This is a genomic window from Streptomyces sp. NPDC001634 (assembly GCF_040298185.1).
Lineage (GTDB): Bacteria > Actinomycetota > Actinomycetes > Streptomycetales > Streptomycetaceae > Streptomyces.
The window spans coordinates 1-113,538 of the sequence record NZ_JBEOZU010000019.1; the positions used below are offsets into that span (position 1 = coordinate 1).

101 protein-coding genes, 1 rRNA gene and 4 pseudogenes (1 of these 106 only partly in view) are annotated in these 113,538 nt (G+C 70.8%); 53 read left to right on the top strand and 53 right to left on the bottom strand.

Annotated elements, in window-relative coordinates; translation table 11 throughout:
- The 10 genes from rrf to ABT186_RS14720 all read left to right on the top strand — a co-directional run.
- Positions 1-91 (top strand): 5S ribosomal RNA (rrf, locus tag ABT186_RS14675); the annotation flags it as partial.
- A gap of 72 nt (positions 92-163) precedes the next feature.
- Entirely contained in the window at positions 164-808 is a 645-nt protein-coding gene (locus tag ABT186_RS14680) for an HAD family hydrolase (protein ID WP_351925269.1), read from the top strand.
- A 105-nt stretch (positions 809-913) separates the two neighbouring features.
- Complete coding sequence (locus tag ABT186_RS14685) at positions 914-1,627, top strand: VC0807 family protein (RefSeq protein ID WP_351925271.1); 714 nt, start codon at positions 914-916, stop codon at positions 1,625-1,627.
- 66 nt (positions 1,628-1,693) lie between these two features.
- Positions 1,694-2,905, top strand: a complete 1,212-nt coding sequence (locus tag ABT186_RS14690) for an MFS transporter (protein WP_351925273.1) — start codon at positions 1,694-1,696, stop codon at positions 2,903-2,905.
- A complete protein-coding gene (locus tag ABT186_RS14695; protein ID WP_351236439.1) occupies positions 2,856-4,028 on the top strand; it encodes an acetoin utilization protein AcuC in 1,173 nt (390 codons plus the stop codon). Before ABT186_RS14690 ends, ABT186_RS14695 begins: the two co-directional genes overlap by 50 nt.
- A gap of 679 nt (positions 4,029-4,707) precedes the next feature.
- Complete coding sequence (locus tag ABT186_RS14700) at positions 4,708-5,523, top strand: phosphatase (protein ID WP_351236441.1); 816 nt, start codon at positions 4,708-4,710, stop codon at positions 5,521-5,523.
- 129 nt (positions 5,524-5,652) lie between these two features.
- The gene (locus tag ABT186_RS14705) at positions 5,653-5,865 is read left to right on the top strand and encodes a helix-turn-helix domain-containing protein (RefSeq protein ID WP_004984898.1); all 213 of its coding nucleotides are present in this window, start codon (positions 5,653-5,655) and stop codon (positions 5,863-5,865) included.
- Between the two features lie 141 nt (positions 5,866-6,006).
- The gene (locus ABT186_RS14710; RefSeq protein ID WP_003948845.1) at positions 6,007-6,105 is read left to right on the top strand and encodes a 30S ribosomal protein bS22; all 99 of its coding nucleotides are present in this window, start codon (positions 6,007-6,009) and stop codon (positions 6,103-6,105) included.
- 351 nt (positions 6,106-6,456) lie between these two features.
- Positions 6,457-7,518, top strand: coding sequence for an NAD-dependent epimerase/dehydratase family protein (locus tag ABT186_RS14715; RefSeq protein WP_351236443.1), 1,062 nt, complete (start codon positions 6,457-6,459; stop codon positions 7,516-7,518).
- Positions 7,519-7,532: 14 nt separating this feature from the next.
- On the top strand, positions 7,533-8,579 hold the full coding sequence (locus tag ABT186_RS14720) for a lysophospholipid acyltransferase family protein (RefSeq protein ID WP_351925275.1): 1,047 nt from the start codon (positions 7,533-7,535) through the stop codon (positions 8,577-8,579).
- A gap of 210 nt (positions 8,580-8,789) precedes the next feature.
- Here the strand turns inward: ABT186_RS14720 and ABT186_RS14725 are convergent, their stop codons facing one another.
- From ABT186_RS14725 to ABT186_RS14735, 3 genes are all read right to left on the bottom strand, one after another.
- Positions 8,790-10,013: a DUF5667 domain-containing protein gene (locus ABT186_RS14725; RefSeq protein ID WP_351236447.1), complete on the bottom strand. Its 1,224-nt coding sequence runs from the start codon at positions 10,011-10,013 to the stop codon at positions 8,790-8,792.
- 408 nt (positions 10,014-10,421) lie between these two features.
- Positions 10,422-11,198: an ECF subfamily RNA polymerase sigma factor, BldN family gene (locus ABT186_RS14730; protein WP_351236448.1), complete on the bottom strand. Its 777-nt coding sequence runs from the start codon at positions 11,196-11,198 to the stop codon at positions 10,422-10,424.
- Positions 11,199-12,141: 943 nt separating this feature from the next.
- Positions 12,142-13,083, bottom strand: a complete 942-nt coding sequence (locus tag ABT186_RS14735; RefSeq protein WP_351237016.1) for an HAD family hydrolase — start codon at positions 13,081-13,083, stop codon at positions 12,142-12,144.
- A gap of 173 nt (positions 13,084-13,256) precedes the next feature.
- Between ABT186_RS14735 and ABT186_RS14740 the strand changes: the two genes are divergently transcribed.
- The 5 genes from ABT186_RS14740 (at position 13,257) to ABT186_RS14760 (ending at position 19,182) form a co-directional block, all read left to right on the top strand.
- A complete protein-coding gene (locus ABT186_RS14740) occupies positions 13,257-13,541 on the top strand; it encodes a glutaredoxin family protein (protein WP_351925277.1) in 285 nt (94 codons plus the stop codon).
- A gap of 319 nt (positions 13,542-13,860) precedes the next feature.
- On the top strand, positions 13,861-14,637 hold the full coding sequence (locus ABT186_RS14745) for a redox-sensing transcriptional repressor Rex (protein WP_351237020.1): 777 nt from the start codon (positions 13,861-13,863) through the stop codon (positions 14,635-14,637).
- Positions 14,634-16,478: a glutamyl-tRNA reductase gene (locus tag ABT186_RS14750; RefSeq protein ID WP_351925279.1), complete on the top strand. Its 1,845-nt coding sequence runs from the start codon at positions 14,634-14,636 to the stop codon at positions 16,476-16,478. Before ABT186_RS14745 ends, ABT186_RS14750 begins: the two co-directional genes overlap by 4 nt.
- Positions 16,475-17,482 (top strand): hydroxymethylbilane synthase, encoded by a 1,008-nt coding sequence (gene hemC, locus ABT186_RS14755; RefSeq protein WP_351237022.1) that lies wholly within the window; start codon positions 16,475-16,477, stop codon positions 17,480-17,482. The genes ABT186_RS14750 and hemC overlap by 4 nt, the downstream gene beginning before the upstream one ends.
- The gene (locus tag ABT186_RS14760) at positions 17,479-19,182 is read left to right on the top strand and encodes a bifunctional uroporphyrinogen-III C-methyltransferase/uroporphyrinogen-III synthase (protein ID WP_351237023.1); all 1,704 of its coding nucleotides are present in this window, start codon (positions 17,479-17,481) and stop codon (positions 19,180-19,182) included. The genes hemC and ABT186_RS14760 overlap by 4 nt, the downstream gene beginning before the upstream one ends.
- A gap of 60 nt (positions 19,183-19,242) precedes the next feature.
- Here the strand turns inward: ABT186_RS14760 and ABT186_RS14765 are convergent, their stop codons facing one another.
- The 3 genes from ABT186_RS14765 to ABT186_RS14775 all read right to left on the bottom strand — a co-directional run bounded on the left by ABT186_RS14765 (position 19,243) and on the right by ABT186_RS14775 (position 21,966).
- Entirely contained in the window at positions 19,243-19,632 is a 390-nt protein-coding gene (locus tag ABT186_RS14765; protein WP_351925373.1) for a group I truncated hemoglobin, read from the bottom strand.
- A gap of 181 nt (positions 19,633-19,813) precedes the next feature.
- Positions 19,814-20,422: an acyl-CoA-like ligand-binding transcription factor gene (locus tag ABT186_RS14770; RefSeq protein WP_351925281.1), complete on the bottom strand. Its 609-nt coding sequence runs from the start codon at positions 20,420-20,422 to the stop codon at positions 19,814-19,816.
- Positions 20,419-21,966 (bottom strand): MFS transporter, encoded by a 1,548-nt coding sequence (locus ABT186_RS14775; RefSeq protein ID WP_351925283.1) that lies wholly within the window; start codon positions 21,964-21,966, stop codon positions 20,419-20,421. Before ABT186_RS14775 ends, ABT186_RS14770 begins: the two co-directional genes overlap by 4 nt.
- A 190-nt stretch (positions 21,967-22,156) precedes the next feature.
- Here ABT186_RS14775 and hemB point away from each other — a divergent pair, with 190 nt between their 5' ends.
- A complete protein-coding gene (hemB, locus tag ABT186_RS14780) occupies positions 22,157-23,149 on the top strand; it encodes a porphobilinogen synthase (protein WP_351237162.1) in 993 nt (330 codons plus the stop codon).
- A 90-nt stretch (positions 23,150-23,239) separates the two neighbouring features.
- On the opposite strand, the gene ABT186_RS14785 is transcribed toward hemB, so the two are convergent.
- Complete coding sequence (locus ABT186_RS14785) at positions 23,240-23,809, bottom strand: DUF4232 domain-containing protein (RefSeq protein WP_351237164.1); 570 nt, start codon at positions 23,807-23,809, stop codon at positions 23,240-23,242.
- Between the two features lie 284 nt (positions 23,810-24,093).
- Between ABT186_RS14785 and ABT186_RS14790 the strand changes: the two are divergent.
- A pseudogene (locus ABT186_RS14790) lies at positions 24,094-24,252 on the top strand (SAM-dependent methyltransferase); the annotation flags it as partial.
- A 13-nt stretch (positions 24,253-24,265) separates the two neighbouring features.
- Here the strand turns inward: ABT186_RS14790 and ABT186_RS14795 are convergent.
- Positions 24,266-25,198, bottom strand: a complete 933-nt coding sequence (locus ABT186_RS14795) for a phosphotransferase family protein (protein WP_351237166.1) — start codon at positions 25,196-25,198, stop codon at positions 24,266-24,268.
- A 162-nt stretch (positions 25,199-25,360) separates the two neighbouring features.
- Between ABT186_RS14795 and ABT186_RS14800 the strand changes: the two genes are divergently transcribed.
- A complete protein-coding gene (locus ABT186_RS14800) occupies positions 25,361-26,566 on the top strand; it encodes an aminotransferase-like domain-containing protein (RefSeq protein ID WP_351925285.1) in 1,206 nt (401 codons plus the stop codon).
- A 22-nt stretch (positions 26,567-26,588) separates the two neighbouring features.
- On the opposite strand, the gene ABT186_RS14805 is transcribed toward ABT186_RS14800, so the two are convergent.
- Positions 26,589-27,413: a DUF4253 domain-containing protein gene (locus ABT186_RS14805; protein ID WP_351237170.1), complete on the bottom strand. Its 825-nt coding sequence runs from the start codon at positions 27,411-27,413 to the stop codon at positions 26,589-26,591.
- 113 nt (positions 27,414-27,526) lie between these two features.
- On the opposite strand from ABT186_RS14805, the gene ABT186_RS14810 reads away from it, so the two are divergent.
- Both ABT186_RS14810 and ABT186_RS14815 read left to right on the top strand, forming a co-directional pair.
- A complete protein-coding gene (locus ABT186_RS14810) occupies positions 27,527-27,874 on the top strand; it encodes a GntR family transcriptional regulator (protein ID WP_351925287.1) in 348 nt (115 codons plus the stop codon).
- Complete coding sequence (locus ABT186_RS14815) at positions 27,871-28,881, top strand: DUF1648 domain-containing protein (RefSeq protein ID WP_351237174.1); 1,011 nt, start codon at positions 27,871-27,873, stop codon at positions 28,879-28,881. The genes ABT186_RS14810 and ABT186_RS14815 overlap by 4 nt, the downstream gene beginning before the upstream one ends.
- On the opposite strand, the gene ABT186_RS14820 is transcribed toward ABT186_RS14815, so the two are convergent.
- The gene (locus ABT186_RS14820; protein WP_351925289.1) at positions 28,859-29,056 is read right to left on the bottom strand and encodes a DUF397 domain-containing protein; all 198 of its coding nucleotides are present in this window, start codon (positions 29,054-29,056) and stop codon (positions 28,859-28,861) included. The genes ABT186_RS14815 and ABT186_RS14820 overlap by 23 nt on opposite strands.
- A 70-nt stretch (positions 29,057-29,126) precedes the next feature.
- Between ABT186_RS14820 and ABT186_RS14825 the strand changes: the two are divergent.
- Positions 29,127-29,342: pseudogene (locus ABT186_RS14825) on the top strand (ATP-binding protein); the annotation flags it as partial.
- On the opposite strand, the gene ABT186_RS14830 reads toward ABT186_RS14825, so the two are convergent.
- Positions 29,278-29,679 carry a hypothetical protein gene (locus ABT186_RS14830; protein ID WP_351925291.1) on the bottom strand — a complete coding sequence of 134 codons (402 nt, stop codon included), beginning with the start codon at positions 29,677-29,679 and terminating at the stop codon, positions 29,278-29,280. The pseudogene ABT186_RS14825 and the gene ABT186_RS14830 overlap by 65 nt on opposite strands.
- A 314-nt stretch (positions 29,680-29,993) precedes the next feature.
- Here ABT186_RS14830 and ABT186_RS14835 point away from each other — a divergent pair, with 314 nt between their 5' ends.
- Positions 29,994-31,070, top strand: coding sequence for an ArsR/SmtB family transcription factor (locus ABT186_RS14835; protein ID WP_351925293.1), 1,077 nt, complete (start codon positions 29,994-29,996; stop codon positions 31,068-31,070).
- On the opposite strand, the gene argS is transcribed toward ABT186_RS14835, so the two are convergent.
- Together argS and ABT186_RS14845 are read right to left on the bottom strand one after the other, a co-directional pair.
- Complete coding sequence (gene argS / locus ABT186_RS14840; protein WP_351228716.1) at positions 31,048-32,808, bottom strand: arginine--tRNA ligase; 1,761 nt, start codon at positions 32,806-32,808, stop codon at positions 31,048-31,050. The two genes, ABT186_RS14835 and argS, sit on opposite strands and share 23 nt — an antisense overlap.
- Positions 32,809-32,948: 140 nt before the next feature.
- Positions 32,949-33,650 (bottom strand): annotated as a pseudogene (locus tag ABT186_RS14845) (sensor histidine kinase); the annotation flags it as partial.
- A gap of 134 nt (positions 33,651-33,784) precedes the next feature.
- On the opposite strand from ABT186_RS14845, the gene lysS reads away from it, so the two are divergent.
- Positions 33,785-35,527 carry a lysine--tRNA ligase gene (lysS, locus tag ABT186_RS14850; protein WP_351228718.1) on the top strand — a complete coding sequence of 581 codons (1,743 nt, stop codon included), beginning with the start codon at positions 33,785-33,787 and terminating at the stop codon, positions 35,525-35,527.
- Between the two features lie 53 nt (positions 35,528-35,580).
- Here lysS and ABT186_RS14855 read toward each other — a convergent pair whose 3' ends face one another.
- The 3 genes from ABT186_RS14855 to ABT186_RS14865 all read right to left on the bottom strand — a co-directional run bounded on the left by ABT186_RS14855 (position 35,581) and on the right by ABT186_RS14865 (position 38,933).
- Positions 35,581-36,891 (bottom strand): DUF2637 domain-containing protein, encoded by a 1,311-nt coding sequence (locus ABT186_RS14855; protein WP_502973203.1) that lies wholly within the window; start codon positions 36,889-36,891, stop codon positions 35,581-35,583.
- Positions 36,892-37,041: 150 nt separating this feature from the next.
- Positions 37,042-37,977: a DUF3558 family protein gene (locus tag ABT186_RS14860; protein ID WP_351925295.1), complete on the bottom strand. Its 936-nt coding sequence runs from the start codon at positions 37,975-37,977 to the stop codon at positions 37,042-37,044.
- Positions 37,978-38,102: 125 nt separating this feature from the next.
- Positions 38,103-38,933, bottom strand: coding sequence for a DUF3558 domain-containing protein (locus tag ABT186_RS14865; RefSeq protein WP_351228722.1), 831 nt, complete (start codon positions 38,931-38,933; stop codon positions 38,103-38,105).
- A 207-nt stretch (positions 38,934-39,140) separates the two neighbouring features.
- Here ABT186_RS14865 and ABT186_RS14870 point away from each other — a divergent pair, with 207 nt between their 5' ends.
- A complete protein-coding gene (locus tag ABT186_RS14870) occupies positions 39,141-40,334 on the top strand; it encodes an RtcB family protein (RefSeq protein WP_351228767.1) in 1,194 nt (397 codons plus the stop codon).
- A 307-nt stretch (positions 40,335-40,641) separates the two neighbouring features.
- On the opposite strand, the gene ABT186_RS14875 is transcribed toward ABT186_RS14870, so the two are convergent.
- From ABT186_RS14875 to ABT186_RS14890, 4 genes are all read right to left on the bottom strand, one after another.
- On the bottom strand, positions 40,642-40,974 hold the full coding sequence (locus ABT186_RS14875; RefSeq protein WP_351925375.1) for a tyrosine-protein phosphatase: 333 nt from the start codon (positions 40,972-40,974) through the stop codon (positions 40,642-40,644).
- An 86-nt stretch (positions 40,975-41,060) separates the two neighbouring features.
- Positions 41,061-41,237: a hypothetical protein gene (locus tag ABT186_RS14880; protein ID WP_351228724.1), complete on the bottom strand. Its 177-nt coding sequence runs from the start codon at positions 41,235-41,237 to the stop codon at positions 41,061-41,063.
- Positions 41,237-42,010 carry an SDR family NAD(P)-dependent oxidoreductase gene (locus tag ABT186_RS14885; protein ID WP_351228726.1) on the bottom strand — a complete coding sequence of 258 codons (774 nt, stop codon included), beginning with the start codon at positions 42,008-42,010 and terminating at the stop codon, positions 41,237-41,239. The genes ABT186_RS14880 and ABT186_RS14885 overlap by 1 nt, the downstream gene beginning before the upstream one ends.
- Before the next feature lie 94 nt (positions 42,011-42,104).
- On the bottom strand, positions 42,105-42,440 hold the full coding sequence (locus tag ABT186_RS14890) for a YnfA family protein (RefSeq protein ID WP_351228728.1): 336 nt from the start codon (positions 42,438-42,440) through the stop codon (positions 42,105-42,107).
- 179 nt (positions 42,441-42,619) lie between these two features.
- Here ABT186_RS14890 and ABT186_RS14895 point away from each other — a divergent pair, with 179 nt between their 5' ends.
- A complete protein-coding gene (locus ABT186_RS14895; RefSeq protein WP_351228730.1) occupies positions 42,620-43,087 on the top strand; it encodes a hypothetical protein in 468 nt (155 codons plus the stop codon).
- A 95-nt stretch (positions 43,088-43,182) separates the two neighbouring features.
- Here the strand turns inward: ABT186_RS14895 and ABT186_RS14900 are convergent, their stop codons facing one another.
- Complete coding sequence (locus ABT186_RS14900; RefSeq protein ID WP_351228732.1) at positions 43,183-44,004, bottom strand: DUF6597 domain-containing transcriptional factor; 822 nt, start codon at positions 44,002-44,004, stop codon at positions 43,183-43,185.
- A 159-nt stretch (positions 44,005-44,163) separates the two neighbouring features.
- On the opposite strand from ABT186_RS14900, the gene ABT186_RS14905 reads away from it, so the two are divergent.
- From ABT186_RS14905 to ABT186_RS14925, 5 genes are all read left to right on the top strand, one after another.
- A complete protein-coding gene (locus ABT186_RS14905) occupies positions 44,164-45,279 on the top strand; it encodes an LLM class flavin-dependent oxidoreductase (protein ID WP_351925297.1) in 1,116 nt (371 codons plus the stop codon).
- Complete coding sequence (locus tag ABT186_RS14910) at positions 45,276-45,953, top strand: FMN reductase (RefSeq protein WP_351228736.1); 678 nt, start codon at positions 45,276-45,278, stop codon at positions 45,951-45,953. Before ABT186_RS14905 ends, ABT186_RS14910 begins: the two co-directional genes overlap by 4 nt.
- 401 nt (positions 45,954-46,354) lie before the next feature.
- Entirely contained in the window at positions 46,355-47,065 is a 711-nt protein-coding gene (locus ABT186_RS14915) for a response regulator transcription factor (RefSeq protein WP_351228738.1), read from the top strand.
- A gap of 50 nt (positions 47,066-47,115) precedes the next feature.
- A complete protein-coding gene (locus ABT186_RS14920) occupies positions 47,116-48,633 on the top strand; it encodes a HAMP domain-containing sensor histidine kinase (RefSeq protein WP_351925377.1) in 1,518 nt (505 codons plus the stop codon).
- The gene (locus ABT186_RS14925) at positions 48,620-49,339 is read left to right on the top strand and encodes a GNAT family N-acetyltransferase (RefSeq protein WP_351925299.1); all 720 of its coding nucleotides are present in this window, start codon (positions 48,620-48,622) and stop codon (positions 49,337-49,339) included. The genes ABT186_RS14920 and ABT186_RS14925 overlap by 14 nt, the downstream gene beginning before the upstream one ends.
- A 6-nt stretch (positions 49,340-49,345) precedes the next feature.
- Here the strand turns inward: ABT186_RS14925 and ABT186_RS14930 are convergent, their stop codons facing one another.
- Together ABT186_RS14930 and ABT186_RS14935 are read right to left on the bottom strand one after the other, a co-directional pair.
- Positions 49,346-51,298 (bottom strand): APC family permease, encoded by a 1,953-nt coding sequence (locus ABT186_RS14930; protein WP_351925300.1) that lies wholly within the window; start codon positions 51,296-51,298, stop codon positions 49,346-49,348.
- Positions 51,299-51,445: 147 nt separating this feature from the next.
- Positions 51,446-53,470: an APC family permease gene (locus ABT186_RS14935; RefSeq protein WP_351228743.1), complete on the bottom strand. Its 2,025-nt coding sequence runs from the start codon at positions 53,468-53,470 to the stop codon at positions 51,446-51,448.
- 146 nt (positions 53,471-53,616) lie between these two features.
- Between ABT186_RS14935 and ABT186_RS14940 the strand changes: the two genes are divergently transcribed.
- Positions 53,617-54,912: an ArgE/DapE family deacylase gene (locus ABT186_RS14940; protein ID WP_351925302.1), complete on the top strand. Its 1,296-nt coding sequence runs from the start codon at positions 53,617-53,619 to the stop codon at positions 54,910-54,912.
- 196 nt (positions 54,913-55,108) lie between these two features.
- Positions 55,109-55,570 carry a hypothetical protein gene (locus tag ABT186_RS14945; RefSeq protein WP_351228747.1) on the top strand — a complete coding sequence of 154 codons (462 nt, stop codon included), beginning with the start codon at positions 55,109-55,111 and terminating at the stop codon, positions 55,568-55,570.
- Positions 55,571-55,619: 49 nt separating this feature from the next.
- Here ABT186_RS14945 and ABT186_RS14950 read toward each other — a convergent pair whose 3' ends face one another.
- Positions 55,620-56,798 (bottom strand): glycosyltransferase family 4 protein, encoded by a 1,179-nt coding sequence (locus tag ABT186_RS14950; RefSeq protein ID WP_351925304.1) that lies wholly within the window; start codon positions 56,796-56,798, stop codon positions 55,620-55,622.
- Positions 56,799-56,874: 76 nt separating this feature from the next.
- Positions 56,875-59,061 (bottom strand): glycogen debranching N-terminal domain-containing protein, encoded by a 2,187-nt coding sequence (locus ABT186_RS14955; RefSeq protein ID WP_351925306.1) that lies wholly within the window; start codon positions 59,059-59,061, stop codon positions 56,875-56,877.
- A gap of 216 nt (positions 59,062-59,277) precedes the next feature.
- Between ABT186_RS14955 and fxsT the strand changes: the two genes are divergently transcribed.
- Positions 59,278-62,256, top strand: a complete 2,979-nt coding sequence (gene fxsT / locus ABT186_RS14960) for an FxSxx-COOH system tetratricopeptide repeat protein (RefSeq protein WP_351925308.1) — start codon at positions 59,278-59,280, stop codon at positions 62,254-62,256.
- A gap of 100 nt (positions 62,257-62,356) precedes the next feature.
- Here the strand turns inward: fxsT and ABT186_RS14965 are convergent, their stop codons facing one another.
- The 4 genes from ABT186_RS14965 to ABT186_RS14980 all read right to left on the bottom strand — a co-directional run bounded on the left by ABT186_RS14965 (position 62,357) and on the right by ABT186_RS14980 (position 66,813).
- Positions 62,357-63,199, bottom strand: a complete 843-nt coding sequence (locus tag ABT186_RS14965; RefSeq protein ID WP_351228755.1) for a carbohydrate ABC transporter permease — start codon at positions 63,197-63,199, stop codon at positions 62,357-62,359.
- 3 nt (positions 63,200-63,202) lie between these two features.
- Positions 63,203-64,192 (bottom strand): carbohydrate ABC transporter permease, encoded by a 990-nt coding sequence (locus ABT186_RS14970; protein ID WP_351228757.1) that lies wholly within the window; start codon positions 64,190-64,192, stop codon positions 63,203-63,205.
- Positions 64,193-64,253: 61 nt separating this feature from the next.
- A complete protein-coding gene (locus ABT186_RS14975; protein ID WP_351925310.1) occupies positions 64,254-65,600 on the bottom strand; it encodes an ABC transporter substrate-binding protein in 1,347 nt (448 codons plus the stop codon).
- Between the two features lie 193 nt (positions 65,601-65,793).
- Positions 65,794-66,813, bottom strand: coding sequence for a LacI family DNA-binding transcriptional regulator (locus ABT186_RS14980; protein ID WP_351925312.1), 1,020 nt, complete (start codon positions 66,811-66,813; stop codon positions 65,794-65,796).
- A 181-nt stretch (positions 66,814-66,994) separates the two neighbouring features.
- Here ABT186_RS14980 and ABT186_RS14985 point away from each other — a divergent pair, with 181 nt between their 5' ends.
- Positions 66,995-68,344, top strand: a complete 1,350-nt coding sequence (locus ABT186_RS14985) for a glycoside hydrolase family protein (RefSeq protein WP_351925314.1) — start codon at positions 66,995-66,997, stop codon at positions 68,342-68,344.
- Positions 68,345-68,407: 63 nt separating this feature from the next.
- Here the strand turns inward: ABT186_RS14985 and ABT186_RS14990 are convergent, their stop codons facing one another.
- From ABT186_RS14990 to ABT186_RS15010, 5 genes are all read right to left on the bottom strand, one after another.
- Complete coding sequence (locus ABT186_RS14990; RefSeq protein ID WP_351925379.1) at positions 68,408-68,839, bottom strand: PPOX class F420-dependent oxidoreductase; 432 nt, start codon at positions 68,837-68,839, stop codon at positions 68,408-68,410.
- An 82-nt stretch (positions 68,840-68,921) separates the two neighbouring features.
- A complete protein-coding gene (locus tag ABT186_RS14995) occupies positions 68,922-70,217 on the bottom strand; it encodes an ATP-grasp domain-containing protein (RefSeq protein ID WP_351925317.1) in 1,296 nt (431 codons plus the stop codon).
- A gap of 3 nt (positions 70,218-70,220) precedes the next feature.
- Positions 70,221-71,477 carry an ATP-grasp domain-containing protein gene (locus tag ABT186_RS15000; protein WP_351925319.1) on the bottom strand — a complete coding sequence of 419 codons (1,257 nt, stop codon included), beginning with the start codon at positions 71,475-71,477 and terminating at the stop codon, positions 70,221-70,223.
- A 66-nt stretch (positions 71,478-71,543) separates the two neighbouring features.
- On the bottom strand, positions 71,544-72,767 hold the full coding sequence (locus ABT186_RS15005; RefSeq protein ID WP_351925321.1) for an MFS transporter: 1,224 nt from the start codon (positions 72,765-72,767) through the stop codon (positions 71,544-71,546).
- Between the two features lie 7 nt (positions 72,768-72,774).
- Positions 72,775-73,899 (bottom strand): ATP-grasp domain-containing protein, encoded by a 1,125-nt coding sequence (locus tag ABT186_RS15010; RefSeq protein WP_351925323.1) that lies wholly within the window; start codon positions 73,897-73,899, stop codon positions 72,775-72,777.
- 299 nt (positions 73,900-74,198) lie between these two features.
- On the opposite strand from ABT186_RS15010, the gene ABT186_RS15015 reads away from it, so the two are divergent.
- Both ABT186_RS15015 and ABT186_RS15020 read left to right on the top strand, forming a co-directional pair.
- Positions 74,199-75,305 (top strand): helix-turn-helix transcriptional regulator, encoded by a 1,107-nt coding sequence (locus tag ABT186_RS15015; RefSeq protein WP_351222760.1) that lies wholly within the window; start codon positions 74,199-74,201, stop codon positions 75,303-75,305.
- A gap of 128 nt (positions 75,306-75,433) precedes the next feature.
- Positions 75,434-76,462 (top strand): LuxR family transcriptional regulator, encoded by a 1,029-nt coding sequence (locus ABT186_RS15020; RefSeq protein WP_351222762.1) that lies wholly within the window; start codon positions 75,434-75,436, stop codon positions 76,460-76,462.
- A 110-nt stretch (positions 76,463-76,572) separates the two neighbouring features.
- On the opposite strand, the gene ABT186_RS15025 is transcribed toward ABT186_RS15020, so the two are convergent.
- From ABT186_RS15025 to ABT186_RS15080, 12 genes are all read right to left on the bottom strand, one after another.
- The gene (locus tag ABT186_RS15025) at positions 76,573-78,015 is read right to left on the bottom strand and encodes a uracil-xanthine permease family protein (RefSeq protein ID WP_351925325.1); all 1,443 of its coding nucleotides are present in this window, start codon (positions 78,013-78,015) and stop codon (positions 76,573-76,575) included.
- A gap of 105 nt (positions 78,016-78,120) precedes the next feature.
- Positions 78,121-79,356, bottom strand: a complete 1,236-nt coding sequence (locus ABT186_RS15030; RefSeq protein ID WP_351222766.1) for an ATP-grasp domain-containing protein — start codon at positions 79,354-79,356, stop codon at positions 78,121-78,123.
- Positions 79,357-79,412: 56 nt separating this feature from the next.
- Positions 79,413-80,462, bottom strand: a complete 1,050-nt coding sequence (locus ABT186_RS15035) for an isopenicillin N synthase family dioxygenase (protein ID WP_351925327.1) — start codon at positions 80,460-80,462, stop codon at positions 79,413-79,415.
- Between the two features lie 122 nt (positions 80,463-80,584).
- Entirely contained in the window at positions 80,585-81,145 is a 561-nt protein-coding gene (locus tag ABT186_RS15040; protein ID WP_351222770.1) for an LOG family protein, read from the bottom strand.
- A 19-nt stretch (positions 81,146-81,164) separates the two neighbouring features.
- On the bottom strand, positions 81,165-81,929 hold the full coding sequence (gene thyX, locus ABT186_RS15045; protein WP_351222772.1) for an FAD-dependent thymidylate synthase: 765 nt from the start codon (positions 81,927-81,929) through the stop codon (positions 81,165-81,167).
- A gap of 56 nt (positions 81,930-81,985) precedes the next feature.
- On the bottom strand, positions 81,986-82,174 hold the full coding sequence (locus ABT186_RS15050; RefSeq protein ID WP_351222774.1) for a hypothetical protein: 189 nt from the start codon (positions 82,172-82,174) through the stop codon (positions 81,986-81,988).
- Between the two features lie 242 nt (positions 82,175-82,416).
- Positions 82,417-82,722, bottom strand: coding sequence for a hypothetical protein (locus ABT186_RS15055; protein ID WP_351222776.1), 306 nt, complete (start codon positions 82,720-82,722; stop codon positions 82,417-82,419).
- A gap of 27 nt (positions 82,723-82,749) precedes the next feature.
- On the bottom strand, positions 82,750-84,027 hold the full coding sequence (locus ABT186_RS15060) for a biotin carboxylase (protein ID WP_351222778.1): 1,278 nt from the start codon (positions 84,025-84,027) through the stop codon (positions 82,750-82,752).
- A gap of 51 nt (positions 84,028-84,078) precedes the next feature.
- Positions 84,079-85,029: a TauD/TfdA family dioxygenase gene (locus tag ABT186_RS15065; protein ID WP_351925329.1), complete on the bottom strand. Its 951-nt coding sequence runs from the start codon at positions 85,027-85,029 to the stop codon at positions 84,079-84,081.
- 219 nt (positions 85,030-85,248) lie between these two features.
- Complete coding sequence (locus ABT186_RS15070) at positions 85,249-87,087, bottom strand: carbamoyltransferase family protein (protein WP_351222782.1); 1,839 nt, start codon at positions 87,085-87,087, stop codon at positions 85,249-85,251.
- A complete protein-coding gene (locus tag ABT186_RS15075; protein WP_351925331.1) occupies positions 87,080-89,140 on the bottom strand; it encodes an iron-containing redox enzyme family protein in 2,061 nt (686 codons plus the stop codon). Before ABT186_RS15075 ends, ABT186_RS15070 begins: the two co-directional genes overlap by 8 nt.
- Before the next feature lie 174 nt (positions 89,141-89,314).
- Positions 89,315-90,061, bottom strand: a complete 747-nt coding sequence (locus tag ABT186_RS15080) for an SDR family oxidoreductase (protein ID WP_351222786.1) — start codon at positions 90,059-90,061, stop codon at positions 89,315-89,317.
- A 234-nt stretch (positions 90,062-90,295) separates the two neighbouring features.
- Here ABT186_RS15080 and ABT186_RS15085 point away from each other — a divergent pair, with 234 nt between their 5' ends.
- The 7 genes from ABT186_RS15085 (at position 90,296) to ABT186_RS15115 (ending at position 99,155) form a co-directional block, all read left to right on the top strand.
- Positions 90,296-91,309 (top strand): SGNH/GDSL hydrolase family protein, encoded by a 1,014-nt coding sequence (locus tag ABT186_RS15085; RefSeq protein ID WP_351925333.1) that lies wholly within the window; start codon positions 90,296-90,298, stop codon positions 91,307-91,309.
- Between the two features lie 577 nt (positions 91,310-91,886).
- Positions 91,887-93,173, top strand: coding sequence for an ATP-grasp domain-containing protein (locus tag ABT186_RS15090; protein ID WP_351222790.1), 1,287 nt, complete (start codon positions 91,887-91,889; stop codon positions 93,171-93,173).
- Positions 93,170-94,444: an ATP-grasp domain-containing protein gene (locus ABT186_RS15095; protein ID WP_351222792.1), complete on the top strand. Its 1,275-nt coding sequence runs from the start codon at positions 93,170-93,172 to the stop codon at positions 94,442-94,444. The genes ABT186_RS15090 and ABT186_RS15095 overlap by 4 nt, the downstream gene beginning before the upstream one ends.
- Positions 94,441-95,757, top strand: coding sequence for an MFS transporter (locus ABT186_RS15100; protein ID WP_351925335.1), 1,317 nt, complete (start codon positions 94,441-94,443; stop codon positions 95,755-95,757). Before ABT186_RS15095 ends, ABT186_RS15100 begins: the two co-directional genes overlap by 4 nt.
- The gene (gene panD, locus ABT186_RS15105) at positions 95,741-96,169 is read left to right on the top strand and encodes an aspartate 1-decarboxylase (protein ID WP_351925337.1); all 429 of its coding nucleotides are present in this window, start codon (positions 95,741-95,743) and stop codon (positions 96,167-96,169) included. The genes ABT186_RS15100 and panD overlap by 17 nt, the downstream gene beginning before the upstream one ends.
- Positions 96,170-96,264: 95 nt before the next feature.
- Positions 96,265-98,058, top strand: coding sequence for a hypothetical protein (locus ABT186_RS15110; RefSeq protein ID WP_351925339.1), 1,794 nt, complete (start codon positions 96,265-96,267; stop codon positions 98,056-98,058).
- A 2-nt stretch (positions 98,059-98,060) separates the two neighbouring features.
- A complete protein-coding gene (locus ABT186_RS15115) occupies positions 98,061-99,155 on the top strand; it encodes a serine/threonine-protein kinase (protein ID WP_351222882.1) in 1,095 nt (364 codons plus the stop codon).
- Positions 99,156-99,393: 238 nt separating this feature from the next.
- Here ABT186_RS15115 and ABT186_RS15120 read toward each other — a convergent pair whose 3' ends face one another.
- Positions 99,394-100,335 carry a M56 family metallopeptidase gene (locus ABT186_RS15120; RefSeq protein ID WP_351222800.1) on the bottom strand — a complete coding sequence of 314 codons (942 nt, stop codon included), beginning with the start codon at positions 100,333-100,335 and terminating at the stop codon, positions 99,394-99,396.
- A gap of 14 nt (positions 100,336-100,349) precedes the next feature.
- A complete protein-coding gene (locus ABT186_RS15125; protein WP_351222802.1) occupies positions 100,350-100,739 on the bottom strand; it encodes a BlaI/MecI/CopY family transcriptional regulator in 390 nt (129 codons plus the stop codon).
- 97 nt (positions 100,740-100,836) lie between these two features.
- Here ABT186_RS15125 and ABT186_RS15130 point away from each other — a divergent pair, with 97 nt between their 5' ends.
- The 3 genes from ABT186_RS15130 to ABT186_RS15140 are packed head-to-tail and all read left to right on the top strand — an operon-like array spanning position 100,837 to position 103,482.
- Complete coding sequence (locus tag ABT186_RS15130; protein ID WP_351222804.1) at positions 100,837-101,673, top strand: undecaprenyl-diphosphate phosphatase; 837 nt, start codon at positions 100,837-100,839, stop codon at positions 101,671-101,673.
- A 58-nt stretch (positions 101,674-101,731) separates the two neighbouring features.
- On the top strand, positions 101,732-102,289 hold the full coding sequence (locus ABT186_RS15135; RefSeq protein ID WP_351222884.1) for a Chromate resistance protein ChrB: 558 nt from the start codon (positions 101,732-101,734) through the stop codon (positions 102,287-102,289).
- 32 nt (positions 102,290-102,321) lie between these two features.
- Positions 102,322-103,482 (top strand): MFS transporter, encoded by a 1,161-nt coding sequence (locus ABT186_RS15140; RefSeq protein ID WP_351925381.1) that lies wholly within the window; start codon positions 102,322-102,324, stop codon positions 103,480-103,482.
- Between the two features lie 161 nt (positions 103,483-103,643).
- Here the strand turns inward: ABT186_RS15140 and ABT186_RS15145 are convergent, their stop codons facing one another.
- From ABT186_RS15145 to ABT186_RS15155, 3 genes are read right to left on the bottom strand one after another with little or no spacing between them, the layout of a single operon-like run.
- A complete protein-coding gene (locus ABT186_RS15145) occupies positions 103,644-104,357 on the bottom strand; it encodes a DedA family protein (RefSeq protein WP_351222806.1) in 714 nt (237 codons plus the stop codon).
- 44 nt (positions 104,358-104,401) lie between these two features.
- Positions 104,402-105,775 carry a sensor histidine kinase gene (locus ABT186_RS15150; RefSeq protein WP_351222808.1) on the bottom strand — a complete coding sequence of 458 codons (1,374 nt, stop codon included), beginning with the start codon at positions 105,773-105,775 and terminating at the stop codon, positions 104,402-104,404.
- Positions 105,772-106,443, bottom strand: a complete 672-nt coding sequence (locus tag ABT186_RS15155; protein ID WP_351925341.1) for a response regulator transcription factor — start codon at positions 106,441-106,443, stop codon at positions 105,772-105,774. The genes ABT186_RS15150 and ABT186_RS15155 overlap by 4 nt, the downstream gene beginning before the upstream one ends.
- 152 nt (positions 106,444-106,595) lie before the next feature.
- Here ABT186_RS15155 and ABT186_RS15160 point away from each other — a divergent pair, with 152 nt between their 5' ends.
- From ABT186_RS15160 to ABT186_RS47965, 4 genes and pseudogenes are all read left to right on the top strand, one after another.
- On the top strand, positions 106,596-107,249 hold the full coding sequence (locus tag ABT186_RS15160) for a DUF4956 domain-containing protein (RefSeq protein ID WP_351222812.1): 654 nt from the start codon (positions 106,596-106,598) through the stop codon (positions 107,247-107,249).
- The gene (locus ABT186_RS15165; protein WP_351925343.1) at positions 107,246-108,064 is read left to right on the top strand and encodes a VTC domain-containing protein; all 819 of its coding nucleotides are present in this window, start codon (positions 107,246-107,248) and stop codon (positions 108,062-108,064) included. The genes ABT186_RS15160 and ABT186_RS15165 overlap by 4 nt, the downstream gene beginning before the upstream one ends.
- Positions 108,061-108,912: a phosphatase PAP2 family protein gene (locus ABT186_RS15170; RefSeq protein WP_351222816.1), complete on the top strand. Its 852-nt coding sequence runs from the start codon at positions 108,061-108,063 to the stop codon at positions 108,910-108,912. The genes ABT186_RS15165 and ABT186_RS15170 overlap by 4 nt, the downstream gene beginning before the upstream one ends.
- A gap of 57 nt (positions 108,913-108,969) precedes the next feature.
- Positions 108,970-109,080, top strand: a pseudogene (locus tag ABT186_RS47965) (zinc-binding dehydrogenase); the annotation flags it as partial.
- 219 nt (positions 109,081-109,299) lie between these two features.
- On the opposite strand, the gene ABT186_RS15180 reads toward ABT186_RS47965, so the two are convergent.
- Complete coding sequence (locus tag ABT186_RS15180) at positions 109,300-110,094, bottom strand: helix-turn-helix domain-containing protein (protein WP_351222818.1); 795 nt, start codon at positions 110,092-110,094, stop codon at positions 109,300-109,302.
- A gap of 238 nt (positions 110,095-110,332) precedes the next feature.
- Between ABT186_RS15180 and ABT186_RS15185 the strand changes: the two genes are divergently transcribed.
- Together ABT186_RS15185 and ABT186_RS15190 are read left to right on the top strand one after the other, a co-directional pair.
- Complete coding sequence (locus ABT186_RS15185; RefSeq protein WP_351222820.1) at positions 110,333-110,998, top strand: DUF4097 family beta strand repeat-containing protein; 666 nt, start codon at positions 110,333-110,335, stop codon at positions 110,996-110,998.
- Positions 110,999-111,168: 170 nt separating this feature from the next.
- Positions 111,169-111,987 carry an alpha/beta fold hydrolase gene (locus ABT186_RS15190; RefSeq protein WP_351925345.1) on the top strand — a complete coding sequence of 273 codons (819 nt, stop codon included), beginning with the start codon at positions 111,169-111,171 and terminating at the stop codon, positions 111,985-111,987.
- Positions 111,988-112,004: 17 nt separating this feature from the next.
- On the opposite strand, the gene ABT186_RS15195 is transcribed toward ABT186_RS15190, so the two are convergent.
- Positions 112,005-112,955, bottom strand: a complete 951-nt coding sequence (locus ABT186_RS15195; protein WP_351222824.1) for a LysR family transcriptional regulator — start codon at positions 112,953-112,955, stop codon at positions 112,005-112,007.
- A 105-nt stretch (positions 112,956-113,060) separates the two neighbouring features.
- On the opposite strand from ABT186_RS15195, the gene ABT186_RS15200 reads away from it, so the two are divergent.
- Positions 113,061-113,538: the 5' end (the start) of a cysteine desulfurase-like protein gene (locus ABT186_RS15200; RefSeq protein WP_351925347.1), read on the top strand. 722 nt of this gene lie beyond the right edge of the window; only the first 478 of its 1,200 coding nucleotides appear in the window; the start codon lies at positions 113,061-113,063; the stop codon falls past the right edge of the window.

The window sequence follows — 113,538 nt, forward strand, 5'->3', positions numbered from 1 at the left end:
GCCCGGTTACATTCCGAACCCGGAAGCTAAGCCTCACAGCGCCGATGGTACTGCAGGGGGGACCCTGTGGGAGAGTAGGACACCGCCGAACAATTCTTGAAGAAAACCCCGCACCTCACGGTGCGGGGTTTTCTGCGTTCGGGCTGCCCTTAGGCTCGTACTCATGCGCTATGACCTCGTCATCTTCGACAACGACGGCGTACTCGTCGACAGCGAGCCCATCTCCAACCGGCTCCTGGCCGCCCATCTCACCGAGCTCGGGCACCCGACGACGTATGAGGACTCCATCCGTGACTACATGGGGTCCGCGATGCACCGTGTCCACGAACTCATCCACGAGCGCACGGGACAGCGGCTGCCGGCCGACTTCGACGATGTCTTCCACGCGCGCGTCTTCGCCGCCTTCGAGCGGGAGTTGAAGCCCATGGCCAGCGTCGTGGACGTACTGGAGAAGCTGTCCGCCGACGGGGTCCCGTACTGCGTGGCGTCGTCCGGGAGCCATGACCGGATCCGGGTGGGGCACCGTACGACCGGGCTTGACCGGTGGTTCGACGACGGGCGGATCTTCAGCTCACAGGATGTGGGGCGGGGGAAGCCCGCACCGGACCTGTTCCTGTACGCCGCCGATCGGATGGGGGTGCCGCCGGAGAGGTGTGTCGTCGTCGAGGACAGTCCGCTGGGTGTGCAGGCCGCCGTCGCGGCCGGGATGGACGTGTACGGGTTCACCGCCATGACGCCGGCCGCCAGGCTCGCAGGAGCTGCCGAACTCTTCGCCACCATGGAGGAGTTGGCTGACCTGCTCGTATGACCTCGGCTGTGACACGCATCGGCGGACCGGCACTGACATTTGTCATGCAGAGCTCCGGACGATCGTTTCTACTGGCGGAGCCACCCTGGCGGCGAAGCTGAGGGCATGACGACGAACACGGTTTCCCAGGGCCAGAGCAAGAGCCAGAGCAAGAAGAACACCTTCGCGCCGCTCATCATGGACGTGGCGGTGCCGGTCGGGTCGTACTACCTCTTCAAGGACGCCTTCGGGATGAGCACCTTCGCGGCGCTCGCCTGGAGCAGCGTGGTACCGGCCGCCCGCACCGTTGTGGGCGTGGTCCGGGAGCGCAAGGTCAATGCTCTCGCCGCGCTCATCCTCTTCGTGAACGTGGTCTCGCTCCTGCTCAGCTTCGTCGCCGGCGACCCGCGGCTGATGCTCGCCAAGGACAGCGGGGTCAGCAGCGCCATCGGGATCGGGATCCTGGTCTCCGTGGCCATCGGGAAGCCGATGATGACGGCGGGCATGAAGCCCTGGCTGGTGAAGGGCGACACCGGCAGGGAGGTCGCCTGGGCCCGGCTGCAGAGTGGTTCTCCGGCCTTCCGGCGGGCCGAGCGGGCCTTCTCGGTCGTGTGGGGCGTGGTGTTGCTCGCCGAGTGTGTGATCCGGATCGTGGGCGCCTACACGCTGCCGGTGGACACGATGGTCTGGCTGGGCTCGGTCATCACGATCGTCGCGATGGCGCTGGGGCTCGTCCTCAGCGGCGCTGTCGCCGCCGGTCCGATGGCGCAGATGCTCCTCGCCGAGGTGAAGACCGAGAGCGACGCATCGCCCACCCTGGCCGTCGCGACCGCCAGGTAAAGCTGAACAAAAATCATCTTCGGCTGGATCTACCCACGGGTAGACAGGGGCCCTACGCTCGCCGCCATGACAGATGTGCTGCGGCGCGGTAGGGCCTCTCTGGCGTTCAGCTTCTGCGCCCAGGGCGCCACCTTCGCCCTGCTCGTGACCCGGATCCCGGCCATCCAGGACCGGTACGGGGTCTCCGACGCCCTGCTCCCCGTCTTTCTCGCCGCCGTGCCGATCCTCGCCGGCGTCGGCAGCGTGACGACCGAGCAGCTGGTCAAACGGATCCGGCCCAGTCGGCTGCTCCGCTGGTCGCAACCCGTGGTGCTGCTCGCCCTCCTCGGCGTGGGGGCCGGGGACCGCATGGCCGAGCTGGGGATCGCGCTGGCCGCCTTCGGGCTGACCGTGGGGGCGCTGGACGCCTCGATGAACATGCTCGGGGTGAGCCTCCAGCGGACGTACGGGCGCAGCATCATGCTCGGTTTCCACGCCGCGTACAGCCTGGGCGGGATCGTCGGTGCCTCGCTCGCCTGGGTGGGGGCGCACTGGCATCTGGCGCTGTGGGTGTCGTACCTGCCGGTCGTCGTGGTGCTGCTTCCGGCCACTTTCATAGGCAGCCGGTGGTACGTCGACGGGAGCGGGCCCGCTGTGGACGCGGAAGGCGCCGAGGCCGGGCCGGTCGTTTTCAAGCTTCTGCTGCCGCTGTGTCTGGTGATGACCTTCGCGTACATCGGAGACTCGACCGTCTCCAACTGGAGCGCCAAGTATCTGCAGGACACGCTCAGGAGTTCGGAGCAGCTGGCGACGGTTCCGTACAACGTCTACATGGTCACCACGCTGCTCGGGCGGTCCCTCGGGGACTTCGGGGTACGCAGGTTCGGGGCCGTGGCCGTCGTACGGCTCGGAGCGCTGGTGGCGGCGCTCGGGTTCGCCGTGGTGGCCGGGGCGCCGGGGGCCTGGGTCGGGATGCTCGGGTTCACTCTGCTGGGCCTGGGGCTGTGCGTTCTTGTGCCGCAGACCTTCGCGGCCGCCGGACGGCTGTTCCCGGGGGCTTCGGACACGGCCATCGCACGCCTCAACATCTTCAATTACGTGGGCTTTCTGATCGGCTCGCCGCTCGTGGGCGCGCTCGGGGACGCCTGGAGCTACCGGGGCGCCATGCTCGTACCGATGGCGTTGGTCCTGGTGACGCTGGTGTATGCCCGTTCGTTCAAGCCTGGACCGGACCGATACGGTGACGGGCATGAGCGGCCGCGCACAGCTGATGTGGGACCAGGCAGTAACGGGCTATGACTTCGGTCCGGACCATCCGATGGATCCGGTCCGGCTCGCGCTGACCAGGAAACTCGTCGACGCATTCGGGCTCGACAAGGACATCGAGGTGGTCGCGGCGAAGCCCGCGGGCGACTCGACGCTGCGGCTCGTCCACCGCGAGGACTATGTGGAGGCCGTGAAGGCCGCGTCCGCGGACCCGGGGTCGGCCGACGGGTCGTACGGGCTCGGGACCATGGACGATCCCGCCTTCGCCGGGATGCACGAGGTGTCCGCCCTGATCGCGGGGCAGTCGGTGGGGGCGGCGGAGGCCGTGTGGCGCGGGGACGTCCTGCATGCGGTGAACTTCGCGGGCGGGCTGCATCACGCCATGCCGGGCAGTGCGTCCGGGTTCTGCATCTACAACGATGCCTCGCTGGCCATCGCCCGGCTGCTGGAGCTGGGCGCCGAGCGGATCGCGTACGTGGACGTGGATGTGCACCACGGGGACGGGGTGCAGGCGGCGTTCTGGGAGGACCCGCGGGTCCTGACGATCTCACTGCACGAGCATCCGCGGACCCTCTTCCCGCAGACCGGGTGGCCGGAGGAGACGGGTGCACCGAGCGCGGAGGGCAGCGCGGTGAACGTGGCGCTGCCGGCCGGGACCGGGGACGCGGGGTGGCTGCGGGCCTTCCACGCCGTCGTACCGGAGCTGATCGCCGACTTCCGGCCGCAGGTGCTGGTCACCCAGCACGGTGCCGACACCCACTTCGAGGACCCGCTCGCGCATCTCGCCGTGTCGCTGGACGCGCAGCGGGCCGTGCAGGTCGCCTGCCACGAGCTGGCGCACGAGTACGCCGACGGGCGCTGGGTCGCGCTGGGCGGCGGCGGGTACGCGGTCGTGGAGGTCGTGCCGCGCTCGTGGACGCATCTGGTCGCCATCGCGGCGGGGCGGCCCATCGAGCCGCCGGCCATGATCCCCGAGAGCTGGCGGCAGGAAGTCTTCGCCCGTACCCGGCAGTTGGCGCCCGCGCGGATGACGGACGGCCGGTGGCCGGTGGCCTACGCGGACTGGGAGTCGGGCTACGACCCCGCCGACCGGCTGGACCAGGCGGTGCTGGCGGCGCGCAAGGCGGCGTTTCCGTTGCGGGGGTTGTTGGCGTAGTGCCGACGGGGACGTGCCGGGTGGTCGGGTTGCCGGATTGGGTTCGCCCCCGCCGCCCCTTCCCGTCCCGTCCCGTCCCAAGGGGCTCTGCCCCTTCGACCCCACCAGGGGCTCCGCCCCTGCACCCCGCCGGGACTGCGTCCCCTGGACCCCGCCCCGCCGGGGTCTGCGTCCCCTGGGCCCCTGCCTGGGGTCTGCGTCCCCTGGGCCCCTGCCTGGGGTCTGCGTCCCCTGGGCCCCTGCCTGGGGGCTGCGTCCCCTGGGCCCCTGCCTGGGGGCTGCGTCCCCTGCACCTCGCCGGGGACTGCGTCCCCTGGACCCCTGCCTGAGGGCTGCGTCCCCTGCACCCCTGCCTGGGGGCTGTGCCCCCAGACCCCCGTTTCGGCCTGAACGGCCTTGTCCTCAAGCGCCGGACGGGCTGGGTGTGGCTGGGCTGTGCCGAGTGATGCGGGCCGGTTGGTGGGTCGGCCCGAGCGGCCTTGTCCGCGTGCTCCGGACAGGCTCGGTGTGGCTGAGCTGTGCCGAAAGGTGCCGGTGGCGGCGGGGAGCGGCCTGAACGGCCTCGTCCTCCAAGGCCGCACGGGCTGGGTGGGGCTGAGGATCGCACCATTACGCCGACTGTGCGGTGTTTCCCGCATTCTGGGCGTGCGGTGGGGGCGGATGGGCCAGCATCGCGGACGTGTTGAGCACCGGAGCGCTGCGTGCGCATCTGCTGGCCGCCCGGCTGGCCGGGCCCGTGGCCACGTCGCGTGAGGAGAGCCTGCGCAGCTATCGGCTCTTCGCCGCCCGCGACCCCCGTGCGCTGATCGGGCTCGATCCCGAATGGACGTGGGGTCATCGGGATTTACTCGCCTTGATGGCGGACAAGTGTGGAGTTTCGGCCGATCCTGAGCACACCGCAGGTCGTGACATGATCGATCCCGAGCGCACCCTGGAGGCCCTCGACGCCTTCGCCGAACGGATCGGAAAGGCTGCGCAGGACAGGGCCCCGGTCCTGTTCGGCACTGGGCACCCGCACCGCCTGCTCGGCTTCTACGCCGCGATCGCGGACGCCCTGTCGGCGGCGGGATGTGCCGTCCTCACCCCGGCGTATGGTCGCTGTGTCGACATAACGACCCGGTTCGGTCTACGCACGTACAACCTTGATTACGTACGAGGAGTCGCCTTCGTGCGGAAACCGGGGACCGGAACAGCCGGTGGTGAGCCCGGCGCACACACGCACTCGCCGCTCCCGGTTCGTACCGTGCTGGCCGCCGCGTCGGAGACCGGCGGGCCGCTGCCGGAACTGGTCATCGGGGACCACGGTTGGGTCTGCGGGGCAGGTCAGCTGGGGTTCGAGGCGATGGGGCTCGCCGATACGGACGATCCCGCGCTCTTCGTCGGGGAGGCAGAGGGGCGCGTGTCCGTGGTCGTTCCACTTGATGACGCTGTGCGGTCTGCTTACTACCGACCGCTTACTCGCTATGTACTCAATCGAGCGTGTCTGTCACAGTAGGCCGCGGATGCCATCCCCTCTTCCCCACTCGCATCACCCGCCCCTACATTGGGGAGTGAGCACGCAGCGACGAAGAGTCACCGGAAGGGGAAGCCGGTGGCCGTCGAGTGCGGAAGGTTCAGGTGTGTCATGGCTGCAGCTGGCGAGAGGCCTCTGAACGAGGTTCAGTTCCTGACCGTGGCGGAAGTCGCCTCGGTGATGCGAGTGTCGAAGATGACCGTGTACCGGCTGGTGCACAGCGGTCATCTGCCGGCGATCCGGGTGGGGAGGTCCTTCCGGGTGCCGGAGCAAGCGGTTCACGAGTACCTCCGCGAGAGCTATGTGGGGGTCGAGACGGCCTGACGGCGGCCCGGTGGGCCCTGTGCGGCCTCCCGGGTCACCTCGATTACGACCTCAGCGCTCGGGCGGGTAGGCTAGCCCCTCGTAGGTCGTGTGGGCCCATGGCGCCCAGCACCGAGTGATGAGAAGTGAGCGAGGGTAGTCGTGGGCTCTGTTATCAAGAAGCGGCGCAAGCGGATGGCCAAGAAGAAGCACCGCAAGCTGCTCAAGCGCACTCGCGTTCAGCGTCGCAACAAGAAGTAAGGCGCGGCCCCGCCAGGGGCAGCAGGCCTTGCCGTTTTGCACGAGTGTGCGTCGTGGCCCCCCACCACCGGTGGGGGGCCATTGTCATTTTCGGGCGGTGCGGCCCCCGGCAAGGGCACGCAGGCCTCGGCGGGTTGCGGTCGCATCGTCCGGCTGCCATCCGCTGTGCGTACGCCTGTGGTGCAAATGGCTTGGTCTGGTCGTACGTACGGGGGTGTCGTCACTTCGTGCATCGGGTGGTCATCACAGCGCAACATCGAACCGCTAAGTTGGCCGTATACGGGGAACGCGGCAGGCTGACGGGCAGAACTACGTCCATGACTGGACGCAACGGGAAGAGAGGCGCTGATCTTGGGCAAGGTCGTGCTCGTGACCGGGGTGGCCCGCCGGCTCGGCGGCCGGTTCGTACGACGGATCCAGCGTGACCCGGAGGTCGATCGCGTCGTAGCGGTCGACGCGGTCCCGCCCGAGCACCATCTGGGCGGCGCCGACTTCATCCGCGCCGACATCCGCCAGCCCACCATCGCCCGTGTGCTCGCCGAGCACTCCGTCGACACGGTCGTCCACATGGACGTCACGGGCACCCCGCTGGGCAGCGGCAGCCGGGCCACGGTCAAGGAGACCAACGTCATCGGCACCATGCAGCTGCTCGGCGCATGCCAGAAGTCCCCGACCGTCAAACGGCTCGTCGTGAAGTCCAGTACGAACGTGTACGGGTCCGCGCCCCGCGACCCGGCCGTCTTCACCGAGACCACCCCGCCCAAATCCCTGCCCAGCGGCGGCTTCGCCAAGGACACCGTCGAGGTCGAGGGGTATGTTCGGGGCTTCGCGCGGCGGCGGCCCGATGTCGCCGTCTGCGTGCTGCGCTTCGCCAACATCCTGGGCCCGGGCGCGGATTCGCCCCTTGCCTCGTACTTCTCGCTGCCGGTGCTGCCCACCGTCTTCGGCTACGACCCGCGGCTGCAGTTCGTGCACGAGGACGACGTGATCGAGGTGCTGCGGATCGCCTCCCACGAACCACAGCGCGGCACGCTCAACAGCGGCACGTTCAACGTCGCGGGCGATGGGGTGCTGCTGCTGTCGCAGTGCGCGCGGCGGCTCGGGCGGCCCACCGTGCCGCTGCTGCTGCCCGCCGTCACCTGGGTCGGCTCGGCGGTGCGGACGCTGGGCATGACGGACTTCTCGCCCGAGCAGATCCGGCTGCTGACGCACGGGCGGGTCGTGGAGACGATCCAGATGCGCGAGACACTCGGATACGAGCCGAAGTACACGACCGCGGAGACGTTCGCGGACTTTGTGCGCAGCCGTGGGCCCGGGCTGCTGCCGCCGGAGGCCCTCGCGGGGGCCGTCGACCGGATCGCCGCACTGCCCGCACTGGGCGGTGGCCACCCCCCGACGCAGAGCGCCAACTGAGGAGCGCATCAACGATGGCGGACGCCAAGGTCATTCCGTTCGACGACGACCGGTCCCGCGGGGCTGCCGTGCAGCGGCCGTCGCGGCGCCGGAGCGCGGGGAACCGGCGCAAGGGCGAGCCCGCGGTGGTCGGCGAGGTCCAGCCCCTGCCCAACAGGGCGATCCCGCAGGATGATGTTCCTGTGACGCGTGAGGAAAAGCCGCCGGTCAGGCCGCAGGAGGGGGGCCTGGAGCGGCGTATCGCCGGGGGGCTGGCCTTTCTGCGCCGCCGGCTGACGGGTGACTACGAGGTCGACGACTTCGGCTACGACGAGGAGCTCACCGACCAGGTCCTGATGTCGCTGCTGCGGCCGGTGTACGAGAAGTACTTCCGGGTCGAGGTGAAGGGCATCGAGAACATCCCGTCGAAGGGCGGGGCACTGATCGTCGCCAACCACTCCGGGACGCTGCCGTTGGACGGCCTGATGATGCAGGTCGCCGTGCACGACAACCATCCGGCGGGCCGCCATCTGCGGCTCCTGGCGGCCGATTTGGTCTTTGTGCTCCCGGTGGTCAACGAACTGGCCCGCAAGGCCGGCCACACGCTGGCGTGCGCGGAGGACGCCGAGCGGCTGCTGCGGCGCGGCGAGGTGGTCGGCGTGATGCCGGAGGGCTTCAAGGGCATCGGCAAGCCGTTCAGCGAGCGCTACAAGCTGCAGCGCTTCGGCCGCGGCGGCTTCGTCTCGACGGCTCTGCGCGCCGGGACACCGATCATTCCGTGCTCGATCGTCGGGGCCGAGGAGATCTACCCGATGATCGGCAACGCGAAGACCCTCGCCCGGTTGCTGGGCTTCCCGTACTTCCCGATCACCCCCACGTTCCCGTGGCTGGGCCCCCTCGGGGCGATCCCGCTCCCCACGAAGTGGACGATCCAGTTCGGCGAGCCGATCCCGACGGACGGTTATCCGCCGGAGGCGGCCGAGGACCCGATGCTGATGTTCAACCTGACGGACCAGGTCAGGGAGCAGATCCAGCACACGCTGTACAAGTTGCTGGTGCAGCGCAGGTCGGTTTTCTTCTGAGGTACAGGTTCTCTTCTGGGCGTCGGCCTCTTCTGGGGCCTTCGGTCGTCTTCTGGCGCCTTCGGTCGTCCTCTGGGGCGTCGGCCTCTTCTGGGGCGTTTGATCGTCTTCTGAGGTGTCGGTCGTCTTCTGAGGTGTCGGTCGTCTTCTGAGGCGTACGACGATGGGGGCGCCCCCTGTGCCAGGGGCGCCCCCATCCTCCTACCGGCCTTACTTGTTCTCCTCGCTTGTGATGCCCAGTCCCGGCAGGAGGCCGGGGAGCAGCGGGGGCAGCGTCACATTCGGTTCGGTCGAGGGGCTCTTGCTTGACGACGGGGAACTGCTGGCGCTGTTCTTCGGCGGGTCCAGCAGGCCACCGGTGGTGCCGCCGAGCAGGCCCTCGCCGCCGCTCTGGGACGTGGACGGCTGGGGCTTGTCGCTGCCGCTGTGGCTGCCCGCGGTGGAGCCGCTGGTGGCGGTCGGTGCGGGGCCGTTCGTACCGGTGGTGGCGGTGGAGCCCGAACCGGAGCCCTGCTGCCGGCCGGTGCCGCCCGGGGACGGGGGCTGCGGCAGCAGCGACTGCAGCGGGGCGACCTCCTGGTCTATGGCGTCGAAGACCGACGAGACCTGCTGACTGACGTCGCCCAGCTGGACGGGCAGTCGCTCGCGCAGGATGCTCCAGGCCTCGCGGTGGGACTGGGAGAAGGTGGAAAGGGCCTGGATGGGGCTGAGTGAGCCGTCCCGCTCGTACGCCTCGTGGAGCAGGCGGTGGCCTTCGGCCGCGTCGTGCTGCACGCCGGACAGGGTGCGGCGGATCTCGCCGAGGGACTCGTGGTCGAGGTGGCCGCTGCGGCCGCGCTCCATCAGCCGGCGGGCCTCGTTCAGCCGGGTCGACGCCTGGTCGAGGTAGAGCCGCCCGCGGTCGTTGTCCCCCTCGGCCATGCCGAGTTTGACGTCCTCGATGCCGCGTTTGAGGCCGTAGAGCGAGTCACCGGGCAGCGCGTCGGAACTGGCCGCGGCCACTCCGCCGAAGGAGGCCGCGGCCACACCGACGCTGAGTCCGCCCGCGGCGAGGCCCTTGGTGAGCCGCGTACGAGGCCGCAACTTCCCCAGCGGGCTTGCTCGGTGAGCGCCTCGGGCCCGATGGGACCGTTGCTCGGGCACCGAAGGGTCCGCAGCCTCGCCTCCGACCGTGCCCTCCTGCAGCATGGCCTCCATCGCGGCCACCAGCCGCGCGCGCTGGACGACCTTCACCTCGGGGTCGAGCGCCGGTCTGGGCAGCTCGTCGAGGCGGGTCGCGAGGGCCAACAGGTGGGCCTGCTCGGTTCGTTCCGCAGCAGCCGGGGCTGGGCCCGATCCTTCGGGCTGCTCGGCCGCCGTGCCCCAGTCGGACTGCTCCTCCAGGGCCTGGGCGAAGGCGTTCGCCCGCCGGTGCGCCGATACGTTCGCGATCACTGGCGGCACCTCCTCTCGTCATGACGGTCGACTCCCCAGGGGGTCCTGAGGGTTGCACGCCCTGGCCGCATGCACACGATCGTGTGATCGGAGACGGCCGGGGAGTGACCACAGGGAGCCTGTATCCCGCACAACGAGCGGCTCGGCACTTGGGTTACGGACGACGGATGATCGGCCGAGAAGTCAACGAGTTTGTACGGAAGGTGAGTTGACCGTTGCGGAGCGTGTGCGACCGGGGTGGCGGGGAGGGGGTGGCCGGGCTCGGCCTGGGCGTGCCGCGCGGGTCGTAGGTGACGTACGTGCTGTACGCGCCGTACGGGCCGCAGGGTTGGCGACAGTGGGCCTTGGGGGCGGCTCGGTGTGGCTCGGGGGCGGGCCTTGCGGAGTTGCCTGTTGTTTGCCGGGGGCTCAGCGGGCGTCTTCGGGCAGGAGCCGGGCGAGGGTGCGGACGGCCCGGTACTGGAGGGTCTTGATCGCGCCCTCGTTCTTGCCCATCACGCGGGCGGTCTCGGCGACGGAGAGGCCCTGGAGGAAGCGGAGCGTCACGCACTCCTGCTGCTGGGGGTTGAGCCGCCGTACGGCGTCGAGCAGAGCGGCATTGGAGAGGGACTCCAGGACGGAGTCCTCGGGGGACCGCTCGACCTCGTTGGCGTCGAGCATCTCGCCCGTGGTCACCTCCAGCCGGAAGCGACTGGACTTGAAGTGGTCGGCGACGAGATTGCGGGCGATGGTGACGAGCCAGGCGCCGAAGTCGCGCCCCTGCCAGGTGAAGGTCCCGATCCGGCGCAGGGCCCGCAGAAAGGTCTCACTGGTGAGGTCCTCGGCGGTCGCCCTGCCGCCCACCCGGTAGTAGATGTAGCGGTACACGGTGTCGCTGTACTGGTCGTACAGGCGTCCGAAGGCGTCGGCCTCGCCGGCCTGGGCGCGCTCCACGAGGTCCATCATGCGGGCGCTGTCACTGTCCGCAGCCGGGCGGCGTGCGGTGGTGGCGGCCGAGCCGGAGCGGCCCCGTCTGCCGCCGACCGCGGCGCTGCCGTCGGCCAGTGCGTAGCACGGGCCGACGGGGGCGGCGGTGGCGAAGGCGGGGACGGCGTACGCGGTGGGGACGAAGCCGCGCAACAGGTCGTGGACCGTTGCGCGGAGCGTAGCCAGGCCCGAGGCGTCAACCCCGACGTGTGGGTACACGGGACTCCCAGAGGCAGAGCTTCCATCACGTGCAGTACGGGACCGTTCACCCGTCGTAGCGACGGAGGGGTACCGAATTGCGTCTGAGGAGAATAACGCTTAGTACAGGCAGCACTACACCCAGTTGCTCAAATCATCGATTACGTCGCTTCTGTAACCGATTGACGCCCGCTCAAGTGCCGTACGGTGACCGTTTGTTGATCGATTGAGTCCGCCTTCCGTCTGAGTGGGGGGCGTGTTGTGGCCGTGTGGTTTTTTCCGCCCCCGCTGCCCCTGCCCGTCCCATCCCCGGGGGCGCTGCCCCCGGGCCCCCACCGGGGACTCCGTCCCCTGGACCCCTGCCCGGGGGCTGCGCCCCCAGACCCCCGCTTTCGGCCTGAACGGCCTTGTTCTCGTGCGCCGGGCGGGCTGGGGGTGGCGGGGTTGCGCTGGGTAGTGCGGGTGGGTGGGGATAGGCCCGAACGGCCCCGTCCTTGACGCCGGACGGTTGAAAATCAGCCCGTACGGGTTCGTGCGGCGCGGGGTCGGCTTGGCCTACGAAGGCAAATCGGCCCCTCCGGCGTTTGAGGAACGGGGGCCGTGGCGTAGCCCTGTCGGGGCGTGGGGCGCAGCTCCGGGCGGGTGGCAGGGAACGCCCTCCCCGCCGGGGGTTGGGGTGGTGGGGTGCTTGGAGGGGGCGAGGAGACACAATCCCCCGTGGACGTCCGGGGCGCAGCCCCAGGCGGGTGCAGGGGATGCCGTCCCCGCCGGGGGTTCAAACGCCCTCCCCGCCGGGGGTTCAGGGGGTCAAGCCCTCTGGCGCGGTTGAAGGGGCGAAGCCCCCGGGGATGGGGCGGGCGGGGGCGGGAGCAGGCGTGCGTTCAGTCACGCGCGAGCGCAGCCGGTAGACGTACCCCGACCACCCACCGGCAAGAGGTGTCCTCGCCCGCCAGACCTCAGCGCCTCAGCGGCGTCGGCGATGCAGTGCGATCGCCGCCGCCGTGCCGCCCGCCACAGCGCCCACGCCGGCCGCCGCCGGCAGGCCGACCTTCGCCGCCTTGCGGGCCGTGCGGTAGTCGCGCAGGCGCCAGTCGTAGGCGCGGGCGTGCTTGCGGAGCTTGGTGTCGGGGTTGATCGCGTAGGGGTGGCCCACCAGCGACAGCATCGGGATGTCGTTGTGCGAGTCGCTGTACGCCGCGCAACGCGAGAGGTCCAGCCCCTCCGCCGCGGCCAGCGCACGCACCGCCTCCGCCTTCGCGGGACCGTGCAGGGGTTCACCGACCAGTTTGCCGGTGTAAACCCCGTCCACCGACTCGGCCACCGTACCCAGCGCGCCCGTCAGCCCGAGCCGCCGTGCGATCACCGTCGCGATCTCCACCGGCGCGGCCGTGACCAGCCACACCTTCTGCCCGGCGTCCAGATGTGCCTGCGCCAGCGCCCGCGTACCCGGCCAGATCCGCTCGGCCATGTACTCGTCGTAGATCTCCTCGCCGATCGACATCAGCTCGGAGACGCGGTGACCCTTCACGATCGAGAGCGCGGAGTCACGGGCGTCCTGCATGTGCTCGGGGTCCTCGACCCCGGCCAGCCTGAACCACGCCTGCTGCCACGCGAACTTCGCCAGGTCGCGTGTCTCGAAGAACTTCCGCTTGTACAGGCCCCGGCCGAAGTGGAACAGCGCGGCGCCCTGCATCACGGTGTTGTCCAGATCGAAGAACGCCGCAGCCTTCTCGTCGCCGAGGACCGGGAACTCCGGTTCCCGGTCGGCGACATCCTGAGGGGCGACGTCCTGTGAAGCGGCGTCCTGTGAGGACTTGCGCGCTGCCTCCGCCGAGGCCTCGCCTGCCAACACGCTCCGCGCCGTGGCGGAGCGCCTACGGGGAGTGAGCCATCCGAGAGCGGCCATGGCGTGAGCATAGCCAGTCTGTTCGGTGGTTCCGGAGTCGAGAGGTTTGAAGCCTGTGAACTCTCCGCAACCGTGTCGTTAAAGAAGTCATTCCATCGGTGTGGCGCGGGGACGGACACCCGGGTCGTCGGATCACGGGCGCCGGGCTCCGCCTCCCGCCTTCCGGGGCGAGAATGGCCGACATGAGTCCCATCTTTCGGCGGAACGGCAAACCGGCTCCGGGTGACCGGCTCGTCACTCTCATCCGCAAGCCCGGCTGTCATCTGTGTGATGACGCACAGATCGTCATCGAGAAGGTGTGCGGCGAGCTCGGCGTCCCCTGGGAGCAGAAGGACATCACCCAGGACGAGGAGCTCAACCGTCAGTACTGGGAGCAGATCCCGGTCGTGCTGGTCGACGGCGCCCAGCACACTTTCTGGCGTGTCGACGAGGGGCGCCTGCGCAAGGCCCTCGCCTAGGAATCTCCGGAGGACGCCCTCCCACTACTGACTGAGTAGTCCAAGTGGGCCCGGACAGCGCTTAGGATCGACGGCGATTGGTCTCGGGGGCGAGGATCGTTGAGGAGAGTGTGCGGTTTTGCCCCCAAGACAGAAGGAGCGGTGGTGCCCGTGCGCCGGTTCCGTATCGGTGCGCCGGGGGCGCGTGACCCCGGTCACGTTGGCCGGGCAAATCGGACACCATCTTTGTGCACGCGTTCACAAAGACATAGCCTGCATTCGACGGGGCGGTCTGGGGACGTATGACCGCCTGCAGCCCCGCTCTACCCGCAGGAGCACCGTGGCAACTGGCCGAACTCACCGACCGGCGACCCGCAGCCGAGGGATTCCCGAGGCCACCGTCGCCCGGCTTCCGCTGTACCTCCGAGCCCTGACCGCACTGTCGGAGCGCTCGGTACCCACGGTCTCCTCCGAGGAGCTCGCCGCCGCCGCGGGGGTCAACTCCGCCAAGCTGCGCAAGGACTTCTCCTACCTCGGCTCCTACGGGACCCGGGGCGTGGGCTATGACGTCGAGTATCTCGTGTACCAGATCTCCCGTGAGCTGGGCCTGACGCAGGACTGGCCGGTTGTGATCGTCGGTATCGGTAATCTCGGCGCGGCGCTGGCCAATTACGGTGGATTCGCCTCGCGTGGTTTCCGGGTCGCGGCGCTCATCGACGCCGACCCGGCGATGGCGGGGAAGCCGGTCGCGGGCATTCCGGTCCAGCACACCGATGATCTGGAAAAGATCATCAAGGACAACGGCGTTTCGATCGGTGTCATCGCCACCCCCGCCGGCGCCGCCCAGCAGGTCTGTGACCGGCTCGTGGCCGCGGGTGTGACCTCCATCCTGAACTTCGCGCCGACCGTGCTGTCCGTCCCGGAGGGCGTCGACGTGCGCAAGGTCGACCTCTCCATCGAGCTGCAGATCCTCGCCTTCCACGAGCAGCGCAAGGCCGGTGAGGAAGCCGTGGAAACCGTGGAAGCCATGACCGACGGCCTGCCGGCCTCCGCCGCGGCCAAGGAGTCCGCCGACCAGGGGCCCGACGGGGACGTCCCCGCCGTGATGCCGGCATGAGTCTCCTCGTCGTCGGGCTGAGCCACCGCAGCGCTCCGGTCAGCGTGCTGGAGCGGGCCGCGCTGGCCGCGGACGCCCAGGCCAAGCTGCTCCAGGACACGGTCGCCGCCGAACCGGCCACCGAGGCCGCGGTGCTCGCCACCTGCAACCGCATCGAGCTGTACGCGGACGTGGACAAGTTCCACGCCGGTGTCGCCGAGCTGTCCACCCTGCTCGCCCAGCACAGCGGGGTCGGCCTCGACGAGCTGACCCCCTACCTCTACGTGCACTACGAGGACCGGGCCGTCCACCACATGTTCTCGGTGGCCTGCGGGCTCGACTCCATGGTCGTCGGCGAGGGGCAGATCCTCGGCCAGATCAAGGACTCCCTGGCCACGGCGCAGGACCGGCACACCGCCGGACGGCTGCTGAACGACCTGTTCCAGCAGGCGCTGCGGGTCGGCAAGCGCGCCCACTCCGAGACGGGCATCGACCGCGCCGGTCAGTCTCTCGTCACCTTCGGCCTGGAGCAGCTGTCGTCCGGTACGCCGGTCGAGACCTGGGCCGAGGGCAAGCGCGCCCTCGTGATCGGCGCCGGCTCCATGTCGTCGCTGGCCGCAGCGACCCTCGCGCGCGCCGGGGTCGCCGAGGTCGTGATCGCCAACCGCACCCTGGACCGTGCCGAGCGCCTGGCGCAGATCCTGACGGAGGCGGACGACACGGACGTACTGGCGCGTGCGGTGCCGATGGAGTCGGTGCCGGACGAGCTGACACGTGCCGACGTCGCGGTGTCCTGTACGGGCGCGACCGGCCTGGTCCTCACGGCCCAGGCGGTCGCCGCAGCGCTGGAGGGGCGCATGGCGGGCCCGGTCACCCCCGTGCCCCCGATCACCCCGGGTTCCGGCCGTACGGCAGACGCTCGTACGACAGATGTCCGTACGGCAGAAGCCCGTACGACCGCACGTGCGACCGACGCGGAAGTCGTCGATCCGGCCGACGTATCCGACGTATCCGACGCATCCGGAGAACTCCCGCCCACCAGCCTCGGCACCGAGGACGGCTGCCCGCTCGACCTCTCGGCGGTGCAGAGCACGGCCGGTTTCTCGGTGATGGGCGAGGCCGCCGTCGCCGGAATGGGAGCCGCCGAGCTGGAGCGGCACGCGGCGTGGGTGGACAAGGGCGCCGAGGAGCGCAGCGGTCGTACGGCCGGTGCCGTCCTCGACCCGGCGGCAGAGGCCGAGGTCATCACCGCGCTCGCCGCGACCGTGGCCACCGTCGGCCGGGTCCCCGAGCGCCGCCGTCCCGAGCCCGTCGTGGAGGCCCCGCGCCCCGCACCCGTGCTCGCGCTCCTGGACCTGGCGATGCCCCGGGACATCGACGCGGCCGTGCACCGGCTGCTCGGGGTCCGGCTCGTCGACATCGAGTCGCTCGCCGAGGCGTCCGCGGACGCACCCATGGCCGCCGACGTCGACCAGGTGCGCGGGATCGTCTCCGACGAGGTCGCCGCGTTCGGCGCCGCCCAGCGCGCGGCGCACATCACGCCGACCGTCGTCGCCCTGCGCACGATGGCCGCCGACGTGGTGACCAACGAGATCGCGCGCCTGGAGGGCCGGCTGCCCGGCCTCGACGACAAGCACCGCGCCGAGATCACGCAGACCGTGCGGCGCGTCGTCGACAAGCTGCTGCACGCGCCGACCGTACGGGTCAAGCAGCTGGCGGCCGAGCCCGGCGGCGCCGGGTACGCGGACGCGCTGCGCACCCTGTTCGACCTCGACCCCGAGACGGTCGCCTCCGTCTCCCGGGCCGAGGGCAACGAGAACGACACGAACACCGAGAACGCCAAGAACCGAGGGCGAGCATGAGTGAGCCACGTCAACAACAGACGCTGAGGCTCGGGACCAGGCGCAGCAAACTGGCCATGGCCCAGTCCGGGCAGGTCGCCGACACCGTGAGGCGCCTGACGGGACGGCCCGTCGAGCTCGTGGAGATCACGACGTACGGCGACACCTCCCGCGAGCACCTCGCCCAGATCGGCGGCACCGGTGTGTTCGTGACGGCCCTGCGCGACGCACTGCTGCGGGGCGAGGTCGACTTCGCGGTGCACTCCCTCAAGGATCTGCCGACCGCGCAGCCCGAGGACCTGGCCCTGGCCGCCGTGCCGGAGCGCGAGGACCCGCGGGACGTGATCGTCGCGCGTGACGCCCTGAAGTTCAGCGACCTGCCCCGCGGGGCCCGCGTCGGCACCGGTTCGCCGCGCCGTATGGCGCAGCTGAACGCGTACGCGCGCAGCCACGGCCTGAGCATCGAGACGGTCCCGATCCGCGGCAATGTCGACACGCGGATCGGATACGTCCACAGCGGCGAGCTGGATGCGGTCGTCCTCGCCGCGGCCGGCCTCAACCGCATCGGGCGGATCGACGAGGTGACCGACTTCCTGCCGGTCGACATGGTTTTGCCCGCCCCCGGCCAGGGGGCACTCGCGATCGAGTGTGCCGCGGACAACGCGGACCTCGTCGCCGCGCTCGCCGAGCTCGACGACCCGTTCACCCGGGTCGCCGTGACCGCCGAGCGGTCCCTGCTCGCCGCCCTGGAGGCCGGTTGCAGTGCCCCTGTGGGCGCGCTGGCCGACCTTCCCCCACTCTCGGCTCCGCTCGAGCGGGGGGACCCCCATGCCGACGGGCAGATTGTCAAGGAAATGCGCCTGCGCGGCGTCGTCGGCACGACCGACGGCTCTACGCTGGTGCAGCTGTCCACCACCGGTCCCGTGCCCGAGACGCACGACCAGGCAATGGCGCTCGGTCGCGAACTCGCAGCCGAGATGCTCGCCAAGGGCGCGGCCGGTCTGATGGGGGAGCGAGCACATTGAGCCCCACCACCCTTCCCGCCGGCCTTGAACACGGGCACGTCACCTTCCTCGGTGCCGGACCCGGGGATCCGGGACTTCTCACACTGCGCGCCGTGGAGGCGCTGGCGAACGCGGACGTTCTCGTCGGCGAGCACGAGGTGCTCGACGTGGTGCGCACGCACGCCAGAGCGGGCGTCGCTGTCGTGAACACGGACGCGGACCCCTCCACGGGTGCGTATCCGGGCACGGGCACGCCTCAGCTGGCGGTCGTTGACGACAAGTCAACAGCCGCTGGTGTCCCTGTGTTGAGGGATGCCGCACATCTTGTCATGGAGGCCGCGCGGGGCGGCAGGCGGGTCGTCCGTGCGGTGTCCGGGGACCCCGGCCTGGACGCGTACGCCGCCGAGGAGATGCTGGAGTGCGCCGCCCAGGGCGTTCCGTTCGAGGTCGTGCCGGGCATTGCGACGGCCGTCGGCGTGCCCGCGTACGCGGGTGTGCCGCTGCGGGACGCGCAGGGCGCGGACGTCCGGTTCGTGGACGCGCGGACCGCCTCGGACCGCTGCTGGACCGAGGTCGGTGCGTCCGACGGCACGGTCGTGGTCTCCACGACCCTGGACTCGGTGGCGGCCGCCGCCGGCGAACTGGTGGCCGCGGGCCGCAAGCCGGACACCCCGATGACGGTGACGATCGCCGGTACGACGACCAGGCAGCGCACCTGGACCGCCACCCTCGGCTCGATCGCGCAGACGCTGAAGCAGGCGAAGGTCCTGCCGTCCCCCGAGGGGGGCCGGACGGTGATAGCCGTGGTCGGTGAGCGTCACGCCGCCGCCCAGCGCGACCAGCTGTCGTGGTTCGAGAACAAGCCGCTGTTCGGCTGGAAGGTCCTCGTCCCGCGTACGAAGGAGCAGGCGGCGTCGCTCTCCGACCAGCTGCGGTCGTACGGGGCGGTGCCGCACGAGGTGCCGACGATCGCCGTCGAACCGCCGCGCACGCCCCAGCAGATGGAGCGGGCGGTCAAGGGCCTGGTCACGGGCCGGTACGAGTGGATCGCGTTCACGTCGGTCAACGCGGTGAAGGCGGTGCGGGAGAAGTTCGAGGAGTACGGCCTCGACGCGCGCGCCTTCGCGGGCATCAAGGTGGCCGCGGTGGGCGAGCAGACGGCGAAGGCGCTGGTGGCCTTCGGCGTGAAGCCGGACCTGATCCCGTCGGGCGAACAGTCGGCCGCCGGCCTCCTGGAGGACTGGCCCCCCTACGACCCGGTGTTCGACCCGATCGACCGCGTCTTCCTCCCCCGCGCGGACATCGCCACGGAAACCCTGGTGGCGGGCCTCATCGAACTGGGCTGGGAGGTCGACGACGTCACGGCGTACCGGACGGTCCGCGCCTCGCCGCCGCCGGCCGAGACCCGCGAGGCGATCAAGGGCGGCGGCTTCGACGCGGTCCTCTTCACATCCTCGTCCACGGTCCGCAACCTGGTGGGCATCGCGGGCAAGCCGCACAACGTGACGGTGATCGCGTGCATCGGTCCGGCCACCGCGAAGACGGCGGAGGAGCACGGGCTGCGGGTCGACGTCATGGCCCCGGAGCCGTCGGTCCACAAGCTGGCGGAGGCGCTCGCGGACTTCGGTCTCAAGCGGCGCACTGCCGCGCTGGAGGCCGGCGACCCGGTGACACGGCCGAGCGAGCGACGGCCGGGGGCGCGGAGGCGTCGTACGACCTGAGCGCAGTGGGGGTGGCTGTCCCTCGGGGCCGCCGCCCCCGGTCCCCCTTCGGCGTCCGGCTCAGGGGCCCTGTCCGGCGACGATGGCGTCTCGGGTGCTCTCGACGATGCCGAGCAGTTCCGACCGTTCCTGCTGCGGCACCTCGAACTTGTCGAGCGTCTGGTTGAGGTCGTCGATGAACGCCTCCCATTCGTCCGCGGTGATCAGCAGGTCGCGATGGGAGTCCTCCATCGTGTGGCCCGTGTAGTGCTGCGGGCCACCGGTCGCCTCACCGACCATCTCGGTCACCAGGTACTTGAACCCCGGTGGCAACACGCGGTGGTGCGCCTCGTTGACGCGGGGGTTCCAGTTCAGCCGGTCGTCATTCATGATCCTGTCGATGAAATCGTCGACGACCGTGGCAATGTTGTAGATTCCGCCGAGTCGCTCGTAGAGCGGGATTGGCTCCATATCCACGCCCGCCTTCTCCGATGTCGCGGTGAATCGCGTCCGATCGCGCCGCATAGGCCTCCCTTCCAGCGGAAAGCCTTGTCATCCTCCTGGCAAACGGGAGCCCGCCCAGGTCCTGTCGTCAAACTCCCGTCGTCCGCCCGGAGGGCGGGCGGGGCAGACGGGAGTTTGACGACAGGACCTAGAAGCCGAGCCCCCGCGACAGCAGCGGCAGATGGCGTTCGTACAGCGTTGCCAGGTCTTCCTTGCCGTCGCCCTCCACCCAGTGCCGTACGAGCGTGGTGAACACGGCGACGATGGCGGCCGCCGCGCACTTGACCTCCAGGTCGGTCGCGTCCCGGGTGGTGCGTTCCGCGATGATCTCGGCGATGGCCCGCTCGCTGCGCTCCTGCTCGGCGACGTTCCGGGCCCGGATCGCGGGGTCGTTGAAGATGAGGCGGGTGCGCAACAGGAGGTCCTCGCGATCCTGTTGCAGCATCTCGCCGATCGGGCCCTTCAGGGAGTTGACGATCGCGTCCACGACGGGCTCGTCCGCGGGACGGCCACGGAGGGCCTCGACCAGGGCAGGGTCGTACTCGTCCTGGATGACCACGTCCTCCTTGGTGGGGAAGTACCGGAAGAACGTGCTGGACGAGACCTCCGCCGCCTCCGCGATCTGGTCGACCGTGGTCGCCTCGTACCCGTGCTCGGCGAAGAGGCGGTAGGCCTCGCGCCGGATGCGCTCGCGGGTCTTCTGCTTCTTGCGCTCCCGCAGACCGAGGGGCGCGGCGGAGGTCTCGTGCGTCGTCATGCGATCGATTCTGCGTGGTCGGGCACGGACCGGGCCACCGTCCGGGAGCACGTGGAACGGCCGGGGAGGAAGGCCGCGGCCAGGACGGCCCCCAGGAGCGCGATCACCCCGCACGCCGCCAGGACCAGGTTCATCCCGTGGACGAAGGCCTCGTGCGCCGAAGCTGCGAGGCCCGCGTCGTGCAGTTGCCGTGCCACCGCGTCGGCGCCGGAGACCGAGTCGCGGGCCGCGTCCGCCGCTTGGGGCGGCAGGCCGTCGGTGTGGATGCGGGCCAGGTAGCCGTAGCCGAGCAGGCTGCCGAGGCCGGCGACGCCCAGGACGGAGCCGAGCTGCTGGACGGTTTCCAGGAGGCTGGTGCCCGATCCGGCGTGGCCGGCGGGCAGCGTCCCCATCACCAGGCTGGTCGCGGGCACGACGGCGAGACCGAAGCCGAGGCCGGTGAGGGAGAGCCACAGCGCGGTGAAGCCGTAGCCGTCCGAGGCGTCCGTGGTCGCGCCGAGCAGGACACCGGCCGCGAGCACCAGCAGTCCGAGCGGTACGACGGTACGGGCGCCGAGGCGCGGGACGAGGGACTCGCTCGCGGTGGCCGCCGCCATCAGACCGCCGATCAGCGGCAGGACGCGGATTCCGGTGCCGAAGGCGTCGTTGCCGAGCACGGACTGCAGGTACTGCGGGACCACGAACAGGATGCCCATCACCGCGAAGTTGACGAAGACGGCGATGAGGGTGCCCCACAGGAAGCGGCGGTCCGCGAACAGCCGCAGATCGACGATCGGCTGTGGGTGGCGGCGCTCGCGCAGCACGAAGCCGGCCAGGAGCACAGCCGCGGCGATGAGCGAGGTGAGGACGGCCGGGCCGGTCCACCCGTCGCGCGGGATCAGGATCGTGCCGTAGACGAGGGCGGTGATGCCGACGCCGCCCAGGAGGGTGCCGAGCGCGTCGAAGGGCGCGGTGCGCGAGGCCTCCGCGTCGCGCGGCAGCAGCCACACTCCCGCGACCAGGGCCAGGGCGGCGACGGGCGCGTTGAAGAGAAAGACCGAGCCCCACCAGAAGTGGTCGAGCAGCCAGCCGCCCACCACCGGGCCGACGGGCATGCCGAGCGCGGTGGCGGCGGTCCACACGGCGATGGCCTTCGGCAGCTCCTCCTTGGCGAAGACGCGCGGCAGGATCGCCATGGACAGCGGCATGATCGCGGCGGCGCCGAGGCCGAGGACGGCCCGTGCCGCGATGACCGCCCCGGGCGAGGAGGCGAGCGTGCCGCCGAGCGACGCCAGGCCGAAGAGGGTGATGCCGGAGAGCAGCAGCCGCTTGTGGCCGTAGCGGTCGCCGAGCAGGCCGACCGGGAGCATGGCCACCGACAGGGTGAGCAGATAGCCGCCGCCGATCCACTGCAACTGCGAGCTGTCGGCGTGGAGTTCGCCCGCGATGGTGGGCAGGGCGACGTTGATGACGGTGCCGTCGAGACCGACGATCAGCACGCTCAGGGTGAGGGCGGCGAGGGCGAGCCAGCGGCGTGGTGACCGGTGAAGGGCGGATGCGGACATGTGAACCTCCCGCGAGGTGGCAACCTGATGAGAGGTTACTTCCAAATGGGAGTCGACTGTCAATATCTAGTTGTCTCTCACTTTGTGTCCGGGGGGCGGCTTCTCAGCCCCTCCGGTGCTCCGGGGTGAGGCCGTTCAGCCCGACGCAGCGTCGGCAAAAGGACTCCCGGGCCGGGCGTAGCGTAGGTGCATGACGAAGTACGGATCGTTCCCCGGTGCGCGGCCGCGGCGGCTGCGTACTACGCCCGCCATGCGCCGCATGGTCGCCGAGACCCGGCTGCACCCGGCCGACTTCATCCTCCCCGCGTTCGTGCGGGAGGGCGTCAGTGAGCCCGTGCCAATCGCCGCCATGCCCGGCGTCGTGCAGCACACCCGGGACAGTCTGAAGAAGGCGGCCGCGGAGGCGGTGGCGGCCGGGGTCTCCGGGATCATGCTCTTCGGCGTGCCCGAGGAGTCGAAGAAGGACGCCATCGGGACGCCGGGCACCGACCCGGACGGGATCCTGCAGGTCGCCCTCCGTGATGTGCGCGCCGAGGTGGGCGACGACCTCCTCGTCATGTCCGACCTGTGTCTCGACGAGACCACCGACCACGGACACTGCGGTCTGCTCGACGCCGAGGGGCGGGTCGACAACGACGCCACGCTCGAGCGGTACGCCGAGATGGCACAGGTGCAGGCCGACGCGGGTGCCCACGTCGTCGGGCCCAGCGGCATGATGGACGGTCAGATCGGTGTCGTCCGGGACGCCCTCGACCAGATCGGGCGGGAGGACGTCGCGATCCTCGCCTACACCGCCAAGTACTCCTCCGCCTTCTACGGGCCGTTCCGGGAGGCCGTCGCCTCGTCCCTGAAGGGCGACCGGAAGACCTATCAGCAGGACCCCGCCAACTGGCGTGAGTCCCTGCGGGAGCTGGCCCTCGACCTGGAGGAGGGGGCCGACATGGTGATGGTGAAGCCGGCCGGGCCCTACCTCGACATCCTCGCGCGCGTGGCCGACGCCGTGGACGTGCCGGTTGCCGCGTACCAGATCTCCGGCGAGTACTCGATGATCGAGGCCGCCGCCGAGAAGGGCTGGATCGACCGCGACCGCGCGATCATCGAGACCCTGACCGGTATCAAGCGGGCCGGCGCCCGCAACATCCTCACGTACTGGGCCACCGAGGTCGCCCAGAAGCTGCGCTAGCCGAACGTCAGCGGTACGTCTGCGTACGTCCGCGTACGTCCGCGTACGTCTGAGTACGTCCGTGTACGTCTGAGTACGTCTGAGTACGTCTCAGTACGTCAGGGCCGCGTCCCGGCTCGACAGCCAGTACGTCACCGCCAGCTTGTCGTCGATGTGCACGCCCTTCGCCGGGAGCGCCGGGTGGGCGTCCGGGCCGGTGGGGAGCGTGACCGTCAGCGTCTTCACGGTGCGGCCGTTCCTGCCGGTGCCGTCCGCCGCAGACAGGACCACGCCCGCGTAGGCCGACTCGCCGGGGGAGAGGGTGATCGCGGCGCGCGGTTTCGTCTCCGGGGCGGGCCGCGGGGAGGAGTGCTCCTCGCCGAAGCCGGCCTTCGGGTAGCCGGTGAGGGTGCAGTTCGTGGCGCCCGTGTTGGTCACCGTCAGGAGCAGGTGGTTGACGGGACGCGAGAACTGCGTCGCTGTCGTCTGCGTATGCCTGCCCGAGCAGGGGGCGGCCCTGCCGGAGCGCTCCGCGCCGCGGACGGCCGTGCTCGGCAGGGACGACGAGGAGGGGCCCTCGTCCCGTACGCCTTCTCCGTTCTGGCAGGCCGAGAGTGCGAGCGCGGCGAGCGCGACCGTGGTGGCGGCGAGCAGGCGGGTACGGGCAGTGCGAGAGGACATGGTCGGGGCCCTTCGACGTGAACGAGCTGGGGGGTGGCGCCGCCGTTCGACCGGTGGCCGGGAGCAGCAGCCTCAGGGCCCAGCTTCGGTGGTATGTCCATCCCGCCGCCACCACCACCGGTGTTTTCGGGACGCCGGGACCGAGCGATGTGGCGTGACCTGCAGAAACGCTATCCCACGGGAACATGGTCCGGGACGCCCACGGGGCCTGTACTGCCGGTGAACAGCGGACCGGGCACTTCCAACTGGCCCCAGGAGCTACGTTGTTGACCATTGAATTGGTTGACGGCTACCCGGTGGACCGTGCTGCGGCCGCCGCCGCGCTCGCCGCCAACCCGCGCGGTTGCCTCGACGTCCGGCACAACCGCGACTTCCTTCGACGCGCTGTGGCGCGGCCGGCGAGTGTACGCGGCCACCGGCCGAAAGGCCGAGCGGGCACCGGCGGGTCCGGCTCGCTCATCCCTCCGTGCCGAACCACAACTCGGCGAGTGCGTCGAGGCGCGGTTCGGCGGGGTTCGGCAGCTCGTGCAGGTACAGGGACAGGTCGCTGTACACATGCAGCAGTGTGTACGCGAGCAGCTGGTCCGGGTCGTGCGGGGCGCGTCCGTAGGCCTCGTAGAAGCGGCGCAGCAGGCGCGGATCGGCGCGGGAGACGAACAGGCCGACGCTCGCGAAGTCGTACGCCGGGTCGCCGATCAGCACCGGCTCGAAGTCGAACAGGCCGGTCAGCCTGGGCCCGTTGCGCATGTCGACGGTCAGGTGCTCGCGCATGAACTCGGTGTGCAGCAGGGAGCGTTCGGTGGAGACGGGCAGGGGTACGGTGTCCAGGAACTCGGGGATCTGGCTCAGCCAGGGCTCGGTGACCCCGTTGACATGGTGGTGCCGGAGCACGTCCGCGCGCCGGCGGCGCAGGAGCGCGCTCCAGTCCGTGGGGCCGACGACGTCCGTCAGCGGCTGCCAGTTCATCTCGTGCAGCGCGGCCAGCGTCTCGGCCGCCTCCGCGACGAACCGGTCCCTTTCCAGCGCTGTGAGCCGTGGCCAGGCCTCGGCGAGACTCAGGCCGGGCAGCCGGGACATCAGTACGAACCGCCAGCCGTTCGTGTACTCGTCGGTCGCATGCAACCGCGGTGTGGGAAGTGGAAGTTGACCCCAAAGATGGGCCAACACCCGTGCCTCCCTGATCGATTCGGCAGCCTCGAACCGCGGATACAGCTTCAGCACCATGTCGCCCCCGACCGCGTACACGGGCAGCGACCCTTCGTCGAAACGCCTCAACGCCAGTCCTACGAGCCCTAGTTGGCCGCACAGGTCCTCCACGGCGGGCCGTAGCACCGTCTCGTCCAAGACCATTGCTTCCAACTGGGCATTCGTGTCCACGGTGGGCAGCATGGGCCGCATGCTAGGGCCCACAACCTGTCGTCCGCATGGCGAAACGAAGTTGTTGTACGGGGCAGTTATATCCCTAAGGTGCGCGGACGAGGTGTTTTCGAGTGGCGTACCAACGGCGTTCCACGCCGTGCCGTGCGCCCGTACACACAAGGAGCCGCCGCCGTGACCTCCATCGACAGTGTGATCACCAGCCCGCCACCGCCCGCGTTCGCCGCGCGGGTCGCCGCGGTCGGCGGCTCCCCTGTACGGGACATCCTCGCCGTCACCTCTCGTCCCGAAGTCGTCAACTTCGCGGGCGGACTGCCCGCCCCCGGACTCTTCGACGCGGAGGGAGTCGCCGCCGCGTTCCACGCCGTGCTTGCCGAGGTGCCGCAGCGGGCACTGCAGTACTCGACGACCGAGGGCGAGCCCGTGCTCCGGGCCGCGCTCGCCGGGCGCACCACCGTGCGGGGCCTGCCGACCGGGCCCGACGACGTGCTCGTCACCACCGGCTCCCAGCAGGCGCTGTCCCTGCTCGCGACCGCCCTGCTGGAGCCCGGAGACACCGTCCTCGTCGAAGACCCGTGTTATCTCGCGGCACTCCAGGCGTTCGGCTTTGCGGGCGCCCGGATCGTCGCCGTGCCCGGCGACGCGGACGGGATCGACCCCGACGAACTGGAGGAACTGGTCGCGCGGGAGCGCCCCAAGCTGCTCTACACGGTCCCCACCTTCCAGAACCCCACCGGCCGCACCCTGCCCGCAGAGCGCCGCGCCGCGATCGCGCGCGTCGCCGCCCGGCGCGGGCTGTGGATCGTCGAGGACGACCCGTACGGCGAACTCCGCTTCGAGGGCGAGCGAGTGCCGTGGATCGCCTCGTACGAGGACGCGTACGACCGCGCCGTGCTGCTCGGCTCCTTCTCCAAGGTGATGGCCCCCGGGCTGCGGCTCGGCTGGCTGCGGGCGCCTGCGGCGCTGCGGCGGGCCTGCGCGGTCGCCAAGCAGGCGGCCGACCTGCACACGCCGACCGTCAACCAGCTCGCCGCCGCGCGCTACCTGGCCGACCGCGACCTCGACGCGCATGTGGCGCGGGTCGCCGCCGCGTACCGCGAGCGCCGGGATGCCATGCTCGCGGGTCTGGCGGACGCGCTGCCCGAGGGATCCGTCTGGAACCGGCCCGAGGGAGGCATGTTCCTGTGGGCCCGGCTCCCCGAGGCGTACGACACCACGGCCCTGCTGCCGCGAGTGGTGGAGCAGGACGTGGCGTACGTCCCCGGCGCGCCCTTCTACGCGGGCGCACCGGAGTGGTCGACGATGCGGCTGTGCTTCGTCACGCACACGCCCGAGGAGATCGCGGAAGGGCTGATGCGTCTGGGGAAGGGACTGCGCTAGGTGTACTGCCCGTGCGGTTTGGTCAGTCCCACCAGAAGGACCAGATCCGCTGCCCCAGGACCTCGCGCTCGGCATACGCGGACAGCGTTTCGTGGTGTCCCTGGGTGATGTTGTCCGGGCAGAACGCGAAGTGCTCGGCTGCCACCGCCTCCGCCTCGGCGGGGGTGGTGGGCGGCGCGGCGACCGAGAGGACCAACTGGTCGAAGGTGAGCGCGACGACACGTATGCCGAAGCGGTCCTCCCAGGAGCGGAGCACGGAAGACAGCCGCGCGGTGTCGCTCTCGTAGTTCGCAGGGCCGCTCCAGCCGATGGCCGCGGGGATGTCGGCGGAGCGGCGGGCCGGAACCAGGGCGAGGCGCGGCTCCTTGAACCACGATCCCTCGTCCAGCAGCCGGTCGGCGACCTCGGCGGCGCGGGTGTCGGGGTCGGCTTCCAGCCGGGCCGCGGCGGCGGGGCCCGGCCACTCGGGGCCGAACGGCGCGAGCATCTCGTCGAGTTCGTCGTCCGCGTCCTCGCCCTCCTCCCCCCAGTACTCGGCCAGCACCTCCACGGCGTCGTGATCCCCGGGATATGTCATCTCCCCGGGCATCAACTCCCATTCCTCAGGACCGCCTTGGTTCCCACCGACATCGATGAGTACCGGAAGGAGCCCCACCCGCGCGGCGGGCGTGCCCAGCCGCGCCCAGTTTCCGGAGGACGCCGGACGCCCGGCATGCCACAGCAACGGCTCGTGCCACGGACCGTCGTCCGTCGCGTCGATCAGTCTCCCGGGCGGGAGTTCAAGCCCGAGCGCGCGCCCGCTCGGATCGGCCGCCAGCTTGGGCAGCGGGTTGGGAAGTGTCGCCATGTCAGGTGACTGTAGAGGCAGGCAGTGACAACGGGTCCGGATGGTGCCCGTTACCGGGGAGAGCAGCGCCACTCACGCGAAATCGAATGCATGGTGCTAGTGTCATTAGCACCATGTTGCTGCGCTTGGACACCACAGACACCCGCCCCCTGCACGAGCAGGTGGCAGGCGCCATCCGGCGCGCCATTGCCGAGGGTGAGTGCCGGCCGGGCGATCGCCTGCCGTCGGCACGTGACCTCGCCGAGGCACTGGACATCAACGCCAACACCGTCCTGCGTGCCCTGCGCAGCCTCCGGGACGAGGGCCTGCTGGAGTTCCGCAGGGGCCGGGGGGTGACCGTGGCCGAAGGCGCCGACCAACGGTCAGGGCTGCTGGGCCGGGTGCATGCGCTGGTGACCGAGGCGGCGCGTCTGGGCTACAGCAGGACCGATCTCATCGAGATGATCAGGGGGATACCGTGAACGACCGTACGAGGCCCGAGCGGGGGGCGCGTTGGGGCGCCGTGGTGTGGACAGCGGGCACCGCGGTTCTGATCGCTGCCCTGCCCTGGGCCGCGAGCGGACGGCTGCCGGACCGGCTGGCCACTCACTGGACTTTCGGGCGGAGCACGCCAGACGGTTCGATGCCCCTCTGGGCCGCCTCCCTCATCCCGGTGCTGATCTGGTTTGCCCTGGCAGCGACCGTGGTCCTGGTGCTGCGACGGACCGCGGACGCCGCACCCGCAGCGGGGCGACCGTGGACCGCCACCGCACTGCTGTCCGGGGGCGTCCTCCTCGGCGGCGTACAGGCGTCCGTCGTCCGCGCGAACCTCGACCGCACGGACTGGCATCAGGCCCACCGGCCGACGGCGTGGATCGTCGCGACCCTCGCGGCCGCGGTCGTCGCCGGAGTCGCCGGATGGTTCGTGAGCACGCGCGGGCGGGTCGCTCCCGCTTCCACCCGACCCGACCCTCGTGAACCGGCCCTGGAGATCCCCGAGGGGCAGCGTCTGGTGTGGTTCTCCCGCACCACCAACCCCTGGCTCCGACTCCTGGCGGCCGGGACCGGCCTGATGGCGGTGGCAGCCGTGGTCGCCCTCGTCAGCGGCCTCGCCGGACCCGGCGAGGGGTGCGTACTGTTCGCCCTCTGCGCGCTCACGTCCGTCGTGCTGGCCGGCTGCGCCGCGGTGCAGGCGCGTGTGTCGGAACGGGGCCTGGAAGTGGCGTTCGGCCCGCTCGGCTGGCCCGTACGGCGCTGGGCGGCCACGGACATCGAATCCGCCCGCGCCGAGAACCGGACACCCGCACAGGTCGGCGGCTGGGGCTACCGGCTCAGCGGCCTCGGCACCACGGTCATGCTGCGCAGCGGAGAATGTCTCGTCATCCGCATACGGGGCAGGCGAAACGAATTCGCGGTCAGCGTCGACGACGCCAAGCGCGGCGCGGCACTGCTGAACGCGCTGGGCCCTAGCGGGTCGCGTACGCGGTGAAAACGGCCCAGGTGGCGGGGGTTACCTGGAGGGTGGGGCCGGTTGAGTTCTTGGAGTCGCGGATGTGGACGGTCGTCTCCATGTCGGACTCGTGTCCTGTGAAGGCGACTTCGAGACATTCGCCGCCTTCGCTGCCGCTGTAGGCCGACTTGAACCACTGAAGTGCGGTGCTCATTGCTCTGCTAGCAGACGGTCCAGCAGGCGCTTTGACTCCTGCGGAGCGAGGGCCTGTGCCCGCAGCATCGCACGACAGCGGGCCCGGTGAGCCACGCATCCCCGACGAGGCCGACGAGGGCGGGCGCGGACTGCTGCTGGTGGCCGCACTCTCCGACAAGTGGGGGGTGGGGGAGCGCGAACTCGGCAAGGTGGTGTGGTGCGAGTTCGCACTCCCAGCGATCACTCGTTGTTGTAGATCTCGAAGGACTTTGCCTTGCTGTCCCAGTTGCCGTTGTGCACCGTGATCATGAACCAGTGCTTCTCCGGGAGGTCGTACCACCCGCCATCAGCGGCGCTGGCGTAGTGGCACTTGCCGTCGTTCTTGGTGTCGGTCAGGCTGTACCGGAACTCCTTCTTGGTCTCGTCGTAGACGTAGACCCAGGCGTAGTCGCCGTCCGACTTGATGTCGCACACCTTGATGTGGTCGCCGTGCTTCTCGAAGTATGCGACGGCGCCCTTGGTGCCGTCGTACCACGGGCCGTAACCGTAGGTGATTGCTGCTGCCGGCGAGGTGGCCACAACGGTCGCGGACACGGCGGCGACCGCCACCATGCCGATGCGTCCTACAAGCTTTGACTTCACGATGAGTCCAATCCGTAAGGGCCTTGGCGGCCCGTTCAGTTCAGTCCCCGTGCCCCGTACAACGGTTCTGCGGCGGGACTCTTCGTGATCTTCCTATCAGGCAAGTCCGTTCTTGGTCCAAGCGGTTGAACGCAGGGGCGGCGTACGCCGGAGCCGACGACGGTCGCCGCGCCTCCCCCCGAGTGGCGCGGCGACCGCGACGGATGGCGGGCAGTCCGGATTGCTTCCTTACGCCCGGCTGCTCGCACCGCTCATAATTCGTGGGTCCGTCGGGGCGCGCGATGGTTTCGGTTCTGACCGAACCGTGCCGAGGTGTGGGAGACGAATGGCGCATGCTGCGGGTGCACTTCACCGCCGAGGATCTGCTCCGGGTGTCCTTCGCGCCCGAGCCGGCCCCGCTGATGGAACTCGGGCTCGCCATCTCCGTGTTGAGACGTCAGGACACGCCGGCCGTGCTGCGGCGGTGGCAGCAGCGGGCTCGGGAGGCGTTTCCCGGGGAGGCCCGGCCGCTCCTCGAACTCGTTCCGCCCACCGCCAAGGGTCCCCTGTTCCTCGATCCGCTCAGCCGCGGGCTCGAGGCCGGGCTCGACACCGTGCTGTCGACGCCGGCCGAGCGTGTCCGCGCGGAGCTCGACAGCCGGATTCCGGAGTGGCTGCGGATGACACCGTGGCTGCGGCGGCTCGCCGACCGGGACCGTGAGGCCTGGGGCGAACTGGAGCGGGCGCTGCGTTCCGCGTACGGCGGTCTCCTCGCCGCGTCCTGGGCGAGCGTCCGGACCGCCTTCGACGCCGAACACGCCTGGCGGAGCCGGGTGCTCGCGCAGTACGGGATCCGGACCGCGCTGGCCGGACTCGGGCCCGGCGGGCGGTGGGAGGGCACGACCCTCGTCTTCGACGAGCCCGACGACGTACGGCTGCCGGACATACGGGTGACGCTCTCCGGGCACGGTGTCGTCCTGCTGCCTTCCACCGTGTGGACCGGCCGCCCGCTGGCGGCCGTGCGCGACGGCGCCCCCGGCATCCTGATCTACCGGACCGCCCCGCTGCCCCTGCTCGGTGACCGCCCCGCGAACGGCCGCGGCGACGCGCTCGGCGCGCTCCTCGGCCGTACCCGGGCGGCGGTGCTCGAACTGCTCACCCGGCAGCGCACCACCAGCGATCTCGCCCGGGAGCTCGGTGTCAGCAAGTCCTCCGCGTCAGAGCACACCAAGGCCCTGCGTGAGGCCCGTCTGATCACCACGCACCGCGACGGCAAGGCCGTCTGGCACACCTGCACACCACTCGGCCTCGACCTGCTGATCACACAGGCCGAGGCCGACGGTGACGGATCCGATGGATCGATCGGAACGATCGGATCGAGCGGATCGGTCAGAGGCGCTCGGGCGTCCTGATGCCCAGGAGGGCCATGCCCTGGTGGAGGGTGCGGGCCGTGATGTCGCACAGGAAGAGGCGGTTCTCGACCTGCTCGGGCGTTTCGGCCTTCAGGACCGGGCACTTGTCGTAGAAGGACGTGTACAGCGACGCCAGCTGGTAGAGGTACGCCGCCAGCTTGTGCGGGGCGTACTCCGCCGCCGCCTCGGCCGCGGTCTCCGCGAAGTGGTCCACGTGCAGGCCCAGGGCGCGCTCCGCGTCCGCCAGCGTCAGTTCCGGGTGCGCGGACGGCCGTACGCCGCCGGCCTTGCGCAGGATGGACTGGATACGGGCGTACGCGTACTGGAGGTAGACGGACGTGTCGCCGTTCAGTGAGACCATCTGGTCGAGGTCGAACTTGTAGTCGCGGCTCGCCGACGTCGACAGGTCCGCGTACTTCACCGCGCCGATGCCCACCTGGGCGCCGCGCTCGGCGATCTCCTCCTCGGACAGGTCCTGCGCCTTCTCCCGTACGACGGCGGAGGCCCGCTCGACCGCCTCGTCCAGAAGGTCGACCAGGCGGACCGTCTCGCCCTCACGCGTCTTGAACGGCTTGCCGTCCTTGCCGAGGACCGTGCCGAAGGCGAGCTGGAACGCCTTCACGTCGCCGTTCAGCCAGCCGGCCCGGCGGGCCGTCTCGAAGACCATCTTGAAGTGGAGCGACTGACGGGCGTCCACGACGTAGACGATGCTGTTCGCCTTCAGATTGAAGACACGGTCGCGGATCGCGGAGAGGTCCGTGGCCGCGTAGCCGTACCCGCCGTCCGACTTCTGCACGATCAGCGGGACCGGGTTGCCGTCCGGGCCCTTGATGTCGTCGAAGAAGACACACAGGGCGCCCTCGGAGCGGACGGCCACGCCGGACTCCTCCAGCAGACGGCACGTCTCCTCGAGCATGTCGTTGTAGCCCGACTCGCCGACGATGTCCGGGTCCCGGATCTCCATGTCCAGCTTCTCGAAGACGGAGAAGAAGTAGATCTTCGACTCGTCGACGAACTTCTGCCACATGGCCAGCGTGTGCGGGTCGCCGGCCTGGAGGTCGACCACCCTGCGGCGGGCACGCGTCTTGAACTCCTCGTCGGAGTCGAAGAGCCTGCGGGCCGCCTTGTAGAGGCGGTCGAGGTTCGACATCGCCTCTTCGCCGGTGACCTCGGCGGCCTTGTGGTCCAGCTCGTGCGGGTGCTCGTCCAGATACTGGATGAGCATGCCGAACTGGGTGCCCCAGTCGCCGATGTGGTGCCGGCGGACGACCGTCTCGCCGGTGAACTCCAGGAGCTTGACCACGGAGTCACCGATCACCGCGGAGCGGAGGTGGCCGACGTGCATCTCCTTCGCCACGTTCGGCTGGGCGTAGTCGATGACCGTGGTGCCCGGGTTCTCGGAATACGGCACACCGAGGCGGCCCTCGGAGTCGGCGGCGCGGGCGGCCAGGTTCTCGGTGATCGCCCTGTCGGTGACCGTGATGTTGAGGAAGCCGGGGCCGGAGACCTCGACGTCCTTGATCAGGTCGCCGGTGACGACGTGGGAGACGACCTCGGTCGCCAGGTCGCGGGGGTTCGCCTTCGCCTTCTTGGCCAGGGCCAGGATGCCGTTGGCCTGGTAGTCCGCCCGGTCGCTGCGTCGCAGCAGCGGGTCCGCGGCAGCCTCCGGCAGGGTGGCCGAGAGGGCGTTCGCGAGGCGCTGGTGGACGGAGGCGGTGAGGGACGTGACCGAGGCCATGGGGTGGGTGCCGTTCTCCTCGAGGGTCTGATGGATGAAGCCAGTATCCCATGGGGGGTAAAGCGGTTTTTCCGGCTGTGGACGACCTGGGCGCCTCGTACCGGAGCTCCTACGGGAGTACGGGGTGTGCCAGGCGTACTAGGGCTTCCCACGGGGAACAGTGCGCGGACCTCCCAGCCCGCGCCCACGCGGGGGCCCGTGTGGAGTTCGCCGCCCAGGGCCGTGACCCGTTCCATCAGGCCGACCAGGCCGAAGCCGCCGCCGTGCGCCGCGGGCGGTAGCCGGGTGCCGCCCCGGCCGTCGTCCGTCACCGACACCTCCAGACGGTCGCCGTGGCGGTGCAGGGAGACCGCGATGTCGGTGGCGTCGCCCGCGTGGCGCCGTACGTTCGTCAACGCCTCCTGAACCACCCGGAAGGCGGCCGCCTGCACCTCGTGCGGCAGATCGTCCGGGAGGGTGGGATCGCAGCGCAGGGTGACCTTCTGGCCCGGGGCCGCGAAGCCGTCCGTGAGGCCCGCGATACCGGCCAGATCACCCACCGGGCGCCGGTCGGCCGCCTCCGGACCGGAGTCGCGCAGCACGCCGACCGTGCGGCGCATCGACGCCAGAGCCTGCGTCGCGGTGCGTTCCATCCCCGCCAGCACGGAGTCCAGGTCCTGCGGCTGCGTGGTCGCCATCATGCGGGCCACCTGCGTCTGCACCAGGATGCCGGTCACGTGGTGGGCGACGAAGTCGTGCAGGCCGGCGGCGATGGCCAGGCGTTCGTCGCGGCGCGTCTCGCTGACCGCCACCGTGCGGTAGTCCAGTGAGCGCAGGTAACCGGCGAGCCAGGCGGTGAGACCGATCCGGCTGCAGCGGGAACCGACCGGGGGCTCGCGCACTCTTGAAAAGCGGTTTTCGTGGTTGTGGCCGGGACTGGGACAATGGAGCGGTCAGCCGTGCAGACCGTACCGGCTGCTCTTGGAGAAAGAAGGACGTGCCGATCGTGGCTCAGAGCACCGAGACCACCGACTGGGTCTCCCGTTTCGCGGATGAGGTCATCGAGGAGTCGGAGCGCCGGGCCCCGAACAAACCGGTTGTCGTCGCGTCGGGACTCTCCCCCTCCGGGCCCATCCACCTGGGCAACCTCCGCGAGGTCATGACCCCGCACCTCGTCGCCGACGAGGTCCGGCGGCGCGGGTACCAGGTGCGCCACCTGATCTCCTGGGACGACTACGACCGGTACCGCAAGGTGCCGGCCGGTGTGGCCGGGGTCGACGAGTCGTGGTCCGAGCACATCGGCAAGCCGCTGACGTCCGTGCCGGCCCCCAAGGGTTCCGCGTACCCGAACTGGGCCGAGCACTTCAAGGCGGCCATGATCGAGTCGCTCGCCGAGCTGGGCGTCGAGTTCGACGGCATCAGCCAGACCGCGCAGTACACCTCCGGTGTGTACCGCGAGCAGATCCTGCACGCCATGAAGCACCGGAACGACATCGACGCGGTCCTCGCCCAGTACCGGACCAAGCCCAAGGCCGCCAAGAAGCAGCAGCAGAAGGCCGTCGACGAGGCCGAGCTGGAGGCCGAGGAGGGCTCGGGCGCCGCGTCCGAGGACGACGGCAGCTCCGGCTCCGCCGGGTACTTCCCGTACAAGCCCTACTGCGGCAACTGCGAGAAGGACCTCACCACCGTCACCGCCTACGACGACGACACCACCGAGCTGACGTACGCCTGCAACGAGTGCGGCTTCTCCGAGACCGTTCGGCTGAGCGAGTTCAACCGCGGCAAGCTGGTCTGGAAGGTCGACTGGCCCATGCGCTGGGCGTACGAGGGCGTCATCTTCGAGCCCAGCGGCGTCGACCACTCGTCCCCGGGGTCGAGCTTCCAGGTGGGCGGGCAGATCGTCGGGATCTTCGGCGGCAAGCAGCCGATCGGCCCGATGTACGCGTTCGTCGGCATCAGCGGGATGGCCAAGATGTCGTCGTCCCGGGGCGGGGTCCCGACCCCCGCCGACGCGCTGAAGATCATGGAGCCGCAGCTCCTGCGGTGGCTGTACGCCCGCCGCAGGCCCAACCAGTCCTTCAAGATCGCCTTCGACCAGGAGATCCAGCGGCTTTACGACGAGTGGGACAAGCTCGCGGGCAAGGTCGCCGACGGATCCTCCCTGCCGGGAGACGTCGCCGCGTACACGCGGGCCGTCGGCACCGCCGCCGGTGAACTGCCGAAGACGCCGCGCCCGCTGCCGTACCGCACGCTCGCGTCCGTCGCCGACATCACCGCCGGCCACCAGGACCAGGCACTGCGCATCCTGTCGGACCTCGACCCGGCCAACCCGCTCGACTCGCTCGACGAGGCCCGGCCGCGGTACGACAAGGCCGAGGCGTGGATCAACACGCACGTGCCCGCCGACCAGCGGACCATCGTGCGCGAGGAGCCCGATGCCGAGCTGCTGAAGTCCCTCGACGAGGCGTCCCAGCAGTCGGTACGGCTGCTGCTCGACGGGCTGGCCGAGCACTGGTCCCTCGACGGGCTGACCCACCTCGTGTACGGCGTGCCCAAGGTGCAGGCCGGGTTCCCGGCCGACGCCACCCCCAAGGAGCTGCCGCCGGAGATCAAGACGGCTCAGCGGACGTTCTTCGCCCTGCTGTACCACCTGCTGGTCGGGCGGGACACCGGGCCGCGGCTGCCTACGCTGCTGCTCGCGGTCGGGCAGGAGCGGGTGCGGAGGCTGCTCGGGGAGTAAGCGGTAAAGGAAAGGGGCCCTCAGCAGAGGGCCCCTTTTCCATGCGGTTTCTCTTACGCGATGTGGTCGTCCTGCAGCTCCGCCGTGTGACGGTTGGTGAAGCGGTTGACCATGCGCTCGGCCTCACGCTGCGGCAGGGAGATGCCGTACGTCGCCTCCACGTCGCCGCGGAACTGGCCGACGGTGGGGTAGCTGCCGTCGATCGACTGGCGGAAGACCTGGTAGAAGTCCTCCTCGCTCGGCTCGACGGGGGGAGTGCCACCGCCCTCGCCGAGTTCCCGGGTGCGGTTCGGGCCGACCGGGATGGGGAAGCTGCCGGTGTCCTCCGGAGAAGGTTGCTGGGCGGGGGCCTGCTCGTACTGCGGCTCCTCGTACTGCGGCTCTTGGTGCTGCTGGTGCTCCTCGTACCACTGCTCGTACTCGGCCTCGGGGTCGAACGAGGGGTCGAACGAGGGGTCGTAGCCGCCCTGGTATTCGATCTGCTGATGGGCGTTGAACCAAGGGCTCTGGTCGTCGGGCTCGGGTACGTAGTCCAGTTGCCCGGCATTCTGGTTGCCCACCAGTTGCGGGCGCTGCTCGCCGGGAAGTGCCGCTCCCTGTGGGACGGGCGCCACCCCAGCGGCACGATTGCCCACAGCCGGGTCCGGCTGCGGCGCCGGCGGTATCAGGGCCGGTTCTATGCCCGCCGCCGCCAGGCCCGCCGGAGCCGTCTCGCCCAAGGGGACGCCGTACCGCGCGAGCCTCAGCGGCATCAGCGACTCCACCGGAGCCTTGCGCCGCCACGCCCGGCCGAAGCGCGAACGCAGACGGGCCTGGTAGACGAGACGTTCCTGCTCCAGCTTGATGACCTGGTCGTAGGAGCGCAGCTCCCACAGCTTCATACGGCGCCACAGCAGGAACGTGGGGATGGGGGAGAGCAGCCACCGGGTCAGACGGACGCCCTCCATGTGCTTGTCCGCCGTGATGTCCGCGATCCGGCCGATCGCGTGGCGGGCCGCCTCGACCGCGACCACGAACAGCACCGGGATCACCGCGTGCATGCCCACGCCCAGCGGGTCCGGCCAGGCCGCCGCACCGTTGAACGCGATCGTCGCCGCCGTCAGCAGCCAGGCCGTCTGGCGCAGCAGGGGGAAGGGGATCCGGATCCAGGTCAGCAGCAGGTCCAGGGCCAGCAGCACGCAGATACCCGCGTCGATGCCGACCGGGAAGACATAACTGAAGTTCCCGAAGCCCTTCTTGATGGCCAGCTCACGAACGGCCGCGTACGAACCCGCGAAGCCGATCCCGGCGATGATGACGGCACCGGTGACGACCACGCCGATGAGAATCCGGTGCATCCGTGTCAGCTGCAGTGGCGCGGCCACCTGTACTCCCCTCCCCTTGCGTGTTGTTGCGCGCAACAGGGTGGCACACCCGTGTCACGAACAGGTCGCCGGAGTGCGGGAGCCCGGCCCGCACGGGGACCGGGCTCCGGCAACTGTCCTGGTGGCACTACGAGTTCCGGAGCGGCCGGGTCAGTTCTTCTTGGACGCCGAAGCCGACGGCGACGCGCTCTTCGACGGGCTCGCGGACCCGGACTTCGACGCCGAGGCGCCCTTCGACGCCCCCTGCGACGGCGACGTGCCCGCCTTGCCGCCCTGGTTCGCCGCCGACACGGCGGACACGGCCTCCTTCACGGCCTTCTCCGCCGCCTTGGTCAGGCCGTCCGCGTCCGGCGTCTTGTCACCGGCCAGGCCCGCACCGTTGTAGTCGAGGGTGATGACGACGTTCTCCACGCGCGCGACAACCGTCTGCTGCTTGAAGGCGCCTTCCTTCTTCTTCAGGTCGTAGCGCACAGCCGTCGCCTGGTCGCCCACCCCGGAGACCGGCTCCGCCTTCGTGTTCTGCGCGCCCTCGGCGGACTGGGCGTCCTGCACCTGCTTGGTGTAGTACTCCTGCGCGAGCTTGTTGCCGTCGCCGCGCGTGGCGTCCGACTCGAAGCGCAGCAAGGAGACGTTGAGCCAGCGGAACTGCGAGCCCTTGACGCCGTTGTTCTCCAGGCTGTTCCACGAGCAGCTCGAACGCGTCGCCGCGTCGTCCGACGAGCCCTTCTTGCCGGACTTCGCCCCCTTCGGCACCAGGTCGTCCAGGGTCTTCTGAGACAGCACGGCACAGGAGTCGGGCAGCGTGGAGTACGCGGCCGGCTGCACGGCGTTCGCCGAGGCGCTCTGCGAGGGCTTCGCGCTCGACGTCTGCTTCTGCTTCGCGTCGCCGCCGGAGCCGGAGCCGGAGCCCGAGGAGCACCCGGCGGCTACGAGTACCGCCGGGACGGCGGCCGCGCAGACAAGGAGGCGGCGCAGACGCGCGCCCCGCCGGCCCGGCTGCCGCTCGCCCTGATCGTGCTGATCTCTCCCCCACTGCCTAAACGGCGTGGGTGGTATCCCCAGGTCTCGCTGTGCAGGTCGGTGCATGGTTCCTTCACTCATGACGCTCGTGGGTCGTGCGGTCGGATCGGGTCCGAGGGGCCACGGTACGCGGTGGGGACGCATGCGGTGTGAGGTTCGGTTCCCTTGCCGGGGTGCTCGCAGGGCGCCGGTCAGCCGAGGGAACTGTCCAGCTGACGGGCCAGTTTCCGGGCCTTGTCCTGCATGTCCTTGCTGCTCGGGACCGTTCCGGTGGTGGTCGGCTGCTCGTCGTACTGGATGGTCACGATCACGTTGGACGTGCGGAACACCACAGTCACGGTGCGCTGCTGGGAGGTGCTCAGCTGATCGTTCAGGAACGCCTCGTCGCCGAGGTCGTCGAGCGTGCGCGGCTGGAGGTCGGCCGGGGTTCCGGTGGCCGACGGGCTCCCCGAGGCGGCGGAGGAGGAGGCGGACGAGGGCGAGGACGCGGAGGCGGAGGCGGAACCGGAGGGCGTGGCCGTGATGCTCGGGCTCACCTTGGCGGTGCCGCTGCCCGAGGGGCTGGTACTGGGCTCGGGCAGGTCCGCGGCCTGCTCCTTGGTGCCGAAGACCTGCTGCGCGCGGTTGTCGTCGCTGACGGCGTTGTCGTACGACACCACCCGCTCCAGGTCGACGAACAGATGGTCCGTGGCGTCGGCCGAGTCGGCTTTCCAACGGCAGCCGGAGCGGCGGTCGTTGTTGTACGTGGGCGCGGCATCGCCCTCGTACGCCTTGTCGCGCTGCTCCTGGTCCGCGATCTGCTTCAGGCCCGGCATGAGCGAGTCGAGGGTGGTGTGGCTCACCACGCTGCAGGCGTCGGCGAGGGTGCGGTACTTGCCGGGCTGGGCGGCGTTCGCGCTCGCGGTGGAGCCGCCGGCCTTCGAGTCGTTCGTCGCGCTGCCGCTGCCGGAGCTGCCGGTGCAGGCAGTCAGCAGGGCCGCAAGGAGCGCGGCGGCGCCCGGTACGTACGCCTTCCGCTGCACGGTGAGGCTCCTCTCGACGGTTCGGCGGGGTGTGTCCGCTGGTAGTCCGTGGTTAATCGGTTGCCGCGTGGGCCGGACTCCTGGAGACAATGTGTATCGCACGCACTGCCGTGGACGCCGGTCCGTTGTCCTTTATGTCGACCTTGGCGCCGGTTTTGCGATTTAAGACTTGTGAAGCTTTTCGGGGGACAAGAGAGATATAGAGATATGTCGTATGTAGAGGTGCCGGGGGCGAAGGTTCCGATCCGCATGTGGACGGACCCGGCGACGGTCGAGGACGTCGCCATGCAGCAGCTGCAGAACGTGGCGACGCTGCCGTGGATCAAGGGCCTCGCTGTCATGCCGGACGTGCACTTCGGCAAGGGGGCGACGGTCGGGTCGGTCATCGCGATGCGGGACGCGGTGTGCCCGGCGGCGGTGGGCGTGGACATCGGCTGCGGAATGTCCGCCGTCAGGACGTCGCTCACGGCGAACGATCTGCCGGGGGATCTCTCGCGACTTCGGTCGAAGGTCGAGCAGGCCATTCCGGTGGGGCGGGGGATGCATGACGACCCGGTTGATCCGTTGCGCCTGCATGGGTTTGCGACCTCGGAATGGGGCGACTTCTGGGGGCGGTTCGATGGGGTGGCCGAAGCGGTCAAATTTCGTCAGGATCGGGCGAAAAAGCAGATGGGAACGCTCGGGTCTGGCAACCACATGGTCGAACTTTGCCTCGATCAGTCGGGTTCTGTCTGGCTGATGCTGCACTCCGGTTCCCGGAACATCGGGAAGGAACTGGCCGAGTACCACATCGGTGTCGCACAGAAGCTCCCGCACAACCAAGGCTTGGTCGACCGTGACCTCGCGGTGTTCGTCTCGGACACCCCGCAGATGGCGGCGTACAGGAATGACCTGTACTGGGCTCAGGAATACGCCAAGTACAACCGCGCCATCATGATGGCGCTCCTCAAGGACGTGATCCGCAAGGAGTTCAAGAAGGCGAAGCCGACCTTCGAGCCGGAGATCTCCTGCCACCACAACTACGTGGCGGAGGAGCGGTACGAGGGCATGGACCTGCTGGTGACGCGCAAGGGCGCGATCCGGGCCGGTTCGGGCGAGTTCGGGATCATCCCGGGTTCCATGGGCACGGGTTCGTACATCGTGAAGGGTCTCGGTAACGAGAAGGCGTTCAACTCGGCATCGCACGGCGCGGGCCGGCGCATGAGCCGTAACGCGGCGAAGCGCCGCTTCACGGTACGTGATCTGGAGCGGCAGACGCGGGGAGTGGAGTGCCGCAAGGACTCCGGTGTACTGGACGAGATCCCGGGCGCCTATAAGGACATCGAGCAGGTGATGGAGCAGCAGAGCGACCTTGTCGAAGTCGTGGCGAAGCTGAAGCAGTTCGTGTGCGTGAAGGGCTGACACACGAGGCCCCCGGTCGGAACCGGGGGCCTCGCTTGGTTCGCCGAAGCGCTACGTCCCGGGCGTTGATCTCTACGGTCAGACGCCCTTTCTGGCCGACCCCCTTCTGCAGATGCCCATCCGCCTGTAAGAACCCGAACATGTACGCGTACTCAGGGACCGTGAGGTCCATGAACTCGTGACCGAGAGGCTCGCGTTCAGCCATGGGGAAGCCTCTACTTCCTTGCTGGTCAGGCCCTCGGACGGGATGCCGGTCCCGGTCGAGGGCCGTCTGTTCGATGTTGTGGCGCGAGCCTAGGTCGCCAGTTCAGGCGCCGTATGGGTGATCGAGACGCTTCACCCCTGTGAGTGAGTGCATGACCTCGGCCGGGGCGTGGCCCCAGGACGGCCGGGTGGGGGTGCGGCCCGCGTTGCGGGCACGCCAGGCGGCGAGCAGGTGGTACGTGAAGGACGCGTGCTCGGGGATGCGGCCCCGGCCGGCGATCTCCCAGGGGTAGCGGAGGTCCACGACCGTGCGGATGCCGAGGGACAGGAAGCGGTCCCAGTCGTCCGTGCCCTCGGCCGGCTTGCCGAGCGAGTCGGCACGGAAGAGGCGGCCCGGGCGGGCGCGCCGCCCGTCCGCCGTTGTACAGCCGCCCAGTCACCGAAGTTGTGCAGGCGCTCGAAAGGTATGTGTCTGTCCACGGTCAGTGGCCCCAGGGGCCGGCCGCCCGGTCGCCTGGGGATTTACTTCGCGTGTTTCACCGCGTAGATCATCACGAACGCCACTATGTGGATGCCGAAGAGGAAGTACGCCAGGTAGTACCAGACGTAGCGCTCGCGCTTCTTCTCCAGGGACAGGCGGTCCTGTTCGGCGGCTTCCGCCGACGGCTCGGACTCGTTCGCCGGGGTCGGTTCGGTCATCACATCTCCCGGTGGACCTTGGTGTTGGACGCCTGGGCCCGCGGGCGGACCACGAGCAGGTCGACGTTGACGTGGCTGGGGCGGGTGACCGCCCAGGTGATCGTGTCCGCCACGTCGTCGGCAGTGAGCGGTTCGGCGACGCCCTCGTAGACCTTGGCCGCCTTGTCCTCGTCGCCGCCGAACCGGGTCAGCGCGAACTCGTCCGTCTTCACCATGCCGGGTGCGATCTCGATCACGCGGACCGGGGTGCCGACGATCTCCAGGCGCAGGGTCTCGGCGAGGACGTGCGCGCCGTGCTTGGCGGCGACATAGCCCGCGCCGCCCTCGTACGTTCCGTGACCGGCGGTCGAGGAGACGACCACCACCGTGCCGTCGCCGCTCGCCGTCAGCGCGGGGAGCAGGGCCTGGGTGACGTTCAGGGTGCCGAGGACGTTCGTCTCGTACATCCGGCGCCAGTCCTCGGGGTCGCCGGTCGCGACCGGGTCGGCGCCGAGCGCGCCGCCCGCGTTGTTCACCAGGACGCCGATCGTCCTGAAGGCCGTCGCGAACTCGTCGACCGCCGCGCGGTCCGTGACGTCCAGTGCGTACGCCACCGCGGAGTGGCCGGCCCGGGTGAGTTCCTCGGCGAGTGCCTCGATGCGGTCCTTGCGTCGGGCGGTGAGGACGACGCGGTAGCCCGCGGCGGCGAGTTGCCGGGCCGTCGCGGCGCCGATGCCGCTGCTCGCGCCCGTGACGACGGCGATGCGGGAGGCGGCGGAGGGTGCGGCGGTCATGGGGCGACTCCTCGGGCGGCGGATCGTTCGGGCGGGACCTCCGCCCAGGATAGGTGGCCGGGACTCGGGACCGGTGGTGTGCCCCGAAGGGTGGTCAGTGGCCCCGCGGCGCCCACATGATCACGGCCATCCCGGCGAGGCAGATCAGCGCGCCGGTCATGTCCCAGCGGTCCGGGCGGTAGCCGTCGGCCACCATGCCCCAGGCCAGTGAACCGGCCACGAAGACACCGCCGTATGCCGCGAGGACGCGGCCGAAGTGGGAGTCCGGCTGGAGGGTGGCGACGAAGCCGTAGACGCCGAGGGCCATGACGCCCGCGCCCATCCACAGCCAGCCGCGCTGTTCGCGCACGCCTTGCCACACGAGCCATGCGCCGCCGATCTCGAAGAGCGCGGCGACGACGAAGAGGGCGGCGGAGCGGAGGATCAGCATGCGGTCACCTTGGCATGGCGGTTCCGGGGCGCGGGACGCAGCCCGCCTCATCACATCTCGTCACATCTCGTCACATCACGTCGCCCGCAGGTCACCTACCCGGCGGCGCCTGTCGCGCCGTACACGTGGGATACATCCGGTGATGTCCGGGCTGATATGGAGAATGTGGAGGAATGGGAATGAACAGGTGGATTTCCGGCGTGCTGGGTGCGGTGGTGGTGGCGGGTGCGGCGGTGCCCGCCGTTGCCGCGGGTTCCGAGGCGGACCTCGCCTATCACGGGTTCGTGGCCATGGGCCGCGGCGAGGTCAACGTACGGCTCACCCCGTCGAACCACGGGCCGTCCGACATCGAGGACGCCACCGTGCGGCTGCACTGGTCCAAGCCGCTGGCGAACCAGCAACAGCAGCCGTTGTCGGAGGGCTGTGCGCGGTACGACGCGAGCACGGTGCTGTGCCGCACGGGGTCGATCGCCGCGGGTGGTGCGGGCAAGGAGATCCATGTGAGGGTGCGCCTCGCGAACACGTCGACCGACGAGGTGCGACTGGAGATCGAGTCCCTGTGGGGCGGCGGCGCGGTGGACCGCAACCCGGGCAACGACCGCCAGCAGGTGCTGGCCCTGGACACCGGGGACCGGTACAACTTCTGAGCCATGTCAGGAGGGTGGGGTTCGGGGGTGGCCGGCGCTCGTTTCCCGGTGCGGGTCCGTTGTGGTTGATCGCGCCCGCGGAGCCGCACGATGTCTCAGCCCCGCGTCCCTCGGGGGGCGCGATGGTGAACGTAGGCCATGGGAGGCACACCCACCGTCGCCGTGAAGTCCCTGACCAGGTGGGCCTGGTCCGCGTAGCCGAGGTCCGCGGCCAGGCCCGCCCAGTCCACGTCCCGCTCGGTCTCCGCGCGTTCCAGGGCCTCGTGGATGCGGTAGCGCAGGATGACCCACTTGGGGCCGACGCCCACGTGGGTGGCGAACAGGCGTTGCATGACGCGTACGGACATGCCCTCCGCCCGTGCGAAGTCGGTGACGCGGCTGATGGTGCGGTCCGTGCGGATGCGGTCGACGAGGGCCATGGCGAGGTCTGTCTGCGGGTCCGGGCGGGGGGCGAGGGCCAGCAGGAAGGCGTCCAGGGCGGCCACGCGGTCGTGCTCGTCGTCGGGGGTGAGGACCGTCGCGGGGTCCGTGTCCGGGAACGCCTCGGGCAGTGGGATGCGGTGGCCCGTCCAGTGGGTCACCGGGTGGCCGGGGGCGAAGGGGTGGAAGCCGCCCGGGCGGAACTGGATCCCGCACACCCGGCCCCTGCCCTCCAGCTTCTGGGTGAACAGCTCCAGGCCGATGCCCGCGACCTCGCCCCAGGGTGCCTGGTCGCCGTACTGCTGGAAGACGACGTTCACCGACGGGTGCGGGACGACATGGGATGCGTACGGCTCCGGGAGGTCCCAGTCGATCAGCCAGTAGTGCTCCAGATACGGGCGCAGGGGCTCGGCCGGTTCATGGCGGCGGAAGGTGACGCGCGAGAAGAGCTCCGCGGCGTCGACGATGCCTCGTGTGTCACGGCGTGGGGCGGCCATGTCCGGATGGTACGAGCGGGCACTGACATCAGTGGGCGGTACGAGGGGCAGGGAGCGGACCTGCGGGCAGGGGCGCGGGGGAGGGGTGGAATAGCGGGGGACGCGGCACCGTTTCCAGGTATGGTTGAATCGTAAACTACCTGGAGGGTGTGAGTGACCATGCAGTTCGGGATCTTCAGCGTCGGTGATGTGACACCGGACCCGACCACGGGGCGGACTCCGACCGAGCGCGAGCGGATCAAGGCCATGGTCGCCATCGCGCTGAAGGCCGAGGAGGTCGGCCTGGACGTCTTCGCGACCGGCGAGCACCACAACCCGCCGTTCGTGCCGTCGTCGCCGACCACGATGCTCGGCTACATAGCGGCGAAGACGGAGAAGCTGGTCCTGTCCACCTCCACCACCCTCATCACCACCAATGACCCGGTGAAGATCGCCGAGGACTTCGCGATGCTCCAGCACCTCGCGGACGGCCGGGTGGACCTGATGATGGGGCGCGGCAACACCGGGCCGGTGTATCCGTGGTTCGGGCAGGACATCCGGCAGGGCATCAACCTCGCCGTCGAGAACTACGCGCTGCTCCACCGGCTGTGGCGCGAGGACGTGGTGAACTGGGAGGGCCGATTCCGCACCCCGCTGCAGGGCTTCACCTCCACGCCGCGCCCGCTGGACGGCGTGCCGCCGTTCGTCTGGCACGGCTCCATCCGCTCGCCGGAGATCGCCGAGCAGGCCGCGTACTACGGCGACGGCTTCTTCCACAACAACATCTTCTGGCCCGCCGACCACACCAAGCGCATGGTCGAGCTGTACCGGGAGCGCTACGCCCACTACGGGCACGGCACGCCCGAGCAGGCGATCGTGGGCCTGGGCGGCCAGGTGTTCATGCGGAGGAACTCCCAGGACGCGGTGCGCGAGTTCCGGCCGTACTTCGACAACGCGCCGGTCTACGGGCACGGGCCGTCCCTGGAGGACTTCACGGACCAGACCCCGCTGACGGTCGGCTCGCCGCAGCAGGTGATCGAGAAGACGCTCTCCTTCCGGGAGTATGCCGGTGACTACCAGCGCCAGCTGTTCCTGATGGACCACGCGGGGCTGCCGCTCAAGACCGTTCTCGAGCAGCTCGACATGCTCGGCGAGGAGGTGGTGCCGGTGCTGCGCAAGGAGTTCGCGAAGGGCCGTCCGGCGGACGTGCCGGACGCCCCGACCCACCAGTCCCTGCTCGCCGCCTCGTCGCAGGCCTCTGACGAGGACTCTTCGGAAGGAGTGACCGCCGCATGAAGCTCGTCGTCGTCTCGGCGGGGCTGAGCGTCCCGTCCTCCACGCGGCTGCTCGCCGACCGGCTGGCCGCCGCCGTGGACCGGCGGGCACCGGTGGACATCCGGGTCGTGGAGTTGCGCGACCTCGCTGTGGAGATCGCGCACAACTTCACCAACGGCTTCCCGGGGCGCGCGCTCGCCGAGGCGCTGGAGGCGGTGACGGAGGCCGACGGGCTGATCGTCGTCACGCCGGTGTTCTCGGCGTCGTACAGCGGTCTGTTCAAGTCGTTCTTCGACGTGCTCGACAAGGATGCGCTGGTGGACACGCCGGTCCTGATCGCGGCGACCGGCGGCTCGGCCCGGCACTCGCTGGTCCTGGACCACGCCCTTCGCCCTCTCTTCTCCTATCTGCGGGCCGTGGTCGTCCCGACCGGTGTGTACGCGGCCTCCGAGGACTGGGGCGCGGAGGGGCTGCCCGAGCGGATCGAACGGGCCGCAGGGGAACTGGTACGGCTGATGGGCCTCGGGTCCGTACGGGAGCCCGCCGGTGCCTCGGCCGAGCCGGCCGGTTCGGTTCCGGAGCAGGCTGCTTCCGTGCCGCAGCCCGCCGCGCCGGACGCCGCCGTCGCGGCGACGCCTTCGCACGGGTTCCGGGTGATCCCCTTCGAGGAGCAGCTGGCCGCGTTGCGGGGCTGAGCGGTCGTGGCGGGGTGCGCGCCGCCGTCGTGCCGTACCGGCCCAGCCCTCCCCTTCCGCGTCGGCCGGTACCGGGCCGGGGTCCTGGGACCGGCCGGTACCGGGCCGGGGTCCCGGGACTGGCCGGTACCGGGCCGGGGTCCCGGGTCCCGCCGTCGCGGCGGCACCTCGCCCGGCTTCCGGGTGCCCGTCGGCCGGTTCTCCGGAACGCTCCGTTCCGGCCCCGCCCTCACGGCTGTCCGCGGCGCCTCCCGGAGGGGGAGCGCGGCGATGTGACGTAGCCGACACAGCGGCCCTACCAGGTAAGTCGCCACGCGCACAGCGGTGAGAGGGGAGTAAGAAGCCCCCTGTGGCTCGGCCCATCCGGTGGTGCACCGCTGTGGCCTTGGCAGACTGGTGGGGTGACCCAGACAGTGCTGCTTGCCGAGGACGACCGCGCCATCCGTCATGCCCTGGAACGCGCACTGACGCTGGAGGGTTACGAGGTGACCGCCGTGGCCGACGGGGTGGAGGCCCTCGCCCAGGCCCATCGCACCCAGCCCGATGTGCTCGTCCTCGATGTGATGATGCCCGGCATCGACGGCCTCCAGGTCTGCCGCGTGCTGCGCGCCGAGGGCGACCGCACCCCGATCCTCATGCTCACCGCACTGGTGGAGACCGCCGACCGGATCGCCGGCCTGGACGCCGGCGCCGACGACTATGTGCTGAAGCCGTTCGACGTCGAGGAAGTGTTCGCCCGGCTCCGGGCGCTGCTGCGCCGCACCAACGGCGTCGCCTACGAGGAGCCCAAGGAGGAGGAGAAGATCCCCACGGGCCAGGTGTCCGTCGCCGGACTGCGCATGGATGTGCAGGCACGCCGCGCCTGGCGCGGCGAGCGGGAGCTGGAGCTCACCCGGACCGAGTTCGACCTGCTGGAACTGCTCGCCCGCAACGCCGGCATCGTCCTGGACCACGCCACCATCTACGACCGCATCTGGGGCTACGACTTCGGCCCCGGCTCCAAGAACCTCGCCGTCTACGTGGGTTACCTGCGGCGCAAGCTCGACGAGCCGGGCGCACCGGCTCTCATCCACACGGTGCGGGGCGTGGGGTACGTACTGAGGGAGGACTAGTGCCTCCTCCAGCACAGCGTCCCGTGGACGAGGCCGACGTCGGGTACTGGATGCGCCTGTGGCGGCGACTGCCGATCGGGCTGCGCCGCCGGGTGCGGCTGCGGGCCCGGCTGCGGCAGGTGTCGTCGCTGCGGACCACCTTCACCGTGTCGTTCGCGGCCGTGGCCGCCGGCGTCACCGTCCTCGTCGGGTTTCTGAGTTACGACGCCGCCGCCCGTCTGGTGCGTGTGGACCAGCAGACCGTGTTCGCCCAGGTCGTGGCCGACCTGCGGGACCAGGTCAGCCAGAGGCAGCTGATGCCGGACGACTTCGCCATCTCCTCCAAGGACCACGACACCCCGCGCGACGACATCATCCGGCCCGCCCGCACGGTCGTGCAGGTGCTCGGCCCCGGCGGTGGGGTCGTCGACCACTCCAATCCGGCGCTCCCGGTCGGCGCCGACGACCGCGGGATCGCCGACAAGGCCACGCCGGCCAGGCTTGTGGAGCACAAGAGCGTCAACGTCGACGGCGACGTCTACCGGGTCGCGACCGTCTCGCTCGGCCGGGGCCAGGGAGCGGTGCAGGTCGCGCAGGAGCTCAGCAGCACCGAGGACCTGCTGCGCAGCCTCCAGCAGCGGACGTTCCTGCTGGTCGGCGCGGTCGTGATCGCGGCGGGGCTGTTCGGCTGGTGGCTGGCGCGGCGGATCACCCGGCGGCTGGTGCGGCTGGCCGGTGCGGCCGAGGATGTGGCACGTACCCGGCGGCTCGGGATCCAGGTGCCGGTCACCGGGAACGACGAGGTGGCCCGACTCGGCCGCTCCTTCGACCGCATGCTGGAGCGTCTGGCTCAGTCGGAGGAGGACCAGCGGCGTCTGGTGCAGGACGCGGGCCATGAACTCCGTACGCCGCTGACGTCCCTGCGGACCAACATCTCGCTGCTGCGCCGGATCGACGAACTGCCGCCGGGGGCGCGCGACGAACTGGTCGCCGACCTCGCCCAGGAGTCCCGCGAGCTGACCGACCTGGTCAACGAGCTGGTCGATCTGGCGGCCGGCCAGTCGGACACGGAAGCGTTGCAGCGGCTGACGCTCACCGACATCGCCGAGGACGCGGCGACGATCGCCCGCCGTCGCACGGGCCGCGAGATCGTCGTCCGCGCCACCGGCGACACGACGGTCGACGGGCGTATGTCGGCGCTGCAGCGGGCGGTGTCCAACCTGCTGGAGAACGCGGCGAAGTTCGACCGCGAGGGCAAGGGGCCGATCGAGATCGCCGTCACGGGTCCGGTGCACCCGCCCCAGCTGGAGGCCTCCGACGAGCCGGACACCGGGCCGCCGCTGGGCAGCGTGCGGGTCGAGGTACTCGACCGCGGGCCGGGCATCGACGAGAGCGACCTCATGCGCATTTTCGACCGGTTCTACCGGGCCGCGGACGCCAGGAGCCTGCCCGGCTCGGGGCTGGGTCTGTCGATCGTGCGCGAGGTGGCCATGTTGCACGGGGGTGCGCCGTTCGCTTATCAGCGTGAGGGGGGCGGGGCCGTCATCGGGTTCACGGTCGGCGGGGGAACCGTGGGTGAGGACGAGTAAGCGCGGGCCCGGCGCATCTGGGCCGGACTCCCATGTCGTATGGGCCGCGCAGGGCAGGCCCGCGCACGTACGGCGCCACGGTTCCGCCCTCGCCGTCGCCGCACCGGGGCTCTCCGGGCGGGACCGGATCGCCGTCGGCGGGGACGCCGACGACGCCGTACGACTTGTACGGGATCTGCTCGCCGAACTGGGACCCGGCTATCGCCCCTTCGGTGACGCCGCCCTCATCGAAACGCTTGCCCGGCGGATGCCCGGGCTCACCCCCACCGCCCCCTTCCACTGGATGGAGACCGCGACCTTCCGCGGCCACGCTCCCGGCACCTTTGGTGTGCAATGGCTGGATGCCGCGCAGGAGCGGGAGGCGGCGCCGCTGTTCGACCGCTGGTTTCCGCAGTCGTACGCCCAGCCCGGTCGCCCGGGAGTGCGCCGCTGGGCCGGGGCGCCCGGCGAGCGGGGGCCGCTCGCCGTTGCTGGCGACGCCTGGTCCGCCGCAGGGTGCGGTTTCCTCGCCGGGGTGGTCACCGCCCCCGAGGCCCGGGGGAGAGGGCTCGGCGCCGCTGTCTCCGGGTTCGTCGTGGACGCGCTCGTACGGGAACACGGCCGGGCCGCGCTCATGGTGGACGCCGACAACACGGCGGCCGTGGCCGCGTACGAGCGCATCGGCATGACGAAGCGGTTGTTCAGGGCCGCGACCGTGGCCGCGTGAGTTTGCTCAGCCCACATGCACCCGCGGCCGTCGCTTCCGGTCCGGCTCCGCCTCCCGCAGCACCTCGCGGGTCACCGGTGCCACCTCGCCCTGGCCGAAGAGGAAGAAGCGCAGGAAGTTGGCGAACGGGTTGCCCTCGGTCCATTCGAAGTAGATGTGCGGGATGCAGCCGGTGGTCTCCCGGACATGCAGCAGGAGGGCCGCGAGCGCATTGGGGATGGAGGACGACTCCAGGGTGAGCACCCGGTAGCGGCCGTGCAGCACCTCGCCGCGTACGTTCATGCTCGCCTCGAACTCCGACGGGTCGCCGACGGTCACCTCCACGAAGACGAAGTCCTCCTGCGGCGGGAGGTCGTTGTCGTTGCGGATCTGCTCGATCTTGTCCCGGTACTCCACGATGTCCCGTTCCTCGGGCTCGTTGGCGATGAAGCGGATGCGACGGCTGGCGATGTCCCGGACGAAGCGTTCCGCCATGTCGTCCAGGGTCACGCTGGTCACGCGCAGTTCGAAGGCGCGGGCGAGCCGGGACATGAGGGAGAGGAGGATGATCCCGGCGATGAAGCAGGCGCCGATCTTCACACCGTCCGGGCGCTCGATGACGTTCGCGACCGTCGTGTAGAGGAACACGGTGGCGATCACGGCGAAGGCGATCGTCCAGCCCCGCTGGCGGGCCTTGCGGGCGGCGATGGTCACCGCGATCGCCGCGGAGCTGATCAGCACCAGTACACCGGTGGCGTAGGCGCCGCCCTGGGCGTCGACGTTGGCGTCGAAGATCCAGGTGACCAGGAAGCCGACCAGGGTGAAGACGATGACCATGGGCCGCACGGCGCGGGCCCATTGCGGGGCCATGCCGTAGCGCGGCAGATAGCGGGGCATCAGGTTGAGCAGCCCGGCCATGGCGGAGGCGCCCGCGAACCACAGGATCGCGATCGTCGAGGCGTCGTAGACGGTGCCGAAGGTGTTGCCCAGGTACTCGTGGGCGAGGTAGGCGAGTGCGCGGCCGTTGGCCGGCCCGCCCGGCTTGAACTCCTTCTCCGGGATCAGCAGCGTGGTGATGAAGCTGGTGGCGATCAGAAAGACGCTCATGATGACGGCGGCGGTGGTCAGCAGCTTCTTCGTGTCCCGGATCCGGCCCGTGGGCTTCTCCTCGGTGTCGCCGGGGTCGCCCTCCACATGGGGCATGACGGCGACGCCGGTCTCGAAGCCGGACAGGCCGAGGGCCAGCTTGGGGAAGACGAGCAGCGCCAGGCCGACCATGACGAAGACGTTCCCGTGCTCGGCGGTCAGGGCACTGGTCCAGTCGGTGACCACATGCCCGGCGGTGACCACATGCCACAGGCCCACCACGACGACCACGGCGTTCAACGCCAGATAGATACCGACCAGGGCGACCGCGACGCCGATGGCCTCCAGGAAGCCCTTCAGGAACACCGCGCCCAGCAGGGCGACCAGGATCAGAGTGATCAGCATCTGCCGGCCGTGCAGGGTGCTGGTGAGGTGGGGGTTCTCCACCAGGTGGGTGGAGGCGTCGGCGGCCGAGAGGGTGATGGTGATCAGGAAGTCGGTGGCGGCGAAGCCCAGCAGGGTCAGGACGAACAGTTTGCCCTGCCAGAAGGACAGCAGCCGCTCCAGCATGGCGATGGAGCCCTGGCCGTGCGGGCTCTCCTCGGCAACCCGCCGGTAGACGGGAAGCGCGCCGCCCAGGGTGACGATCACGAGTACGACGGTGGCGATCGGGGAGAGCAGGCCGGCGGCGAGGGCGGCGATGCCGGGCTGGTAGCCGAGGGTGGAGAAGTAGTCGACACCGGTCAGGCACATCACCCGCCACCAGCGCTGACCGTGGTGCGCGGGTTCGGGTTCCGCCTGCGGGCCCTGCGGGGCGCCCTTGCCCATGTCGGACAGTCCCTGCAGCATCCACGCCCGCAACCGGCTCGCGCTGACATGCTCCGTAGCGGCCATCGGCGTGCTCTCCTGGCGTACGGCTCTGCGAACGGTTCCGGCCATCGAGGAGACCGCTCTCCCAGCGTAGGCAGAGAGTGTACGGCGGGCCCGCGGACAACGACCGGAAGGCGTCACTCCGGGGTGATGCGGCGTGGCCGCGCAGCGTCAGTGGCGCCCGGCGACCCGCCCCCGGGGCTCACCGCGGCGCACCGACCCGGGAGCGCGCGCCGCCGGGCGGGCGGCGGCGCGGGCCGACGAGGTCAGCTGCCACGGCACGCTGATGACCATCACGCCCGGCATGAACAGCAGCCGGCTCTTGAGCCAGAGCGCCGACTGGTTGTGCAGAAGGTTCTCCCACCAGTGGCCGACGACGTACTCCGGGATGAAGACGGCGGCCACGTCGCGCGGGCTGTCGCGGCGGATCGAGCGCACATACTCCACGACCGGCCGGGTCACCTCGCGGTAGGGCGAGTCGAGGATCTTCAGCGGTACGTCGATCCCGTACTCCTCCCAGCGCCGCTCCAGCTCGGCCGCCTCCCCGCGGTCGACCGCGACCGTCAGCGCCTCCAGCCGGTCCGGTTTGAAGGCCCGCGCATACGCCAGCGCCCGCAGGGTCGGCTTGTGCACACGTGACACGAGGACGAGCGCCAGCACCCGGGAGGGCAGTGTGAGTTCGCCCTTCGGGTCGGTGACCGCCAGCTCCGCCGCCGTGGTGTCGTAGTGCCGGCGGATGCCTCGCATCATCAGCCAGAGCACCACCGCCGCCAGGACCGCCAGCCAGGCGCCCTCCATGAACTTCGTGGCCAGGACGATCACCAGGACCAGCCCGGTGACCACCGCGCCGACCGCGTTGACGAGCCGCGCCCGGTGGTGCCGGCGCCGTGCCACCGCGTCTCTCTCCGTACGCAGCTCCCCGTTCCAGTGCCGGACCATGCCCAGCTGGGAGAGCGTGAACGCGGTGAACACGCCCAGGATGTAGAGGTGGATGAGGCTGGTGACATTCGCCTTGTAGCCCCACAGCAGAAGCCCGGCGACGATCGCGAGGGCCAGGATGCCGTTGGAGAAGGCAAGCCGGTCGCCGCGGTTGTGCAACTGCCGTGGCAGATAACGGTGCTGGGCGAGGATGGAGGACAGCAGCGGGAAGCCGTTGAAGGCCGTGTTCGCGGCGAGGATCAGCACGAGCGCGGTCGCCGCCTGGATGAAGTAGAAGCCGGCGCTGTGCTCGCCGCCGAAGACCGCGGCCGCGGTCTGCGCGATCACCGTGCGCTGGGTGTACGCGTGACAGTCGCCGGGCAGGCCCGTCAGCCGGCAGGCGTCGGTGGCGATGCGCACCTTGGTGATCATCGCCAGCAGGGTGACTCCGGTGAACATGGCGATGGCCATGGTGCCCATCGCGGCCATCGTCGCCGCCGCGTTCCTCGATTTCGGAGCGCGGAACGCCGGTACGCCGTTGGAGATCGCCTCCACGCCGGTCAGCGCCGTACAGCCGGAGGAGAACGCCCGCAGCACCAGCATCACCAGGGCCGCTCCGGCGAGGTTCGCGCCGCCCGGCTCGGGGGTGATGCCGTAGTGCGCGGTCTCGGCGACCGGCGCGTTCCCGAGGACGTAGCGGATCAGTCCCGTCACCACCATGATCAGTACGCCGCCGATGAACAGGTATGTCGGCGTGGCGAAGGCCCGCCCCGACTCGCGTACGCCGCGCAGGTTCATGGCGGTCAGGACGGCGACGAAGGACAGTGCCAACAGAACGCGGTGCGCGGCGAGTTGGGGCGCCGCGGAGATGATGTTGTCGACGCCGGAGGCGACGGACACGGCCACCGTCATCACATAGTCGACGAGCAGCGACGCGGCGACGACGAGCCCGGCGGACGGGCCGAGGTTGGTCGACACGACCTCGTACGAGCCGCCGCCGGTCGGGTAGGCGTGCACGACCTGTCGGTACGACAGCACGACCACCGCCAGCAGCACCACGACCGCGGCCGCGATCCACGGTGTGAAGTGCAGGTACGCCAGCCCGCCGAGGGTGAGCACGAGCAGGATCTCCTGCGTCGCGTACGCCACCGAGGACAGCGGGTCGGAGGCGAAGATCGGCAGGGCGAGCCGCTTGGGCAGCAGCGTCTCGTGCAGCTCCTCGCTGCGCTTGGCCCGGCCGATCACCAGCCGTTTCAGGATCTCCGCGATGGTGGGCACGGGCGGAGGGTATGCCCGTTCGGCCGGAATGGCACGGTAGCGACCCGCATCGCCGCGGAGTGAGGACCTAGGGTGGCGGCAGCCGCGCCGACGGGTGCCGGGGCCGTGCCGGAGCCCGTGCCGTTTCGTGACAGGAGCAACCGCCCATGACCACAGATGAGTTCAGCGCCGCCGGTGAGCTGAGCGCCGAGGAGGCAGCCGCGCTGGACGCCGTCGACGAGGCGGCCGTCGCCCGGACCCTGAGCGAGCTGATCGCGATCCCGAGCGTGACCGGGACCCCGGCCGAGTCGGAGATCCAGCACGAGCTGGCGGGGCGGCTCGACCGGCTCGGGCTCGATGTCGACCTGTGGTCGATGAACCTGCCCGAGCTGCGGGCGGACCCCGGTTTCCCCGGCGCGGAGGCGCCCCGGGACGAGGCCTGGGGCCTGGTCGCGTCCACCCCGGACGGCGGCGACGGACCGGCCCTGATCCTCCAGGGCCATGTGGACGTCGTACCGCCGGGCGACCCCGCGAGCTGGGTGGGCGACCCGTTCGTGGCGAGGACCGTCGGGGACACCGTGTACGGCCGGGGTGCCTGCGACATGAAGGCGGGCCTGGTGGCGCATCTGGCCGCGCTGGAGGCGGTCCGGGCGAGCGGGGCGCGGCTGCGCGGGCGCGTCGGCGTGCACTTCGTGGTCGGCGAGGAGGACGGCGGGCTCGGCGCCTTCGGCACGCTGCGGCGCGGGCACACCGGCGACGCCTGTGTGATCACCGAGCCGACGGGCGGCACCCTGGTGACGGCCAACGCGGGCGCGCTGACCTTCCGTATCGACGTACCCGGCAAGGCCGCGCACGCCAGCTCCCGCGACGAGGGTGTGAGCGCCGTTGACGCGTACATACCGATCCACCAGGCCCTGGCCGCCCTGGAGGCCGGCCGCAACGCCGACCCGGACCCGCTGATGGCGGAGTACCCCATCCCGTACGCGCTGTCGGTCGGCACCGTGCGCTGCGGCGACTGGGCCAGCAGCGTGCCCGACCTGCTCGTCGCCGAGGGCAGGCTGGGCGTCAGGCTCGGCGAGGACCCGGCCGCCGCGCGCGCGGACCTGGAGCGGTGCGTGGCGCGGGCGTGCGCGGCCGACCCGTGGCTGCGCGCGCACCCGGCGGTCGTGACCTGGCCGGGCGGCCAGTTCGCGAGCGGCCGGCTGCCCGCGGGACACCCGCTGCGGGACACCGTGGCCACCGCCCACGCCGACGCGACGGGCGGCGCCCGGCCCCGGGAGCGCGGGGCGCCGTACGGCAGCGATCTGCGGCTTTATGCGGCGGAGGGGATCCCGACCCTGCAGTACGGGCCCGGGGATGTGCGCCTCGCGCACAGCGCCCGGGAACAGGTGTCGGTCGCCGACATCGCGACCGTGGCGCGCACCCTGGCGTTGACGGTGCTGCGGACAGTCGGGACGAAGTGAGCTAAAAGGTAAGAATCGGCGGTCGGGTGGCTCCGCTCACCTGCTGCGATCACGGACAGTCGCCTTGCCTCCCTCTTTCCCTTGCTGCAATCCGGTGACAGACGGGTCGCCGCCCGGTCGGCTCCGTGGAAGCCTCGGAGGTGCGCGCAGTGGGGGACCGTCCGTGGGGGATCTGTCGTCGTACAGGAGACACAACGTGAAATCCTCACTCCGCACCCGCTCCACTCGCGCGCTCGCCGCCGGCGCGATCTCGGTCGCCTTGCTGACGGCCGGTACGGCCGGGGCGTTCGCAGCCCCGAAGCCGACCCCGTCGCCCAAGTTGCCGACCAGCCCGATGTCCACCAAGCCTGGCCTGGCGCCCAAGACGACGCAGCACAAGCCCGCCGCGGTGGCCTCCATCACCATCAAGGCCGACAAGACCGACGTGAAGGTCGGTCAGGCGGTGACGTTCGCGGGCCGCGCCCCGGGGAACAAGATAGGCGCCACGCTGGTGCTGCAGCGCTTCAACGGCAAGAAGTGGGTCCCCGCGAAGACCACCACGGTCAAGAAGGGAAGCGTCTACGCCGTGACGGTCAAGCCCGCCAACAAGGGCGCGCTGAAGTACCGGGTGAGCCATGGGAAGACCCACTCGTCGGAGGTGATGGTCACCGTGAAGTGACGCTGTGATGAGCAGGGGCGCCCCGCCCGGGGTGCCCCTGACTCGTGTCTCAGCCGCTGCGCGGCAGCCCTTCGACCTGGTTGTCGAGCAGTGCCGCGTAGGTGGCGCACATCTTGTCCACGTAGGTCTCCAGGTTGAACTGCCGCTCGACGTGCCTGCGTCCCGCCTGGCCCAGTCGTCTCGACAGCCCCGGGTCGAGCAGCAACTTCCGTACCCGGTCGGTGAGTTGGTCGAGGCTGCCCGGGGTCACCACATAGCCGGTCCGGCCGTGGACGACCGCCTCCGGCAGCCCGCCGATCGCGGTGACCACGACGGGCCGTCCCGCCGACATCGCCTCCAGCGGCGCCAGCCCCAGCGGTTCGGGATAGTCCGACGGGTACACCACCACATGGGAGCGGGCGTACAGCCGTGGCATCAGATCCTTGGGGGTCGGCACCAGCTCCACATGGGGGCGCAGCCCCAGGCCGTCGATCAGCCGGCTGAGCCGCTCCAGGAACCCCTGCTGCTCCCGGTGCCAGTCCACGACCTCCTGCGGGCTGGTCAGCACCAGACGGACCGGCAGCCCGGACTGTCTGAGCCGGCCCAGCATCCGCACGGCCGGCTCGGCCCCCTTGTCGGGGATGAGCCGGGCGGGCAGAAGCACGGTGAATGCGCCGTCAGCCGGCGCCGGCGGCAACTCACGGAACCGCTCGGTGGCGATCCCGAGATAGGTGCGCCGGGCGCGGATGCCGAGATGGGTGCGGCAGGCGAACGCGAGGTAGTCGGACACCACGTAGTGGCCGTCCCAGGAACGGCAGAACTGGGCCGTCCACGGGTCCTCCGGCCACACGCTGTGGTACGTGTGCAGCAGCGGTATGCCCGTGTGCTGCTGGAGGCGGCCCAGGGCGAGCGCGGGCACCGGCGAGAAGTGGTGCAGGTTGTGCCCGTGCACGAGGTGCACACCACGGGAGTCCACCACCTGTGCCAGCCACCGGTGCAGCTCGGCCGCCTGCGCCTGCTCGGCGGACGTCAGCCACCGCCTCGCGCTGTCCTCCTGGCCCGTACCGCGGCGCTGGTACTCGGCCAGTCTGAGCAGGGGATGCGTGAGGATCTCGACGCGGTCGACCGGCCGCGGCCTCGCCTCGCCGGTGAGCAGCGTGACCGTGTGTCCCCTGCGGGCCAGCAGCCCCGCGTAGTCGGCCAGATGCGACTCGACGCCGCCGACCGTGGGCGGAAAGGCCCAGTGCACGAGGGCGATGGAACGCCGCGCTTCCGCCCAACCGCCACCACCCACGTGTCTCCCTCTCGTCGGGGACCGCTGTGCGTCAGTACGCAGGGGGGCCGAAGGCGGTGACGCGCCAGTCGGTGCCGTCGACGCCGAGTACGTCCGTGCCGCCGAGGACGTCCACCCGTACCTCGATATCATGGTCCCCGAGCCTCAACCCCCGAACAGAGTAGGGGGAATCGAGACCCAGGAGCGAGGGTGCGATCGGCCGTACCGTCAGACGGCGCCGGGGTGCGTCGGCCTCGAGGCCGAGCATCGCGGAGCACAGCAGGGCGGCGGAGGCGGCGGCCCAGGCCTGGGGCCGGCAGGACGGGGGATAGGGCGCCGGACGGTCGAAGCGGGGCGACGGATAGGCGGCGTACAGCTCGGGCAGCTGGTAGCCGAAATGCGACGCCGCGTCGAGCATTCCGTCGAGCAGGGCGGCGGCTTCGTCGGGGAAGCCCGCCGAGGCCAGTCCGTGGACCGCGATGGCCGAGTCGTGGGCCCACACCGAACCGCCGTGGTAGCTGAAGGGGTTGAATCCCGCCAGCCGCGCGGACCGGGTGCGGATCCCCCAGGGCGTGCGCAGTTCGTCCGAGACGAGGGCTTCGGCGATCAGGCGGCAGTCCTTGTCGTCCCGCAGAATGCCCGTGTTCAGCAGATGACCCATGTTGGACGCCGGGCCGCTGACCGGGTGTCCGTCGGCGTCGACGGCGATGGCCGGATACCGCCGTCCGTCGGACTCGTCCACCCAGAAGGAGCGGTGGAAGGCGGCCCGCAGCCTCTCCGCGCGCTCCCGCCACCGGGCGACCTCCGCCTCCTCGGCCCCGACGGCGGTGAGCAGTTCGCAGTAGCCGGTCGCGGCCTGGTACGCGTACCCCTGCACCTCGCACAGCGCGATGGGCGGTTCCACATGCCGGCCCGCGGCGTCGCGGATCGCGTCGGGGGAGTCCTTCCAGCCCTGGTGCAGCAGCCCGTTCGCCCGGCCCTTGCCGTAGCGGATCAGGTCGTCGGGGCCCATCGCGCCGGCGACCCACTCCATGGCCTGCCGGGCGTGCGGCAGCAGCAGCCGCAGCTCCGGCTCGTCCAGGCCCCACCTCCAGGCCTCGTGCAGCAGCACGACGAACAGCGGAGTCGCGTCCACGGAGCCGTAGTAGCGGGCCGGCAGCACCATGCCGCCGTGGCCGTGCCGCGTCTCGGCCGGCCGCAGCTCGTGCAGGATCCGCCCGGGGGCCTCCTCGGTGAACGCGTCGTCGCTACGGCCCTGCCGCCGCGCCAGCGCCCAGAGCGTGCCGCGGGCGAGCCCCGTGCCCAGCGGGAGCATCATCCGCGCCGCCCAGAGACTGTCCCGGCCGAACAGCCCCAGGAACCAGGGGCATCCGGCGGCCACGAACTGGTCCTCGCGCTCCCCGGTCGCACCGCTCGGGTCGGCCAGCCGCAGCGCCTCCAGGTCGGCAAGTCCCCGCCGCAGCAGCGCCGCGAGGCGCGGATGCCCGGACACCTCGGGGGTGGCCCATGGAGCGGGCCGGCGGGGCGGAACGGGGTAGCCCGCGACGGTCGTGGTCTTGCCGTGCACGAGCAGCTGTACGGACCACTCCTCGTCCGACGCCAGCAGCAGTTCCCAGCGCAGCTCCGCCCGGCTGGGGTGCTCCTCGTCGTTCAGGACGATCTCCGGCTCGGGCCGAGGGTCGGCCGCCGTCGGGCCGGGCAGCGCCCTGAGCACGACCCGGCTCTTGTCCTGCGGGCACAGCCAGCGCACGCCGGGGTCGGCGCCGTCCACGGGCGTGCATGGAAGGTCGCTGACGACGGCGCCCGCCTTGACCGTGGCGACGTCCGCGAGATCGGTGGCGGCCACCACGGAGAACGTGCAGCGCACGTCGTGTGCGCCGACGTTGTGCAGCCGGACGGTGTCGCCGAGGTCCTCGTCGCCCGGATGCCGTACGGCACGCTCCCGCGCGACCAGCAGCCAGGGCGCGGACGTCGGATCGGCGGCGTCCCGGCACATCGCCCGGAACACGGCCTCCCGGGCTCCCGGCGAACAGTGGTCGACGGCCTCCGGCTCCGCGCCGTCGACGAGCACCCGCAGGGTGTGCAGCAGCCTGCGGTCCTGATCGTAGAAACCGTCGACCCCCGTGCCCCGCAGCTGTCCGTCGGGGGACGACAGCGCGAACGAGGGAGCGGCGACGCAGATCACCGTGTCGTGCAGAAACGGCTGGAGGCCGACCTCGGGGGCGGCGGAGTCGATCACTGAAGTACCTTTCCGAAGCGCTGCGTGGCCACTGCGCCGGGGCAGCAACCATAACGGTCTCCGGCGCCGTCAGCCATCGTCCGAGGCCGAGCCGTTTCCCATGGCGCACAGCGTGCAGCAGGGGAGTCAAAAGTCGCTCAACACCACATAATTGATGGTCCATCCGAGAAATCTGATGGCCCGTACGAGGGACGTGGTGTCGGGCAGGGGGAACCGATGCGCCGTAACAACAGGGTCCGGCGGCGCCTGGACCAGGGGCTGGTGTTCGCGGGTGCGGCGGTCGCCGCGGGAGCGGGCGCCGGGGTCAAGTTCGCGGACGGGGGCGTCCAGGCCCTGCTGATCTGTCTGCTCGCGGTGGGCACCGGCCTCGGGGCATACTCCGCGAACTCGCTGCGCGCCCGGGCCGGCGGTCCACCGCCCCAGGTGCTGATCAGCCACCCGCACGGCGACGAGCCCTGGGCCCACTGGCTGGCCTGGCGGCTGCGCCGCATCGGCTACCTCACCTCCACCCGTGCCTGGCCGGCCGCCGGGCCGCCCGTGCCGCCGCCTCCGGACGTCGCCCCGGACCATGAACTCGTCATCGTCTCCCGGGCGCTGGACGACCCGGGCGACACGCCATCCACGCGGGGGCGCGGCAGATCCGTGCTGGCCCTGGTGACCTCGCACCGCACCCCCGTCCCCGCACGCTGGGCGGGACACGAGGTGCTGGACCTGGCCGGGCGCACCGCCGACGACGCGGCGGCCACCGTCGACGCCCGGCTCCACCAGGCCGGCGCCGTACCGCTGCCCGAGTACACGGCCTCCCATGTGGCCGGCGAGACCGAACCGCGCTACCCGGGCCTCGGCCCCCTGGTCACCAACCTCGAACCCCGCGGTGTCTCCCACTTCACCGCCCGCCGCACCGAACTCGCCCTGCTGCGCTCGGTGCTGGGCAAGGCGAACGCCGCGGGCGACGGCCGGACCTGCGCGATCCACGGGCTCAGCGGCATCGGCAAGACCACCCTCGCGCTGGAGTACGCACGCCTGTACGAGGATCTGTTCGATGTCGTCTGGATGGTGCAGGCCGGCCACGCCCCCACGGCCCGCGCGAGCCTGATCGCCCTCGCGCGGGAACTCCAGCGCGTCCGGGACGCCCAGTCGGGGGTGCCCACGCCCCAGGAGGAGACCGAGCCGGAACAGGCGCTGCGCCGCCTCCTCCTCAACGAACTGCCCAGGACCAAGTCCCTGCTGATCTACGACGGCGCCGAGGACGACTCCGCCATCCGCGAACTGCTCCCCGACGCCAGGAACGGCGGCCAGGTGCTGATCACCTCCGTCAACCCCGTCTGGCAGCGGATAGCCCCGAACCGCATCGCCCTGGAGGCGTTCACCACCGAGGAGGCGGTGGCCTTCCTGCGGGACGCGACCGGCATCGACGACGAGAGGGGCCTCACCCGCATCGTGGAACGTCTGGGCCGGCTCCCGCTCCCGCTGGAGCACGCGGCCGCGTCCCTGCGCCACTCGCCCGACATCGACTCGTATCTCGAACTGCTGGAACAGCCCTCCCAGCTCACCCCGCCCGCCGGCCCCGAGGCCGGTCCAAGGGGCGCGGAGGCCTGGATCCTCTCCTTCAACCAGGTGGAGGCGAAGGACGAACTCGCCGGCCTGCTGCTGCGGCTGTGCTCGTTCCTCGCACCCCACGGAATCCCCAGCTACTTCTTCGAGGCCGAGGCGGACCCCTATCTGCTGCCCAGGCCCCTCGCCGAGGGCGTGACCCGGCCGGCGCGGGACCGAAGGATCAAGGAGACCGCGAAGAGCTACTCCCTGCTGAGGGGCGAGGGACAGCTGGCCATGCACACCAGGGTGCAGGCGGTGATCCGCGACGCGATGACGGAGGACGAGCGCAGGGTCCACGCGGCCGATGCCGCCCGGCTGGTCAACGGGTGGTTCCCGGAGGACCCGGAGCGCGAGAACACCTGGCCGCAGTGCGTCGAACTGCTGCCGCACGCCCGCGTGGTCCTGGACCACTGCCGGGAACTGGAGGTCACCGACGAGAACACCGCCGCGCTGCTGCAGAGCGTGGGCGAGTACTTCCGGGTGCAGGGCGACCGCGACGAGGCGGAGCGGCTGCTGATGGAGGCCCTGCAGCAGCGGCTGGAGCACGGGGAGGACCGCGTGCCCGTCGCCGACACCCTGGTGTGCATCAGCCGGCTCAAGGTGGAGTCCGCCGAACTGCCCGAGGCCCGCGACTTCGCCGAGCGCGCGCTGGAGATCCGCACCAGGCTGCTCGGCGACGACGACCTCTCCACGCTGCAGAGCCGGCAGCAACTGGGCCGGGTGCTGCGCGAACTCGGTGATTTCGTGGGAGCCTCCGACGCCGCGGAACAGGCGCTGAGACGGCTGCGCAGGAAGGCCGACGCCGACCCGGTGAGGGTGGCCGAGACGCTGGTCGACCTCGGACTGGTGCGCTGGCGGCAGGGGCGGCTCGAGGAGTCCGTGCGCCGCCACCGTGAGGCCCTGCAACTGCTGGAGGACACACCGAGCGGCGGCGACCCGGCCCGCGGCCAGCGTTCGGCGTTCGCACACCAGGCCCTCGGCCTCGCACTGCTGGACTCCCACGACCTGGAGTCCGCCGAGAGCCATCTGAGGATCGCCCTGGACATCCTGCGGGACACGGGCTACGCGGCGGGCCATCCCGTGGTCCTCTCCTCCTCCGTCCACCTCGGGGAGACCTTCCGCCGACGGGCGGAGAAGTACCGCGGCAGGGGCGACCGTCGCTCAGGTACGCGGGAGCGCCCCTCACCCGGCGACCGCGAGGCCGAGCGCCTGCTGGCGGAGGCGAAGCAGATCTTCGACCACGTCCTGTCGGCGCCCCATATGAACGGCGACCATCCGGACCGGGCCTGCGCCCTGGTCCGCTACGCGCATCTGCTGCACGACCAGGGCAACGGCGAGGCGGCCATGACGGAGGTCAGGAACGCCCACCGCATCTATACGGACAAGTACGGCTCCCAGCACCCCTATGTGGCCGAGGCCTGCTACCGCAGGGCACTGATCCACAAGGGACAGGGCCAGCGGGACCGGGCGATCGAGGACCTGGAGACGGCCCGAACCATCTACCTGCGTGTGCACCCCGCCGACCATCCGCTGATCCTGCAGCTGGAGGAGGAGCTGAGGGGGCTCCCGGCGGGGGTTGTCGTGGAGGAGGGGCTGTAGGGCCTGTTCTGAGTTCCCCGCCTGTGCCCCGGCCTGCGCTCCGCGCGGACGATGCGGAACTCAGAACAGGCCCTGGTTCACGCCCTCCCGGACAGCAGGCTCAGCCCTTGACGGCGGAGCTGGCGACACCCTGGACGAACCAGCGCTGGAAGAAGGCGAAGACGACCAGGACGGGCAGGACGAGGAGGACGCCGAAGGCGAGGATCTGGCCCCAGTCCGGGGGCTGCTGGCCCTGGAAGACGCTCATTTCCAGGGGGAGAGGGCGGACCGAGGGGTCGGAGACCATCAGGACGGGCCACAGGAACGAGCCCCACTGGGTGAGGAAGGTGAGGATGGCGACCGAGGCGAACACCGGCTTGGACATCGGGACGATGATCGCGAAGAAGGTGCGCCAGGGGCCCGCGCCGTCCAGCCTGGCCGCCTCCTCGATGCTCGGCGGGATCTTCCGGAAGAACGTGTGGAACTGGTAGACGGAGAAGGCGTTGGCGATGAAGGGGATCGCCTGGATGTAGAGGGTGTTGCGCTGGTCGTTGAACAGGTAGAACAGCGGCACGGCCACCGACTCGAACGGCACCAGCATCAGCAGCAGGACGAGCGTGAAGACCGCTTCCCGGCCCCGCCACTTCAGCCGTGACAGCCCGTACGCCGCCATCGAGTTGACGAACAGGCCGCCGGTCACCACCACGAACGCGACCAGCAGTGAGACACCCATGAAGCGCCGGAAGTAGCCGGTGCTGTCGGAGTCGAGGCTGCTCAGGACGTGGGTGTAGTTGTCGAGGGTGAGGTGGGTGGGCAGGAAGCCGGACAGGCCGTTCAGCACCTCGTCGGACGGCTTGAAGCTGCCCAGGAACAGGTACAGGACGGGCAGGACGAAGACGAACGCCAGGACGCCGAGGACGGCGTAGTCGGCGAAGCGGCGCAGCGGTGCGCGGGTCGTGGCCATGGGTCAGTCCTCGTTGTCAGGCCGGACGACGCGGCGCTGGACGATGGTCAGGGCGACGACGATCAGGAAGAAGACGACGGTGATCGCGGACGCCTGGCCGATGTTGTTCTGGTCGAAGGCGGTGGTGACGGCCTGGTACATCACGGTGCGGGTCGCGTCCTCGTGGAGGCCGCCGCCGCGGATGAGGACGTAGACCTGGTCGAAGACGCGGAAGGAGAGCACCGAGGTGAGCATGGCGACGAAGACGAGGGTGCCGCGGATGCCGGGCAGGGTGACATGGCGGAACTGCTGCAGGCGGGAGGCGCGGTCGAGCTGGGCGGCCTCGTAGAGCTCGTCGGGGATCTGCTGGAGGCCGGCCAGCAGGATGACCATCTGGAAGCCGACGCCCTGCCAGACGGACAGCACGATGATCGAGGCCATCGCGGTGGCGGCGGAGCCCAGCCAGTCGAAGGCGCCCCAGTTGCCGAAGCTCACCGCGTGCAGTGCGGAGTTGAGCATGCCCTGGTCGCTGCGGGCGAGGATGAGCCGCCAGATGACGGCGACCAGCGTCATGGGGAAGACGACCGGCAGGAAGAACAGGGACCGGAACAGGCCGATCGCCTTGAGTTTGCGGTTGAGCAGGATTGCCAGGGCCAGGGCGAGACCGGTCTGCAGGGGGACGACGACCACGGCGAACGTCAGGTTGTTCAGCAGGGACCTGAGGAACGGGCCGGACAGATCGGGGTCGGTGAACAGGCGCCGGTACTGCTCCAGACCGAAGAAGGTGGGCGCCAGCGGGGAGCCGAGGCGCACGTTGTAGAAGGAGAGCACGACGGCGTAGACGAACGGGACGCCGACGAAGGCGATGAGGCCGGCCAGGGCGGGTGCGGACATCAGCAGTCCGTGCACCCAGTCGCGGTTCTTGCGGGCCGGCCGCACGGGTTTCGGGGCCGTCACGGGTGGGGCCTGCTCCCGGCCGGGGGGCGCGGCGTGCGCGGATTCCACGGTTTTCACGGGGGGTCCTGTTCCCGGTGGGGCGGGCGGCACATCGGTGCGCCCGCCCCACCGATGCGTCCTACGGGATCTTGTAGCCGGCGTTGTCGGAGAAGTCCTGGTCGATGGCGCGGGCGGCCTTGGCGAGGGCTTCCTTCGGGTCGGCGCCGCCGTAGACGGAGTTGAGGGCCTCGCTGAACTTGGCGGTGACCGTGGGGTATCCGGCCGTGACCGGGCGGGTGGTGGCGACGCAGGACTTGGCGATGTCGCTGTCGCCGCACGGCTTGGCGAGCTGGTCGGCGAAGAGCTGGAGCGGACCGCCCTGCTTGTAGAGGGGGCTCTTGGCGAGCGCGGACGTGGTGGCGGGCGGGGCGCCGTTGGCCGTCGTCATCGCGGTGACGTTGGTGTCGTTCAGGAGGTAGTCGAGGAACGCGCCGGCGGCCTTGCCGTTCTTGGTGTTCGCGCCGATGCCCCAGGCCCAGGAGCCCTGGCCGGTCTTGGGGCCGTTGCCGAAGTCGGGCAGCGGCAGGACGACCAGGTTCTTGCCGAGGGCCTGGCTGTAGGCGGGGTACATCCAGTGGCCGACCCAGCTGAGCGCCACCCGGCCCTTGGTGAAGGCGTTGCCGTCGGTGTTGGGGTCGACGTAGGGCTTCCAGGACTGGAAGGTCTTCAGTGCCGAGACCACCGCCGGGGTGTCGAGGGCGCCTGCCGCCTTGCCGTTCTTCAGCAGGGAGCCGCCCGCGGACCAGACGACGGGGGAGAAGCCGTAGGTGCCCCACTCGGTGGCGAGGCCGTTGCCCTCCTGCAGGTCGAGGACCTTGCCGTCGGAGTCCTTGGCCTTGAGCGCCTTGAGCGCGTCGGTGAACTGTGCGGCCGTCCAGTCGTCGGACAGGCCCTTGGGGTACTTGATCCCGGCGGCGTCCAGCAACTTCTTGTTGCCGTAGATGCCGAGGCCGGAGTCGTACATGCCCAGGCCGTAGTGCTTGCCGCCGATCTCGCCCTGCTTCTTGTTCGCGGGGGTGGCGTTGTCCAGGGTCCCCGCGGAGACGTAGGAGTCGATCGGGGCGAGCTTCTTGTTGTAGACGAAGTTCGCCATGGTCGGGCCGTCGAACTCCATCACGTCCGGCAGCTTGGAGGCGTCGGTGGCGGTGATGGTCTTGGTGTAGTCGTTGCCGGGTATCAGCTTCAGCTCGACCTTGATCGTGCTCTGGGAGGAGTTGAAGGACTTCACCGCGTTCTGCAGTGCGGTGTCCTCGCTCTTCTGGCCCTGGTGGGCCCAGACGCTGATGGTGCCCTTGCCACTGCCGGCCTCGGCGGAGGCGTCGCTGCCGCTGCCCGAGCCGCCGCACGCGGCCAGGGCGGCCAGGGGCAGAGCGAGGGCCAGGCCCGTACAGGCCGTGCGGCGGTACCTTCTGTTTCCGGCGGTCATGGTGGGTGCCTCCGTGCTGGGGTGAGGGTTCGAACTACGGGGTGCTTCCGGGCGTGGGGGTGCGGGGTACTTCCGGGCGTAGGGGTGCGGGGTTCTGGGACCTGGGACTACCGGGGTGTCTGGGTTGCTGAGGTCTCTCGGGACCTGAGGTCACTGAGGTCTCTCGGGACCTGAGGTCTCTCGGGACCTCGGGTCACTGCGGTCCGCGGGGCCTGGGCGGAGCGGTCGTCTCGCGCAGGACCAGGCGGATCGGCATCTGCACATGGCCCGGCTGCTCGGCATCCGGTTCGTCGAGCTGCCGCAGCAGCAGCCGGGCGGCCTCGGCGCCCTGCCCGGGGACCGGCTGTGCGACGGTGGTCAGCCCGATCACCTCGGCGAGTTCGTGGTCGTCGAAGCCGACGACGGACACGTCGTCCGGCACCTTCAGCCGGTGCCTGCGCAGGGCGCGCAGCGCACCCATCGCCATCTCGTCGGACTGGGCGAACACCGCGGTCGGCGGGCGGGAGGCGGCCAGCAGCTCGGTCATGGCGCGCTCGCCGCCCTCGACCGTGTAGCCGCCGTCCGCCTCCAGCGCCGGGTCGTGCGCGATGCCCGCGTCGGCCAGCACGTCCAGATAGGCCTGGCGGCGGGCGACAGGGGTGGTCCAGTGCAGCGGCTCGCTGGCCCCGGAGATCATCCCGATCCGGCGGTGGCCGAGGTTCACCAGATGCCGTACGGCGCTCTCGGCCCCGGCGTGGTCGTCGATACCGACCACGGTGAACCCCTCCCTGGCGCCGCCGACGGTGGTGGCCAGCGGTACCCCGAGCGAGCGCAGCGCGGCGGCCTCCTCCTCGTCGGGGATCAGCAGCGAGAGCACCGCGTCCACCCGCTTGCGTACCGGCAGCTTGGTGAAGAAGCGCTTGCGTGCCTCCGCTGAGCCCAGGTTGTACAGCAGGACGTCGTAGCCGGCGGCGCTGAACACCTTCTCGGCGGCGTCCAGCACGGTGCCGAAGAACCAGCGGCCGATGTACGGGGCGACGACCCCTATGGTGAAGGTGCGACCGCTGGCCAGGCTCGACGCCGAGCGCGAGGCCGTGTAGCCGAGCCGGGCGGCGACGGCCGCGATCTGTCCGCGCACCTCGTCCGAGACACCTGGCTGGCCCCGCAGCGCGCGGGACACGGTGGATGCGGAGACCCCGGCGGCCCGGGCGACGTCGGTGATGCTGACCGTCACGGTGCACTTCCTCCCGTCGGTTTCACGTCGGTGTGATCTGTGGGTGACGCGACCGTAAACCCGCCCTCGTTGTTGCGCAAGCGTTTGCGTTCAGTTTTACTGGGGCCGATTCTCAAGAGAGACCTTCAGCGTCAATGGTCAGCGCATGCGTTTGAGCGCTGCGATCCGACGGGAACTGTGCATGCGATACGCCCCACCCGGCCTGTGCGTGAACGACTTCGCTCTGCTGCGCGACGACGACGGCACCTATGCGGTGCTGCATCTCCAGGGCCCGTGGACGGCCGAGTTCGACCACCTGAGGATGGAGACCTCGTACGGCCGGGCCACCTCCGCCGACCTGGTCCACTGGCAGCCCCAGGGCACCGCCTTCGGCAACGGCCTGCCCGGCCGCTTCGACCAGCAGGCCGTCTGGACCATGCACCCCGTCCGGCACGGCGACGGAACGGCGATGTTCTACACCGGGGTCTTCGGTCTCACCCCGGACGGCTGGCCGCTGCAGTCCGTCGGGCTGGCGTACTCCGACCGCACCGACGGCACCGGCTGGCGCCGGCACGGCACCGGGCCCGTCGTCGAGGCGGACGCCCGCTGGTACCGCACCGGTGAACGCATGGGCTGGCGCGACCCGTTCGTCGTACCCGACGACGAGTCGGACGGCTGGGTGATGCTCGTCTGCGCCAGTGACGCGTCGCTCCCGGTCGAGGTCAGCGGTTGTGTCGCCTGGGCCACCTCCGACGACCTGGAGCACTGGACCGTGCACCCGCCGCTCGTCTCACCGGGCGACGTGGACGAGCTGGAGTGCCCGGTCCTGGAACGCCTCGACGACGGCAGCTGGTTGCTGCTCGGTTCCATCGGCGCCACCCGCGGCTTCGAGGCATGGACCGCACCCCGTCTGCGCGGACCCTGGACCCGCCGCGGCCCCCTCGGCCCGACCGGCTCCTACGCCCCCCGGGTCATTCCCGCGCCCGACGGCTCCCGGGTCGTCCTGCACACGACCCCCCGCCGCGTCGGCCTCACCGACTCGGGCGACCGCTGCCGCGGCATGCTGGCCCAGCCGAAACTCCTGGTCACGCCCGCGGACGGCGCGCCCCGCCTGCAATGGTGGCCCGGTCTGGACGCCTGGCTCGACGAGGAGACCGACCGGCCCGCGCTGCATGCGGTCGGCGACCTCGACATCTCCGGCCGGGTCGAGATCACCCTGCGCACCGAAACCCCCGGGGGCGAACGGCCCGCCCTCGCCGTCGGCTGCGACGGCAAGAACCTCTGGGTCACCGGCCTCGACGGAGACCGGCTTGGCGACACGGTCCTGACCGAACCGGCCGCGACGTTGCGCATTCTCACCATCGGCGAGTACGTCGAGGTCTATGCAGACGGAGTCTTCGTCCTGACCACGCTGTGCTACTCCGGCCACCCCGCCCCCTGGACGGCCGTCACCGAGGGCCGCCCCCGCACGGTCCCGGTCCGCCCGATCCGTCTGCCCGACCCCGGCCGCGACGACGCATCGGCCATCTGGCCGGGACCCTCGCCCCGCTGACCGGCGCCGGAAACGCCGTGTGCCCCGCAGACCTCGGGCCTGCGGGGCACACGGTCACCGCGGCTACTCCGCGATCCCGCTGTACGCGATGACATTCCGCACGGTCGCCCGCACCAGATACTCCCCGGGCACCGAATTGCGTGCTCCGTACTGCTCGGCCAGGGCCTCGCCCATGTAGCGGGCGCCTATGCGGGTGGCCCAGTGGCGCAGCTCCTTGGGGTCCTCCGTGAGCTGTGCCGTGCAGTCGAGCATCACATAGCCGTACGGCGGCTCCTGGTCGTCCACGCACAGGGCGAAGCGGGGGTCCCGCAGCAGTGCCTTGGCCTTGAGCGAGGCGTGCCAGGTCGTGAACACGACCTGGGTCGCGCCGTCCGCGGTGTCGTCCAGGAGGAACCACACCGGGGTGACGTGCGGTCGTCCGTCCTTGCGATGGGTCGCCAGCTTCGCCGTACGGGTGTCGGCGAGCACGAACGACCGCCACTGCTCTTCGGTCATGGACTGCATGGGCTTCGCGCCTTTCGGGTCGTGGCCGGGGTCCGGCCGGATGACGGTGATCGTGCCCTGGGCCGGGGCGGCCTCATGCAGCGACCATGTCCGCGACAGCCACGGGCTCGGTCACCGCAGCAGGCCCCACCGGCACCGCCGCCACCCGGAACCCGGTGGCCGTCGCCTTCAGCGCGGCCTCCACCTCCCGGCTGCTTCGCCCGCGGAAGCGGAACCGGCCGCCGACATGCTCGTAGTACGCATCCGCGAGTGGCAGCACCTCCCCCTCGCCGAGCAGCGCCTCGGCGTACGGGCCGGGGGTGCGGCCCGTCATCGGCGTCACCTCCGTGATGCGGCAGGGGCGCGCGGCCGGGGCCGGGATCAGCAGGTAGCCGCCGAGTTCGCGGTCCGGCTTGGGCGCGCCGGGCGGCAGGGGGCGTTCGAGCTGGAGCTGGAAGGCCGCGTTCATCAGGTCGTAGCCGTGGACCTCCCGCCAGACGAAGGCGATCTCGGCGCCGCCGACCCGCGCCCCGACCTCCAGGAAGCTGACGTGCGGCTGTCCCGAGACCATGTCCACGAACACTTCCAGGTGGAAGACGGTCGCCTCGCCGGTGAGCGCCCGCAGACAGCGCACCGCGCTCACGCCGATGGCCGCGAGGACGGTCTCGTCGTCCTCCTCCACCGAGCCGAGGAAGCTGCCCGACCGGAAGCCCAGGCATGTGTTGACATACCGGGACGCGGTCCAGTGCAGCAGTTCCTCACCGGTGAAGACGCCGTCGACGTGGTAGATCCGGCCCGCCTGGAAGCGCTGGACGAGCAGCGGCTCGCCGGTGAAGTCCAGGCGGGGTACGTCCGCGGGGCCGTCGAGGCGTACCACGCCCTCGCTGCAACTGCCCCGCGTCGGCTTCACGACGAGCGGCCAGCCGTGCGCCCGGCCGAACTCCACAACGGTCCGCGCGTCGGGGGCGAGGGCGAAGTCCGGTACCTCCACGCCGGTTTCGGCCACGGCCGTGGCCATCAGGAACTTGTCCCGGAACGGCTCCAGGAACGCGGTGCGCGGACCCGGGCAGTCCCACTCCTCGCGCAGCGCCGCCGCGACCAGGAGGTCGTCCTCCTTGAGCGTCACGATCCCCCGCGGCCGGCCGTGCCGCGCGGCCAGCAGCCGGGTCGCGGCGCGTACGGCGTCCAGGTCGTCGGTGCGCTCGACCAGTACGACGTCGACGGCGGTCTCCGGTACGGCAGGCAGGCCCACCTCGGTGGTGATGTACGAGACGTGGTGCGTGCCGTGGTCGACGTACTCGGCGTAGCGCGCGTACTGCTCGCGCCAGCGGTTGATGACGACGATGTGGGGCGGCGCGGAGCCGTCGTCGGTGAGGGCGTTGTCCGTCATGGCTCAGTGCTCCCCGGCCAGTTCGTACATGCCCTCGCCGTCGAGGTAGTGGATGGTGCCGATGTCGCGCATCACGACCTCCTCCATCTCGTGGAAGAGCCGCACGAAGCCCACGTACGTCATGTCGTCGGTGGTGGGGACCAGTTCGCCTCCTGCGGGGACGAACTGCGAGAAGTCGTAGAAGCTCTCCAGCTTCTTGATCTCGTCGATGTGGCGCAGCCCGGCGAGCCGCCCGGTCGTCGGAGAGACCAGGCCGACGGAGGCGAAGTGCTGCTTGATCGTGTAGTCCCGGTCGTGGCGCTCGTGGAAGCGCTCGGGCCGCACGTACGCGTCGACGGTCCAGTCGAACGGGGACTCGCCGGTGGCATGGCGGACGTAGTACGGCAGGTCGCCTCCGCAGATCCGGGCGCCCATCTCGATCAGCACCGGCCCCTCGGGGGTGAGCTTCAGCTCGATGTGGGCGGGACCGTGCCGCACACCGAGGGCGTCCAGGACACGCAGCGCGTAGGAAGCCAGCCGGTCCTGGGCATCGCCGTGACGGGGCAGCAGATAGACGGAGTTGCTGATGTCGTGCACGCCGTTCACCGAGATACGGGTGGTGGCGATGATGTCGGTGACGTGGTGGCGGCCGTCCCGGCTGACGGTGTTGACCATGAACTCGCCGCCGTAGAGGTACTCCTGGGCGACGACGCCCTCGTTGCGCTGTGAGAACAGGTTGTCGGCACCGGTGAGTTCGCGGAACGCGGCGGCGCTGTCCTGCGGGGTGTCGCAGAACCGGATGCCGTCGTTGCCGGCGCTCTTGAGGGGCTTGACGACCACGCGGCCGCCGTGTTCGCGGTGCCAGGCCTCCAGCTCCTCGGCGCTGGTGGCGAGCAGCTGGCGGGCGCCGCGCAGCCCCGCCGCCTTGATCGTCTCGATCATCGTGAACTTGTCGCGGCGCGCCTTGCTGAGGGCGGTGCCGTTGGTGGGCAGGCCCATCGCCTCGCTGAGCCGGTCGGCGAACTCGACGCCGAACTCGTGGCCGGCCATGACGGCCACCGGCTCGTAGGCGCTCACCGCGCGCACCGTCTCGTCGAAGTCCCCGGTGTGGACGATGTTGTCCACGTAGAGTGACGGGTCGAGTGAGGCGGCGAAGGCCGCTGGTGGCTCGGTCGTGCTCTGCACGCGTACGCATTCGTAACCGGCCTTGCGGAACTCCGGCGGGAAGAACCGTGCCGTGCCGAAGGCGTCGACGAGGACAACGTAACCCTTGGTGCTCATCCAGTGCTCCTTGCTGAAGTCAGGGGTGTCGTGAGGTGTGCCGGGCAGCCGTACGGCCGCCCGGAGTCACGCCGTCGCGTCGGCCAGGGCCCGGTCCGGTTCCTGCGCGGCTGCCGCGGGCCTGCGGCCCAGCCACAGGTGTCCGGTGAGGGCGAGGGCGGACAGGGCGGCGCCGGCCAGGCCGATCACCACGAAGGCCCATCGGGGGCCCGCCGAGTCCTGGACCGCTCCGGACAGCGCGGGGCCCACGCTGTTGCCGACGGTGAGGGCGGCGCTGTAGCAGCCCATGACCACTCCGCGGGCCCCGTCCGGGGCGAGGGAGCTGGCGGCGCTGCCGGTGGAGGCGAAGGCGGGCGAGCACAGGGCCGCCGGGAGTGCCATGGCCAGGCAGAGCAGCCGCCAGTCGCCGGTCGCGAAGCCGCCGACGACGGTGGTGAGGCCGACCAGGCCGGCGATGACGGCGAAGCCGGGCGGGCGCTTGACGGTGCCGTAGACGAGGGCGCCGATCAGCGAGCAGAATCCACAGACGGTCAGGACCACACCGGAGAACTCCACCTGCCCCGAGTGCCGCAGACCGCCGACGATGGCCGACTCGTACCCGGCGGTGGCCAGGGTCGTGGCCGTGGTCGCCGCGAGCACGGGCAGCAGAGCGGGCGTGAACCAGTCCCGGAACCTCGTCCGCGACGGCCGGGTGCCGGCGGCCGGCTCCGAAGTGGTGGCCCGCACCGCGGGGTTGAGCAGTGCGAGTCCCAGCCCGGCAAGGCTGACGATCACGCCGAGTCCCCGCATGGAGGCCGCGCTGGAGACGGAGGTGGCGACGGTGACGCCGAGCGCGGGGCCCACCATGTACGAGATGTTGGAGGTCATGGCGTCCAGCGCGAAGGCCGTGTTGCGGTCCTCGTCCGGGATCGCCACCGCCAGCCGCAGCCGTACCAGGGCGAAGCCGGGCAGGTTGAGCAGCCCGACGGCGACCGCGCTGACGACCAGCACCTCGTACGGCATCTCCGGTCCGAAGCCCCAGAACAGCATCTGGGCGAGAACCGAGACCAGCAGCACCGGGCGGGCGCCGTAGCGGTCCATCATGCGGCCCTGGACGGGGCCGCCGATGCCGACGCCCACCGTCCAGGCCGTGATCACCAGACCGGCGGCGCCGAACCCGCGCCCCAGGCCGAGGACGACGGCGAGGTTCAGGACCACGGGAAACGCCACCACGGCGATCTTGGAGAACAGGCCGAGGAGCATCAGTGACCCGATGCCCGGGTGGGCCAGCACTTTTCGATACTTTTTCATGCCCATGTCACTGCTCCAGGAGCTTCGGGTCGGGCGGGGCGGCCCCGACGGCCACCGCGATCTGCGTGAGGAACGCCTTGTCGGTGAACCGGTGCCGCCGCCACAGCGAGGCGAGCTTCGCGGGCAGTTCGGGCCGGTCGTCGAGCTCGCAGGTGATGATGATGTTGGGGTGCTGTACGCCGTCGATGGTGAGCGTCTGGGTGCGCACGACGTCCAGTTCGCGCGTGGCGTCGCGGATGAACTCCGGCGTGGGATCGTGGATCGGGAACTGCAGGCACACCTGCTGCACGGGGGCCACGGTCTCCACCGACGGCGCGGGCCAGCTGCCGTCCAGGATCGACAGCAGGCAGTCGTAGGTGTTGAAGCCGGAGGCGGCGATGCACGGCGTCGTGGTGCCGGTGACCCTGGGGTTGATCTCCAGGACCTTGTAGCGTCCGTCCTCGTAGATCATGTCGATCCCGATGGCGCCCTCCAGATCCAGCCCGCGGCACAGCTCCTGGAGCTTCTCGGCCACAGGGGCGAACGCCTTGTCGTGCTCGGGGCGCGGGGTCGCGTAGCGCAGCCGGCCGAAGTTGAACACCGGGCCGGCCTCCGCCGGCCCCTGCCACACGAGGGGCTGCACCACGTGGACGCCGCGGGCGCCCACCACTTCCACCGAGCAGATCTCCCCGGAGACGCACTGCTCCAGAATGAAATTCCCGTCGTGCGGCCGGGCCAGATGCTGCTGCAGTTCGGCCTCGTCGGATATCGCCACCATGCCGGCGCCCATGCAATCCCAAAGCGGCTTGCTGATCACCGGATAACCGAGGTCGGCGACCTGCATCAGAATGGAGTCGACATAGGCGGGGATATGCAGTCCACGGCCGGCCAGTACATCGCTGTCGACAAGGATGCCGCCGGGTATGTCGAACCCGTACTCCTTCAGCAGCCCCTTCGTGTCCCACTTGTTGGAACCGACGTGCACGGCGGCCAGACTGTGGCCGACCATCGGAATGCCGACGGTCTCCAGGATCCGCTTCACCACCGCGTCACGCAGGGCGTTCTCATCCGCGATGGACAGCGACACCACTCCGTCGGCGGCCCAGTCGATCACCTTCTTCGCGAGTTCCGCGGGCGTGATGTCGCCGGGCACCTTCTGAGCCGTACCCGGGAAATCGTCCGGTCCGCAATCGCCGTCCGTGTAAAAGAGTCTGGCCTCGATTCCCTCCCGTTCGAGCCTTGACTCAAGGCTTTTGAGATAAGGCTTGGTCTGCTGAATCTCGATGGATCGCAAGAAAGCGATTCGGCGCATCCTTCACCCTTTCGGGGAGCCACGGCCACACAGTCGTGCCGATTCGTACAGCGCGGTAGGAAGATTCTGGCAGCGTTCCAGCGCCGAGCAGAGAGATAATCGGTGGCCCAAGGTGGCCTGACCGGAAGAGGAAGCCGACGATGGAGCGTTCAGGGACACAGCAGCGGGGGCCGGCACCGGCCCTTCAGCCGGGTGCGCTTCTCCTCTACGAATGGGCCCTGCGCCACGGCACCCTCCGCGACACCGCCATCGCCGCCGCCGAACTGGGCCTGACCGAGAAGGAGTTGAGCATAGCCCTCGACGACCTTCTGCGGCTCGGCCTGCTTCAGGGGGCCGGCGAGGCGGACGCGTGGACGCCAGTGGATCCCACGGTGGCCGAGATGACGGCGCGGGCGCCTCTGGAGCGCGAGATACGGGAACGGCAGCGGGAGTTGAGCCGTCTGCACACCCAACTCCGGCCGCTCGCTGCCCTTTACGCCGAGCACTCCCGCAGCGGGCGCAGGACCGAGGGGGTGCGGCTGGTGGACAGTGTCGCGGACGTGCGGCGGGAGCTTTCGGCGATGACCCGGCTGTGCACCGAGGAGATGGTCAGCATCCAGCCGGGCGGTGGCCGCAGCCCGAACACGCTGCACGGGATCGTCGCGGAGAGCGTCGCGATGCTGGAGCGGGGCGTGCGGTTGCGAACGCTGTACCAGCACACGGCGCGCGCGAGCCTGGCGACGCAGACGTATGTGCGCGCGGTGTCGGCGGCAGGCGCGCAGATCCGCACCACGGCCGAGGTGTTCGACCGCGTCATCATCTTCGACCGGGAGACCGCGTTCGTCCCGCAGCCGCGCGTCGACGGCCGCCCCCAGGGCGCGTCGATCGTCACCGACCCGACCGTCGTGGAGTTCCTGTACCGGATGTTCGAGACACTGTGGAGGTCCGGCCGGCCGTTCGACCCCGGGGAGGCGAACGGCGGGCGGCTCACCGAGCAGGGCGAGAGCGTCCAGGACCGGCTGTCCGCCGACGACTTGAAGCTCACCATCCTGCGCCTGATGGCGGCCGGGCTCAAGGACGATGTGATCGCCCGCCGTCTGGGCATGGCCCCGCGCACCCTGCGCCGTCATCTTCGGGACATCACCGGCGAACTGGAGGCGGAGAGCAGGTTCCAGGCCGGCTACCGGGCCTGGCGGCTGGGACTGCCGCTGGAGGGCGGGGCGGGGGACGACGCGCGAACCGGCCGGTCGTCGTCCGAAACGGGCTGACGCGTCCGGCACGGCCAGATCACGACCGTCGGATCATCACGCTGCGCGATTGTCCGCACTCGCACAGGAGGGAACGGTTAGAATCTGGCGGCTCTGTGCGATCACTCGACCTCACACCGGAGTTGGCGATGAGCAAGTCTGTGGTCCCCATACCCAGCACCAAGGCGCGCACGACCTATGTCGAGCTGCTCCGGAAGGAATTGCAGAGCCAGTCCGGCAGCTGTACTGAAACGATTCGGCAGGACGGTCCCGAGCTCGACGAGGGCACGCTCGCCGAACTCCTCGCGATGGGTATGGTCAGCCAGGACGCCTCCGCGCCCGAGCAGTTGAGCGTGGTCGACCCCGGCGTCGTGGAGGCCCGCCTCGGCGCCCTGCTGCGCTCCACCGCGCTGACCATGCTGGACGAGGCACGCAATCTGACCGACCTGCTGCGGCCCCTGATCGTCGAGTCGCGCCAGGGCCCGGGGCCGCAGGACGGCGAACCCATCGTCCGTATCGAGGGCAAGGCCGCGATCAGCGCGATCGTCAACGAGTCCGTGCAGCAGGCCACCAAGGAGCTGTTCACCGCGCAGCCCGGCGGCGGGCGGCCCAAGGACACGCTGGAGAAGGTGCGCAGACAGACGGCCGAGCTGCTCGGGCGCGGTGTGGAGGTGCGCACGCTGTACCAGCACACAGCCTGGCACGACGGCCCGACCAGGCAGTACGTGGCCGAGATGACGGCTCTTGGCGCCCAGGTGCGCACCATGGACGAGCTCTTCGACCGGCTCATCGTCATCGACCGCAGCCTGGCGTTCATCCCGGCCGACAACGAGCGCGACCAGGCCGTGATCATCCGCGAGCCGGCCGTCGTACGGTTCCTGGTCGCGGTGTTCGAGCGCAACTGGCTGCGGGCGAAGCCGTTCCAGGGCTCCCGGACACCGAACGAGTCCAGCCACATCAGCGGTGTGCTGCGGGAGACCATCATCCGCTGCCTGATCCACGGCGACAGCGACAGCGCTATCGCGAAGCGGATCGGGCTGAGCACCCGGGCCTATGCCACACATCTGGCCAAGCTGAAGTCCGAGCTCAAGGCCGAGACCAGGTTCCAGCTCGGCTACCGGCTGGGCATGCTGGCGGCGGGCGCGGCCGAGGAAGGCGGCGAGGTTCCCGAGGCGTGACCACCCGGGAGGCCGCGAGGCGTGACCGCCGATCCGCCTCGAGGTGAGGAGACATGCGGGCAGGGCCGCGAGCGGGGGATGCTCGCGGCCCTGCCGGGACTCACGTTCCGTCAGGCAGCGGTCGGCTCCGTAGCCTGGTGCTGCTGCTCCACCGGAAGCGGCGCACCGACCTCTGCCACGGCCGCCCCCTGTGCGGGCTCCTGCACCTCCTCGCCGGCCCGGCGCCCCGCTGCGAGCACGTGGTGGCCCAGCAGTGTCACCACCGTGCCCAGCGCGATGCCGCTGATGGAGAAGTCACCCAGGGTGATCTTGACGCCGCCGATGCCGAGGACCGAGCCCGCGGCGATGGGGACCAGGTTCACCGGGTCCGCGAAGTCCACCTTCGCCTTGATCCAGATCTTGGCGCCGAGCAGCCCGATCATCCCGTACAGCACCACGGTGATGCCGCCCAGCACCCCGCCGGGCGTGGCCGCGACGAGCGCGCCGAACTTGGGGCAGAGCCCGAAGGCCAGCGCGGCGCCGGCGGCCGCCCAGTACGCGGCGGTCGAGTAGACACGGGTCGCCGCCATCACGCCGATGTTCTCCGCGTACGTCGTCGTGGGCGGGCCCCCGACCGCCGCCGAGACCGCGGTCGCCAGACCGTCGCCGAGCACCGCGCGGCCGAGCACCGGGTCGAGGTTCTCCCCGGTCATCTCGCCCACCGCCTTGACGTGCCCGGCGTTCTCCGCGATCAGTGCGATCACGCCGGGCAGCACGAGCAGGGCCGCGGAGGCGCTGAACGACGGTGCGTGCAGGGAGGGCAGCCCGAACCAGTCGGCCGACGCGACCGACTCCAGCTGCACGCGTGCGTGCGTGGTGACCTTGCCGTCCGGGCCGGGCGCGGTGATCGGGCCGAGGACCCGGTCCAGGCCCCAGGACAGGACGTAGCCGAAGACCAGCCCGACGAACACGGCGAGCCGGCTCCAGAAGCCGCGCAGCAGTACGCCCGCCGCGATGACCACGCACATGGTCGCGAGTGCGGTCCACTGGTCCTGCGGCCAGTAGATGTCGGCCACCACCGGGGCCAGGCTGAGACCGATCAGCAGCACCACGGCGCCGGCCACGACCGGCGGGAACAGCCGGTTGACCAGGCCCGGTCCGAGGCGGTGGACAAGCAGGCCGACGACCGCGAGGACCAGGCCCGCCACCAGGATCGCGCCGGTGACGGTGGCCGTGCTGCCGCCCGCCGCCCGGATGGCGGCCACGCCGCCGACGAAGGACGCGCTGGTACCCAGATAGCTGGGCACCCGGCCCTGCACGACGAGCAGGAACAGCACGGTCGCGACGCCGGACATCATGATGGCCAGGTTCGGGTCGAGCCCCATCACCACGGGGAAGACGAAGGTCGCACCGAACATCGCCACCACGTGCTGGGCCCCCAGACCCAGGGTGCGGGGCCAGGAGAGGCGTTCGTGCGGCAGCACGGCGGCCCCGGGCCGGGGCGCCCGGCCGTCGCCGTGCAGCCGCCAGCCCAGGCCGAGCCCTCTTCTTGCCGGAACTTCCTTACCTTTCATGGGATTTCTCCGGTTCTCGGTCATGCCGCATCGCGGCGGCCACGAACTGGTGTACGAATATGAACGGTTGGGCCGCTGCTGGGCTCAGGCGCCGGCACCCGGGGCTCAGGCCTCCACGTCGCAGGCCACCGAAACCATCACGGCCGCAGCACGCCGGTCGGCCTCGGCCGGTTCCTCGGCCACGACGATCACATGGCCCACCCGGGTGTGCTTCACCTCGGCGCCACCGACCAGGTCGCCCGGGTCGACGTAGGAGCGCACCGCGGCGAGGTGCGGGTTCAGGCGGAGGCCCGTCAGCCCGCGGAAGGTGCCGTGCGCCGCCGTGTTGATGTAGCGCAGCGCGGCGGCACCGGAGCGCTTGTGCTGCGGCTGCGGCACCTCGCCGAGGACGGTCTGCACATACGCCCGGGCCAGGTCGATCCCGGTGGCGTGCTTGATCGCCTCCAGTACGGCGCCGTCCGGCGGGCCGGCGCCGATCTCGATGAGTACCGGGCCGTCCGCGGTGAGCTTGAGGTCGGTGTGCGCGATCCCGTCCCGCAGACCGAGCGCCGTGAGGCCGGTGGCCACGGTGGCGGCCGTGCGAGCCGCCGTCCGCTCGTCCAGGTCGGTCGGCACGGTGTGACCGGTCTCCTCCCGCTCCCGGCCGTCCGTCATGTACTTCCGGGTCAGGGCAAGGTGGGTGCAGTTGCCCTGGTGCAGCACGCTCACCACGCTGTACTCGGGGCCCTCCAGGTACTCCTGGACCAGGGCCACCGCGTCGAAGGCGAGGCCGTACGTCGTGTCCGTACAGCGGTTCAGCGCCCGGCGGACGGCGGACCGCAGCTCGTCCGGGCCGCGTACCACGCTCACCCCCACCGATCCCGTGTTCTCCACGGGCTTGACCACGACGGGGTAGTCCAGCCCGGCCGCCTCCAGTCGCTGCTGGGCGGCCTCGGGCGAGACCAGCGCCACGGTGCGCGCGCCGGGCACCCCGTGCCGCTGCAGCGCCTGGGCCATGTGCCACTTGTTCCGCGCGGCCGGGGCCCGGCCGGCGGAGTGCCCCGGCACGCCCAGCCGGACCGCGAGGGCCGCGGCCAGCGGGGAGAAGCGCCCCCCGCTGACCGCCACCGCTTCGATGCCCTCCCGGGCGCAGTACTCGGCGAGTTGGTCGACGGCCTGATCCGCGGAGCGGAAGTCGGTGAACACCACACCGCTCAGCTCCCTGCGCATCTGCGGACGGCACCGCGCGTACAACTCCCGGTGCGTCGCGACATGCACGCCCACGTCGAGCTGCTGCGCCGCCCGCACTATGCACTCGGCGGCCGTGTTCTCGGCGCCGAGGAGCAGAGCTGCTCTGGCCACGTCATCTCACCTTGCTCTCGCCGGTTCTTCCTCAAGGCGGTCTGTGGGGTGCACCGTCAACCGCCGTAGGCCCTGCTGAATTTGCCGACGATGTAGTCGCCGGAACGTACCGATGCGTGCCTCGGAGGGTTGTCCGGCCCGGTGCAGGTGGGAATACACTCGATCAACGCATCGTAGGCCGGTTGGTGGAAGAACGGCACCGAGTAGCGCTCTTTGTCTGCCAGTTCCCTGGGCGGGTTGATGACCCGGTGGACCGTGCTCACCCAGCGGTTGTTGGTCCAGATCGCCATCAGGTCGCCGATGTTGACCACGAACGAGCCCTCGATGTAAGGGACGTCGAGCCACTCGCCGTTCTTGTCGAGGACCTGCAGGCCACCCGGGCCGTCGTCCTGGTAGAGGATCGTCAGGCTGCCCCAGTCGCTGTGGATGCCCTTGCGCAACTGGCCCGGGGCGGGCGGCTCGGTCTGCCGCGGGTAGTAGTTCGCGGTCAGGTTCGTCATATGCCGGTCGATCTTGTCCTCGAACCAGTTCTCCGGCAGGTCGAGGGCGAGCGCGAACAGCCGCATGATGTCGGCGGCCAGCACCTCCATGGCCGCGTAGTAGGACCGGTAGGCCTCGGCGAAGCCGGGCAGTTCGGGCCAGCGGTTCGGGGTCGCCAGCGCCGGGTCGGCGTCGGCCGGCAGCCGGCCGGCCCCGTCGGGCTCGCCGAGCCGGTTGATGGTGAAGGTCTCGGAGACGTCGGGCAGCTTGCGCTCGTACTCCACCTCGGCGTCCGCGTTGGAGGCGGCCAGGCTGCCCTTGCGGCCGAAGCCGCGCATCAGCGGGTCGGCGGGGTCCGCCAGCAGCTTCGACTTGGCCTCGGCCGGCAGCGCGAAGAACTCACGGGTGGCCCGGTACATCTCCGCGATGGTGTCCTGTCGCACGCCGTGACCGACGATCACCAGGAATCCGCTGGTGCGGCAGACCTCGTCGATCACGGCGCCGAGCTGCCGGTCCGCCGCGGCCGACGACCGCGCCGAACTCAGGTCGATCACCGGGACGTAACCCTCCACCACAGTGATCTGTGCGGCCTCCTCGACCGCGCTCTCCACATTCAGTAGCGACATCGCTCCTACTCTCGATTCAACCCTGGCGAGGGGGTTTCGGTCGGCCCCAGCCCCGGGGGCGCTCGGTTCGGCCCCAGTACCTGGGGCGCTTGGTTCGGCCCCAAGCACCTGGGGCGCTCGGTTCAGCCCCAGCGAGGGGGCGGGGCCTCCCAGTCCCGCACGAGGCGGAGGAACTCGGCCGCGTCCGCGACGGGCGCGAGGGTGCCGAGCTCCTGCTCGCGCAGGAATCCACTGGCGGACATGCGGCAGACCATCCGCAGGAGGCGGTCCCAGTAGCCCTCGACGTTCAGCAGCGTGACGGGCTTCTGGTGCGTGCCGAGGACCAGCCAGGCCCAGACTTCGAGGATTTCCTCGGCGGTGCCCACCCCGCCCGGCAGCGCGACGAACGCGTCCGCCAGGTCGGCCATGAGCTGCTTGCGCTGGTGCATGGTGTCGACGACATGCAGTTCGGTCAGGCCCGGATGGGCGACCTCGGCGTCGACGAGATGGGTCGGGATGACTCCGGTGACTCGTCCGCCGGCCGCCAGGGCGGAGTCGGCGACGACGCCCATGAGGCCCGCCGCTCCGCCGCCGTAGACGATCTCGTGGCCTTCCGCGACCAGTTCCTTGGCGAACATGGCCGCTGCTTCTCGGTAGGCCGGCCGGTTGCCGAGGGCCGACCCCGCGTAGACGGTGATACGCACGGCAGGGATCCCCCTCCGGTCAGGGGCTGACCCGGCCGAACTTCTCGAACGCCGCGTGGGTCAGCGGCATCAGGCGCGCGAACTCCGCCTCCATCTGCTCGGCCACGACCTCGATCTCCCGCTGCGGGTGCGAGATGTAGGCGGCGTCGGTGCGGTGGGTGCGCAGCCCCAGGAAGTGCATCAGCGAGCGGGCGTTGCAGGTGGCGTAGACGGTGGAGTACGTCGCCACCGGCAGTACCACGCGGGCCAGTTCGCGGGCGATTCCGGCGTCGAGCATCTTCTGGTATTCGCGGAATGCCGAGCGATAGGCCTCACTCGTGGCCGTGCTCACCAGCTCGTAGTCCTGCTCGTCGCCCGGTACGTACTGGTAGTGGCCGGGCTTGCCGATCTGCTTCAGTGCACGGTCGCGGTCGGGCACGTAAAAGACGTTCTTCAGGTCTTTGTAGCGGGCGCTTTCCTCGTTGAAGGACCACATTCGGTGCCGCATCATGTGCCGGATCGTGAAAATCGGCGCGTGCACCAGGAAAGTCATGGAGTTGTGCTCGAAAGGACTGCCGTGCCGGCTGCGCATGAGATATCGGATGAGGCCCCCGATGTATTCGTCGCCGCGTTCCTCGCGGTGCGCATCCTCGCCGGCCGTGGACACGCGTGCCGCGCGGACGACGCCGATGTCGGACGCGGTGTGATCGACGAGCTCGACGGTGATCTCGCTGCGCAGTTCGATCTCCGGTCCGAAGACCGTGCTGTCCTCGGTTCCGGTCTCGATCGCCGGGCTGATCGTCATTGCTCTTCCCTTCGTTGACCTGGCTCGTTGTCGCTTGGATGGCGGATCGGGCTGGGTCAGTCCCAGCCGTGGTCGTCGGGCGTGTCACCCGCGACGACCGTCGTGGTGGCGGGGGTGCCGGCCACCGTGGCGACCGCGGGGACGGCTGCGGCGGCGAGGACACCGGCGGCGGCGACGGCGACCAGGGTGGTGCGCAGACCGCGGGCGTTGGCGACAACCGTCTGAAGGGAGATCGTGCGGAGCATTTCATTCCTCTTTCCCTGTGGGGTTTTTCGAGCGGCTCTCCCGCTCGCAATGTCCATTCTTCGGGGGCGACAGCTCCGCAGTAAGGTCACACTTGTGCAGTGCGCAGGTGAGAATCCTTTGCCGGTACCTTCCTGCATACGCAGCAAAGCCCCGCCGCCGGCGGCTGGGAAACCGCTGCCCGGCGACGGGGCATTCGCTGTGCGCAAGTCGGCGCGCCGCACGGATGCGGGGCGCTGTGGATCTACCGGTCGAGTCCGCACACCACCCTTCCGGGTCCGGGCGTACGGACCGGCTCACTCCGTTTCTGGTCATGGATCTCGCGTACCGCGACGGTCGCCGTCACCACGGCGGCCCGGGCCAGGCCCAGCACGTCCCGCGCGGAGTCCAGATCACGGTCGGGCAGGCGCACCACGACGTCCGTGGCGCACTCGATGAGGTGCAGCGCCGCCCTGGCCAATGAGTCGTCGCAGGGATAGCTCTGCTCCACGGCGGTGCGGGCGCTCTTCAGGAGCGCAGCCGCGCTGAGGGTGTTCTGGGTGGTGTCCAACTCTCCTCCTCGGTCGGGGTAACCGCGTCACTCGGTACGGAAGTCGATGGCGTCGTTGATCCGTTCGCAGCGCTCCACCGCCGCCTCGCGGGAGTCCGCGGAGGCGATGGCGTAGCCGGAGGTGCAGTCGGCGACGGTGAGCAGCTCGGGCACGACGTCCCCGGGGCTCTTGGCGACGACCGCGGCCGCCTGCTCGTCCCGGAAGTCGTCGAGGTACGGCAGGAAGACCAGTGGGGTCTCGCCCGCCGGGACGTGGCGCACGACGGCCGGCACGTCGGAGCCGGCCTCCACGGACCGCACACGGCCCGGTTCGGGGGTGAAGAAGCGCACGGCCGCGCCGCCGATGGGCTCGGGGGAGGACTCGGGCAGCTGGTCGATGCCCAGCGGCACCGTCAGGAACCAGCGGTTCAGGTCCGCCCCGAAGGCGCGCCGCACCAGCTCCGGCGCACCGCTGCCGGCCAGCCGGGCGTGCGACTCCAGCACGCGGGGCCCGTTGGGGGTGAGGACGAACTCGCTGTGCGAGGGGCCCTCGGTGAGCCCGACCGCGTCGAGCAACTGCACGGTCAGGGCGCGCAGTTCGTCGAGGTGGGCGGCGGCGGCCGTGCTCGGGGTGCTGACCTCCCACTCGACGTACCGCTCGTTCATCCGGTACTCGGAGTAGCCGATGGGGACGTGCCGGCCGGCGTAGGAGAAGGAGTCCACGCTGACGACAGGTCCCTCCAGGTACTCCTCGGCGAGCGGGGCGTCGAACCCGGCCGCGGCCAGGGCATACCAGGCCCGCACGGCCTCCTCGGGGTCACCGGCCGGGTGGATGTGCAGGCTCGCGACGCCGTCGACCGGCTTGAGCACGATCCGCCCGGCCACCTCCCGCTGGAACCCGGCAGCCTCCTCGGCGCTGTGCACCACCCGGTGGCGCACCGGGCTCAGTCCGTGCTTGGCGAGCAGCTCCCGGGTCAGCGCCTTGTCCTTCAGGGCCCGGGCGGTCTCCTCGCCGACCCCCGGCAGGCCGAGGGCGTCGACGACATGACCGGTGGACTCGGCGGCGGGCTCGGTGGTGGTCAGGACCCGGTCGAAGGGGCGCTCCTCGTGCAGCGGGCGCAGCACTTCGAGGATCGCGGGGCCGTCGGCGATCGGCGCGTGCACGATGCGTTCGCAGTGCTCCGCGATACCGGGGTCGTACGCCCCCTCCTCGTGCACGAGCACCACGTCGATGCCGAGCTCGCGGGCGCCGGCGATGGGTGCGGGGCGGCCGCCGACGACCGCTACTCGGTAGGTCGGGGTGTTCCCATGGGTGGGGCCTGACATCTCGGTTCTCCCGTCGGTTGGCAGGGCGGTTGGTGGACCGGGGCGCGCTCGTCAGCTCGCGTAGCAGCGACGCAGCCAGCGCGCGGTGGCGGCCGGGCGGGGGGTGAAGGCCCGGCGCCGGTGCAGCACGCGGTAGTTGTCGAAGAGAAGGAAGTCGCCGGGCCGCAGTACGAACCGCTCGGCGTCGTCCGTCCGCAGAGCCGCGGTGAGTTCGTCGAGCGCGGCGGCGGCTCGGGCGGTCAGGCCGCGGGTGGTGCCGTGGTCGTAGCGCATCCGCGGGGCGGCACCGTCGTGCTCCAGGACGGCTCCGCGCAGGGCGGGCTGTGCCCCGGTCTCCACGGAGGCGGGGGCACCGATCTCGAACTCGGGCCGGGCCAGGGCCTCGCGGGCGGCGGGTGTGAGGCGGGCGAGGACGGTGTCGACGCCCACCACGTCGGTGGGGACGCGCTCGTCGTTGCGGATCGCGTAGAAGGTCAGATGGCGCGGGACGTTCGGGCGCGGGTCGCGGCCCTGCTCGCCGAACGGCAGATGCGGATTGTCCGTGTGCCAGAAGAACTCGGCATCGGACCCCCATGAGCTGGTGGTTCCGGCGGCCGCCGGATTGGGCACCACATTGCGCATCACCCGGCCGCGGTTCTCGTACGGCACCGCGAACGGCGTGGTCCCGAGCAGCCGGACCAGGCCCAGCTGGAGGGCGTTGACGGGCGCGAGCGCGGCCTCGGGGGTGAAGCCGCCGACCGGGGTGGGCGGGGCGTCGTACCGGGGCAGGTTCTCCAGGACCAGGACGCTGCTGTGCCCTCTCGTGAACTTCCCCAGTTCCGCGAGCAGTTCGTCGGGCAGGTGCTGGAGCAGGGCCGACGCCCCGATGCTCGCAAGGATCACGCCGTGGGCATCCGGGTCGAGGGGCTCGGCGTCGGCGAGCCGGCTGTTCAGTTCCTTGGCGAGTACGTCGCGGACGCCGTCGTCGAGGACGTACCGCACGATGTCCGGCCCGGCGGTCATGGCTGCACCCAGTAGCTCGTGGGCTGCCGTCGCCCGAGCCGGGCGAGCGGACCACGGACCGTCCGCGCCGCCAGCCCCAGGGGAGTGACAACAAGGAAATACAGAACAAAAAGGCCAAGTCTGGGCATGGTGTGCTCCTCGGGTGTTGCCGCGAAGAAGGAGGTGGTGTTGAAGGGCTGCGCCCGGTGGGGCAGTGGGCCCCGGGCCGGACGGGATCGCTCAGTCGAGCGGGATCGCCTCGCGCCAGTCGCCCTCCTCCCGCCACTCGGGCTGCTCCGACTTGTCCAGGAGGAAGCCGCCGAGGGCGAGGAGGTCGATGTCCGTGCGCATGAAGCACGTGTAGGCGTCGTGCGGGGAGTTGACGATCGGCTCGCCCCGGACATTGAAGGACGTGTTCACCAGCACGGGGCAGCCGGTCTCGGCCTTGAAGGCGGTCAGCAGCCGGTGGAAGGGCCCGTTGCGGTGCGCGGACACCGTCTGCACCCGTGCGGAGGAGTCGACGTGGGTCACCGCCGGAATCGTCGACCGCGCCACCTTCAGCAGGTCGAGTCCCGTGGCCCCGGCGGTGTCCGCCGGCACCTGGAGCCGCTGCCGGCCGGCGACCTGGCTGACCACCAGCATGTACGGGCTCTCCTGGCGTACGTCGAAGTAGTCCCCGGCGTCCTCGTCGAGCACCGCGGGCGCGAACGGGCGGAACGACTCCCGGAACTTGATCTTGAGGTTCATGGCGGACTGCATCCGCGGATCACGCGGATCGCCCAGGATCGAGCGGGCGCCGAGCGCGCGCGGACCGAACTCCGCCCGGCCCTGGAACCAGCCGACGATCTTCCCCGACGCCAGCTCCTTGGCCACCCGGTCCGCCAGCGCGTCCGGGTCCAGCCGGGTGTACGGCACGCCCCTGCTGTCGAGGTACGCGGCGATCTCCTCGTCGCGGTGGGCCGGCCCGAGCAGCGCCCCGGACATTGCGTCACGCCCGCTGCCCAGGTGGGCACGCGGCGCCCCGCGCTCCTGGGCCACGGAGAGCGCGGCACCGAGCGCGCCCCCGGCGTCCCCGGCGGCGGGCTGCACCCACACTTCGTCGAAGATGCCCTCCTCGATCAGCTTCCCGTTCGCCACACAGTTCAGCGCCACCCCGCCGGCCAGGCACAGCCGGCGCTCGCCGGTGCGTTCCCGGGCCGTGCGCGCGAGAGCGACCATGACCTCCTCGGTGACCTGCTGCACCGAGGCCGCCAGATCGAACTCCCGCTCCGTCAGCGGTCCTTCGGGGGTGCGGCGGGGTCCGCCGAAGAGCTTGTCGAAGGCGCGCCCGGTCATCCGCAGGCCGCGCAGGAACTCGAAGTACCGCATGTCGAGCCGGAAGGACCCGTCCGGCCTGATGTCGATCAGCTTCTCCCGGATCACGTCCGCGTACCGCGGCCGGCCGTAGGGGGCGAGCCCCATCAGTTTGTACTCGCCGGAGTCCACCTTGAAGCCGCAGTAGTACGTGAACGCCGAGTACAGCAGGCCCAGGGAGTGCGGGAAGCGCAGCTCGGCCAGGTTCGTCAGCCGGCCGCCCTGCCCGTGCCACAGGCTGGTGGTCGCCCATTCCCCCACGCCGTCGACGCACAGCACGGCGGCCGACTCGTACGGGCTCGGCAGGAACGCGGACGCCGCGTGCGACCGGTGGTGGCGCAGCACCCGGATCCCGGGGACCCGGCCGCGCCCCAGCGCGGCCAGCTCGCCGGCCACCACGTCGGTGGCCCGGCGCTTGCGGGTGAGCCACACGGGCAGTCCGTCGGCGAAGGCGGTGAAGCCGAAGGGGGCTGCGCGGACGTAACTGTCCAGCACCCTGCGGAACTTCAGCGCCGGATCCTCGTAGTAGGCGACGGCCGCGATGTCGTCCAGGCCGACCCCTGCCTCGCGCAGGCAGTACTCCACGGCGCGGGCGGGGAAGGACGGGTCGTGGCGGCGTCGGCTGAACCGCTCCTCCTGCGCCGCGGCGACGGGCGTGCCGTCGGCGACGAGGGCGGCCGCGCTGTCGTGGTAGAAGGCGGAAATGCCCAGCACCAGGTCAGACATGTGCGGTTCTCCTCCATCGGCGGACCAGTCGGCGAGCCGGGGAACCGGCCGCGCCGGGCTCGAGGGACAGCGAGCGGAAGCCGGTGCGGACCCGGAGCCAGGCGGCCTCGCGGGCACCTGAGCTCCCGCCCGGCAGTGCGGCGAGACAGCTGTCGACGGCGTCGCAGGCCCAGGCGGCGTGCCCGCTGGCGACGTTGTCGATGGTGTTGTGGATGTCCACGAAGCGGGTGCTGAAGCCGTGCCGGCGCAGTGCCAGCCGGGCCCGGCGGTAGGAGCCGCCCACACCGGACAGCTCCATGGCGAGGTTGAGCCCGAGGATCTCGGGCTGGAGGGTGCGCGGGAAGCGGCCGGCGGACAGCCAGAAGACGGGCAGCGCGAAGGACTCCTCGGCGAAGCGCGGCCAGGCGGCGAACTCCGCTGAGCCGCCGGGCGGCGGCTCGACGCCCATCTCGGCCAGCAACTCACGGTAGATCCGCGGGTGGTTGAGGCCGGGGTCGCCGTTGCCGAGTTCGTCCCAGTACGTCTCGAAGAGCGCGAATCCGTGCGGGGAGGCGGCGAGTGCGTAGTCGGTGAAGCCGTGCAGCCAGGCGCCGTCGATCATGGTGAGCGGGGCGAGCTGGACGGTCGACTCCACCAGCACCTCGCGGGAGGGCAGGGGCGTGTCCTGGTCGGCGGTGAACTCCTCGGCGTGCCGCTCGTGCTGCTCCGACAGCCAGGACCGCAGCCCCTCGGCCGGCCAGGCATCCGGCAGCCGGTAGGCGCCGCGGTCCACGCCACGGCGGGCACGGCCGAGCCAGTCGTGCGCGTAGCGGGCCGCCCAGTCGCGCAGCGCCGGCGTGTCGGTCCGGCTCTGCAGCCGCCAGTACGCCTCGCGCAGGTCCTTCGGCTCCCGGCCCCGCTCGTCCTCGGGTGACTGCCAGGCAGGCAGCGCGGGCGGGCGGGGGCGACGGGGGCGGGCGGGCGCGGCGTCGGCGGCGGTGCCGGTGGGGAGGGAGTCGATCCAGCGGCGGATCACCGTCAGCTCCTCGGGCGCGAACACCCGGAACATCGCCCCGCGGTCACCGACGAGACCGTTCACCAGAGGGCTGGCCGCCGAGCGGCCGGGGCGTACGAGCCTGCTGCGGGCCAGGACTCCGAGCAGCGGCCGGGGGTCGGTGCGGCACTCCGCCAGCCAGTCGGCCAGCGGCCGCCCCTCCAGGCGGAAGTCGTGGTGGTACACGGCACCTTCCCGCGCCCGCAGCCGCAGCAGCTCGGCCATGTCGTGGGCCGGGTCCCGGGTGTCGTCCAGCCGGTCGTACAGGTCGTCGGCCCATCGCCGGAGGGCGGCGAGGGCCCAGCGGAAACCGGCGCAGAAGCGGTCCCGGTCGACGCCGGGCCAGGAGTCGGCACCCACCGTGGTCAGGTCGATACGACCCCAGTCCGCCGCGGGCCGTGCCTGTTCGACCAGGGCGAGCGGCGGCAGCAGCCCGACCGCCCGTACACAGGCGTCGGCGCCGAGGAGTTCGTCGCGGAACTCCTCCGGTGCCCGGCTCATGACGAGCAGCCGGGCCGGCAGCTCGAACGAGTCGTCGTCGATGCGCTGGTCGTGGGCGAGCCCCGGTGCCGAGGAGGCGTACTCGGCTACCTCCAGGGCCCGCAGCAGGGCCAGGTAGGCGCTGCCGCGAGAGGCGGCGGGTCGGCTTACGCCCACATCCTCGGCGTAGCGGGCCAGCAACCGCAGAAGTGTGGGATCCTCGGCGCCCGCCGGGGAGCTCAGCCCCTGCAGCCAGGCGCCCGCGACCAGGGCCAGCGGGGCGCAGCCGAGGGCGGCCCGGCGCACCAGGGCGTCGCGGGCGCCGTCGGAGTCGCAGGCGCCGAGGAGAGCCCGAAACCGCCCGGCAGTGTGCCGCGACCAGTCGGCGGCGACTGCGGCGAGCGCGGCCGGCTCGGCGGAGCCGCCGTCGGTCGCCGTGCGGATCTCGGTGCGCACCGCGGCCAGCAGCCGGGTGCCCGGCGGCGGGCACTCGGGGTCCGCCGCGGTGGCGTACAGAGTGCGGGACGCTGCTCGGTTCACGGTTCTTCCATTCCAGTGCTTCGAGGCCGGTGCGGATCAGAACATGGGGTAGATCGAGGCATCCGGCTTGCTCTTGCGGGAGCGGAACAGCCGGGTGGCGATGAAGCGGGTGAGGGCGCTGCGCAGTGCGGACATGTCGGGTTCTCCCGTGTGGTCGTGAAGAGACGTTTCAGCTCAGCTCTGGAAGAGCGGCCCGCGATGGGTCTTGTGCTGGGCCGCCTGGGCCAGCGGACGGACCACGAGCCGGTCGACGTTCACGTGCGGCGGCAGCTCCACGGCGAAGGACACGCACTCGGCGACGTCCTCGGCGGTCAACGGCCGGTCGACGCCCGCGTAGACGGCCGCAGCGCGCTCGCGGTCTCCGTGGAAGCGGTTGAGCGCGAACTCCTCGGTGTGCACCATCCCGGGCGCGACCTCCACCACGCGCACCGGCTCCCCACACAGTTCGAGCCGCAGCGTCTCGGTGAGCGCGTGCTGGGCGTGCTTCGCGGCGCTGTATCCGCCGCCGCCCTCGTAGTTGACGTAGGCCGCCGTGGAGGTGATGTTCACGATCGTGCCGCCGCTCTGCTTCAACAGCGGCAGCAGCGCCTGGGTGATGTGCAGTGTGCCGAGCACGTTGACGGAGTACATCTGCTGCCAATGCGCCGGCGAGCCCGCGGCCACGGCGTCCGCGCCGAGTGCGCCGCCGGCGTTGTTCACCAGCACGTCGCAGGCGTCGAGCGAGTCCGCGAAGGCCCGTACGGCCTCGGCGTCGGTGATGTCCAGCACGACGGCCCGGCCGCCCGTCCCCTCGGCGACGCGGTCGAGCAACTCGCCGCGCCGGGCCAGGAGCACGGTGTCGTACCCCTCCTTGGCCAGCCGCCGCGCCACGGCGGCCCCGATTCCACTGCTCGCTCCTGTCACCACGGCGGTCCTGGTCATACCGGCCTTCCTCGAAGTCGTCGTTCGTCGGTGGCTGGGCCCAGGACGACTCTGCTGGTGCCGCCGGACCCCCGGAAGGGTCAAAGGCGTGCACGTGCAGGGTTCTGCAGCGGGCGCCGGCCGGCGGGTGACTTCATGCCTGTGCGGCCGCGTATTTGTGAGGGTTCCGGCGTGCCGTCAACGGCGGAAGAGTCACCGGCGAACCGCTTCGGACCGGCAAGCTGGGAGGAACGCATGGCGGAGCAACGGGTGTCGCTCACCCCGCAGATGCTGCAGTACGACGACTTCGACGACCGGGGCCGCACCCGCTGGCTTCCGTACCTGATGTACTTCCACCGCGCCCACTACCGCTCGGACACGGTCAACACCGACGAACTGGGCTTCCGCTACTCGTGCGGGCCCAGCGGCGAACTGGCGTCCGTGGCCGAGCTGCCGGACTCGCCCGTCCGGCTGTTCGCCGGCAGCTCGACCGCTTTCGGTATCGGCGCGACCAGCGACGCGGCGAGCCTGCCGTCCCGTCTGTGGAGCACCCACGCCCCTGCCGAGCCGTGGCTGAACTTCGCGGGCCGCAGCTACAACTCCGCGCAGGAGTTCCTGCTCTTCTCGCTCTACCGCCATCTGCTGCCGCGGGTCAGCGACATCGTCGTCTTCTCGGGCCTGAACAACCTCGCCCTGGCCCGGCTGCCCGAGGAACAGCGCGGCGACCACGGCGGCTTCTTCAACTGCGGCGAGTACTTCGAGCAGATGGAGGGCCTCAGGCGCCGCCATCGCGGCCGTACGTCCCTGTTCGGCCGGCCGGAGAAGGAGGCGCCCCGCGACGAGGAGCCGGTACGGCCGCTGGAGGAGCGCATCGACTACGCGGTCGATCTGACCGCCCGGCACCTGGAGAACTGGCAGGCGCTCGCGCACGGGACCGACACGCGGATCACCTTCGTGCTGCAGCCGCTGGCCGGCTGGGTCCGGAACGAGCCCGCCCCCGAGGAGAAGCTCCTGTTCGACGAGCTCGACCGGCGTTCCAACTTCTGGGAGCTGTACGGCGACATTGCCACGATGGAGCCCGCCCGCCGGTACGCGGATGCGCTCCAGATCGCCTGCAACAAGATCGGCGTCGACTTCCTCGACCTCAACCCGCTCCTCGCAGAGGCGGCCGGACCGCGCGACTGGCTCTTCGTGGACCGCGCACACTTCACGGACCTGGGCCATGACATCACCGCCCGCCTGATCGCCGAGGGCCTGCGCCTGTCCTGAGCGTTGCGGACGGCCGCATTGTGCATGGCTGCATCGTGTATGGCCGCATTGTGCGCGCCTGCATCGTGCATGGCCGCGTCCTGCGCAGCCACACCGTGCACGGCCCACCACGTGGGGCCACACGCGTGTGCCGACACCGCGCATGGCAGCACGGTGTATGTCCGCACCGTGCATGGCTGAATGGCCGTATGGCGCATGCCGGCGCGGCGCACGGCGGCGCGGCGGACGTCGGCACGGTGAATGTACGCACCGCGCACGGCCGGATGGCCGCACGACGCACGGCAGCACGACGCGCGGCGCATGGCGCACGCCAGCGGGGCGTATGCCCGCACCGCGCACGACGCACGGCGCACGCCAGCAGGGCGTGTGCCTGCACCACGCACGGCCGCATGGCTGCTCGACGCACGACGCACGACGCACGACGCACAGCCGCACGGCGCATGCCCGCACGCCGCACAGCGGAGCGGCACGCCGCACAGCGGAGCGGCACGCCGGCCCGGTGGCACGGCGCGTGCGAGCACGTGCACTCCCGCACCGCCCCGCGTACGCGAACTTCCCCACGACAGCGAGGAATCCCATGACACTCCCGTACCGCATCGCCATGGTCGGCGGCCGTCCCGCACCCATCGCCGGTGCCCGCGAGCTGGGCATCGACGTCGTGCTCGTCCACGAGGAGGGCCGTTACGACCCCGTCATCGCCCGGCACTGCGAACGCATCGTGCACGCCCCCATCAACGACGGCCCGGCGATCCTGGCCGCCCTGCGCCCCCTGCACGAGGAGCGCCCCTTCGACCGGGTGCTGACCACCTCGGAGCCGGCCGGTATCGCCGTAGGCCATGTGGTCACCGCTCTCGGCCTGCCCGGGGTCGGCGAGGAGACCGCCCGCGTCCTGAAGGACAAGTGGCTGATGCGCGAGCGGCTGGCCGAGCACGGCCTGAGCCCGGTCCGCCACCGACTGCTGCACAGCCCGCAGGACGCGGCCGACTTCTTCGAGGAGCTCGGCACCGGCCGTGCCGTGATCAAGCCGGTCGACGGAGCGGCCAGCCGCCACATCCTGCTGGTGTCCAGCGCCCACGAGGCGGCCCTCGCCTTCAAGACCGTGGAGCAGGACGGGGGTTCGGCCGCGCTCGGCGAGGAGTACCTGGAGGGTCCGGTCGTCGCCGCCGACTCCTTCTCCCACGGTGGGCGGCACGTCGTGATCGGGTTCTCCGAGTACCGGATCAACGAGCGCTTCGTGGAGTGGGAGGTCAGCGCGCCGAGCCGGGTCGTCGCCGACCAGGAGGACGCGCTGCGCGAGCTGACCGTTCGGCTGCTGGACGCCATCGGTCTGACCGAGGGCCCCTCCTACAGCGAGTTCGTACTCACCGCCGACGGCCCCCGCGTCCTGGAGTCCCATGCCCGCCTCGGCGGCTGCGGCGCCCCCGAACTGGCACGCCGGGCCTTCGGACTGGACCCGGCCCGCATGCTGCTGACGGTGCCCCTCGGCATCGAGGAGTTGCCCGCCGCCTCCCCGGCCCCGCTGGGCGGTGCCGCCCTGCGCTACCTCACGCCCCGCCCCGGCACCGTCACCTCGGTCACCGTCGACGAGGACCTGCCGGCCGTCGTCAGGCGCATCCCCGAGGGCGTGACCAATGACCTCTACCTGCCGTTCTTCGACGAACTCAGCCACCACGAGACCGGTGCGGCGATCGCCCTCAACCCCGGCGAGAGGGTCCCCGAACTGCTCACCCTCGCCCACGCGAGCGCCGGTTACGTCATCTCCTCCGGCCGTGACGCCGACGAGGCGGTGGACCGCTGCGCCCGGGTGGCCGAAGGCATCCGCATCGAGACCGATGGCCTGACCGATGGAGTGACCCAGTCATGACCGAGCACACAAAGGACACACCACGCACTGCCGAAGGCACGCCGAGCGCCGCCGCCCACCGCCCGCACATCCTCGTCCTGCACCGCTGGCGCGACCAGCACGCCCTCTACGAGAACTACATCGACCACCGCGACCACCGTGTGACCTATGTGACCACGCCCCTCGGCTGGCCCTCCCTGCCGCTGACGGCCGCCGGGATCGTCGAGGTCACCGCCACCGACGACATCGAACAGGTACACGCCGCCGCGACGGCACTGTCCGCGCTGTTCGGCCCGGTGGACCGGGTCGTGGCGCTGAACGAGGGCGACCTCGACACCGCGGCCGAGCTGCGCGCCCGGCTCGGCTGCCCGGGCCAGCTGCCCGGCGAACTGGCCCGGTTCCGGGACAAGTTCGTGATGTGCGAGGCGGTCGCGGCGGCCGGAGTGCGCACCCCCGCGTTCGCCGACGCCCCGGACGCGACCGCCGTGGCCGGGTTCGCGGCAGCGCACGGCTGGCCGGTGGTGGTCAAGCCACGGCGCGGCACCGCCAGCCGCGGAGTGCTGATCATCGACTCACCGGCCGGTCTGTCCGCGCTGGACGGGCTGCCCGACGAGCCGCGGCTGGTGCAGGAGTTCTGCGGCGATGCGATCTACCACGTCGACGGGCTGTGGACCGGCAGCGGGCTCGGCCCCTGGCGCGCCTCCCGGTACGTCAACACCTGCGCGGACTTCGCCGCCGGCGGCGTCCTCGGCTCGGTGGAGGAGGACGACCCCGAACTCGTCGCTGCCCTCGGGGAGTTCACCGCCTCCATCGCGGGCGCGCTCAGCGACCGGCCCTGGGTCTTCCACCTGGAGGTCTTCGTCGCCCGCGGCGCCGACGGGCGGCCGGAGCTGCGGTTCCTGGAGGCCGGGTACCGGGTCGGCGGTGCCGAGATCCCGTTCGTGTGGCGCGAGGTGCACGGAATCGACCTGATGACGGCCGCGGTCGACGTCCAGCTGGGCCGGAAGCCCGCACTGACCGCGCCTGAGTCCTGGCGCACCGGCGGCTGGCTGCTCGTCAGGACCCCGGTGCCGGCGCCCTGCCGGGTGGTGGCCGCCCAGCCGCTCGATCCGCGCGACGACGGACCCTACGCGCAGGTCGTGCCGCCCCGGGGCACGGTCGTGCCCGAGGTCGGCGGATACGAGCACGTGGGCGCCCGCTTCCGGTTCCGCGGCTCGGGCACCGCCCAGGTGGAGAGCTCGATCGCGAAGGCCGCCGCCCGCTTCCGGCTGGAGTGCGAGGCCGTGGCATGACGGACGCCCTGGCCCCGCTGCGGCTGCGGGACTACCGCCGGCTGTGGTCCGGCACCCTGCTGAGCAATCTCGGCGACGGGGCCACCTGGACCGCCCTGTCCTGGATGGCGATCGTGCACGGCGACGCGGCCGCGCTCGGGTTCCTCGGCCTGTGCTACACGGCGCCGGTGATCGGCGGCGGGGCCCTCGTCGGACCACTGCTCGACCGGTTCGACCGGCGCCGGGTGCTGGTCGCCGACTGTGTGCTGCGCGGGCTGGCCGTCGCGAGCGTCCCGGCGGCCGCCGCCCTGGGCCCCGTACGGCTGTGGCACCTGTATGTCGTGGCGGCGGTGTACGGCCTGCTCAAGATCGTGCCACTGGGTGCGGTACCGGCGATGCTGCCCGACCTGGTGCCGCCGCGGCAGCTGACGCGGGCCGCCGCCCTGGAGTCGGTGTCGCTCGGCGTGGGCCGGATCCTCGGCCCCGTCGTCGGCGGCGCGCTCATCCCGCTGACCGGCGCTCACGCGGTGCTGCTGGTGGACGCGGCGAGCTATGCGGCGCTCGCGCTGGCCGCCCTCGCCCTGCGGCTGCCGTACCGCCGTGCGGCGGCCCCCGCCGAAACGGCGCCGTCCGGCGGCTGGCGGCCGGTCGTCTCACTGCTGCGCGGCGACGGGGTGCTGCTCGCCATCACCGTGGGGTTCGGCCTGTTCAACCTTGCGATGGGCATGCTGCTGGTGCTGGAACCCTGGTTCGCGCACGACCGGTTCTCCGGCGGCTCCGGCCTGCTCGGTCTGATCCTCGCGGTCTCCGGCGCGGCGAACCTAGCGGGCTCGCTGATCACCGGCATGCTGCCGCCCGCGGACCGCCAGATGCTGCGCATCGGCGTCCTCCAGGCGGTCGCCGGGGGCTCGCTGCTCCTGCTGCTGGTGCCGTCGCTGCCGATCGTGCTGACCGGCCTGGTGCTGTGCAACCTGCTGTCGACGCCGATGACCGTCTCTTCCCAGGCCCTGCGTCTGGCCCGTATCCCGGACGCGCTGCGCGGTCGCACCCTCATCCTCATGCGCACGGCCATGAACGCCACCACGCCCATGGGCACCGCGCTCGCCGGCCCGCTGCTGGCCGCCGGCGCCCACGGATTCCTGATCGTCCTCATGACGCTCTGCGCCGCCGTGCCGGGCCTCTGGCTCGTGCATGCCTACCGCACCACGTCGTTCGGCACCGAGCTGGGCGTGACCGAGCACCGTCGCCTTCGTCGTCCTGGTCGCCTTCATCCCCTCCGTCCCCTCCGTCCCCTCCGTCTCCGAAGGAGCACACCCGATGCGCACCATGTTTAAGTCCAAGATCCACCGCGCCACCGTCACCCAGGCCGACCTGCACTACGTCGGCTCCGTCACCGTCGACGCCGACCTCATGGACGCCGCCGACCTCCTCCCCGGCGAACAGGTCCACATCGTCGACGTCACCAACGGCGCCCGTCTGGAGACGTACGTCATCGAGGGCGAGCGCGGCAGCGGGGTCATCGGCATCAACGGCGCCGCCGCCCACCTCGTCCAGCCGGGCGACACGGTCATCCTCATCAGCTACACGCTGGCCGACGACGCCGAGGCCCGTGCCCTCATCCCGAGCGTGGTCCACGTGGACGCCGCCAACCGCATCATCTCCCTCGGCGACGACCCTTCCGCCCCGGTCCCGGGCAGCGACACCCGCCGCAGCCCGCAGGCCCGGGTACCGGCGGCACGGTCCTGAGGAGTCATTTCCCGGGCGGGGTGCGCTCTTGCGCGCCTTCGTGCCATGCCGGAAGGTACCGGAGGGACGGGCGCGGAGTGTCACGGGGGACGGGCATGGAGGACCAGCCGGAGCTGGAGAGCGGATTCCGGGATCTCGGCGAGCGGTTCGAACGATGGCGCACCGCCCAGCAGGACCGGCACGACAAGTTCGAAGTGGAGTTGCGCGACCGCTACGGCAAACTCGGCTCCCGGCTCGACGCACTCGACCGCAGGACGGACGGTCTGGAGAGCAACCTCGGTGACGTCCGCACGGAGACCACCCGGATAGGCGCGCAACTGGACAGGCATGTCGGCGAGTTCGCCGCCTACAGAACGCAGCAGGAGCGCCGGCACGAGGTGGTCAAGGCGCAGTTCGACCTCCTGCAGTTGCAGCGCTCCTGGGACAGGCGGTTCGGCAAACGGGAGGAGATCCGCGCCCTGGCGCGCGGCCTGGTACACGAACTGAGCCCCGAACTGCCCGAGCGCGGTGTGTCCCGGACGCAGCACCTGGCGCTCGTCGTCGAGCAGCAGGCGGCGTTCGACCCGGGCTTCTGGTTGTCCCACGCCCTGCGTGCCGTGGCCGCCGGTTATGTGAAGGACGACGTCTGGAGCGACGCGGCCGAGATACAGGCGGTGTCGCTCAGCCCCGCCAAGGCCCGCCTCTTCTTCGCGCTCGCCGCCGCACGGGTGAAGGACCATGTCGCGGCCGGGACCTGGATGGACATGTACTTGACCAAGCTCGACCCTCAGCGGCTCGGCCGGGACTTCTTCGTCGTCCTGGACGCGGTGGCCAGCAGGGAACTCGGCGACCGTGCATGGAGCTTCGCCCGGCAGGCCATGGACCGCTGGGGTGCGGAGGCCACCGCGGAACCCGAGGCGGTGCGGGCGAGCCTGGGCCGTTGGGAGCCGCGGCTGCGCGCACTCGTCAGACCGCTTCCTGAGGGGGGATACCCCCACCTGGTCCGGGTCGTGAAAGCGTCCGACTGGGCGGCCCTGCGGGCGGGCTGGGAGCAGGCCACGGTGGCGGGGTGCGTCCTCGCCCATCTCCAGAGGGAGTTCACGGTGGTGGAGGGAGAGGAGCGCTCCACGCCGACCCAGCACATCGACCGTGCGCTCGAACGTCTCATCGACCACCCTGAGCCCGATGAGGCGAGGATGCTCACCCAGGAGGAGTGGCTGAAGACGTTCATCGGCCATGACGCCGACGAAGCCCGGGCCAGGGAGGAGCATGAGCGGAGGCAGCAGGTGGACGCCGAGGTCATGGACTTCGCCACCCTGCTCGACAACGCCGTCTTCAAGCCCAGCCTGGTCAGTCTCGGTCACCGGGCGCGCCGGCTCGCCCTCAGCCTCGTCTGGTCCAGGCTCCAGCTCACGGCGGAGGCGATGACCGAGGGCTCGGTGCACTCCCGGAAGCCGACGATCACCGTGCGGATCGAGGACTGCGCGGTTTCCCTCCCCACCGACCGGGCGCGGCGTGTTGACGCGAGCGCCATCGAGGAGGCCCTGTCCAAGGAGATCACCGCCCGGACCGAGAGGCGGGCGGAGGCCATTCGTCACTCCCTGCCCAGGCTGATCGGCGCGAACGCCGCGGGCCTGGTGGCCGCGGTGGCTGCGCCGTTCCTCTTCGACGGAGGTTCGGCGGTGCTGTTCGCCCTGCTGGGCCTCGGCGCCTGCGTCTGGGGCCTGTTCGACCTCAGGAGGGTCCCGGCGCAGCGCCGGACCTGCCAGGTGGAGGGAGAGCGCCGGCTGCTGCGGGCCCGGCAGCAGATTCCCGACGTGCTTCAGGAGTGGGAACGGTTCCTCGCCGAGTGGGACGCCAACGCCGCGCGGCTGGCGGAGTTGCGCGCCTTGAATCCGATGACAGGGTGAGCATGGAAGCGGGCCAGATCCTCAATGAACGCTTCGAACTGGTCAGCCTGATCGGCAGCGGCGGCCAGGGGTCGGTCTGGCAGGGGCGTGACCTCGACCTCAACGTGTCCGTGGCGCTGAAGCTGTTCGACAAGTGCTCCCACGCGGACCGCGAAAGGGCCTTCAGGGAGGCCCGGATCCTGGCCAACCTGCGTTACTCCAGCCGGGTCGTCCGCGTCTTCGACATCAACCGGCACGGTGACATGCCTTTCATCGTCATGGAACTCGTCGCCGGTGAACCGCTCTCGGCCCATGTGGGACGTGGTCGGCACCTCACCCTTGAGCAGACCGTGCGCTGGACCCAGGAGATCTGCAAAGGGCTGACCGACATCCATGGCCAAGGGGTCGCCCACCAGGACATCAAGCCCGCCAATGTGCTGCTCGACGGCGCTGATGGGGTGAAGATCGTGGATTTCGGCATCGCACGCTTCACCGATGCCACAGCCTCGTACAAGGTGCGCGGGACCCTGCAGTACATGTCGCCGGAGCAGTTCCGGGGTGAGCGCGTCACACCGGCCACGGACCTTTACGCGCTCGGCTGCGTGCTGTACGAGATGCTCACCGGCGCCACGCCGTTCGCCCAGTGCGTCACACTCGAGGCGATCACCAATGCGCACTGCACACGCGCCCCGAGGCCGCTGGCCGATTCCCGGCCCGGTGTTCCCGTCGCCATCGAGGAGCTCGTCCGCCGTCTGCTGGAGAAGACCCCCGGGGCCCGTCCGCCTGATGCCCGAGCCGTCGTACGGCAGATTCGGGAGCTGGAAGCGGTCCCGCAGGGCGAGGGTGAACCGCACGTCGACCGCAGGCATGTCGCGGAGATCCAGCGGCTCGAGCGACTGATCCGGGAGCACCGCTCGGGCCCGCGCGCCATGGACCCGGAGATCCTCGACGCCCGCTCGGAACACGCCAGGCTCACCGGGGAGTCGGGTGACCCCCGCGGTGCCGCCTTGCTCTACGACCAGTTGGCCGAGGACTGCGCCACCCGCTTCGGAAACACCGACAAGCGGGTCTTTCAGGCCTACCGGGAGGCCAAGCGCTGGTCGAAGGTCATTCGCTGACCGCCGCGGTCATCAAGCGACGGACGGGTTGTCGGCCCAGTCCAGATCGGCGTTGTCACCGAACGACGCGCCCTTGAGCCCGGTGGGCTGCTGCGGCGGGTACAGGCCGGTGTCGGGGCGGAACGCCGAGGCGATGTTGCCGGCGTACTCACCGGGCTCTGTGGTGGCCGCGGCGGACTCGTCGGTGGCCGCGGCGGACTCGTTGCCGACGGTGTCGACGGCGGTCCCCGCACGGTGGCTACCAGGCGCCGACGGTCGCCAGCAGGACGTGCAGGTCGTGGGCGGCCTCGGCGGTGGCCAGGGTCGCTGCGGCCAGGACCGTTGCGGTCGCGGCGGTGAGGGCCGGTTGGCGTCCCACGGGTGGGGCGAGGAGGGCGGCGACGCGTCGGGGGACCGGGCCTGCTTTGGCCAGTGGGCCGCGGCGGCCGAGGAAGCCGAGGGCGGCACCCGTGACGCGGGCGAGGGCGGGTGTGCGGTGGGCGGCGAGGGCCGCCTTGCCGACGGTGCGGGCGACCCGCTTCCGGTCGCCGGTGGCGGTGGCCGCGTTCTCGTCGGCCCAGCGTTCGATGGTGTAGGTGACGGCGTCGGCGAGCGGGCGCAGCAGCGGATCGGCCGCGGCGCCGAGCTGGGCGAGGGCGACGAACGCGTAGTGGTGGCCGGTCAGATGGGCGCGTTCGTGGGCGAGCAGGATGTCGTGTTCGGACTCGTGCAGGGTGTGCAGCATGCCGGTGGAGACGACGACGCGGCCGGGCAGTCCGGGCAGCGCGTACGCATCGGGGGCCTCGTCCTCCACGACGACCAGGCCGTCACGCGCGGGCATGCACGCGGCGTCCACCGCGGCCGCGGCCAGGGTGCGGGCGCGGCGCCAGAGCATGCGGGCGGCGGTGAGTACTGCGCCGCCGAGCAGAAGTCCGGCGACCAGGGCGATGGAGAGCTGGGCAGGGTCGTCGCTCTGCGCGGACCGCGCCGACCAGTGGCCGAGGTCGGCGAGCTGCGGGATGCGGATCAGGCCGGTGACGGCCAGCATGCCCAGGGAGATCGTGCTCGCCGTGCCGAGGACAAGGGCCGAGGCAGTGAGCAGCCAGGTGGCCAGGCGGGGTTCGCAGCGCTCGGACAACGGCCGCGCGCCGAGCGGGGCGACGAGCGACAGCAGCAGCGGCACATAGACGGCGATGCGCATCCGGCCGGCCCTTCTTATCGGTCGGCGTCCGGCTCGGGGCCGAGCAGCTGGCGCAGCAGGTCGGCGTCCGTGTCGGACAGCTGGTCGGCGAAGCGGGCGAGGACGGCCTCGCGGTCGGGGCGCTCATCCAGGACGGTGCGCATACGGCGAGCGGCGAAGCCGGCGTCGTCGGTGACGGGGGCGTAGGCGTACGCCCTGCCGCGCGCGGTGCGGGTGAGGAGTCCCTTGGTGTGCATACGGGTGAGGATCGTGACGACGCTGCTGTAGGTCAGCCCGTCGCCGAGTCGCTCGGTCACCTCACCGGGGGTCAGTGCGGCCTCCGCTCGCTGGAGCAGGTCGAGGATCTGTGTCTCGCGGGCTCCGTTCGCCCGCCTGGAACCTCGCCCCTGTGTCTCGGCTGCCATGGGGTTTGTCGTTCTCCCGGTTATCTTCTACAGTCGCGTAGAACTTTTACGCCCGCGTAAAAGCTCCTTCGTCCCCGAGTGTGCCATTGGATCGCCCATGAGCGCTATCAGTATCGGCCAGGCCGTCGTCCTGGGAGTCGTCGAGGGGGTGACCGAGTTCCTGCCCGTCTCCTCCACCGGCCATCTGAAGATCACCGAAGGATTGATGAGCATCCCGGTCGACGACACCTCCGTGGTCGGCTTCACCGCCGTCATCCAGGTCGGTGCCATCGCCGCCGTGCTGCTGTACTTCTTCAAGGACATCGTGCGGATCGTCTCCGCCTGGGGTCGTGGCCTGCGCAACCGCGAGATGCGGCACGACCACGACTACAAGTTCGCCTGGTGGGTCATCTACGCCACCATCCCGATCGTGGTCGTCGGTCTTGCCGCCAAGAAGCTCGTCGAGGGGCCGCTCGGGTCGCTGTGGGTGGTGGCCGGTTCGCTGATCGTCGGGTCCGGGGCGATGTGGGCGGCCGACCAGATGGGTCGGCACAAGCGCGGTGAGGGCGACACCAGCCTCAAGGACGCGATGCTGGTCGGCAGTTCGCAGATCCTCGCCCTGCTCTTTCCCGGGTTCTCCCGCTCCGGCGCCACCATGTCCACCGCGCTCATCCTGGACCTGGACCGGGTGGCCGCCACGCGCCTGTCGTTCTTCCTCGGCATTCCCGCGCTGACCGGTGCCGGGCTGTACGAGCTGAAGGACGCCGTCGGTGCAGGCGTCGGTGCCGTTCCGCTGGCCGTCGGCACGGCCGTCTCGTTCGTGGTCGCGTACGCCTCCATCGCCTGGCTGCTGAAGTTCGTCGCCAAGCACTCCTTCAACGCCTTCGTCATCTACCGGATCGTCGTCGGTGCGGGGCTGCTGGGCCTCTTGTCCACCGGGGTGCTGAAGGCCTGATCCGCCATGGTGCACCACCATGGATGTAACGCTTGCTACATTCGATGGTGTGGCGAACATGGAATCGGCGGGTCGTTGGCTCGTCCTCGTGATCAAGGTTCCTGCGGAGCCGTCCCGGCACCGGGTTGCGGTCTGGCGTGAGCTGCGCAGGATCGGCGCTCTCTCCCTCGGCCAGGGCGTGTGGGCCGTACCGGACGTGCCCGTCTTCGCGGCCGGCGTCGCCCGCGCGATCGCACTGACCGAGCAGGCCGGGGGGCAGGCCGTCACCCTCAATGCCTCGGGGCGCGGTCCCGAGGACGCCGCTCGCTTCCAGGCACTGTTCACCGCCGCCCGCTCCGAGGACTGGAAGGAGTTCCTCGCCGACTGCGGCAAGTTCGAGGCGGAGCTGGCCAAGGAGATCCGTATCGCCAAGTTCACCCTGGCCGAACTGGAAGAGGAGGAGCAGTCGCTGGAGCGGCTGCGGCGCTGGCACCGTGACCTGACGGCCCGCGATGTGTTCGGCGCGCCGGAGGCGGCCGAGGCGGGCAAGCGGCTCAAGGAATGCGCCGCGGCATGCGAGGACTACGCGGAGCGCGTCTTCGCAGCCCTCCACGAGGTACCGGAGACCGGCCGATGAGCGGCACGACTCCGGCGGCTTCGGCCCGGCAGATGTGGCCGCTGTACGCGGCAGGGTTCACCACGGCCTTCGGCGCGCACGGCATCGCCGCCAACCTCGGCGGCCTCTCCGACGACGCGGTCACCTCCCTGCTGGTCCTGGGCGGACTGCTCGCCCTGTACGACGGTGCCGAGGTGGTCCTCAAGCCGGTCTTCGGCACCCTCGCCGACCGGATCGGCGCGCGCCCCGTGCTGCTCGGCGGTCTCGCGGCGTTCGCGATCGCGTCCGCGCTGTACGTCGTGGCGGACAGCCCCGGCTGGCTGTGGGCGGCCCGCCTCGGCCAGGGCGCCGCGGCCTCCGCTTTCTCGCCCTCTGCGTCCGCGCTGGTGGCCCGTCTCAACCCGGCGGCCAGGCGCGGCCGCGCTTTCGGCAGTTACGGCTTCTACAAGAGCATCGGCTATACGCTCGGCCCGCTGCTGGGTGGTGTGCTGGTGTGGGCCGGTGGACTGCGACTGCTGTTCGCGGTGCTGGCCGTCCTCGGCGTGGCGGTCGCCGTCTGGGCCGCGCTCGCCGTTCCCGTCGTACCGCCGCTGCCGAAGGCCCGGCAGACGGTGCTGGACCTGGCCCGGCGGCTCGCCGACCCGGCCTTCCTCGCCCCGACCTCCGCACTGGCCGCGGCGACCGCCGCCCTCTCGGTCGGTGTGGGCTTCCTGCCTGTCTCCGGCCGCGCCGCCGGGCTGGGCACGGTGGCCACCGGTGCCGCGGTGTCGGTGCTCGCCGCATGTGCCGCCGTCGTGCAGCCGCGCGCCGGGCGTGCCCTGGACGAGGGACGCCTGACGACCCGCTCCGGTCTCGCCGCGGGATTGTCGGTCACCTCGGCCGGCCTGGCCTGTGCCATGCTGCCCGGCCTCACCGGTGTCCTGCTGGGTGCCGCACTGATCGGCGTCGGCACCGGTCTGATCACCCCGCTGGGCTTCGCCGCCCTGGCCTCGTCGACCCCTGAGGAACGCCTGGGCCAGACGATGGGCGCCGCCGAACTCGGCCGTGAACTCGGCGATGCGGGTGGCCCGTTGCTCGTCGCCGCCGTCGCCTCGTTCGCAACGCTCAGCTATGGCTTCGCGGCGCTCGGGGTTCTCACCGGGGCGGGTGCGGTGGTTGCGTTCGTCCGCCGTCGTTCGGCGTCGGCCGAGCCGGTGGCGGGGGTTGAGGGGTGAGTGGTGGCCCGTTTCGGTGCTGGTGCCTGTGGCGCAGCAGGTGGCGGGCGAGGAAGGCGCTGGGGCCGCGTCGCCAAGGGCGATGTGCGGGTGGGCCTGGTGGCGGGTGATCTCGTCGTGTTCGGCGGTCGTCGGCTGGGCCGCGCTTGTTGTCGCCCGGTTCACCGGGGCGGGTGCGGTGGTTGCGTTCGTCCACCGTCGTTCGGCGTCGGCCGAGCCGGTGGCGGGGGTTGAGGGGTGAGCGGTGGCCCGTTTCGGCGCTGGTGCCTGTGGCGCAACAGGTGGCGGGCGAGGAAGGCTGCGGCCGCGACTCCCAGGGCGATGAGCACGTAGAGCTGGTAGCGGGTGACCTCGTCGTAGATGGCGGTGATGTGGGTGCCGGTGAGATAGGCCAGAGTCGCCCACAGGCCGACCCACAGGGCCGCCCCGAGCGCGTTGAACGCGAGGAAGCGTCGCCAGGGCATGCCGGAGGTGCCGGCGATGATGCCGTTGGCCTGGCGCAGTCCCTCGATGAAGCGGGCGGCGGTGACGACCTTGCCGCCGTTGCGGGTGAAGAACTCCTCGGCCGTGTGGAGGCGCTTCGGGGTCAGGAAGACGTAGCGGCCCCAGCGGTGGACGAAGGCGCGTCCGCCGGACCGGCCGATCAGATAGCCGATGTTGTCCCCGGCCACCGCCGCGGCGAAAGCGAGCGCCGCCACGGCCACGATGTTCAGCCGCCCGGCACCGGCGTAGACGCCCGCTGCGATCAGGATGGTCTCGCCCGGGGCGGGGACCCCGAAGTCCTCGACGAAGACCAGGGCGCCGACGGCCCAGTAGCCGTAGTGGCTGAGCAACGGCGCCAGGTGAGCCAGCGGGCCCGGGAGGGGCGTGACCATGCCTCCACCGTACGTCGCGGCAGTTCGCGTCCGGGGCAAGCGGCTCAGCAGGGCAGTTCGAGGGTGACGGCGGCTCCGTGCCCGGTGTTCTCGGCGTGCGCGGTGCCGCTGTGGGCGGTGGCCACTGCCTGCACGAAGGCGAGCCCCAGGCCGGATCCCTCGCCGGTGCGGCTGGCCTCGGCGCGTGCGAACCGGTCGAACGCCCGGGGCAGGAACTCCGGCGGGAAGCCCGGCCCCTCGTCGCTGACGCGCAGCCGCAGGCTGCTGCCGTGGACGGTGGCCGTGAGATGAACGGTCCCCTGCCCGTGCCGAAGGGCGTTGTCCACGAGGTTGCCGATGGCGGGCCGCAGCCACCGCGCGTCGACGTCGACGGTCGTGTCGGCCGCGTCGACGGTCAGGCCGCGCCCGGCCCGTTCGGTAGTGAGCCGTTGCGGGGCCACGGCGGTGTCGACGAGGTCGGCGAGTCGCACGGGTGCCCGGGTGATGTGGTCGGTGCTGCCGAGTTCCTCCAGGGCCAACAGCGCGTTGGAGAGATCGATCAGTCGCTGGACCTCGGCGTCCACGGAGCGCAGGGTCTCGGTGAGTTCCCCGGCCGAGCGGGGGCGGTGCAGCGCGACGTCGACCTCGGCGCGCAACAGTGACAGCGGGGTGCGCAGTTCATGGCTGGCGTCCGCGACGAACCGGCGCTCGCGCACGGCGGACGCCTCCAGCCGGTCGAGCATGCGGTTGAGGGTGTGGCCGAGGCGGGTGATCTCGTCGTCGCGGTCGGCCGGCACATCCAGGCGCAGGTTCTGGGCACCGTCGGCGAGCGTGGCCGCTCCGCTGCGGTACCGCTCGACGGGACGCAGGGCGGCCCGGGCGGTGCGGTAGCCGACGAAGGAGGCGGCGATCAGGGTCAGGCCGGAGGCGAGACCGAGCTGGGCGAGGAGTTCGCGCAGGGCCTCGTCGCGGTGGCCGCGCCGGACGGCGGCGACGACGATGCGGATCTTTCCGCCGGCCGTGACACGCTCCGCCTGGAGGCGCAACGTGTCCGGAGTGATCGGCAGCAGGGAGCCGATGTCGCGCCGCACCGCGTGGCCGTGCGCGACCGAGTCGAGTTCCGCGGGAGCGAGCAGCGGCCTACGGCCCACGGTGGCACTGGAGCCGAGGACGCGGCCCTGCGGGTCGAGGATCTGATAGAGGCTGCCGAAGGGCTCCGGCGGCAGGGCGGTGCCCGCGTGCACAGCCCGGTCGAGGCTGTGCTGGTACGTGGCCAGGTCGTCGTGGAGCTGCTGGTCGAGGGCGGTCTGGACCCGCCAGTAGACCAGCCCGGCCGCTCCGGTCAGCACGAGGGACATGGTGACGGCGACGGCCAGCACGAGGCGTGTGACGACGGGCAGCCGCCCGAACCAGGTGTGCAGCCGCCCCAGCAGGGTCACGGGGCGTTCTCCAGGCGGTAGCCGCGTCCGCGCAGGGTCGTGATCGTCGTACGGTCGAAGGCGCGGTCGGCCTTGGCGCGCACCTTGGAGACGTGGACGTCGATGGCGTTGCTGCGCAGGTCGGTCTCGCCGTCCCAGATCTCCTCGAGCAGCTGCAGCCGGGTCACGACGCGGCCGGCGTTCTCCATCAGCACCCGCAGCACCTCGAACTCCCGCCGGGAAAGGTCGAGTTCGGTGTCCGCCCGCCAGGCCCGCTGCCGCTCCGGGTCGAGGACGAGATCGCCGACCTGGAGGCGGCCGGAGCAGTCGGGGCGGCGCCGGGATATCGCGCGCAGCCGGGCCAGCAGCTCCTCCATGGCGAAGGGCTTGACCACGTAGTCGTCGGCGCCCGCGTCCAGCCCGGCGACCCGTTCGCTGATCGCGCCGCGCGCGGTGAGCAGGATCACCGGGACGTCGATGCCCTCGCCGCGCAGCGTCCGGCACACCTCGACACCGTCCATGCCGGGCAGCATCACGTCCAGGACGACCCCGTCCAGCCGGGGATCACGGGCGGCGGCAAGGCCGGAGGGGCCGTCGTAGCGGCCGTCGGCGGTGTGTCCGGACTCGGTGAGGTAGCGGACGACGAGGTCGGTGAGGCGGGTCTCGTCATCGACGACCAGGTAGTGCATGCCGGTCAGGCTAACCGCCCGCGATGCCGGGTCCGGGCGCCGACAAGGCTTCATGGTCTGTTCATGTGACATCCCTACCGTCCTTCACGTCGCGGCGCACCGCGGGCCGCGACCGGTCCGCCGTCCGACGTGCCGGGACGGAAGGGACAGTCATGGACGCACTGATGCTCGCCGCCAAGGGCATCACCGCCCACATCGCACCCACCGACCTCACCACGCGTGGCGGCCTCGATGTCGTCGCCCTGCTGATCCTGGTCGGGTGGCTCTACCGGCGGCGTCCCAGCGCACCGGCGATGCCGCTGGTCCTGGTCGCGCTGAACATCGGCCTGTTCGCGGCGATGAGCGCGATCAGCGCGGGCAAGTTCCCCGCCGGGGTCGGCTTCGGCCTGTTCGGCATCCTCTCCCTGGTCCGCCTGCGGAGTGCGGCCTTCACCCTGCGCGACGTCGCCTACACGTTCGTGACCCTGGTCATAGCGCTGTGCACCGGACTTCCGCACCGCGACAGCTGGCTCGTCATCGCCCTCAACGCGGTCGTACTGGTGGCCGTCCTGATGGTCGACGATCCCCGCGCCTACCAGCCGCCGACCCGCACGGTGAAGCTGACCCTGGACCGGGTCTACGACGACCCCTCCGTGATCGCCCAGGACGTCACGTTCCGCTTCGGGCAGGCTCCGCTGTCGGTGGTGGTCGACGAGGTCGACTACGTCCGCGAGACCACCCGGGTCCTGGCCCGCTACCCCGCCGTGCCGGACGAGCTCACCCCCGTTCAGGAAGCCGAGCCGCGCGAGCAGGTGACCGCCGCGTGACACCGGCCTCCCCCCTGGCGGCCGGTCTCGGCCTCCGCGCGCTGCGCGGCGCCACGCTCGCCGAGGTGGACGCGGCAGCCGCGCTCCAGCACCGCATCGACCGCAAGTACCTGCTGCCCGTCGACCGTGCACGTCTCCTCGTCGACCGGCTCGCCGACAGCCACCACGTCCTCGACCTGGCCGGGCGCCGTACGACGAGCTACCTCAGCACCTACTTCGACACCGAGCAGCTCGGCGCGTGGCGCGCCCACGTACAGCGACGCCGCCGCCGCTGGAAGGTCCGCACCCGCCTGTACGCGGAGGACGGACTGTGCCGGGTGGAGGTGAAGACGAAGGACGGTCGGGGCGCCACCGTCAAACACGCCCTCAAGTCCCCCACCCACGCCTACGGCCAACTGGACCACTCCGCAGCCGAGTTCATCGACGAGGTACTGCGGCGGGCGGACATCCCCGTCACCGCCGCGATGCTGACCCCCGCCGCGGAGATTCGCTACGTCCGCGCGGCCCTCGCCGACCTGGACCGTGGCAGCCGCGTCACCTTCGACGGCCTTCTCACCTGCCATCACGGCGGCCGCACCGCCGCTCTCGACCCCGGACACGTCCTCGTCGAGACCAAGGGCGGCGCCCGGCCGGCCCTCGCCGACCGGCTGCTGCTGCGCCTCGGCGCCCGGCCCGTGTCGCTCAGCAAGTACGTCGTCGGCCAGGCCTTGCTCACCCCCGGACTGCCCGACAACGACGTACGCCGCCTCGCCCGCACCCACTTCACCACCGAGGCGAAGCCCGCACCGCTCCTCGAAAGGATCCCCGCCGCATGAACGCCCTGCGCGGCATCAAATGGCCGTACGCCGTCATCGCGCTGATCGCCGTGGCCGCCGCCTCCTTCGGCCTGCTGCGACCGCAGTTGGCCGCTGCCGGTGTCCCCGGACTGAAACTCTCGGCGACCGACCGCATCAAGCAAAGCCCACCGCCTGCACTCTTCACCGACGCCGAGATCGCCCCGATCGGGAAGCTGGCCGCCGCACAGCGCAAGAAGGCCGACGCCCTCTTCGCGAAGTGGACCGCCGCGCATGGCACCACCCGTGACGACAAGGCATTCGCGGCGTGGGCAGCCCAGCAGGTGCCCGCACCGCCAACGGCCGAGGAGCGCAACGTCGAGCTTCGTGAGGTGCAGCAGCTCGCGAGGACCCGTACGGCTGCCGGGAAGAAGGCCGCCAACTGGCTGGAGCTGCACGGCAAGAAGGATGTGTGGCAGCTCTACCTCCACGACCGGAGCGAACTGATCCCCGCGCAGCGCGGCAAGACCGAGAAGGCCACACTCAAGTCCGCCCTGAAGCTGGCCAAGACGATCAGCGACCAGGTCGCCGCCAGGGACAAGCAGCCCGCCCCGTACGTCCTCGACCCGACCCTGCGCCCCGACAAGCACATCGCCGCCGGAGCCAAGGGCCCCTACTCCTACCCCTCCCGCCACGCCACCCGCGCCGCCACCGCGGTCACCTTCCTCGGCGCCCTGTCTCCGCACCGAGCCCCGGACTACGAGTGGATGCAGGACGAAGTCCTCTACTCCCGCCTCTACATGGCCGGCCATGTCGTCGGCGACCTGACCGCCGGAACGCTCCTCGGTGACCTCGTCGGCGACTACGAACTCGCCGTCAGCGGGCACTGAGCCTTCGCGGTGAGCCGTGTATGCGGAGCCCGGCGTGAGGCGGTGAGCCGGCCTGGTGGCACCACCCGCACGGTCAACTCCCGCGAGCCGGACGCCGTCGAGGCGATCCGCGACCTGACCGGCGGCCACGGTGCCGACGTCGTCATCGAGGCGGTCGGCCGTCCCGAAGGCGTTCGAACGGATGCACAAGGGCGACGTCCTGCGCTCGGTGGTGGTGCTGTGATGGCCGCGCACGGCCGAGGCGACAGCCGAGGTCACCAGCCTGCTCGCGCCCCGCGGCAGTAGACGGTGAAGGGCGCGCGGGCCGCTTGCGGTCACCGGCCGGGAGGGGACTCCGGCAACTCCGGCGCGCGGCGCAGCGCGGCGGTCAGGCCGACCGGCTTCGCCTTATCGCTGTGACGATCGAGACGGCTGTCCATCCGTTGTCCATCCGTGGTCCGGACTTGGTTGGGCAGCGTCGTCCGAGGTCGTTTCGGGTTTGGTGTGGAGGACTTCGCGGGCCTGTTCGGCGGCGCGGGTGATGCTTTCGCTGATGAAGTCGAGAAAGCGGGCGATGTTCTCCAGGCGGGTGGCGGCGGGGGTGTGGGGGCCGAGGACGGCGACGCCTTGGCGTGCGGTCTGGACGAGCTGGTCGTTGGACCGGGCGCTGGCGATCGTCGCCTGGTAGAAGAGTTCGTCGTCGACGACGTAGCGGTCGCGGCGGCGTTCGTCGCGTTCTCGGCGGACCAGGCTCTGGCTCTCCAGGAAGGCGATCGCTTTGGAGATGGACGCCGGGCTGACCTGGAGGCGCTGGGCGAGTTGGGACGCGGTGAGGCTGCCCGCGTCGGTGGTGAACAGGCAGGTCAGCACACGGGCCGTCATCTTGGGCAGGCCCGAAGCCATGAGGACGGTGGTGAGCGTCTCCTCGTACTCGGCCACGGCCTCGGCGTCGCGGCCGTGGGGCTGGGGGACTGACTCGGCCCCTCGGGAGGAGGCGGGCCTGCGCCGGTGAGCGCGGCGTTCGGTGGCGCGGTGGGCCAGGTCGGCGCGGTAGGCGGTGGGGCCGCCGTTGCGCATCACCTCACGCGTGATGGTCGAGGTCGGACGGTCGAGGCGTCGGGCGATCTCGGCGTAGGGGAGGCTGTCGGCCAGCCCCAGCGCGATCTGCCGGCGTTCCTGCTGGGTGAGCCTGCCTCCCGGCATCGCGGTCTCCTTGGTGATCCTTCATGGTGGTCCCTGATCCCCCCAGCATAGCGTTCACTTCTCACCCATTGCAATGATCGAAGTGGTCGTCATTGCGTTACTGGCAGGACCGTTGCAACAGTTTCTCGGCCTCCACCTGCAAAGATGCAGATGTTGTGCAACGAGTATGTTGCTGGAATATGGAAAGCAACGTAGCGTTTCCGATGTCAGAAACAGCGACCGAGCACAGGAGAGCACGATGCAGAAGTTCGACACCCCCGCCCCGATCTCCGCCGTCCTGGACATCCCTGCCGGACGCATTCAGTTCATCGCCGCCGACCGCGCCGACACCACCGTCGAGGTCCGGCCCGCCAACCCCTCCAAGAGCCGCGACGTCCAGGCTGCCGAGCAGACCACCGTCGCCTACGCCGACGGCGTCCTGCGGATCAACACTCCCGAGCCCAAGAACCAGCTCTTCGGCCCCTCCGGATCCCTGGAGGTCACCGTCCAACTGCCCGCCGGCTCCCGCATCGAGGCCAAGGCCGGCGGCTCCGAGCTCCGCGGCGTCGGCCGCCTTGGCGACGTCGTCTTCGAAGGCGCGTACCGCCAGATCAAGATCGACGAGGCCGCGAGCGTCCGCCTCACTGCGGTCGACGGTGACGTCGAGGTCGGCCGGCTGGGCGGCCCCGCGGAGATCAGCACCGCAAGGGGCGACATCCGGATCGCCGAGGCCGTGCGCGGCACGGTCGTGCTCCGCACCCAGTCCGGCGACATCACGGTCGGTGCCGCCGCCGGCGTCTCGGCCGCGCTGGACGCCGACACCGGCTACGGCCGCATCAGCAACGCCCTCAAGAACGATGGCACCGCCGAACTCGACATCCGCGCCACCACCTCGAACGGCGACATCACCGCCCGCAGCCTCTGAAGGAGCAGAACCAGGACTGTCCGGCCGGGCCCACCGCGATCGAGATCCTGTCGGTTCGTCGTCGAGGGCCCGGCCGTCCGTCCCGAGGGGCCTGCGATCCATGTCCAGAGCCTGGAGAACAGGGCCTGGAGAAGTCGTACAAGACGCTCTCACGCGACCAGGGGGAACACATGACGAAGAACAGCTCTTCCTCGACCGATTCGAAGTGGACCGGCATGGTGCCGGTTGACGATACGGCCCTGGCCGTCACCGACACCGGCGGCTCCGGCATCCCTGTGGTCTACCTCAATGGCCAGTTCGCCACTCAGGGGTACTGGCGGCGGGTCGTCGCTGAACTGGGCAGGGGATGGCGGCACATCACCTACGACGAGCGGGCTCGCGGCAGGAAATCGAAGCGCTCGGCGGACTATTCCTTCGAGGCCGCCGTCCGGGATGTCGATGCCGTTCTCGCGGCCAGGGGTGTGGACCGGGCGCTGCTGGTGGGCTGGTCCTACGGAGCGGTCGTCGCGGCGCACTGGGCCGGCCGGAATCCGGACCGTGCCCTGGGCGCGGTCCTGGTCGACGGCGCGTTCCCGTACGACTGGCTCGACGAGGCCATGGAGCAGCGGATCCGGAAGCTGTTTCGGCGGATGGGCTGGTTCACGCCGCTGCTGCGCCCGACGGGCCTGACCCCGCGGATGACCGCCGAACAGCAGGCGAACAGCAACATCGAGCTCGGCAGGCTCTCCCGCGAGCGCGAGCTGGGCCCCGTGCTGGACAACATCACCGTCCCGGTGCGGTATGTGGTTGCTTCGGGGACGTCCTTCGGAAGCCGCGGTGATGAGCAGGAACGGATACGCACCAGCCTCGATACGGTGACCGCCCGCAACGCGAACATCCACATCAGCGCGAAGGTCGCCGGCAACCACGGTGCGATCCTGAGAAAGGAGTTCCCGGCCATCGCCGAGGCCGTACGCGAGGTCGCCGCCCTCGACCGCGGGGGGCACTGAACAAGAGACCAGGTCGCTTACTGATCACCTGACTGCGATCTCCCTGACGACGGCGCGCTCTCCACGGCACCGGCCAGGAGCGTGACCAGCTCGTCGATGAGCGGGGAGCGGGCACCGGGTCTGCTGACGGCGAGGATCTCCCGGTAAAGCGGTGCGACGCCGGGCTGCAGGACCACTCTCTCGACTCCGGCGTCGTGTCCTGCTCCGAGGACCGTGGCCGGGATCAGGCCCACCGCGAGGCCCGCCCGGATCATGGCAAGCATGCTGTGCAGGTCATCGGTCTCCAACGTCACCTGCGGCGCGATCCCGAGCTCTCCGGCCCAGCGGTGCAGCAGACGCCGGTCGGGGTTGTGGGCGTGGCCCGAGACCCATTCCCGTTCCAGGCATTCGGCCAGCTCCACCGGACGTCGGCGCCCCGGCTCGGCACCCGTGACCAGGACGAGCGGTTCACGCCCCAGGACGGTGATTGTCAACGCCTCGGACGGAGCCGGCGGATCCTCGGGCAGGTAGCGGTAGGCGACGAGCAGGTCGATGTCCCCCGATGTCACCCTCGGCACGCCCTCGTCCGTCTCCACGACGACGAGACGGATCCGGGGACCTGGGCGTCGAGCCCTGAGCGTGGACAGGACCTGAGGGAGCAGGTAGGTCATGGCGCTGGGGTAGGTCCCGACGCGTAGTTCGGCGATCTCGTGATTCGCGATGCCGTGGGCGGCGTCCTGGAAGCGCGCGGTCGCGTCGAAGAGCGTCTCGGTCGCCTGGGCGAGGGAGCGGCCGGCCGCGGTGAGGATCAGTCGGCTGCCGGGGCGGCGGGTGATCAGTTCGACGCCCATGTCGCGTTCGAGCGCGGCAATGTGCTGGGACACCGCCGAGGGCACGTAGCCGAGCTCCGTCGCGGCCTCGGCCATCGAGCCCCGGCGTACGACGGCCAGGAAGGTGGCCAGGAGCTTCAGATCCGGCTGAGACTTCATGGTTCATGAACTTTCTCTTCGGGATCCATCGCTTTACGTGTCGCGAGGTCGACGCCAGAGTAGGCACCGCGACGCCAGGAACCCGCCCGACAGAAAGCCGAGACCATGGCCATCGACCTCACCGCCCTGCGGGCCCACTTCCCCTCCCTCGCCACCGGCCTCGCCTTCTTCGACGGTCCGGGCGGAACGCAGACCCCCCGCCCGGTCGCCGACGCCATCGCCGCGACGCTGACCGGCCCCCTGTCCAATCGGGGAACCGTCAGCCCGTCCGAGCTCAACGCCGAGCGCGCCGTCGAGGACTTCCGTGCCGCCTACGCCGACCTGCTGAACGTGCCCGCGAACGGTATCGTCCACGGGCGCAGCGCCACGCAGCTGACGTACGACTTCTCACGCCACCTGGCCAAGAACTGGAACGCGGGCGACGAGATCCTCCTCAGCCGCCTCGACCACGACGCCAACGTCCGCCCCTGGGTCCAGGCGGCCGAGCGCGCCGGAGTGACGGTCCGCTGGATCGAGATCGACCCGGAGACCACGGAGCTCGACCTCGACTCGTACGAGCGGGCCCTGACGCCCCGGACCCGGC

Bases quoted from the DNA above. Each gene is read 5' to 3' on its own strand.
- ABT186_RS14680 (WP_351925269.1), top strand. From the start codon at position 164: ATGCGCTATGACCTCGTCATCTTCGACAACGACGGCGTACTCGTCGAC.
- ABT186_RS14685 (WP_351925271.1), top strand. From the start codon at position 914: ATGACGACGAACACGGTTTCCCAGGGCCAGAGCAAGAGCCAGAGCAAG.
- ABT186_RS14690 (WP_351925273.1), top strand. From the start codon at position 1,694: ATGACAGATGTGCTGCGGCGCGGTAGGGCCTCTCTGGCGTTCAGCTTC.
- ABT186_RS14695 (WP_351236439.1), top strand. From the start codon at position 2,856: ATGAGCGGCCGCGCACAGCTGATGTGGGACCAGGCAGTAACGGGCTAT.
- ABT186_RS14705 (WP_004984898.1), top strand. From the start codon at position 5,653: ATGGCTGCAGCTGGCGAGAGGCCTCTGAACGAGGTTCAGTTCCTGACC.
- ABT186_RS14720 (WP_351925275.1), top strand. From the start codon at position 7,533: ATGGCGGACGCCAAGGTCATTCCGTTCGACGACGACCGGTCCCGCGGG.
- ABT186_RS14735 (WP_351237016.1), bottom strand. From the start codon at position 13,083: ATGGCCGCTCTCGGATGGCTCACTCCCCGTAGGCGCTCCGCCACGGCG.
- ABT186_RS14740 (WP_351925277.1), top strand. From the start codon at position 13,257: ATGGCCGACATGAGTCCCATCTTTCGGCGGAACGGCAAACCGGCTCCG.
- ABT186_RS14750 (WP_351925279.1), top strand. From the start codon at position 14,634: ATGAGTCTCCTCGTCGTCGGGCTGAGCCACCGCAGCGCTCCGGTCAGC.
- hemC (WP_351237022.1), top strand. From the start codon at position 16,475: ATGAGTGAGCCACGTCAACAACAGACGCTGAGGCTCGGGACCAGGCGC.
- ABT186_RS14765 (WP_351925373.1), bottom strand. From the start codon at position 19,632: ATGGAGCCAATCCCGCTCTACGAGCGACTCGGCGGAATCTACAACATT.
- ABT186_RS14770 (WP_351925281.1), bottom strand. From the start codon at position 20,422: ATGACGACGCACGAGACCTCCGCCGCGCCCCTCGGTCTGCGGGAGCGC.
- ABT186_RS14775 (WP_351925283.1), bottom strand. From the start codon at position 21,966: ATGTCCGCATCCGCCCTTCACCGGTCACCACGCCGCTGGCTCGCCCTC.
- hemB (WP_351237162.1), top strand. From the start codon at position 22,157: ATGACGAAGTACGGATCGTTCCCCGGTGCGCGGCCGCGGCGGCTGCGT.
- ABT186_RS14785 (WP_351237164.1), bottom strand. From the start codon at position 23,809: ATGTCCTCTCGCACTGCCCGTACCCGCCTGCTCGCCGCCACCACGGTC.
- ABT186_RS14795 (WP_351237166.1), bottom strand. From the start codon at position 25,198: ATGCTGCCCACCGTGGACACGAATGCCCAGTTGGAAGCAATGGTCTTG.
- ABT186_RS14805 (WP_351237170.1), bottom strand. From the start codon at position 27,413: ATGGCGACACTTCCCAACCCGCTGCCCAAGCTGGCGGCCGATCCGAGC.
- ABT186_RS14810 (WP_351925287.1), top strand. From the start codon at position 27,527: ATGTTGCTGCGCTTGGACACCACAGACACCCGCCCCCTGCACGAGCAG.
- ABT186_RS14820 (WP_351925289.1), bottom strand. From the start codon at position 29,056: ATGAGCACCGCACTTCAGTGGTTCAAGTCGGCCTACAGCGGCAGCGAA.
- argS (WP_351228716.1), bottom strand. From the start codon at position 32,808: ATGGCCTCGGTCACGTCCCTCACCGCCTCCGTCCACCAGCGCCTCGCG.
- ABT186_RS14860 (WP_351925295.1), bottom strand. From the start codon at position 37,977: ATGCACCGACCTGCACAGCGAGACCTGGGGATACCACCCACGCCGTTT.
- ABT186_RS14870 (WP_351228767.1), top strand. From the start codon at position 39,141: ATGTCGTATGTAGAGGTGCCGGGGGCGAAGGTTCCGATCCGCATGTGG.
- ABT186_RS14880 (WP_351228724.1), bottom strand. From the start codon at position 41,237: ATGACCGAACCGACCCCGGCGAACGAGTCCGAGCCGTCGGCGGAAGCC.
- ABT186_RS14885 (WP_351228726.1), bottom strand. From the start codon at position 42,010: ATGACCGCCGCACCCTCCGCCGCCTCCCGCATCGCCGTCGTCACGGGC.
- ABT186_RS14890 (WP_351228728.1), bottom strand. From the start codon at position 42,440: ATGCTGATCCTCCGCTCCGCCGCCCTCTTCGTCGTCGCCGCGCTCTTC.
- ABT186_RS14895 (WP_351228730.1), top strand. From the start codon at position 42,620: ATGAACAGGTGGATTTCCGGCGTGCTGGGTGCGGTGGTGGTGGCGGGT.
- ABT186_RS14900 (WP_351228732.1), bottom strand. From the start codon at position 44,004: ATGGCCGCCCCACGCCGTGACACACGAGGCATCGTCGACGCCGCGGAG.
- ABT186_RS14905 (WP_351925297.1), top strand. From the start codon at position 44,164: ATGCAGTTCGGGATCTTCAGCGTCGGTGATGTGACACCGGACCCGACC.
- ABT186_RS14910 (WP_351228736.1), top strand. From the start codon at position 45,276: ATGAAGCTCGTCGTCGTCTCGGCGGGGCTGAGCGTCCCGTCCTCCACG.
- ABT186_RS14920 (WP_351925377.1), top strand. From the start codon at position 47,116: ATGCGCCTGTGGCGGCGACTGCCGATCGGGCTGCGCCGCCGGGTGCGG.
- ABT186_RS14930 (WP_351925300.1), bottom strand. From the start codon at position 51,298: ATGGCCGCTACGGAGCATGTCAGCGCGAGCCGGTTGCGGGCGTGGATG.
- ABT186_RS14940 (WP_351925302.1), top strand. From the start codon at position 53,617: ATGACCACAGATGAGTTCAGCGCCGCCGGTGAGCTGAGCGCCGAGGAG.
- fxsT (WP_351925308.1), top strand. From the start codon at position 59,278: ATGCGCCGTAACAACAGGGTCCGGCGGCGCCTGGACCAGGGGCTGGTG.
- ABT186_RS14965 (WP_351228755.1), bottom strand. From the start codon at position 63,199: ATGGCCACGACCCGCGCACCGCTGCGCCGCTTCGCCGACTACGCCGTC.
- ABT186_RS14975 (WP_351925310.1), bottom strand. From the start codon at position 65,600: ATGACCGCCGGAAACAGAAGGTACCGCCGCACGGCCTGTACGGGCCTG.
- ABT186_RS14985 (WP_351925314.1), top strand. From the start codon at position 66,995: ATGCGATACGCCCCACCCGGCCTGTGCGTGAACGACTTCGCTCTGCTG.
- ABT186_RS14990 (WP_351925379.1), bottom strand. From the start codon at position 68,839: ATGACCGAAGAGCAGTGGCGGTCGTTCGTGCTCGCCGACACCCGTACG.
- ABT186_RS14995 (WP_351925317.1), bottom strand. From the start codon at position 70,217: ATGACGGACAACGCCCTCACCGACGACGGCTCCGCGCCGCCCCACATC.
- ABT186_RS15000 (WP_351925319.1), bottom strand. From the start codon at position 71,477: ATGAGCACCAAGGGTTACGTTGTCCTCGTCGACGCCTTCGGCACGGCA.
- ABT186_RS15005 (WP_351925321.1), bottom strand. From the start codon at position 72,767: ATGAAAAAGTATCGAAAAGTGCTGGCCCACCCGGGCATCGGGTCACTG.
- ABT186_RS15015 (WP_351222760.1), top strand. From the start codon at position 74,199: ATGGAGCGTTCAGGGACACAGCAGCGGGGGCCGGCACCGGCCCTTCAG.
- ABT186_RS15020 (WP_351222762.1), top strand. From the start codon at position 75,434: ATGAGCAAGTCTGTGGTCCCCATACCCAGCACCAAGGCGCGCACGACC.
- ABT186_RS15025 (WP_351925325.1), bottom strand. From the start codon at position 78,015: ATGAAAGGTAAGGAAGTTCCGGCAAGAAGAGGGCTCGGCCTGGGCTGG.
- ABT186_RS15035 (WP_351925327.1), bottom strand. From the start codon at position 80,462: ATGTCGCTACTGAATGTGGAGAGCGCGGTCGAGGAGGCCGCACAGATC.
- thyX (WP_351222772.1), bottom strand. From the start codon at position 81,929: ATGACGATCAGCCCGGCGATCGAGACCGGAACCGAGGACAGCACGGTC.
- ABT186_RS15050 (WP_351222774.1), bottom strand. From the start codon at position 82,174: ATGCTCCGCACGATCTCCCTTCAGACGGTTGTCGCCAACGCCCGCGGT.
- ABT186_RS15060 (WP_351222778.1), bottom strand. From the start codon at position 84,027: ATGTCAGGCCCCACCCATGGGAACACCCCGACCTACCGAGTAGCGGTC.
- ABT186_RS15065 (WP_351925329.1), bottom strand. From the start codon at position 85,029: ATGACCGCCGGGCCGGACATCGTGCGGTACGTCCTCGACGACGGCGTC.
- ABT186_RS15070 (WP_351222782.1), bottom strand. From the start codon at position 87,087: ATGTCTGACCTGGTGCTGGGCATTTCCGCCTTCTACCACGACAGCGCG.
- ABT186_RS15080 (WP_351222786.1), bottom strand. From the start codon at position 90,061: ATGACCAGGACCGCCGTGGTGACAGGAGCGAGCAGTGGAATCGGGGCC.
- ABT186_RS15085 (WP_351925333.1), top strand. From the start codon at position 90,296: ATGGCGGAGCAACGGGTGTCGCTCACCCCGCAGATGCTGCAGTACGAC.
- ABT186_RS15090 (WP_351222790.1), top strand. From the start codon at position 91,887: ATGACACTCCCGTACCGCATCGCCATGGTCGGCGGCCGTCCCGCACCC.
- ABT186_RS15095 (WP_351222792.1), top strand. From the start codon at position 93,170: ATGACCGAGCACACAAAGGACACACCACGCACTGCCGAAGGCACGCCG.
- ABT186_RS15100 (WP_351925335.1), top strand. From the start codon at position 94,441: ATGACGGACGCCCTGGCCCCGCTGCGGCTGCGGGACTACCGCCGGCTG.
- panD (WP_351925337.1), top strand. From the start codon at position 95,741: ATGCGCACCATGTTTAAGTCCAAGATCCACCGCGCCACCGTCACCCAG.
- ABT186_RS15110 (WP_351925339.1), top strand. From the start codon at position 96,265: ATGGAGGACCAGCCGGAGCTGGAGAGCGGATTCCGGGATCTCGGCGAG.
- ABT186_RS15115 (WP_351222882.1), top strand. From the start codon at position 98,061: ATGGAAGCGGGCCAGATCCTCAATGAACGCTTCGAACTGGTCAGCCTG.
- ABT186_RS15120 (WP_351222800.1), bottom strand. From the start codon at position 100,335: ATGCGCATCGCCGTCTATGTGCCGCTGCTGCTGTCGCTCGTCGCCCCG.
- ABT186_RS15125 (WP_351222802.1), bottom strand. From the start codon at position 100,739: ATGGCAGCCGAGACACAGGGGCGAGGTTCCAGGCGGGCGAACGGAGCC.
- ABT186_RS15130 (WP_351222804.1), top strand. From the start codon at position 100,837: ATGAGCGCTATCAGTATCGGCCAGGCCGTCGTCCTGGGAGTCGTCGAG.
- ABT186_RS15135 (WP_351222884.1), top strand. From the start codon at position 101,732: ATGGAATCGGCGGGTCGTTGGCTCGTCCTCGTGATCAAGGTTCCTGCG.
- ABT186_RS15140 (WP_351925381.1), top strand. From the start codon at position 102,322: ATGTGGCCGCTGTACGCGGCAGGGTTCACCACGGCCTTCGGCGCGCAC.
- ABT186_RS15145 (WP_351222806.1), bottom strand. From the start codon at position 104,357: ATGGTCACGCCCCTCCCGGGCCCGCTGGCTCACCTGGCGCCGTTGCTC.
- ABT186_RS15155 (WP_351925341.1), bottom strand. From the start codon at position 106,443: ATGCACTACCTGGTCGTCGATGACGAGACCCGCCTCACCGACCTCGTC.
- ABT186_RS15160 (WP_351222812.1), top strand. From the start codon at position 106,596: ATGGACGCACTGATGCTCGCCGCCAAGGGCATCACCGCCCACATCGCA.
- ABT186_RS15170 (WP_351222816.1), top strand. From the start codon at position 108,061: ATGAACGCCCTGCGCGGCATCAAATGGCCGTACGCCGTCATCGCGCTG.
- ABT186_RS15180 (WP_351222818.1), bottom strand. From the start codon at position 110,094: ATGCCGGGAGGCAGGCTCACCCAGCAGGAACGCCGGCAGATCGCGCTG.
- ABT186_RS15185 (WP_351222820.1), top strand. From the start codon at position 110,333: ATGCAGAAGTTCGACACCCCCGCCCCGATCTCCGCCGTCCTGGACATC.
- ABT186_RS15190 (WP_351925345.1), top strand. From the start codon at position 111,169: ATGACGAAGAACAGCTCTTCCTCGACCGATTCGAAGTGGACCGGCATG.
- ABT186_RS15195 (WP_351222824.1), bottom strand. From the start codon at position 112,955: ATGAAGTCTCAGCCGGATCTGAAGCTCCTGGCCACCTTCCTGGCCGTC.